Source organism: Enterobacter sp. UPMP701, assembly GCF_053709515.1.
The window spans coordinates 968,476-1,082,498 of record NZ_JBSKJN010000001.1; the positions used below are offsets into that span (position 1 = coordinate 968,476).

The 114,023-nt window shown below is 53.8% G+C and carries 112 protein-coding genes, 2 pseudogenes and 1 other annotated feature (2 of these 115 only partly in view); of the genes and pseudogenes, 51 read left to right on the forward strand and 63 right to left on the reverse strand.

What is annotated here, in order from left to right; translation table 11 throughout:
* The 7 genes from patD to ymcF all read right to left on the reverse strand — a co-directional run.
* A protein-coding gene (patD, locus tag ACWKXT_RS04725; protein WP_454531817.1) for an aminobutyraldehyde dehydrogenase crosses the window boundary here: on the reverse strand, positions 1–96 show its 5' portion. Its footprint begins 1,329 nt before the window's first position; 96 of the gene's 1,425 nt are visible here — the first part of the coding sequence; it begins with the start codon at positions 94–96; its stop codon lies off the left edge, out of view.
* A 24-nt stretch (positions 97–120) separates the two neighbouring features.
* The gene (locus ACWKXT_RS04730; RefSeq protein ID WP_454526702.1) at positions 121–927 is read right to left on the reverse strand and encodes an ABC transporter permease; all 807 of its coding nucleotides are present in this window, start codon (positions 925–927) and stop codon (positions 121–123) included.
* Positions 917–1,861, reverse strand: coding sequence for an ABC transporter permease (locus ACWKXT_RS04735; RefSeq protein ID WP_454531818.1), 945 nt, complete (start codon positions 1,859–1,861; stop codon positions 917–919). Before ACWKXT_RS04735 ends, ACWKXT_RS04730 begins: the two co-directional genes overlap by 11 nt.
* Position 1,862: 1 nt before the next feature.
* On the reverse strand, positions 1,863–2,876 hold the full coding sequence (locus ACWKXT_RS04740; protein ID WP_454526700.1) for an ABC transporter ATP-binding protein: 1,014 nt from the start codon (positions 2,874–2,876) through the stop codon (positions 1,863–1,865).
* Between the two features lie 17 nt (positions 2,877–2,893).
* Entirely contained in the window at positions 2,894–4,039 is a 1,146-nt protein-coding gene (gene ydcS / locus ACWKXT_RS04745; protein WP_454526699.1) for a putative ABC transporter substrate-binding protein YdcS, read from the reverse strand.
* Positions 4,040–4,310: 271 nt separating this feature from the next.
* The gene (locus ACWKXT_RS04750) at positions 4,311–5,720 is read right to left on the reverse strand and encodes an aminotransferase-like domain-containing protein (protein ID WP_454531819.1); all 1,410 of its coding nucleotides are present in this window, start codon (positions 5,718–5,720) and stop codon (positions 4,311–4,313) included.
* 82 nt (positions 5,721–5,802) lie between these two features.
* Positions 5,803–5,991 carry a cold shock small protein YmcF gene (gene ymcF, locus ACWKXT_RS04755; RefSeq protein ID WP_047348336.1) on the reverse strand — a complete coding sequence of 63 codons (189 nt, stop codon included), beginning with the start codon at positions 5,989–5,991 and terminating at the stop codon, positions 5,803–5,805.
* A 393-nt stretch (positions 5,992–6,384) separates the two neighbouring features.
* Here ymcF and ACWKXT_RS04760 point away from each other — a divergent pair, with 393 nt between their 5' ends.
* The 4 genes from ACWKXT_RS04760 to hslJ all read left to right on the forward strand — a co-directional run bounded on the left by ACWKXT_RS04760 (position 6,385) and on the right by hslJ (position 9,487).
* Positions 6,385–7,785 carry a cytochrome ubiquinol oxidase subunit I gene (locus tag ACWKXT_RS04760; protein WP_454531820.1) on the forward strand — a complete coding sequence of 467 codons (1,401 nt, stop codon included), beginning with the start codon at positions 6,385–6,387 and terminating at the stop codon, positions 7,783–7,785.
* Positions 7,785–8,795: a cytochrome d ubiquinol oxidase subunit II gene (gene cydB / locus ACWKXT_RS04765; protein ID WP_454531821.1), complete on the forward strand. Its 1,011-nt coding sequence runs from the start codon at positions 7,785–7,787 to the stop codon at positions 8,793–8,795. The genes ACWKXT_RS04760 and cydB overlap by 1 nt, the downstream gene beginning before the upstream one ends.
* Positions 8,795–8,923: a DUF2474 domain-containing protein gene (locus ACWKXT_RS04770; protein WP_080329253.1), complete on the forward strand. Its 129-nt coding sequence runs from the start codon at positions 8,795–8,797 to the stop codon at positions 8,921–8,923. Before cydB ends, ACWKXT_RS04770 begins: the two co-directional genes overlap by 1 nt.
* 126 nt (positions 8,924–9,049) lie before the next feature.
* Positions 9,050–9,487: a heat shock protein HslJ gene (hslJ, locus tag ACWKXT_RS04775; RefSeq protein WP_454526694.1), complete on the forward strand. Its 438-nt coding sequence runs from the start codon at positions 9,050–9,052 to the stop codon at positions 9,485–9,487.
* Here the strand turns inward: hslJ and ACWKXT_RS04780 are convergent, their stop codons facing one another.
* Complete coding sequence (locus ACWKXT_RS04780; RefSeq protein ID WP_032658293.1) at positions 9,488–9,754, reverse strand: putative hemolysin; 267 nt, start codon at positions 9,752–9,754, stop codon at positions 9,488–9,490.
* A 270-nt stretch (positions 9,755–10,024) separates the two neighbouring features.
* Between ACWKXT_RS04780 and nifJ the strand changes: the two genes are divergently transcribed.
* The 3 genes from nifJ to ACWKXT_RS04795 all read left to right on the forward strand — a co-directional run bounded on the left by nifJ (position 10,025) and on the right by ACWKXT_RS04795 (position 15,317).
* Complete coding sequence (gene nifJ / locus ACWKXT_RS04785; protein ID WP_454531822.1) at positions 10,025–13,549, forward strand: pyruvate:ferredoxin (flavodoxin) oxidoreductase; 3,525 nt, start codon at positions 10,025–10,027, stop codon at positions 13,547–13,549.
* 388 nt (positions 13,550–13,937) lie between these two features.
* A complete protein-coding gene (gene ompC / locus ACWKXT_RS04790; protein WP_454531823.1) occupies positions 13,938–15,047 on the forward strand; it encodes a porin OmpC in 1,110 nt (369 codons plus the stop codon).
* A 144-nt stretch (positions 15,048–15,191) separates the two neighbouring features.
* On the forward strand, positions 15,192–15,317 hold the full coding sequence (locus ACWKXT_RS04795; RefSeq protein ID WP_454531824.1) for a hypothetical protein: 126 nt from the start codon (positions 15,192–15,194) through the stop codon (positions 15,315–15,317).
* 64 nt (positions 15,318–15,381) lie between these two features.
* Here ACWKXT_RS04795 and ACWKXT_RS04800 read toward each other — a convergent pair whose 3' ends face one another.
* From ACWKXT_RS04800 to ACWKXT_RS04820, 5 genes and pseudogenes are all read right to left on the reverse strand, one after another.
* The gene (locus tag ACWKXT_RS04800; protein ID WP_223239581.1) at positions 15,382–15,459 is read right to left on the reverse strand and encodes a hypothetical protein; all 78 of its coding nucleotides are present in this window, start codon (positions 15,457–15,459) and stop codon (positions 15,382–15,384) included.
* Positions 15,460–15,527: 68 nt separating this feature from the next.
* Positions 15,528–15,950: a GFA family protein gene (locus ACWKXT_RS04805; protein ID WP_454531825.1), complete on the reverse strand. Its 423-nt coding sequence runs from the start codon at positions 15,948–15,950 to the stop codon at positions 15,528–15,530.
* Positions 15,951–15,953: 3 nt separating this feature from the next.
* The gene (locus ACWKXT_RS04810) at positions 15,954–16,151 is read right to left on the reverse strand and encodes a hypothetical protein (protein WP_217478726.1); all 198 of its coding nucleotides are present in this window, start codon (positions 16,149–16,151) and stop codon (positions 15,954–15,956) included.
* A gap of 120 nt (positions 16,152–16,271) precedes the next feature.
* Positions 16,272–16,616: a DUF1294 domain-containing protein gene (locus tag ACWKXT_RS04815; protein ID WP_454531826.1), complete on the reverse strand. Its 345-nt coding sequence runs from the start codon at positions 16,614–16,616 to the stop codon at positions 16,272–16,274.
* An 817-nt stretch (positions 16,617–17,433) separates the two neighbouring features.
* Positions 17,434–17,517, reverse strand: a pseudogene (locus ACWKXT_RS04820) (lysis protein); the annotation flags it as partial.
* A 321-nt stretch (positions 17,518–17,838) separates the two neighbouring features.
* Between ACWKXT_RS04820 and ACWKXT_RS04825 the strand changes: the two are divergent.
* The 3 genes and pseudogenes from ACWKXT_RS04825 to ttcA all read left to right on the forward strand — a co-directional run bounded on the left by ACWKXT_RS04825 (position 17,839) and on the right by ttcA (position 19,680).
* A complete protein-coding gene (locus tag ACWKXT_RS04825; RefSeq protein ID WP_454531827.1) occupies positions 17,839–18,258 on the forward strand; it encodes a hypothetical protein in 420 nt (139 codons plus the stop codon).
* A gap of 86 nt (positions 18,259–18,344) precedes the next feature.
* Positions 18,345–18,724, forward strand: a pseudogene (locus ACWKXT_RS04830) (site-specific integrase); the annotation flags it as partial.
* Between the two features lie 20 nt (positions 18,725–18,744).
* A complete protein-coding gene (gene ttcA / locus ACWKXT_RS04835; protein WP_406808237.1) occupies positions 18,745–19,680 on the forward strand; it encodes a tRNA 2-thiocytidine(32) synthetase TtcA in 936 nt (311 codons plus the stop codon).
* Between the two features lie 42 nt (positions 19,681–19,722).
* Here the strand turns inward: ttcA and dbpA are convergent, their stop codons facing one another.
* The 4 genes from dbpA to ACWKXT_RS04855 form a co-directional block, all read right to left on the reverse strand.
* Positions 19,723–21,096 carry an ATP-dependent RNA helicase DbpA gene (dbpA, locus tag ACWKXT_RS04840; RefSeq protein ID WP_454531828.1) on the reverse strand — a complete coding sequence of 458 codons (1,374 nt, stop codon included), beginning with the start codon at positions 21,094–21,096 and terminating at the stop codon, positions 19,723–19,725.
* A 27-nt stretch (positions 21,097–21,123) separates the two neighbouring features.
* Complete coding sequence (gene ynaL / locus ACWKXT_RS04845) at positions 21,124–21,306, reverse strand: proline-rich small protein YnaL (protein ID WP_119915755.1); 183 nt, start codon at positions 21,304–21,306, stop codon at positions 21,124–21,126.
* A 273-nt stretch (positions 21,307–21,579) separates the two neighbouring features.
* Complete coding sequence (zntB, locus tag ACWKXT_RS04850; RefSeq protein ID WP_454526684.1) at positions 21,580–22,563, reverse strand: zinc transporter ZntB; 984 nt, start codon at positions 22,561–22,563, stop codon at positions 21,580–21,582.
* Positions 22,564–22,718: 155 nt separating this feature from the next.
* Entirely contained in the window at positions 22,719–23,861 is a 1,143-nt protein-coding gene (locus tag ACWKXT_RS04855; RefSeq protein WP_454531829.1) for a methyl-accepting chemotaxis protein, read from the reverse strand.
* Positions 23,862–24,316: 455 nt separating this feature from the next.
* Here ACWKXT_RS04855 and ACWKXT_RS04860 point away from each other — a divergent pair, with 455 nt between their 5' ends.
* The 3 genes from ACWKXT_RS04860 (at position 24,317) to ACWKXT_RS04870 (ending at position 27,986) form a co-directional block, all read left to right on the forward strand.
* Positions 24,317–26,446: a putative bifunctional diguanylate cyclase/phosphodiesterase gene (locus ACWKXT_RS04860; RefSeq protein ID WP_454531830.1), complete on the forward strand. Its 2,130-nt coding sequence runs from the start codon at positions 24,317–24,319 to the stop codon at positions 26,444–26,446.
* 92 nt (positions 26,447–26,538) lie between these two features.
* Positions 26,539–27,771, forward strand: a complete 1,233-nt coding sequence (locus tag ACWKXT_RS04865) for a diguanylate cyclase domain-containing protein (protein ID WP_454531831.1) — start codon at positions 26,539–26,541, stop codon at positions 27,769–27,771.
* Between the two features lie 74 nt (positions 27,772–27,845).
* Positions 27,846–27,986 carry an Ecr family regulatory small membrane protein gene (locus ACWKXT_RS04870; RefSeq protein ID WP_454526680.1) on the forward strand — a complete coding sequence of 47 codons (141 nt, stop codon included), beginning with the start codon at positions 27,846–27,848 and terminating at the stop codon, positions 27,984–27,986.
* A 215-nt stretch (positions 27,987–28,201) separates the two neighbouring features.
* Here ACWKXT_RS04870 and ACWKXT_RS04875 read toward each other — a convergent pair whose 3' ends face one another.
* Positions 28,202–29,101, reverse strand: a complete 900-nt coding sequence (locus tag ACWKXT_RS04875) for a LysR family transcriptional regulator (protein ID WP_454531832.1) — start codon at positions 29,099–29,101, stop codon at positions 28,202–28,204.
* A gap of 142 nt (positions 29,102–29,243) precedes the next feature.
* On the opposite strand from ACWKXT_RS04875, the gene ACWKXT_RS04880 reads away from it, so the two are divergent.
* Positions 29,244–30,173, forward strand: coding sequence for an aromatic alcohol reductase (locus tag ACWKXT_RS04880; RefSeq protein ID WP_454526678.1), 930 nt, complete (start codon positions 29,244–29,246; stop codon positions 30,171–30,173).
* A 90-nt stretch (positions 30,174–30,263) separates the two neighbouring features.
* Here ACWKXT_RS04880 and ACWKXT_RS04885 read toward each other — a convergent pair whose 3' ends face one another.
* Entirely contained in the window at positions 30,264–31,880 is a 1,617-nt protein-coding gene (locus tag ACWKXT_RS04885) for a peptide ABC transporter substrate-binding protein (RefSeq protein ID WP_454526677.1), read from the reverse strand.
* Positions 31,881–32,065: 185 nt separating this feature from the next.
* Here ACWKXT_RS04885 and mpaA point away from each other — a divergent pair, with 185 nt between their 5' ends.
* On the forward strand, positions 32,066–32,779 hold the full coding sequence (gene mpaA, locus ACWKXT_RS04890; RefSeq protein ID WP_454526676.1) for a murein tripeptide amidase MpaA: 714 nt from the start codon (positions 32,066–32,068) through the stop codon (positions 32,777–32,779).
* Here the strand turns inward: mpaA and ycjG are convergent.
* Positions 32,770–33,735 (reverse strand): L-Ala-D/L-Glu epimerase, encoded by a 966-nt coding sequence (gene ycjG, locus ACWKXT_RS04895; protein ID WP_454531833.1) that lies wholly within the window; start codon positions 33,733–33,735, stop codon positions 32,770–32,772. The two genes, mpaA and ycjG, sit on opposite strands and share 10 nt — an antisense overlap.
* Positions 33,736–33,843: 108 nt before the next feature.
* Between ycjG and tpx the strand changes: the two genes are divergently transcribed.
* The gene (gene tpx, locus ACWKXT_RS04900; protein WP_454531834.1) at positions 33,844–34,350 is read left to right on the forward strand and encodes a thiol peroxidase; all 507 of its coding nucleotides are present in this window, start codon (positions 33,844–33,846) and stop codon (positions 34,348–34,350) included.
* A 275-nt stretch (positions 34,351–34,625) separates the two neighbouring features.
* A complete protein-coding gene (locus ACWKXT_RS04905) occupies positions 34,626–35,834 on the forward strand; it encodes an aldose 1-epimerase family protein (protein ID WP_454531835.1) in 1,209 nt (402 codons plus the stop codon).
* 33 nt (positions 35,835–35,867) lie between these two features.
* On the opposite strand, the gene tyrR is transcribed toward ACWKXT_RS04905, so the two are convergent.
* The 3 genes from tyrR to ACWKXT_RS04920 form a co-directional block, all read right to left on the reverse strand.
* Complete coding sequence (tyrR, locus tag ACWKXT_RS04910; protein WP_454526672.1) at positions 35,868–37,409, reverse strand: transcriptional regulator TyrR; 1,542 nt, start codon at positions 37,407–37,409, stop codon at positions 35,868–35,870.
* Between the two features lie 112 nt (positions 37,410–37,521).
* Positions 37,522–38,574, reverse strand: coding sequence for a TIGR01620 family protein (locus ACWKXT_RS04915; protein ID WP_454531836.1), 1,053 nt, complete (start codon positions 38,572–38,574; stop codon positions 37,522–37,524).
* Positions 38,571–39,968 (reverse strand): YcjX family protein, encoded by a 1,398-nt coding sequence (locus ACWKXT_RS04920; protein WP_454531837.1) that lies wholly within the window; start codon positions 39,966–39,968, stop codon positions 38,571–38,573. Before ACWKXT_RS04920 ends, ACWKXT_RS04915 begins: the two co-directional genes overlap by 4 nt.
* A gap of 155 nt (positions 39,969–40,123) precedes the next feature.
* On the opposite strand from ACWKXT_RS04920, the gene ACWKXT_RS04925 reads away from it, so the two are divergent.
* Positions 40,124–41,134, forward strand: coding sequence for a LacI family DNA-binding transcriptional regulator (locus tag ACWKXT_RS04925; RefSeq protein WP_454531838.1), 1,011 nt, complete (start codon positions 40,124–40,126; stop codon positions 41,132–41,134).
* A gap of 33 nt (positions 41,135–41,167) precedes the next feature.
* Here ACWKXT_RS04925 and ACWKXT_RS04930 read toward each other — a convergent pair whose 3' ends face one another.
* The 15 genes from ACWKXT_RS04930 to pspA form a co-directional block, all read right to left on the reverse strand.
* Positions 41,168–42,082 (reverse strand): OmpG family monomeric porin, encoded by a 915-nt coding sequence (locus tag ACWKXT_RS04930; protein WP_454531839.1) that lies wholly within the window; start codon positions 42,080–42,082, stop codon positions 41,168–41,170.
* Positions 42,083–42,148: 66 nt separating this feature from the next.
* Positions 42,149–43,231: an ABC transporter ATP-binding protein gene (locus ACWKXT_RS04935; RefSeq protein ID WP_119915772.1), complete on the reverse strand. Its 1,083-nt coding sequence runs from the start codon at positions 43,229–43,231 to the stop codon at positions 42,149–42,151.
* A gap of 13 nt (positions 43,232–43,244) precedes the next feature.
* Entirely contained in the window at positions 43,245–43,910 is a 666-nt protein-coding gene (gene pgmB / locus ACWKXT_RS04940) for a beta-phosphoglucomutase (protein WP_454531840.1), read from the reverse strand.
* Positions 43,900–46,179 carry a glycoside hydrolase family 65 protein gene (locus ACWKXT_RS04945; protein WP_454531841.1) on the reverse strand — a complete coding sequence of 760 codons (2,280 nt, stop codon included), beginning with the start codon at positions 46,177–46,179 and terminating at the stop codon, positions 43,900–43,902. The genes pgmB and ACWKXT_RS04945 overlap by 11 nt, the downstream gene beginning before the upstream one ends.
* Positions 46,173–47,231, reverse strand: a complete 1,059-nt coding sequence (locus tag ACWKXT_RS04950; RefSeq protein WP_454531842.1) for a Gfo/Idh/MocA family protein — start codon at positions 47,229–47,231, stop codon at positions 46,173–46,175. Before ACWKXT_RS04950 ends, ACWKXT_RS04945 begins: the two co-directional genes overlap by 7 nt.
* An 11-nt stretch (positions 47,232–47,242) precedes the next feature.
* A complete protein-coding gene (locus ACWKXT_RS04955) occupies positions 47,243–48,031 on the reverse strand; it encodes a sugar phosphate isomerase/epimerase family protein (protein WP_454526664.1) in 789 nt (262 codons plus the stop codon).
* A 17-nt stretch (positions 48,032–48,048) separates the two neighbouring features.
* Positions 48,049–49,101, reverse strand: coding sequence for a zinc-dependent alcohol dehydrogenase (locus tag ACWKXT_RS04960; protein ID WP_454531843.1), 1,053 nt, complete (start codon positions 49,099–49,101; stop codon positions 48,049–48,051).
* 30 nt (positions 49,102–49,131) lie between these two features.
* Entirely contained in the window at positions 49,132–49,974 is an 843-nt protein-coding gene (locus ACWKXT_RS04965) for a carbohydrate ABC transporter permease (RefSeq protein WP_454526663.1), read from the reverse strand.
* The gene (locus tag ACWKXT_RS04970; RefSeq protein ID WP_454526662.1) at positions 49,961–50,842 is read right to left on the reverse strand and encodes a carbohydrate ABC transporter permease; all 882 of its coding nucleotides are present in this window, start codon (positions 50,840–50,842) and stop codon (positions 49,961–49,963) included. Before ACWKXT_RS04970 ends, ACWKXT_RS04965 begins: the two co-directional genes overlap by 14 nt.
* A gap of 22 nt (positions 50,843–50,864) precedes the next feature.
* Positions 50,865–52,157, reverse strand: coding sequence for an ABC transporter substrate-binding protein (locus ACWKXT_RS04975; RefSeq protein WP_454531844.1), 1,293 nt, complete (start codon positions 52,155–52,157; stop codon positions 50,865–50,867).
* Between the two features lie 13 nt (positions 52,158–52,170).
* Positions 52,171–53,868 (reverse strand): sugar phosphorylase, encoded by a 1,698-nt coding sequence (locus ACWKXT_RS04980; protein ID WP_454531845.1) that lies wholly within the window; start codon positions 53,866–53,868, stop codon positions 52,171–52,173.
* Positions 53,869–54,062: 194 nt separating this feature from the next.
* Positions 54,063–54,287 (reverse strand): phage shock protein PspD, encoded by a 225-nt coding sequence (gene pspD / locus ACWKXT_RS04985; RefSeq protein WP_454531846.1) that lies wholly within the window; start codon positions 54,285–54,287, stop codon positions 54,063–54,065.
* 12 nt (positions 54,288–54,299) lie between these two features.
* Entirely contained in the window at positions 54,300–54,659 is a 360-nt protein-coding gene (gene pspC, locus ACWKXT_RS04990) for an envelope stress response membrane protein PspC (RefSeq protein ID WP_454526659.1), read from the reverse strand.
* On the reverse strand, positions 54,659–54,883 hold the full coding sequence (gene pspB / locus ACWKXT_RS04995) for an envelope stress response membrane protein PspB (protein ID WP_454526658.1): 225 nt from the start codon (positions 54,881–54,883) through the stop codon (positions 54,659–54,661). Before pspB ends, pspC begins: the two co-directional genes overlap by 1 nt.
* Positions 54,884–54,932: 49 nt before the next feature.
* A complete protein-coding gene (gene pspA, locus ACWKXT_RS05000) occupies positions 54,933–55,601 on the reverse strand; it encodes a phage shock protein PspA (RefSeq protein ID WP_454531847.1) in 669 nt (222 codons plus the stop codon).
* A 166-nt stretch (positions 55,602–55,767) separates the two neighbouring features.
* Between pspA and pspF the strand changes: the two genes are divergently transcribed.
* The 6 genes from pspF (at position 55,768) to sapF (ending at position 62,113) form a co-directional block, all read left to right on the forward strand.
* Positions 55,768–56,745 carry a phage shock protein operon transcriptional activator gene (gene pspF, locus ACWKXT_RS05005; RefSeq protein ID WP_454526657.1) on the forward strand — a complete coding sequence of 326 codons (978 nt, stop codon included), beginning with the start codon at positions 55,768–55,770 and terminating at the stop codon, positions 56,743–56,745.
* An 88-nt stretch (positions 56,746–56,833) separates the two neighbouring features.
* The gene (gene sapA / locus ACWKXT_RS05010; protein WP_454526656.1) at positions 56,834–58,474 is read left to right on the forward strand and encodes an ABC transporter substrate-binding protein SapA; all 1,641 of its coding nucleotides are present in this window, start codon (positions 56,834–56,836) and stop codon (positions 58,472–58,474) included.
* Positions 58,471–59,436 (forward strand): putrescine export ABC transporter permease SapB, encoded by a 966-nt coding sequence (sapB, locus tag ACWKXT_RS05015; RefSeq protein WP_454526655.1) that lies wholly within the window; start codon positions 58,471–58,473, stop codon positions 59,434–59,436. The genes sapA and sapB overlap by 4 nt, the downstream gene beginning before the upstream one ends.
* Positions 59,423–60,313, forward strand: coding sequence for a putrescine export ABC transporter permease SapC (gene sapC, locus ACWKXT_RS05020; protein ID WP_454526654.1), 891 nt, complete (start codon positions 59,423–59,425; stop codon positions 60,311–60,313). Before sapB ends, sapC begins: the two co-directional genes overlap by 14 nt.
* The gene (sapD, locus tag ACWKXT_RS05025) at positions 60,313–61,305 is read left to right on the forward strand and encodes a putrescine export ABC transporter ATP-binding protein SapD (RefSeq protein WP_047958816.1); all 993 of its coding nucleotides are present in this window, start codon (positions 60,313–60,315) and stop codon (positions 61,303–61,305) included. The genes sapC and sapD overlap by 1 nt, the downstream gene beginning before the upstream one ends.
* 1 nt (position 61,306) lies before the next feature.
* Entirely contained in the window at positions 61,307–62,113 is an 807-nt protein-coding gene (gene sapF / locus ACWKXT_RS05030) for a putrescine export ABC transporter ATP-binding protein SapF (RefSeq protein WP_080329299.1), read from the forward strand.
* A gap of 10 nt (positions 62,114–62,123) precedes the next feature.
* Here sapF and ACWKXT_RS05035 read toward each other — a convergent pair whose 3' ends face one another.
* Positions 62,124–62,714: a TetR/AcrR family transcriptional regulator gene (locus tag ACWKXT_RS05035; protein ID WP_454526653.1), complete on the reverse strand. Its 591-nt coding sequence runs from the start codon at positions 62,712–62,714 to the stop codon at positions 62,124–62,126.
* 134 nt (positions 62,715–62,848) lie between these two features.
* On the opposite strand from ACWKXT_RS05035, the gene ACWKXT_RS05040 reads away from it, so the two are divergent.
* The gene (locus tag ACWKXT_RS05040) at positions 62,849–63,250 is read left to right on the forward strand and encodes a RidA family protein (protein WP_454526652.1); all 402 of its coding nucleotides are present in this window, start codon (positions 62,849–62,851) and stop codon (positions 63,248–63,250) included.
* Between the two features lie 60 nt (positions 63,251–63,310).
* Complete coding sequence (locus ACWKXT_RS05045; protein WP_454526651.1) at positions 63,311–64,135, forward strand: helix-turn-helix transcriptional regulator; 825 nt, start codon at positions 63,311–63,313, stop codon at positions 64,133–64,135.
* Between the two features lie 2 nt (positions 64,136–64,137).
* Here the strand turns inward: ACWKXT_RS05045 and ACWKXT_RS05050 are convergent, their stop codons facing one another.
* The 6 genes from ACWKXT_RS05050 to ACWKXT_RS05075 form a co-directional block, all read right to left on the reverse strand.
* Positions 64,138–65,487, reverse strand: a complete 1,350-nt coding sequence (locus tag ACWKXT_RS05050) for a sensor domain-containing diguanylate cyclase (protein WP_454531848.1) — start codon at positions 65,485–65,487, stop codon at positions 64,138–64,140.
* Positions 65,488–65,553: 66 nt separating this feature from the next.
* Positions 65,554–65,952 (reverse strand): poly-beta-1,6-N-acetyl-D-glucosamine biosynthesis protein PgaD, encoded by a 399-nt coding sequence (pgaD, locus tag ACWKXT_RS05055; protein WP_454531849.1) that lies wholly within the window; start codon positions 65,950–65,952, stop codon positions 65,554–65,556.
* Between the two features lies 1 nt (position 65,953).
* Positions 65,954–67,279 (reverse strand): poly-beta-1,6-N-acetyl-D-glucosamine synthase, encoded by a 1,326-nt coding sequence (pgaC, locus tag ACWKXT_RS05060; protein ID WP_454531850.1) that lies wholly within the window; start codon positions 67,277–67,279, stop codon positions 65,954–65,956.
* Entirely contained in the window at positions 67,272–69,293 is a 2,022-nt protein-coding gene (pgaB, locus tag ACWKXT_RS05065; RefSeq protein ID WP_454526647.1) for a poly-beta-1,6-N-acetyl-D-glucosamine N-deacetylase PgaB, read from the reverse strand. Before pgaB ends, pgaC begins: the two co-directional genes overlap by 8 nt.
* Before the next feature lie 8 nt (positions 69,294–69,301).
* Positions 69,302–71,731 carry a poly-beta-1,6 N-acetyl-D-glucosamine export porin PgaA gene (pgaA, locus tag ACWKXT_RS05070; protein ID WP_454531851.1) on the reverse strand — a complete coding sequence of 810 codons (2,430 nt, stop codon included), beginning with the start codon at positions 71,729–71,731 and terminating at the stop codon, positions 69,302–69,304.
* Positions 71,732–71,763: 32 nt separating this feature from the next.
* The gene (locus ACWKXT_RS05075) at positions 71,764–72,000 is read right to left on the reverse strand and encodes a hypothetical protein (protein WP_454526645.1); all 237 of its coding nucleotides are present in this window, start codon (positions 71,998–72,000) and stop codon (positions 71,764–71,766) included.
* Positions 72,001–72,453: 453 nt separating this feature from the next.
* Between ACWKXT_RS05075 and fabI the strand changes: the two genes are divergently transcribed.
* The 4 genes from fabI to pdeR all read left to right on the forward strand — a co-directional run bounded on the left by fabI (position 72,454) and on the right by pdeR (position 78,722).
* Positions 72,454–73,242 carry an enoyl-ACP reductase FabI gene (fabI, locus tag ACWKXT_RS05080; protein WP_003856831.1) on the forward strand — a complete coding sequence of 263 codons (789 nt, stop codon included), beginning with the start codon at positions 72,454–72,456 and terminating at the stop codon, positions 73,240–73,242.
* Between the two features lie 154 nt (positions 73,243–73,396).
* Positions 73,397–74,383: a CMD domain-containing protein gene (locus ACWKXT_RS05085; protein WP_454531852.1), complete on the forward strand. Its 987-nt coding sequence runs from the start codon at positions 73,397–73,399 to the stop codon at positions 74,381–74,383.
* An 88-nt stretch (positions 74,384–74,471) separates the two neighbouring features.
* Positions 74,472–76,406 carry an exoribonuclease II gene (locus ACWKXT_RS05090; RefSeq protein ID WP_454531853.1) on the forward strand — a complete coding sequence of 645 codons (1,935 nt, stop codon included), beginning with the start codon at positions 74,472–74,474 and terminating at the stop codon, positions 76,404–76,406.
* Between the two features lie 324 nt (positions 76,407–76,730).
* Positions 76,731–78,722: a cyclic di-GMP phosphodiesterase gene (gene pdeR, locus ACWKXT_RS05095; RefSeq protein ID WP_454526642.1), complete on the forward strand. Its 1,992-nt coding sequence runs from the start codon at positions 76,731–76,733 to the stop codon at positions 78,720–78,722.
* Here pdeR and ACWKXT_RS05100 read toward each other — a convergent pair.
* Positions 78,719–79,588 carry a crotonase/enoyl-CoA hydratase family protein gene (locus ACWKXT_RS05100; RefSeq protein ID WP_454526641.1) on the reverse strand — a complete coding sequence of 290 codons (870 nt, stop codon included), beginning with the start codon at positions 79,586–79,588 and terminating at the stop codon, positions 78,719–78,721. The two genes, pdeR and ACWKXT_RS05100, sit on opposite strands and share 4 nt — an antisense overlap.
* A 193-nt stretch (positions 79,589–79,781) precedes the next feature.
* On the opposite strand from ACWKXT_RS05100, the gene ACWKXT_RS05105 reads away from it, so the two are divergent.
* The 3 genes from ACWKXT_RS05105 to osmB all read left to right on the forward strand — a co-directional run bounded on the left by ACWKXT_RS05105 (position 79,782) and on the right by osmB (position 81,242).
* Positions 79,782–79,964, forward strand: a complete 183-nt coding sequence (locus ACWKXT_RS05105; RefSeq protein WP_080329307.1) for a YciZ family protein — start codon at positions 79,782–79,784, stop codon at positions 79,962–79,964.
* Between the two features lie 43 nt (positions 79,965–80,007).
* On the forward strand, positions 80,008–80,760 hold the full coding sequence (gene yciT / locus ACWKXT_RS05110) for a DNA-binding transcriptional regulator YciT (RefSeq protein WP_454531854.1): 753 nt from the start codon (positions 80,008–80,010) through the stop codon (positions 80,758–80,760).
* Between the two features lie 263 nt (positions 80,761–81,023).
* Entirely contained in the window at positions 81,024–81,242 is a 219-nt protein-coding gene (gene osmB / locus ACWKXT_RS05115; protein WP_008501216.1) for an osmotically-inducible lipoprotein OsmB, read from the forward strand.
* Between the two features lie 103 nt (positions 81,243–81,345).
* Here the strand turns inward: osmB and yciH are convergent, their stop codons facing one another.
* The 5 genes from yciH to pgpB all read right to left on the reverse strand — a co-directional run bounded on the left by yciH (position 81,346) and on the right by pgpB (position 84,995).
* Entirely contained in the window at positions 81,346–81,672 is a 327-nt protein-coding gene (gene yciH / locus ACWKXT_RS05120) for a stress response translation initiation inhibitor YciH (protein ID WP_454531855.1), read from the reverse strand.
* A complete protein-coding gene (gene pyrF / locus ACWKXT_RS05125) occupies positions 81,672–82,409 on the reverse strand; it encodes an orotidine-5'-phosphate decarboxylase (RefSeq protein ID WP_454531910.1) in 738 nt (245 codons plus the stop codon). The genes yciH and pyrF overlap by 1 nt, the downstream gene beginning before the upstream one ends.
* 185 nt (positions 82,410–82,594) lie before the next feature.
* A complete protein-coding gene (lapB, locus tag ACWKXT_RS05130; RefSeq protein WP_454526637.1) occupies positions 82,595–83,764 on the reverse strand; it encodes a lipopolysaccharide assembly protein LapB in 1,170 nt (389 codons plus the stop codon).
* A 6-nt stretch (positions 83,765–83,770) separates the two neighbouring features.
* Positions 83,771–84,079: a LapA family protein gene (locus ACWKXT_RS05135; RefSeq protein WP_080329310.1), complete on the reverse strand. Its 309-nt coding sequence runs from the start codon at positions 84,077–84,079 to the stop codon at positions 83,771–83,773.
* A 148-nt stretch (positions 84,080–84,227) separates the two neighbouring features.
* Positions 84,228–84,995, reverse strand: a complete 768-nt coding sequence (gene pgpB, locus ACWKXT_RS05140) for a phosphatidylglycerophosphatase B (RefSeq protein WP_454531856.1) — start codon at positions 84,993–84,995, stop codon at positions 84,228–84,230.
* A gap of 197 nt (positions 84,996–85,192) precedes the next feature.
* On the opposite strand from pgpB, the gene ribA reads away from it, so the two are divergent.
* Positions 85,193–85,783 (forward strand): GTP cyclohydrolase II, encoded by a 591-nt coding sequence (gene ribA / locus ACWKXT_RS05145; protein ID WP_028013401.1) that lies wholly within the window; start codon positions 85,193–85,195, stop codon positions 85,781–85,783.
* Between the two features lie 36 nt (positions 85,784–85,819).
* Here ribA and acnA read toward each other — a convergent pair whose 3' ends face one another.
* The 6 genes from acnA to topA form a co-directional block, all read right to left on the reverse strand.
* A complete protein-coding gene (gene acnA / locus ACWKXT_RS05150) occupies positions 85,820–88,495 on the reverse strand; it encodes an aconitate hydratase AcnA (protein ID WP_454531857.1) in 2,676 nt (891 codons plus the stop codon).
* Positions 88,496–88,658: 163 nt separating this feature from the next.
* The gene (gene ymiC / locus ACWKXT_RS05155) at positions 88,659–88,757 is read right to left on the reverse strand and encodes a small membrane protein YmiC (RefSeq protein WP_244288137.1); all 99 of its coding nucleotides are present in this window, start codon (positions 88,755–88,757) and stop codon (positions 88,659–88,661) included.
* Positions 88,758–88,895: 138 nt separating this feature from the next.
* On the reverse strand, positions 88,896–89,066 hold the full coding sequence (locus tag ACWKXT_RS05160; RefSeq protein ID WP_454526634.1) for a hypothetical protein: 171 nt from the start codon (positions 89,064–89,066) through the stop codon (positions 88,896–88,898).
* A 2-nt stretch (positions 89,067–89,068) separates the two neighbouring features.
* The gene (locus tag ACWKXT_RS05165) at positions 89,069–89,209 is read right to left on the reverse strand and encodes a YmiA family putative membrane protein (protein WP_213743510.1); all 141 of its coding nucleotides are present in this window, start codon (positions 89,207–89,209) and stop codon (positions 89,069–89,071) included.
* A 338-nt stretch (positions 89,210–89,547) separates the two neighbouring features.
* A complete protein-coding gene (cysB, locus tag ACWKXT_RS05170) occupies positions 89,548–90,522 on the reverse strand; it encodes an HTH-type transcriptional regulator CysB (protein ID WP_006175683.1) in 975 nt (324 codons plus the stop codon).
* 187 nt (positions 90,523–90,709) lie between these two features.
* Positions 90,710–93,307, reverse strand: coding sequence for a type I DNA topoisomerase (gene topA, locus ACWKXT_RS05175; protein ID WP_454531858.1), 2,598 nt, complete (start codon positions 93,305–93,307; stop codon positions 90,710–90,712).
* A 399-nt stretch (positions 93,308–93,706) separates the two neighbouring features.
* On the opposite strand from topA, the gene ACWKXT_RS05180 reads away from it, so the two are divergent.
* The gene (locus tag ACWKXT_RS05180; RefSeq protein ID WP_080329314.1) at positions 93,707–93,958 is read left to right on the forward strand and encodes a YciN family protein; all 252 of its coding nucleotides are present in this window, start codon (positions 93,707–93,709) and stop codon (positions 93,956–93,958) included.
* A gap of 34 nt (positions 93,959–93,992) precedes the next feature.
* On the opposite strand, the gene sohB is transcribed toward ACWKXT_RS05180, so the two are convergent.
* Positions 93,993–95,039, reverse strand: a complete 1,047-nt coding sequence (gene sohB, locus ACWKXT_RS05185; RefSeq protein WP_454526633.1) for a protease SohB — start codon at positions 95,037–95,039, stop codon at positions 93,993–93,995.
* 252 nt (positions 95,040–95,291) lie between these two features.
* Between sohB and ACWKXT_RS05190 the strand changes: the two genes are divergently transcribed.
* On the forward strand, positions 95,292–96,053 hold the full coding sequence (locus tag ACWKXT_RS05190; protein ID WP_454526632.1) for a YciK family oxidoreductase: 762 nt from the start codon (positions 95,292–95,294) through the stop codon (positions 96,051–96,053).
* Positions 96,050–96,640: a cob(I)yrinic acid a,c-diamide adenosyltransferase gene (gene cobO / locus ACWKXT_RS05195; protein WP_454531859.1), complete on the forward strand. Its 591-nt coding sequence runs from the start codon at positions 96,050–96,052 to the stop codon at positions 96,638–96,640. Before ACWKXT_RS05190 ends, cobO begins: the two co-directional genes overlap by 4 nt.
* A 38-nt stretch (positions 96,641–96,678) precedes the next feature.
* Here cobO and rluB read toward each other — a convergent pair whose 3' ends face one another.
* Positions 96,679–97,554: a 23S rRNA pseudouridine(2605) synthase RluB gene (gene rluB, locus ACWKXT_RS05200; protein WP_008502809.1), complete on the reverse strand. Its 876-nt coding sequence runs from the start codon at positions 97,552–97,554 to the stop codon at positions 96,679–96,681.
* Between the two features lie 109 nt (positions 97,555–97,663).
* On the opposite strand from rluB, the gene ACWKXT_RS05205 reads away from it, so the two are divergent.
* From ACWKXT_RS05205 to ACWKXT_RS05220, 4 genes are all read left to right on the forward strand, one after another.
* Positions 97,664–98,440, forward strand: a complete 777-nt coding sequence (locus ACWKXT_RS05205) for a hypothetical protein (RefSeq protein ID WP_454531860.1) — start codon at positions 97,664–97,666, stop codon at positions 98,438–98,440.
* Positions 98,441–98,664: 224 nt separating this feature from the next.
* Complete coding sequence (locus ACWKXT_RS05210) at positions 98,665–99,183, forward strand: hypothetical protein (RefSeq protein WP_454531861.1); 519 nt, start codon at positions 98,665–98,667, stop codon at positions 99,181–99,183.
* A gap of 10 nt (positions 99,184–99,193) precedes the next feature.
* Positions 99,194–100,336 carry a PAAR domain-containing protein gene (locus tag ACWKXT_RS05215; protein ID WP_454531862.1) on the forward strand — a complete coding sequence of 381 codons (1,143 nt, stop codon included), beginning with the start codon at positions 99,194–99,196 and terminating at the stop codon, positions 100,334–100,336.
* Positions 100,326–100,589: a hypothetical protein gene (locus ACWKXT_RS05220; protein WP_454531863.1), complete on the forward strand. Its 264-nt coding sequence runs from the start codon at positions 100,326–100,328 to the stop codon at positions 100,587–100,589. Before ACWKXT_RS05215 ends, ACWKXT_RS05220 begins: the two co-directional genes overlap by 11 nt.
* Before the next feature lie 50 nt (positions 100,590–100,639).
* Here the strand turns inward: ACWKXT_RS05220 and ACWKXT_RS05225 are convergent, their stop codons facing one another.
* The 3 genes from ACWKXT_RS05225 to rnm all read right to left on the reverse strand — a co-directional run bounded on the left by ACWKXT_RS05225 (position 100,640) and on the right by rnm (position 103,940).
* Positions 100,640–102,151, reverse strand: a complete 1,512-nt coding sequence (locus ACWKXT_RS05225) for a tyrosine-type recombinase/integrase (RefSeq protein WP_454531864.1) — start codon at positions 102,149–102,151, stop codon at positions 100,640–100,642.
* A 290-nt stretch (positions 102,152–102,441) separates the two neighbouring features.
* On the reverse strand, positions 102,442–103,062 hold the full coding sequence (locus tag ACWKXT_RS05230; RefSeq protein WP_003856793.1) for an L-threonylcarbamoyladenylate synthase: 621 nt from the start codon (positions 103,060–103,062) through the stop codon (positions 102,442–102,444).
* Positions 103,059–103,940 (reverse strand): RNase RNM, encoded by an 882-nt coding sequence (gene rnm / locus ACWKXT_RS05235; protein ID WP_454527346.1) that lies wholly within the window; start codon positions 103,938–103,940, stop codon positions 103,059–103,061. Before rnm ends, ACWKXT_RS05230 begins: the two co-directional genes overlap by 4 nt.
* 138 nt (positions 103,941–104,078) lie before the next feature.
* Here rnm and trpL point away from each other — a divergent pair, with 138 nt between their 5' ends.
* The 8 genes from trpL (at position 104,079) to yedF (ending at position 112,370) form a co-directional block, all read left to right on the forward strand.
* Entirely contained in the window at positions 104,079–104,123 is a 45-nt protein-coding gene (gene trpL / locus ACWKXT_RS05240; protein ID WP_106993556.1) for a trp operon leader peptide, read from the forward strand.
* Positions 104,100–104,193: a sequence feature (Trp leader region), on the forward strand. Its footprint overlaps the gene before it by 24 nt.
* Positions 104,194–104,216: 23 nt before the next feature.
* On the forward strand, positions 104,217–105,779 hold the full coding sequence (locus ACWKXT_RS05245; RefSeq protein WP_454531865.1) for an anthranilate synthase component 1: 1,563 nt from the start codon (positions 104,217–104,219) through the stop codon (positions 105,777–105,779).
* The gene (gene trpD, locus ACWKXT_RS05250; protein WP_454526627.1) at positions 105,779–107,374 is read left to right on the forward strand and encodes a bifunctional anthranilate synthase glutamate amidotransferase component TrpG/anthranilate phosphoribosyltransferase TrpD; all 1,596 of its coding nucleotides are present in this window, start codon (positions 105,779–105,781) and stop codon (positions 107,372–107,374) included. The genes ACWKXT_RS05245 and trpD overlap by 1 nt, the downstream gene beginning before the upstream one ends.
* Positions 107,375–107,377: 3 nt before the next feature.
* The gene (trpCF, locus tag ACWKXT_RS05255; protein ID WP_454531866.1) at positions 107,378–108,736 is read left to right on the forward strand and encodes a bifunctional indole-3-glycerol-phosphate synthase TrpC/phosphoribosylanthranilate isomerase TrpF; all 1,359 of its coding nucleotides are present in this window, start codon (positions 107,378–107,380) and stop codon (positions 108,734–108,736) included.
* A gap of 10 nt (positions 108,737–108,746) precedes the next feature.
* Complete coding sequence (gene trpB, locus ACWKXT_RS05260) at positions 108,747–109,940, forward strand: tryptophan synthase subunit beta (protein WP_454526625.1); 1,194 nt, start codon at positions 108,747–108,749, stop codon at positions 109,938–109,940.
* Entirely contained in the window at positions 109,940–110,749 is an 810-nt protein-coding gene (trpA, locus tag ACWKXT_RS05265; protein WP_454531867.1) for a tryptophan synthase subunit alpha, read from the forward strand. The genes trpB and trpA overlap by 1 nt, the downstream gene beginning before the upstream one ends.
* A gap of 179 nt (positions 110,750–110,928) precedes the next feature.
* Complete coding sequence (gene yedE / locus ACWKXT_RS05270) at positions 110,929–112,140, forward strand: selenium metabolism membrane protein YedE/FdhT (protein WP_454531868.1); 1,212 nt, start codon at positions 110,929–110,931, stop codon at positions 112,138–112,140.
* Positions 112,137–112,370: a sulfurtransferase-like selenium metabolism protein YedF gene (gene yedF / locus ACWKXT_RS05275; RefSeq protein WP_003856774.1), complete on the forward strand. Its 234-nt coding sequence runs from the start codon at positions 112,137–112,139 to the stop codon at positions 112,368–112,370. Before yedE ends, yedF begins: the two co-directional genes overlap by 4 nt.
* A gap of 43 nt (positions 112,371–112,413) precedes the next feature.
* Here the strand turns inward: yedF and ompW are convergent, their stop codons facing one another.
* Positions 112,414–113,046 (reverse strand): outer membrane protein OmpW, encoded by a 633-nt coding sequence (gene ompW / locus ACWKXT_RS05280; RefSeq protein ID WP_454526622.1) that lies wholly within the window; start codon positions 113,044–113,046, stop codon positions 112,414–112,416.
* Between the two features lie 283 nt (positions 113,047–113,329).
* Here ompW and ACWKXT_RS05285 point away from each other — a divergent pair, with 283 nt between their 5' ends.
* Both ACWKXT_RS05285 and ACWKXT_RS05290 read left to right on the forward strand, forming a co-directional pair.
* Entirely contained in the window at positions 113,330–113,734 is a 405-nt protein-coding gene (locus ACWKXT_RS05285; RefSeq protein ID WP_080329326.1) for a YkgJ family cysteine cluster protein, read from the forward strand.
* 25 nt (positions 113,735–113,759) lie between these two features.
* A protein-coding gene (locus tag ACWKXT_RS05290) for a YciC family protein (RefSeq protein WP_454526621.1) crosses the window boundary here: on the forward strand, positions 113,760–114,023 show its 5' end (the start). The gene runs 480 nt beyond the window's last position; the window shows 264 of its 744 coding nt (coding positions 1–264); it begins with the start codon at positions 113,760–113,762; its stop codon lies off the right edge, out of view.

Sequence of the window (114,023 nt, forward strand, 5' to 3'; positions counted from 1 at the left end):
CTCCAGCAGCACCTCACCGGTGGCCGGGTTATAGATCGGCTGTTTCTCTCCCTCTCCGGCAACCAGTTCACCCTTTATCAGCAGATGTGTTTGCATAGCATTGTCCTGTTCAAATCAATGTTATTTCCCGCTGCCAGCAATGTTCTCGCCGTCGCGGGTTAGCCACCAGGCTCCCAGAATGGGGATGGTTGTTACCAGCATCACCAGCAGTGCAACGACGTTGGTGACCGGCACGTCGCGCGGACGTCCTAGCTGATTGAGCAACCACAGCGGTAACGTACGCTCGTGTCCCGCCGTAAACGTTGTGACGATGATTTCGTCAAACGACAGGGCAAACGCCAGCATTCCCCCCGCCAGCAGTGCTGAACCCAGGTTGGGTAACACCACATAGCGGAAGGTTTGCCACCCGTCAGCCCCGAGATCCATCGACGCCTCTACCAGACTCCAGGAGGTACGCCGGAACCGGGCAATCACATTATTGAAGACCACCACCACGCAGAACGTGGCATGCCCGACCACGATGGTGAAAAAACCCGGCTCAAGGTCGATCGTCTTGAATGCGGTCAGCAGCGCCAGCCCGGTAATAATTCCCGGTAAGGCAATTGGCAGCAGCAGCAACAGCGAGATCGCGTTTTTGCCAAAAAAATCGCTTCGCCACAGCGCCGCTGCAGCAAGCGTGCCAAGCACCAGGGCGATCGCGGTGGAAAGTGCCGCAATTTGAAGTGACAACGTCACGGATTCAATAATATCTCCACGCCCCGCTGCCACGCTAAACCACTTCAGCGTCAGCCCCTGCGGCGGAAAACTGAAGGCTGCGTCTTCGGTGTTAAAGGCATAGATGGCGATAATCAGTAGCGGAAAATGCAGGAAGATCACTCCTCCCCAGGCTGCCACCTTCAGGAACAGCGGTGCGCGTTCAGAGTGCATCGAATGCTCCCAGACGTTTCACGAACGCCAGATAGAGTGAAATCAGCACGATGGGCACCAGCGTGAACGCGGCGGCCATGGGCATATTGCCAATCGCCCCCTGCTGGGAATAGACCATATTGCCGATGAAATACCCCGGCGGCCCCACCAGCTGCGGCACAATGAAGTCTCCCAGCATCAGGGAAAAGGTGAATATCGAGCCCGCGGCAATGCCCGGGATAGCCAGCGGCAGAACGACGTAGCGGAAGGTCTGACGAGGACGCGCGCCGAGGTCGGCTGAGGCCTGCAGTAGCGAGGCAGGAAGGCGTTCCAGCGCCGCCTGGACGGGCAGGATCATAAACGGCAGCCAGATATAGACGAAGACCAAAAACCGTCCCAGCCCGGAAGTGGACAAGGTATTGCCGCCAATTGCGGGTAACGTAAGGATTGACGTCAGGAACGGCTCCAGCCCCAGGTGGTTGAGAAACCACTGCGCCACCCCGTCCTTCGCCAGCAGCAGCGTCCAGGCGTAGGCTTTGACAATGTAGCTCGCCCACATTGGCAGCATTACGGCGATATAAAAAAACGCTTTCCACTTGCCGCGGGTGTACCGCGCCATGTACCAGGCCATCGGGAATGCCAGGATCGCGCTGGCAATCGTCACCGCAATCGCCATCGTTAACGTGCGCAGGATGATGTCGTAGTTTGCCGGGTTAAAGAGCGCCAGAATGTTCGCCAGGGTCAGATCCGGCGTGACCGCCATGGTGAAATCGTCAAAGGTGTAAAAACCCTGCCATAAAAGAGTCAGTAGCGATCCTAAATAGACGATGCCAAACCACATCAGCGGTGCAAGCAGAAGCAGGAACAACCCGAGCGACGGTTTACGCCAGAATAGTGCCGTAATGCGGCTTACGCGACTTCGCGGGGCGGGAGGATGAGCGACACTCATAGCCATTTCACCTCTCCTCGTGAAGACGGATCATCGCCTCGCGCGACCACGATGCCATGACGGCCTGCCCCGGCGCTATGCCACTCAGCGGCGAGAAATCGCTGAGATTGGCCTGGCTTACCAGCAGTTTTGCTCCGTCAGCAAGTTTAAGCTCCAGACGCGTGGCGGCGCCCTGGTACTGAACGGCCTGCACGTATCCCTGAACCTGAACTTCACCGCTCTCGTTAAGGCGAATATGTTCCGGGCGCAGCGAATAAGCGCCTTCCATGCCGCAGAGTTTCTGTGCAAGGGCTGAATCAAAAACGTTGGACGTGCCGACAAAACCGGCGACAAACGGCGTGCGCGGGCGCATGTAGAGATCGCGCGGGGTATCGACCTGCTCGATGCGTCCATTATTGAACACCGCCACCCGGTCTGACATGGAGAGGGCCTCACCCTGATCGTGGGTGACAAAAATAAAGGTGATACCGAGTTCCTGCTGAAGTTTCTTCAGCTCGAACTGCATCTGTTCGCGCAGTTTGAGATCGAGCGCGCCCAGGGGTTCGTCCAGCAGCAGGACGCGCGGTTCATTAACCAGCGCCCGGGCGATGGCCACACGCTGCCGCTGGCCGCCGGAAAGCTGCGAAGGCTTTCGGGCGACGGCGAAGCTTAAGCCGACTTTTTCCAGCGCGTCGCGAGCCTGCGCGTGGCGTTTTTTCTTGTCGACGCCTTTGACCATCAGCCCGTAGGCCACGTTATCGAGGATCGACATATGCGGGAACAGCGCGTAATCCTGGAACACGGTGTTCACATCCCGCTCCCACGGCGGCAGCGCGCTCGCCTCTTTGCCAAAGATAGAAATCGTGCCGCCTGACAGCTGCTCAAAGCCGGCAATCAGACGCAGGCAGGTGGTTTTGCCGGAGCCCGAAGGCCCCAGCATGGAGAAAAATTCTCCGTCACGAACGGCAATGGTGACCCCATCCACTGCCCGTACGTCGCCGTACAGACGGGAAACGTTGTTAAATTCTACCGCGTACGTCATGTTCTGCTCCCGGGCTATTAACGACCGCCCATAATGGCGATGTAATCCTGCGTCCAGCGGCTGTAAGGCACAAATTTACCGCCTTCTGCGATGGGAGTTTTCCAGAACATGATTTTGTCAAAATAGTTATAGCCGTTGGTTTCGCAGCCCTTGTCACCCAGCAGCGTGCTGGCCTTACACCCTTCAGGCACGACGGGCAGCGAGCCAAACCATGCCGCCAGATCGCCCTGCACTTTCGGTGTGAGCGACCAGTTCATCCATTTGTAGGCGCACATCGGGTGTTTTGCCTGCGCGTGCAGCATGGTGGTATCCGCCCAGCCGGTTACACCCTCTTTCGGGAAGACGGTGGCAACGGGCTGGTTCTCAGCCTTCAGGGCATTCGCCTGATACGGCCAGGCGCTGGAGGCCACGACGCCTTCATTTTTGAAGTCGCTCATCTGGACGGTGGTGTCATGCCAGTAGCGGTGGATCAGGGCATGCTGGTCGCGAAGCACCTTGAGCACGGCGGCGTACTGCTGTTCAGTGAGCTGATACGGGTCGCTTATACCCAGCTGCGGTTGGGTGGCTTTGACGAACAGAGCCGCATCGGCGATGTAAATTGGGCCGTCATACGCCTGCACGCGTCCCTGATTGGTTTTGCCGTCCGGCAGATCCTGCTTCGTAAAGACCACGCTCCAGCTGTCCGGCGGCGTCGGGAAGGTTTTGGTGTTGTACATCAGCAGGTTGGGCCCCCACTGATACGGCGTGCCGTAGACCTTGCCGCCCACGTTAAACCACTCGCCCTTCACGATGCGCGGGTCGACGGTTTTCCAGTTAGGGATAAGATCGGGGTTAATCGGCTGAACGCGTTTGCCCATGATCAGGCGCAGGGAGGCATCACCCGAGGCGGTGACCAGGTCATACCCGCCTTTTGCCATCAGGCTGACCATTTCATCGGACGTGGCCGCCGTTTTGACGTTAACCGCGCAGCCGGTCTCTTTTTCAAACTGGGTGACCCAGTCATAATTTTTATCCGTCTGCCCGCGTTCGATGTATCCCGGCCAGGCGATAATATCCAGTCGGCCTTCCCCGTCGCCAATGGCCTTAGGCGGTTCTGCGGCTTGCGCTGTCATGATAGTCATGCCGAGCGCGCACAGGCTGCTGCGGGCAAATTTTTTGCTCATAAGAGTTACTCCTGTCGCAATGAAATTTAGCGGCAGCCGTGCCGTAAAAATATCTCCCTTATTAAACGTAGACCGCGCAAATGCGCCGCACCGTACGGCTTAAGGAAATTTCATCAAGGTGTGACCGGGGACGCATTCCCCGTTAACTGGATTATAGACAAGGAGTTAGCCGCGATAGACGGTATGCAGATTTCCTATGATACGACACTGCAAAATATTTGCAGCGCCACCATCAGGATAAGAAATGATTATTTAAATAAGGTCGGAAAGATTATTCCAGCATCGCACTAATGAGTTTTCCTAACTGTATGACCGCCTGCTCTTCCCGCTCCCCCCACGCCCAGGAAGTATTAAAACGGAAGAATGGAGTCCAGGCATCAGAGGTGGAAAACATCTTTCCGGGCGCAATGCTGATGTGGTGGGTTAAGGCCCTCTCGCTCAGCAGCCCCGCGTCCAGCTGTGCAGGTAGCTCCAGCCATAAAAAATAGCCGCTTTCGCTGTGATGAATTTTAACTCCGGCAGGCATATGACGCAGAAGCGACTGCCACGCCTGCTGTTTTCGCTCGGCGAGGGTTCGTCGCAGGCGGCGCAGATGGGCGTCGTAGCGTTTTGTCGCCAGATAATCCACCAGCGCCAGCTGCATGGGAGAACTGGTTGAGAGCGTGCTCATCAGCTGAAGCTGCTGAATGCGGCGCGCATGTTTACCCGCCGCCACCCAGCCGATACGAAAACCGGCCACCAGACATTTTGAAAAAGAGGAGCAGTGAAGCGTCATATCCTGACGATCCCAGGCTTTCGCCGGGAGCGGCTTTTCGCGGCCAAAATAGAGCTCGCTGTAGACATCGTCTTCAATCAACGTGACGTTATGTTTTGTCAGGAGTGCGACCAGACGCGCTTTTTTCTCCGCGCTCAGCGTGAAGCCAAGCGGGTTCTGACTGTTAGTCATGATCCAGCAGGCTTTAACCGGGTACTCATTCAGCGCCTGTTCAAGGGCATTCAGGTCAATCCCCTCGCGGACATCCGTCGCAATCGACAACGCTTTGAGTTTCAGGCGCTCCAGCGCCTGCAGCGCGCCGTAGAAACACGGGTTTTCGACTATCACCCAATCGCCAGGCTCGGTCACCGCCTGCAGGCTGAGATTGAGCGCTTCAAGCGCGCCTGCGGTGATCACGATCTCTTCCGGGGAGATGTTCATCCCCTGCTGCGCATAGCGACGGGCAATGGCGTGGCGGAGATCGACGTTACCCGGCGGCAGGTTCTCAATCACGCTCATCGCTGTCGCGGTTTTGCTGACGTTCGCCAGCGAGCGGTTGAGCTGCTGCAGCGGGAAAAGCCGTGGGTCAGGAAAGGCGGAAGCGAAAGGAACAACGGACGGGTCGCGGCTGGCCTGTAAGACCTCGAAGATGTAGGTGTTAATATCCACCACTTCGTCACGCATCACCTGGGCAGGTGGAGCAGGCTGTTGTGCGGTCGGGCGCGAGGCAACGTAATAGCCCGACTGCGGTCTGGCGACAATGCGCCCCTGACTTTCCAGCATCTGATACGCGTGGCCAACGGTCATAAAGCTCATACCGCTGCTCGCCACCTGCTCTCGCAAGGAAGGCAGCTTATCGCCCGGCAGCCAAACGCCAAGCTCAATCTGCGAGATAATTTGTTGCGCCAGACGCTGGTATTTTTTCATCAGATTCTCCTTATTGCCGACAGTGTATATCAGCAGGAGAAAAAGAGAAGATTTAGCTAACTGTTATAGTTAGTGAAATGAATTACTTACGGTACTCGGTAATGTGGCTTTGCGCCTGGCGTGCCGCGGCCAGGTGATCGAGCGTGATCATTGACGATTTGCAAAAAATGCATTTCGCGCCGAGTGGGTTTTTCTCAGACACATCAAAGACTGAGGTACGGTACTGCGAGCCATGACAGCATGGGCAGCGAAAATGGATATAAGAAGTCATAGGATTCTCCTGTGAACGTAAAAACGTAAATTACTAATGGGCCGATTGGGCAATAATGGTTTTAAACAAAACGAATCGGAAAGTAGATAAAGACCCAAGAGAGGCTGCGGAGAGGCACAACGTGATGAGAACTGCTTTATAAAACTACGTCAGATATTTATTTGGACTCAAAACCAGAGGACCATTAACGCACGGCGATGACGACAAGGCAAGTATTTTTATGCGTAAAATTCATAAAAATACTGTTTTTATTACTCATCCGCGAGGTATATCAGATAGCTAACGCATGAACTTTATGCCAACTGTTATGGTTAAAAATCACTTTTCTGCGTCTGATAGTCCGAACTTTGCTCCTATACCATAACAGCACACCGTTTGACATTGAGGCTGTGCATGTTTGGTTTGGATGCTTTTCACCTTGCACGGATACAGTTTGCGTTTACCGTATCCTTTCACATTATTTTCCCCGCCATCACCATCGGTCTGGCCAGCTACCTTGCCGTACTTGAAGGCCTGTGGCTGAAAACAAAAAATCCGGTCTGGCGCTCGCTGTACCATTTCTGGTCGAAGGTTTTTGCCGTCAACTTTGGCATGGGCGTGGTCTCCGGGCTGGTCATGGCCTACCAGTTTGGCACCAACTGGAGCGGGTTTTCGCAGTTTGCGGGCAGTATTACCGGCCCGCTGCTGACCTATGAAGTGCTTACCGCCTTCTTCCTCGAAGCCGGGTTCCTCGGGGTGATGCTGTTCGGCTGGAATAAAGTCGGGCCAGGCCTGCACTTCTTCTCCACCTGCATGGTGGCACTGGGCACTATTATCTCCACCTTCTGGATCCTCGCCTCAAACAGTTGGATGCAGACGCCACAAGGCTATGAGATCGTCAACGGTCAGGTGGTACCGGTGGACTGGTTCGCGGTAGTGTTTAACCCCTCCTTCCCTTATCGCCTGCTGCATATGTCGATTGCGGCGTTCCTCAGCAGCGCGCTGTTTGTGGGTGCCTCCGCGGCATGGCATCTGCTGCGCGGGAATAATACCCCTGCCATACGCGCAATGTTTTCGATGGCGCTGTGGATGACGCTGATTGTCGCCCCCATCCAGGCACTGGTTGGCGATATGCACGGGCTGAACACCTTAAAACACCAGCCTGCGAAGATTGCCGCTATTGAAGGGCACTGGGAGAATCCGCCGGGTGAGCCTACCCCGCTGCTGCTGTTTGGCTGGCCGGATATGGAGCAGGAACGCACCCGCTTTGGGCTGGAGATCCCGGCGCTGGGCAGCCTTATCCTGACGCACAGTCTGGATAAACAGGTTCCGGCCCTTAAAGAGTTTCCGAAGGAAGACCGCCCGAACGCCACGATCGTCTTCTGGTCGTTCCGCATTATGGCAGGCCTGGGCATGCTGATGCTGCTGCTCGGAGTGATGGCACTCTGGCTGCGCTACAAAAAACGCGTGTATTCGTCGCGTCCTTTCCTGTGGTTTGCGCTCCTGATGGGGCCAACCGGGCTGATTGCCATCCTTGCCGGATGGGTCACCACCGAAGTGGGTCGCCAGCCGTGGGTGGTCTATGGGCTTCAGCGAACAAAAGATGCGGTTTCAGCTCATGGGGACCTGCATATGAGCGTGAGCCTGCTGGCCTTCTTCGTTGTATACACCTCGGTATTTGGCGTGGGCTACAGCTATATGGTGCGCCTCATCCGAAAAGGCCCGCAGCCGCATGAATCTTTCGCCACCGAGTCCGACGGACGTCCGGCGCGCCCGCTTTCCGCCGTCACAGCTGAACATAAGGAGCAGCCATAATGGGTATCGATCTTTCCATTATCTGGTTTGTCATCATCGTTTTCGCCACGCTGATGTATATCGTGATGGACGGTTTTGATCTGGGGATCGGTATCTTGTTCCCGGCCACGCAAAACGCTGACGATCGCGACGTGATGGTCAACAGCGTCGCGCCCGTCTGGGATGGGAATGAAACCTGGCTGGTGCTTGGCGGAGCCGCCCTGTTTGGCGCGTTTCCGCTGGCCTATGCGGTGATCGTTGATGCCTTGACCATTCCGCTGACGTTAATGCTGATCGGGCTTATATTCCGCGGCGTGGCGTTTGAGTTTCGCTTTAAAGCCACACCGGCGCACCGACCTTTCTGGGATAAGGCGTTTATTGGCGGCTCAATTCTGGCGACGTTTACCCAGGGCGTGACGGTGGGGGCCGTCATTAACGGCTTTACCGTCACTGGCCGATCCTATACCGGCGGACCGTTTGACTGGTTTACCGCGTTTAACCTGTTTTGCGGCGCGGGTCTGGTGGTGGCCTACGCGCTGTTAGGCTCAACCTGGCTGGTGATGAAAAGCGAAAACGCCCTGCAACAGCGGATGCGTGAGGTATCGAAAACGCTGTTAATCATGCTGCTGGCGTTTATCGCGGCGATCAGCCTCTGGACGCCGTTGGCGCACCCGGCCATCGCTGCGCGCTGGTTTACGCTGCCGAATCTGTTTTATCTGCTGCCCGTCCCGGCACTGGTTGTGCTTCTGAGCCTGTATCAGTGGCGCTGCCTGAAGAACTCCGACAGCCATAACCGTCCGTTTATCCTGACGTTAGGGCTGATATTCCTCGGCTTTAGCGGGCTGGGAATTAGCATCTCGCCGCATATTATACCGCCGTCAATCACCCTGTGGCAGGCGGCCGCGCCTGCGCAAAGCCAGGGCTTTATGCTGGTGGGCGCGCTGTTGATCATTCCCGTTATTCTGGTCTACACCTTCTGGAGCTACTACGTATTTCGCGGCAAAGTTCAGCATGGGGAGGGTTATCACTGATGCAACAACCGGTCTGGAAAAAAGTGATGTGGCTGGCCATTATCTGGGGCGGCAGCGTACTGGCGCTGGCGGCTGTCAGTATGCTTTTCCGCATGTTAATGACGGCCGCTGGCTTTAAATCTCATTAACCTCAATTCCGGGCAGCCCTGCGTTGCCCGGCACCACCCCGCACTTTCAGATAAACCCCATTAACCCACCGCAGAGTATCGTTACACTGGTAAAAGATTCACAGCATTTATAATTTGAGAAGAAAAATGAAAAAGCTCATCGCGTTAAGTGTTATCAGCCTTGTCCTCACTGGCTGCGTTAATCCGGGCAAAGCGTCCGTACAGCCGGAGCAGCTGAAGAACCATCGTTTTGTACTGGAAAACGTGGACGGTAAAGCCGTGAAGGGCACGACAACGCAACCTGAGATCGCTTTTAACGCCCTGCCCGATATGAGCCTGGTTAACAACATCAGCGTTTCCGGCCAGATGTGTAATCGCTTCAACGGACAGGGAAAATTGTCTGAAGGCGAGCTAAAAGTGAAAGCGCTGGCGATGACGCGCAAACTCTGCACTGAACCACAGCTGAACGAGCTGGATCAGGCCATCGGCGACATGCTGCGCAAAGGGGCGCAGGTCGACCTGACTGAAGACCAGTTGACGCTGGCGACTGCCGATAAAACGCTGATGTTTAAGCGCGCTGAATAATCAGTAGTTACCGCAGCTTCCAACGGCAAGCGACTGTTCACTGCAGCGTTTGCCGTTTGGCAAGGCGCACATCCCAATAGCAGAGCCATCAAGCTGGCGGGCAACAGAGAGCGAACCGCCAATCATTGCGCAGTTAGCTTGTCCTGAACTGGACATTGCCGCTTTCATTCCCGGCGCCACGTGTGCCGCCGTCGCCTGCTGGACAGGTTCACTGCTACATGCCGACAACAATAATGCGGCACACCCTACCAAAAATGCTGAACGCATGCTCTATCCCCCTTATTTTGTGCGAAACCTATGCATCATAGGCATCACATCCCGTGTCGTCGAGAGCGGAAGTGCGTATTTATGCGCTACTGAAACAATTTCTCGCAATTTTTTCGCCCTAAGTTTGATCTAACCATTGATGGCGGGAATACGGAGGACACAAAAGCGAAAATCGTAAAACCCCCCGTTTGCTAGACTACACAGATAATATTCAGGGTTTGTCGCCTTATGACAGCCCCCTATTTTTGCGCAATGTAAGGGTGTCGTTCTATGCAAACTATTGACGGTAATGGTGCAGTTGCCTCAGTCGCGTTTCGCACCAGTGAAGTTATCGCCATCTACCCGATCACGCCGAGCTCCACCATGGCAGAACAGGCGGATGCCTGGGCGGGGAACGGGTTAAAAAACGTCTGGGGCGATGTCCCGAGAGTGGTTGAAATGCAGTCAGAAGCGGGAGCCATTGCCACGGTACATGGCGCGCTTCAGACAGGCGCGCTTTCGACGTCGTTTACCTCCTCTCAGGGATTGCTGTTAATGATCCCAACCCTGTATAAGCTCGCCGGTCAACTGACCCCCTTCGTCCTGCACGTCGCGGCACGTACCGTTGCTACCCACGCACTTTCCATCTTTGGCGATCACTCCGACGTGATGGCCGTGCGCCAGACCGGGTGCGCAATGCTGTGTGCCAGCAGCGTTCAGGAAGCGCAGGACTTTGCCTTAATTTCGCATATCGCCACGCTTAAAAGCCGCGTTCCGTTTATTCACTTCTTTGATGGTTTCCGCACCTCTCACGAAATCAATAAAATCGTCCCGCTGGCGGACGAGACTATCCTGGCTCTGCTGCCGCAGGCGGAAATCGACGCGCATCGCGCCCGCGCCCTGAACCCGGAACACCCGGTTATCCGCGGAACATCGGCAAACCCGGATACGTATTTCCAGTCCCGGGAGGCCACAAACCCGTGGTACAACGCGGTTTATGACCACGTCGAGCAGGCAATGAATAACTTTGCCGCCGCAACCGGACGCGAGTACAAACCGTTTGAATATTACGGCCACCCGCAGGCTGAGCGCGTGATTGTACTGATGGGCTCGGCTATCGGCACCTGTGAAGAGGTGATCGATGAATTGTTAACCCGCGGCGAAAAAGTCGGCGTGCTTAAAGTGCGTCTTTATCGCCCGTTTTCTGCTAAACATCTGCTCTCTGCCCTGCCGGAAAGCGCGCGCGCCGTGGCGGTGCTCGATCGAACCAAAGAGCCGGGCGCACACGCGGAACCGCTGTATCTGGATGTGATGACCGCGCTGGCAGAAGCCTTTAATAATGGCGAACGTGAAACGCTACCGCGCGTTATCGGCGGACGCTATGGTCTGTCTTCCAAAGAGTTTGGTCCGGACTGCGTGCTGGCCGTGTTCAACGAGCTAAAGGAAGCGAAACCCAAGCCGCGCTTCACGGTCGGCATTTATGATGACGTAACGAATCTTTCCCTGCCCCTGCCGGAAAATACCCTGCCTGCAACAGCCAAACTCGAGGCCCTGTTCTACGGTCTGGGCAGTGACGGCAGCGTCTCGGCTACCAAGAACAACATCAAGATCATCGGCAATTCGACGCCGTGGTACGCCCAGGGATACTTCGTCTACGACTCTAAAAAAGCAGGCGGACTGACCGTTTCACACCTGCGCGTCAGCGAGCACCCTATCCGCTCGGCCTACCTTATTTCTCAGGCGGACTTTGTTGGCTGCCACCAGCTGCAGTTTATCGACAAATACCAGATGGCTGAGCGCCTGAAGCCCGGCGGTATTTTCCTGCTTAATACGCCATACAGCGCGGACGAGGTCTGGGCGCGCCTGCCTCAGGAAGTGCAGACGGTGCTTAACCAGAAAAAGGCCCGTTTCTATGTGGTCAACGCGGCGAAAATCGCGCGCGAATGTGGCCTGGCTGCGCGTATTAACACCGTAATGCAAATGGCCTTCTTCCATCTGACCCAAATCCTGCCGGGCGACAGTGCGCTGGTGGAACTGCAGGGGGCGATAGCCAAAAGCTACAGCAGCAAGGGGCAGGAGCTGGTAGAACGTAACTGGCAGGCGCTGGCGCTGGCTCGCGAGTCACTGTTCGAGGTGCCGCTGCAGCCGGTAAATGACACCAGCCCGAGCCGCCCTCCGGTGGTCTCTGATGCAGCGCCTGATTTCGTGAAAACCGTGACGGCCGCTATGCTGGCCGGGCTGGGTGACGCCCTGCCCGTCTCCGCGCTACCGCCGGACGGAACCTGGCCGATGGGCACCACGCGCTGGGAAAAACGTAATATTGCCGAAGCGATCCCGATCTGGAAAGAAGATCTGTGTACACAGTGTAACCACTGCGTAGCGGCCTGCCCGCACTCGGCCATTCGTGCCAAAGTGGTTTCACCGGATGCGATGGAAGATGCTCCGGCCAGCCTGCACTCGCTGGATGTGAAATCCCGCGATATGCGCGGCCAGAAGTACGTTCTGCAGGTTGCGCCGGAAGACTGTACCGGGTGTAACCTCTGCGTCGAGGTCTGCCCGGCGAAAGACAGGCAGAACCCGGACATCAAGGCCATCAATATGATGTCGCGCCTTGAGCGCGTTGAAGAAGAAAAAGTGAACTATGACTTCTTCCTGAACCTGCCGGAAATCGATCGCAGCAAGCTTGAACGTATTGATATTCGTACCTCGCAGCTCATCACGCCGCTGTTCGAGTACTCCGGTGCCTGCTCTGGCTGCGGTGAAACGCCGTACATCAAGCTGCTTACCCAGCTGTACGGCGACCGAATGCTGATCGCTAACGCCACCGGCTGCTCATCCATCTACGGGGGTAATTTACCTTCTACGCCGTACACCACCGATGCGAATGGTCGCGGCCCGGCATGGGCAAACTCTCTGTTTGAGGATAACGCCGAGTTTGGACTGGGCTTCCGCCTGACGGTTGACCAGCACCGCGCGCGCGTGATGCGTTTGCTGGACCAGTTTGCCAACCAGATCCCTGGCGAACTCAATACCGCACTTCACGCCGAAGCAACGCCAGAGGTGCGTCGTGAGCAGGTGGCTGAACTGCGTCGCGCCCTTCAGGGGGTTGCAGGTGCAGAGCAACTGCTGACCGACGCTGACGCCCTGGTCGAAAAATCGATCTGGCTGATTGGCGGCGACGGCTGGGCTTACGACATCGGCTTTGGCGGGCTGGATCACGTGTTGAGCCTGACCGAAAACGTCAACATTCTGGTCCTCGATACGCAGTGTTATTCCAACACCGGTGGCCAGGCGTCGAAAGCCACGCCTCTCGGCGCCGTGACGAAATTTGGTGAGCACGGTAAACGCAAGGCGCGTAAGGATCTCGGCGTCAGCATGATGATGTACGGCCACGTTTACGTCGCGCAGATCTCGCTGGGCGCACAGCTTAACCAGACGGTGAAAGCCATACAGGAGGCGGAAGCGTATCCGGGTCCGTCGCTGATCATCGCCTACAGCCCGTGCGAAGAACACGGTTATGACCTGGCACTCAGCCACGATCAGATGCGTCAACTGACGGCGACCGGCTTCTGGCCGCTCTACCGGTTCGATCCGCGCCGTGCGGACGAGGGCAAATTACCGCTGGCGCTCGATTCGCGTCCGCCGTCAGATGCCCTGGCAGAAACGCTAATGCAGGAACAGCGCTTCCGTCGCCTGAATGCGCAACAGCCAGAGGTGGCAGAGCAGCTCTGGAGAGATGCCGCCGCCGATTTGCAAAAACGTTATGACTTCCTGGCCCAGCTGGCAGGTAAAGCCGAAAAATCTACCAGCGACTAATGCCTACGCCCGGTTCGTCCGGGCATTTTTTTGCCATAAAAAAACCCGATGCATTCACATCGGGCTCGTCCAGATAATTAATGAATATCGCTTTAGTTTCCTAAATAACATTCATACTAATTATGGATAAATAATCTTAAAGGCATATAACGGGGCAGAGATTACCTGACTTAGCCGCTAATTAATAATTTTTATTTAATATGATAAGATTTAAATCATTCACCAAACAAATGATCATTACCGCGGATTTATTCGGTTTAGATTTTACTTAATTCGTAACAATTATATTTTATTACTATCCCGCAGGAGTGATTTAGCATGGGACAACTTTCTTTTTGGGAAAGTTCAACAGGTAATTAAATAAAAACAACTGCAAAGGAATATCATAATGCAAAGAAAAGTACTGGCTCTGATGATTCCGGCTCTGTTAATGGCTGGCGCTGCCCATGCAGCAGAAATTTATAATAAAGACGGTAACAAGCTGGATCTGTACGGAAAAGTAGATGGCTTGCACTACTTCTCCGATGACGCCTCTAAAGATGGCGATCAAACCTATATGCGTCTGGGTTTCAAGGGTGAAACACAGATCAACGACATGATGACCGGCTACGCGCAGTGGGAATACAACATTCAGGCGAATAACACCGAAGGGTCTGATAATCAGTCCTGGACGCGTCTGGCCTTCGCCGGTGTTAAAGTAGGTGACTACGGTTCCTTTGACTACGGCCGTAACTATGGCGTGCTGTATGACGTTGAAGGCTGGACAGATATGCTGCCTGAGTTCGGCGGCGACTCTTATACCAATGCCGATAACTTTATGACCGGCCGCGCTAACGGCGTAGCAACCTACCGCAATACCGACTTCTATGGTCTGGTGCAGGGTCTGAACTTCGCGCTGCAGTATCAGGGCAACAATGAAGATGCCAACAACAATCAGGAAGGCACAAACAACGGCCGCGATACGCGTCATGAGAATGGTGACGGCTTCGGTATTTCTACCACCTATGATTTTGGCATGGGGATCAGTGCCGGTGCCGCCTACACCTCTTCTGACCGTACCAACGACCAGGTTACGCATACCACTGCAGGCGGAGACAAAGCAGATGCCTGGACTGCTGGTCTCAAATATGACGCCAATAATATCTATCTGGCGGCAATGTATTCTGAAACCCGCAACATGACCCCTTATAGTGATAACACCGACGCTGTGGCGAATAAAACTCAGAACTTTGAAGTGACCGCCCAGTACCAGTTCGATTTCGGTCTGCGTCCGGCCATTTCTTACCTGCAGTCGAAAGGGAAAGATCTGGGCAACGGTCAGGGCGATCAGGACCTGGTTAAATATGCAGACGTAGGCGCGACCTACTATTTCAACAAGAACATGTCCACCTATGTTGATTATAAAATCAACCTGCTGGATGAAGATGACAGCTTCTACAAAAACAACGGCATCAGCACCGATGACGTCGTTGCATTAGGCCTGGTGTACCAGTTCTGATAATGAGAGCCCGCAGCATGGTGCGGGCTCCTCTTTTTGATGTTCGTCTCACAACTGGACATAATCGCGATATTGTTGAGGATAAGTTGAAAGAAAGCGGGTTAGACTGCGCCGATATCCCCCTCTTCATTAAGGATAACAGCGTTGTTTGGTCGTATATCCGTCACCATTCTGACACTTTTAGCGTGCTTGTGGATGGCGTTGATCTTTGATTTTCGCGATATCGTTGGGCATCTCGGCACGCTGTTGAACCATCTGGATCGTCATTGACAGTGAGCCTCAGAAAACAAAAAGCCACCAGCAGTGCCGGTGGCGGTCATACTCATTGCGAGCATTACTTTTTCACAGGTTGAGGTTTTTTATCCCCTGATTCGGGGGCCTCACGCGGATCGTCTTTTTCAACACAGAGCATAATTTCTCCTGTTTTAGAAACCCACTTCCCACTATAGCCAGGCTGACAAAAAAAAGGCCAGGCGGTAATTAGCCTTTATTGGTCTCTTTTTTGCGAAACGAGAGATAGCCAAATATGCCACTTTCACCATCCGTCGGATGGTTCACGCCGTCCATCACCGTCACTTCGGGGAAGTCAAACGGCGACACGTTTTCAAAACAGGCGACATTCACGCCGTATTCATTCGGGTTTGAACGACGCTGATGGAACGTGTAAATCCCGCAGACCGAGCAGAAGTAATGCCGCGCCGTCCCCGTATTAAAACGGTACTCCGTAAGCTTATCTTCACCTCGCGTCACAGTAATACCCGATAACGGTGCAGAGACCGCCACGGCGCCCCGCATACGACAAAATGAGCAGCTGCAGCGCCGCGCGGTATTAAAGCCGTCAGTGAGTGCGACGGTAAATACTACCGCACCACAATGGCACTGAGCCTGACGAATGTCAGCCATCGGTTATACCCCTTTTTTCACCAGCTCGGCGGCCTTAAGGAAAACCTCATCTTCTACACCATCGCCTTTTTGCCTGCCCAGCCTGACCAGTTCGTTGACAATGCTGTCGCGATCGATCGGTTTCTGCGATGAAACCAGCCCAATGACAGCGGCACCAATCGCCAGCCCCACTAATCCTGTTTGTTCGTCTTTGTTCTTCATACTCATGCTCCAGATACAACAAACAAGCGTAGCAGGTATTTTAATGACGCAGCGTCAGCACCTCTCAGAAGCTCTGGTAAACCTGAGGTCAACGGTCAGTTTGTGCGTTCCTGATGATGCTCAAAAAAGAATAAAGGGACAGAAATGATACAGCGCCCCCATGGCTGAGCTGCTCAGGACGACACTGACGTAAAACCAGGTTTTGAACGGCTGCTTCTGCGTTTTATGGCGAAAGAGCTGTTGACCCAGAATGGCGCCTGGCCACCCTCCCACCGCGCCAAACGCCAGTAAAGTGATTTCCGGTACCCTGCGCATCCCTTTTCGTGCTGCCGTTTTATCGACGCCATAAATCGCTATCGTCAGCATATTGATCAGCAGAAACCACATGGCAAAGGGATACGAGGAAAAAAGGCTGCCAATCGCAGCGAAGAGCAGAAGGACAAAACAAAAGCGATTCAATGTCATAGGGTCAGTCGTGGAAGTGTAAGTGCATGTCGTGAAAGCATTTATGTCTTGTCGAAGATTTTATATTAAAGAATGCCTGAATTAAACACGGCGACAGTCAGGGAAGATGAGGGGTATAAAGATCGGACCACTCTTTAGATCACCGCATTCCATAAGCTGGCTAAACACGTTGTTTTTGTGTAAAAAAGGTGGACTTATTCAGCAGGTGCTCAACGTGAAATCCATTCGGCTAATTTTAAAGCTCATAGCAGCATCATTTTATGTGTTCGCGGTTGTTTTTGTCTCTGGATTTGTAGGTTCGAGTACAGCCAGTGCAATTAATTTTGAAACACTTAACCTAAATTACGCATTAATCGCAAAGAACTCGGCGGTATACGCAATTTGCGCAACTGGTGCGACATTGGTTGTTCCACCTGCCCTATATTTAATCCAGCATTATGTCTGGCCAGTGTTGAAGTTTATCGGCCTTAAGATTCGCTACTTCTTCCATGGATACTAAACCTCCATAACTGGCGAGTCGTCACTTATTTTTCCCGTTACTCTATGGATGGACGTTCGCATTGCTTTAGCGAGGCTTTATATTTACGCCTTTATCAATCGCTGAATCGACGTCCTATAGACTGATCGGAGGTGTATCATGACTGCATCACTGCTCTTGGGTGCCAGTTATCCCCTTAAAAGCTTCATGGGCGATCCTCTCGTAGGGATCCCCATGGCGTTATGCGCTAGCGGGGAGATTCACCGTAAATTGGGTGGCGGGTCACTTAATACACTGAAGTTTCGTCCAGCAGCATTAGAGAGTTCGACGGTTTCATCTGTAGGCATACAGCATGCCATTTAGGATGCTACCGACTGAAGCGCCGTATGCAGCACCGATGGTATTTTTGTCCATGCGATACATACTTTCACCTCGCGTTAATAGCGGGTGCTGTGTGTTTGAAATGGGTCAAGCCTCTGGACGATGTAACAAGAAGGTATGTCGATGATGGTTCCCAGATCCTGAAACGAAAAAGCCCCGGCGATATAAAAGGGCTGAATTGAAACAGTGCTTACTGTTTTTTCATTAATTGGCAAAAATCCTAATTAGTGGTGCCAGGACGGCATATGGTTGTTCAAAACGCTATCATATTCGATATTGGCCAGGAAAATGTTTTAAACACTAATGGTAGGGTCGCCAATGATACGTTTTATAACCAACCTATTCTCCAGCTCAGAAAAGCGAATGAAGCGCGAATATGCTGATAAATTTGCTTGCTACGAGGTGCAACTCTCAGAGTATGGCTGTTCGCTGCTCAACCTTCCGGCTGCTATGGCCGATCTTGCTAAAATGGTAACTAACAAGACGTTAAAAGAGTGCGAAGTTGATTCCGTACTTTTCAGGCAAAAGCTTGAATATCACAGCTTTGCGCTAACAAGTAATTTTACGCATATGGCCGAACTGGACTACGCCGGCCAGGAATTGATCGTGCGGTATTGTATACGCCATCCATTAGAAGCATGTCTAACCAGCGCCAACGCGATAGAGCAAATTATACCTAACACTCGCGAGATGGGCTGCACCTTTTATCAAGCCGTAGAGGCAGTCGCTGTTGCGTCTCATATGACGGTTGAGGAGGTGTTTGGTATTCACCATCCGTTGTGATTAAAAGCAAAAAAACCGCGTTATACCAGGCTCTATGATGCCCTTCCAATGACAGCACGGCGCGACGCCAGAATGCGGTTACGGCTCATATACAGCGCAACCTTAATGCGCCAGGGATTTTCGTCCCACCAAAAACCGATGCAGGTGATCGAGTTATCACGCTATTAGAGCCAGAACTAGAGGCCTTGAAGGCACAGCGTACGCTGACTTCGTTACAGCCCAAAACCGAGATGTTTTTCATCACCGTGAGTATGGTGCGATGGAATATCAAAACCTGCGATTTGTTTTCATGCCCAGGAAGCGCAAGGATAAATAGAAAGCCTACTACTCTTTATCGAGTATCAGCTCCAGATTTAACGCAGCTGTAAAACGTGCTGGTATTCGCCGCCGGAATCCGTACCATACGCGGCATACTTTTGCCTGCTGGCTTTTATTTGCTGGCGCTAACCCGTCTTTCGCCGCTACTGGCTCCGAAGGTAGTAATAAATGCAAGAAAATCAATCAAATACAAAGAAAGAGCAATACAACCTGAACAAACTGCAAAAGCGCCTGCGCCGTAACGTGGGCGAGGCCATTGCGGACTTCAACATGATTGAAGAAGGCGACCGCATCATGGTTTGCCTGTCAGGGGGTAAAGACAGCTACACCATGCTGGAGATCCTGCGTAATCTTCAGCAAAGCGCACCGGTGAATTTTTCGCTGGTGGCGGTCAACCTTGACCAGAAACAGCCGGGCTTCCCGGAGCACATTCTGCCGGAATACCTGGAACAGCTGGGCGTTGAGTACAAAATCGTCGAAGAAAACACCTACGGCATCGTGAAAGAGAAGATCCCGGAAGGGAAAACCACCTGCTCACTTTGCTCCCGTCTGCGCCGTGGCATTCTGTATCGTACCGCGACGGAGCTGGGCGCGACTAAAATTGCGCTGGGCCATCACCGCGACGATATCCTGCAAACGCTGTTCCTGAACATGTTCTACGGCGGCAAGATGAAAGGCATGCCGCCTAAACTGATGAGCGATGACGGCAAGCACATTGTGATCCGCCCTCTCGCCTACTGTCGCGAAAAAGACATTGAGCGCTTTTCTCAGGCAAAAGGCTTCCCGATCATTCCATGCAACCTGTGCGGCTCTCAGCCAAACCTGCAGCGTCAGGTTATTGGCGACATGCTGCGTGACTGGGATAAACGTTATCCGGGTCGTATTGAGACCATGTTCAGCGCGATGCAAAACGTGGTCCCTTCACACCTCGCAGACGTTGAGCTGTTCGACTTCAAAGGCATCAACCATGATTCCGAAGTGGTCAATGGCGGCGATCTGGCGTTTGACAGGGAAGAGATCCCTATGCAGCCAGCGGGCTGGCAGCCGGAAGAGGATGACAATCAGTTTGAAGAGTTACGTCTGAACGTGCTCGAAGTGAAATAAGCGGATAGCGTCTCAGAAAAGCATTCTGAGACGCTTTGTGTCTTATTTCAGCAGACGAACGCGGCAGGTTTTGCCTTTAATCTTGCCGTTTTGCAGCTGTTTCCATGCCTTATGTGCAACCGTCTGGCGAACGGCCACATAAACATGTGCCGGATGCACCGCAATCTTCCCGATATCTGCCCCGTCCAGACCGATATCCCCGGTCAGCGCCCCTAACACATCACCCGGACGCATCTTGGCTTTTTTGCCGCCATCGATGCACAGCGTCGCCATTTCGGCCTCCAGCGGCACGAGCTTGACGCTGCCCGGCGCACTCACCCAGTTCAGTTTGATCTGCAACATTTCAGCGAGAATATTGGCGCGCTGCGCCTCTTCCGGCGCGCAGAAGCTGATGGCCAGCCCGCTATTCCCGGCGCGAGCAGTGCGACCAATACGGTGGACATGCACTTCGGGATCCCATGCCAGCTCAAAGTTCACCACCAGCTCAAGGGATTTGATGTCCAGGCCGCGCGCGGCCACATCGGTCGCCACCAGCACGCGCGCGCTGCCGTTAGCGAAGCGCACCAGCGTCTGGTCGCGATCGCGTTGTTCCAGATCGCCATGCAGCGACAGCGCGCTCTGCCCTGCGGCATTCAGAGCGTCACACACGGCCTGGCAGTCTTTTTTGGTATTACAGAACACTACGCAGGACGCAGGCTGATGCTGGCTCAGCAATTTCTGCAGGAGCGGGATTTTTCCCTGCTGCGACGTTTCAAAGAATTGCTGTTCAATGGCGGGTAGAGCATCAACGCTGTCAATCTCGATCGTGAGCGGTTTTTTCTGCACGCGACCGCTGATTGCGGCAATGGCTTCCGGCCAGGTCGCAGAGAACAGCAGCGTCTGACGATCGACCGGCGCGAAGCGGATTACCTCATCAATCGCATCGCTGAAGCCCATATCCAGCATCCGATCCGCCTCATCCATCACCAGCGTGCTTAATACATCCAGTGATACGGTGCCTTTTTGCAGGTGATCCAGCAGACGGCCAGGCGTCGCAACAATAATGTGCGGCGCATGCTGAAGTGAATCACGCTGCGCACCGAATGGCTGTCCGCCACAAAGGGTTAAAATTTTGGTGTTGGGCAGAAAGCGCGCCAGGCGACGCAGTTCGCCCGCGACCTGGTCTGCCAGCTCGCGAGTCGGGCACAGGACCAGTGACTGGGTCTGAAACAGTGACGCGTCAATATGCTGTAGCAGACCAAGACCGAAAGCGGCCGTTTTCCCGCTGCCCGTTTTAGCCTGCACACGTACGTCACGGCCCTCAAGAATGGCGGGCAAAGCGGCCGCCTGTACAGGCGTCATCGTGAGGTATCCCAACTCGTTGAGATTGTCGAGCTGGGCGGCAGGCAGAACATTCAGGGTAGAAAAAGCGGTCACAATAGTCTCTCGTGGTGATCGTTACGGTCAGATGGCGCGTATCCTCGCAGATCTCGGGGTTCGATGCGACAATTTAATCGGTTCTTCATCCGGCGGCGGGTCTGGCATCGGCTGCGGACGCGGAATGGGATCGGGCATCGGCACGGGATCGGTGGGGACAGGATCGGACTGACGCGATTGTTGCAGTAGCAGAGCGAGTAAAATGCTCATCTTTCCCTCCAGGGTTTGCTGTCGTCCCTTTTAGGGTAGACGCTCAGAAACAGGAGGCAAAAAAAAGCCGACTATAAAGTCGGCGTCGTACGAATCAATTGTGCTATGCAGTAATTCAAAAAAGGAAGTAAGACAATATGGAGCGCAACGCCCATCGCTTGACGTTGCATTCACCTGCGGGAGTAATATTGCACCTTACGGGGTAGATGTTTATTGACTTCGCTCAATTAAAAGAGCGTTTTAATCCTCGAAAAAGGTGAAAAAAGCGTAAATTTACAGCCATTTACTACGATGCAACCACCATGCAACACCACCAATCAAAACAACTAACATGACGCAAAACGCGGTGAAGCCGTATCGGTAGGCACCGCCGGGAATACCGCCCAGATTGACACCAAAAAGCCCTGTCAGAAATGTGCTGGGTAAAAAGACCATCGCCATCAGGGACATCGTGTAGGTTCTTCTCGCCAGCGACTCCTGCATCACCTGCGCGATTTCATCCGCCATCACCGCCGTTCGGGCGATACAGGAATCGATCTCATCCAGCCCACGCCCAAGCCTGTCAGCAATATCCTGCATTCTGCGGCGCTGATCGTCATTCATCCAGCTGAGCCTTTCGCTGGCCAGACGGGCATACACATCCCGTTGCGGCGTCATATAGCGACGCATTACGATCAGCTGCTTGCGCAATAACGCCAGAAAGCCGCGCGGCGGGATCTGCTGATCGAGCAGGTTATCTTCCAGGTCGATAATTTTATCGTGCAGTTCTTCAATAAACTCGCTCGCATGATCGGTCAGGGCGTCACAGACGTCCACCAGCCAGCTGCCGCAGTCAACCGGCCCGGTCCCCTCTTTGAGATCGTTCACTATGTCATCCAGCGCCAGAACTTTACGCTGGCGGGTGGAAACAATCAGCCCATCGTCCATGTAGACGCGCATCGCAACCAGCTGATCGGGACGTTCATCCGTGCTGCCGTTGATACAGCGCAGGGTGATAAGCGTACCGTCCCCCATTCTGCTTACGCGGGGCCGCAGACTTTCGCCCGCCAGCGCGTCGCGCACGTTGTTAGGCAGGAGCGGGGTCGAGGCCAGCCAGTCGGCGCTGTCCGGGTGGGTGTAGTTCAGATGGAGCCAGCAAGGATGATCTTTATCAATAACATCATTATCTTCCAGCGGCCTGGCACCGCCGCGGCCATCCAGCACCCACGCAAAAACTGCGTCAGGAACGTTAAGTTCAGATCCTTTAATGCTTTCCACAGCGCCTACCCCTCTTTTGCTCTTTCGATGTCAGTCTAGCTTCCGTCAGGGGTTAAGCAACAACTATGTCTCGCATCGCGATGAAATCGCTCAGGAATTGTACATATTGTTTCAGATACGAAAAAAAGCCTGGCATGCCAGGCTTCAGGTCGCACTCAGAGCGAGTGCTCAGGTCGCTGAAGGAAGGTGGCCGGGCCGGGCAATGGTGGCTGAGGCGCGCCCTGGTTCAGCCTGAAGTTGCGGGTCCGCGCCTGCAGTTCAATCACCTGATTGCGCAGCACATCAGACGAACCGTTAAGTTCCTCCGCCATTGCCACATTGCTTTGCGTGACCCGCTCCAGTTCGGACAGCGCCAGCGTGATTTGCGAAATCCCCTTCTCCTGCTCTGCGGTCGAGGTAGAAATCTCATCCATCAACCGGCTGACATTCCCGGAACCGGTCACAATTTCATGCATATTCTTTTCCGCTTCCGACACCACGCTGGCCCCCTGGGTAACATTACTGCTGGTGACTTCAATCAGCGTTTTGATATTTTTCGCGGCCTCCGCGCTCCGGTGCGCCAGGTTTCGCACCTCCTCCGCAACCACAGAAAAGCCTTTTCCGTGATCGCCTGCCCGCGCAGCTTCAACCGCGGCGTTCAGCGCCAGGATGTTGGTCTGGAATGCAATGCCGTCGATCAGAGAGATGATTTCCGTCATCTGCTGAGCGCATTCGGTGATGGATTGCATATTGGTGGCAACCTGCCCCATCAGCTCGCCGCCCTTCCGCGCCTGCAACGTCGCAACATTTGCCTGCTCGCTCGCCAGCCGGGTGTTATCGGCATTGTTTCGGGTGCTTGCGGCCATCTGCTCCATGCTGGCTGCAGTTTGCACCAGGGACGCAGACTGCTGCTCGGTTTTCACCGAGAGCTGGGCGCTGCGGGAAGAGAGTTGATCCGATAAGGTCATGGCGTTTTGGGATGACGACCTGATCTCACGCACCAGCGTAGCGATGTTGCTGGAAAGACTATTAATCCCGGGGATTAAGCGCCCCGCGCAGTTATTGCCAAATTCTGGGATTGCGACACCAAGATTGCCTGCGGTCACTTCTTCAATACTTTTTTTCACAGTATTGATCGGCGTCACAAGATACTTTGTCATATAACCCCAGAGCAATAATAGCGCGACGAAATTAACCAGATTAATCGAAATAAAGAGAGACGAATTGCTGTTAAATAGAACAACCACACCCGCATTCACCAAAAAAACGCATAAAAGGAACCAGGCAATGAAGGTTCTGACACTAATATTTTTTAGCATGATTTTATCCACGGCTTTATATTTTTGGTCGGCATTAAGACTTATAGCATTCGACTTTGAATTTGTCCTCACATACTGCGCTGGTTTCTCGTTTCGCTGTTAGCTACCTGATATTTAACTTAAGTTAGGTGAAAAGAGTGTATTAGAAGAAATGTTCTATGCCACATGCTGTGCCACTGGTCCGAAACCACCTGAAACGATACCATCATCCACGCAGAGACGATACGAACGCCCTCATATTTAAGGCGCTTTGCTATAATTATTCGTCTATGTTTAGCTGTGCTTAATACGCTAATAAAAGGAATATATTTTATATTCTGCACGAGTTTGATGTTTTGTATCACCGATCATTTTTCACGATAAATAACTAATATGATTGAACGCGCATGTTCATTGCCAGATAAAGATGTGCCGGCAGGCGAAACCGGTAACACTCTCACAGGTGGGATTGCATAATGCTCAATATATCGTGGGACCCTGTCTTAATCGCTGTCTCTTATCTGGTGGCGTTTATTGCCTCCTTTGTAGCGCTGGACAGCGCCGGGAAAATCCCCCTTTCCGGCCGAAAGGCGGCTCTGTTCTGGCGCATTGCCGGAGGCGTAACGTTGGGCATCGGGATCTGGTCCATGCACTTCATTGGCATGCTGTCGATGCAAATGCCCATGATAATGAGTTACGACCTGTGGCTAACCCTTGCGTCTCTCGGTGTGGCGGTGGTTGCCTCCACCACGGCCATTAACATTGCCGTCACGGGCAAACACTTCTCTCTCTTTCGGCTGTTGTTCGCCACGCTCATTCTCAGCGCTGGCGTGGTCTCCATGCACTATATCGGCATGGCCGCGTTGATGCTGAAAGATAGCATCATCTGGGATCGGCGCACTGTGGGTGTGTCGGTTTTGATTGCCGTCGTCGCCTCCGGCGTGGCGCTGTGGCTGGCTTTCCGTCTCAGGGATAAGCACAAAGGGGTTTTTGTTAATCGCATTCTCGCCGCTTTCGTCATGAGCGCCGCCATCTGTGCGATGCACTATACGGGCATGAGTGCTGCGCATTTCCATGAAACGGCACGTACGCTTCCCGGCGGGGTCAGCGAACTGGGATTATCCATCTGGGTATCCGTCACCACGCTTACCCTGCTCGGCGTGATGTTAATTATATCGCTTATTGATTCGCACTGGCGCACCACCAGGCTGACGGACAATTTGCGTCAGCTCAACCGCCAGCTTGAGCTTCAGGCACGCTTTGACGCCCTCACCGGCCTCGCCAACCGTCACCAGATGGATATGCGTATGCAGGATTGTCTGCGCAGCGCAATGCTGAGTAAGAAACCCTTCGCCGTGATTTTCCTCAATGTCGACCACTTCAGGCGCGTTAACGACACCTGGGGCCATAGCGTCGGCGATGAACTGTTGATCACCATTGCCCAGCGCATCACGTCCCGGCTTACCCGCGAAATGACGCTGGCCAGGCTGGGTGGGGATGCCTTTATCCTGCTGGTTCCTGAATGTGACGATGAAAAACTCAATACTCTGCTCACCACCCTGCTGGCGGATATGCGCCGCCCGCTTTCGCTTTGCGGACACACCCTGAGTACGACCCTCAGCGCGGGTGTCAGCCTCTATCCTCAGGATGGCGAAACACTGCACGAGCTGAAATTTAAGGCAGATGCAGCCTTACACCACATTAAACAAGACGGACGCAACGGCTGGGCATTTTACCGCCCGGAGATGTCAACGGCGGTTCCGGCTAAACCTGGCTTTCTGCAGGAGCTTTCTCAGGCGCTGGAGCGCGATCAGTTTGAACTGTGGTACCAGCCAACCTGGCATGCGGAAGATAAGAGCATTCACGGTTTTGAGGCCCTTTTGCGCTGGCGTCATCCGGAGCAAGGGGTTTTGCTGCCGGGGCTGTTTTTACCCACGCTGGAACAGACGGGTTTAATTATTCCTGTCGGCAACTGGGCTATCGAAGCCGCGTGTCGCCAGCTTCATTTCTGGACTGAACAGGGTTTCAGCCAGTGGACCTTATCGTTCAACCTCTCTCCCGTTCAGTTCGAGCAGCCGGATATCTTTCATATCGTCTCGTCGATGCTGGAAAAATATCATCTTTCTCCCTCCCGCCTGGTCCTGGAGGTGACGGAGAGTACCGCCCTAAAAAACCTCGACCGCAGCATCGAGTTACTCAATACCTTTAACCATGCGGGGATCACCGTCTCCATTGATGATTTTGGCACGGGCTATTCGAACCTGCTGATGCTGAGCGTTCTTCCGGCAAAAGAGCTTAAAATCGACAAGAGTTTTGTGGCCTCAATGCCTGAAAATGAAAAAAGCCGCAAGCTGGTAGAAACCATTATTAATATCGCCCGCACCATGGAGATGAATGTGGTAGCCGAAGGGATCGAGACGGACGAACAGCAGGCGATCCTGACCAATCTTGGCTGCGACTATCTTCAGGGATTCCTTTTCTCCCGTCCTTTACCTGCCGATCAGGTTCCGTGGCTGCTGCTGCAGAAAAACTCAGAGAAACAAATTATATCCATGAGTCAAATGCGTACGGATTACGCATTTATTTCACAAAAAAATCATGCCTGACGGGATTAAGTAGAGTATGTTTCAAAGGAGTACACGCGAGTCAATTCTTTCATGATTGTCAGGCATATTGTGCCGATGAACAGGAAATCCCTATGTCGCAAAATGGTTTTGATGCGCTGAATGCAATTAAAACGCCCGTGTGGCTTATTTCTCCTGTTTCAGAACAGATCATTTTTGCAAATGTGACCGCGACACTGCTGTCGGCCAGTAAAACTGTGGATGCCCTGCGTAAAGGCACTTATTCTGCAAGTGCGCAAACGGCCCTGTCGATGTATGTTTCTGAGCTGAAAAACGATCAGGATATTGTCGAGATCTGGACCATTAGCCGCGATGGGCATGACGCGCCGCTTAGCTGTCGCCTCTCTCTCACCCACTCCCCACAATATGGCGACCTTATCGTCTTTGAAGGGATCGCTTCGCAAACCCCGTCAGGCCTGAAGGCCAGCCGCTCCGCAACCTACCAGCGAAAAAAACAGGGATTCTACGCGCGCTTTTTCCTGACCAACAGCGCGCCGATGCTGTTAATTGATCATGCCCGCGACGGGCATATTGTCGATGCAAACCTGGCGGCGCTCAGCTTCTATGGCTATTCGCATGACGAAATGTGCAGCAAACATACCTGGGAAATAAACACTCTGGGAAGAGATGTGATGCCCATCATGACGGAGATTGCCGCGTTGCCCGGCGGACATAAGCCGCTCAATTTCGTCCACCGCCTTGCCGATGGCTCCACCCGCCATGTCCAGACCTATGCCGGCCCTATTGAGATCTACGGTGACAAACTGATGCTGTGCATAATCCATGATATTACCGAGCAAAAGAGGCTCGAGCAGGAGCTGGAAAATGCTGCGTTGCGTGACGCGATGACGGGTTTACTCAACCGGCGTCAGTTCTACAATGTTATCGACCAGGCCAACCTCAGCCATCTTTCCGCACAGCAGCAATTTAGCCTGCTGCTGGTAGATACCGATCATTTTAAAAACATCAACGACCTCTTCGGCCACCTGAAAGGCGATGAGGTGCTTATCGCGCTCTCCCGAACGCTGGAAGCATGCAGCCGGCAGGATGACCTGGTGTTCCGTTGGGGCGGTGAAGAGTTTGTTATCCTGCTCCCGCGCACGTCCCTCGAAACGGCCCTGAAAATTGCCGAATCCGTCCGGGCGGCTGTTGCCCGTATCACCATAGCGGGCTTACCGCGGTTTACGGTTAGCATTGGCGTGGCGCGACATGACCCGGCGGAGAGTATTGATGAGCTGTTTAAACGCGTTGACGATGCGCTCTATCGCGCTAAAAATGATGGGCGCAATAAAGTCCTCGCTGCATGAAACTGGAGTATCGGGAAAAGCCCCGCTACAATGCCAGGCTTAAGTAAATTAACGACGGGTGGGTTGTAGCGATAATGGGAAAAACAGAAATAATACTCACCTTAATTATTTTGCTGCTTATTATATTTGGCTTATGGTTTATTTTTAGCGGTGAGATCTGGTACTTCGTTGAATATCTGGAAAACAGCCTCTACCCCACTTTTGACGTGCTGTAGTGCACGTTTAATTTATTGTTTCACCTACCGTATTTGTCAGGTATCAGCATAACCCGCAGCCGCGTAAGATACGCGTCGTTATCCTCCAACAACGTTGATAACGAATCACTAAATCATTTGCTTATTTCGCCCGTTCTCTGACGGGCTTTTTTTATTTCCGACTATTAAGCAAAACTGGCGCTCCCGAACGTCAGTTTCAATGACAATCTCGCCGGTCAGTCGCCATCTTGCTGTAGCACCGATCTGCTCCAGTCATAAAAGGCGCGTACCGAAGGAGGAAGATAGCGGTTTTGTGGATAGACCAGCGAAAGCGGTAAATCAAAAGAAAAGTTCTCCATACAGCGAACGAGCGCTCCGCTTTGCAGATAGGGTGCAACCAGATAGCTGGCCACGCGAATTAACCCTAGCCCTTGAATTCCGGCCTGGATATAGGCGTCGGTATCATCAACGATCAGCGTCTCTTTCATGCGGATTGCACAATCGCCGTCATCACGCGTAAAAAACCAGTCGATGGTACGCCCGGTGCGGTGGTTCAGATAGCCGACTGCATAATGTTTTTCCAGTTGGTCGAGATTTTCCGGCTTACCACAGGCGGCTATATAGCCCGGAGAAGCCAGAACAACCCACCTGAAGTTCGCCAGAGGGCGCGCGACCAGCGTCGTTGAATCTTCAATCCTCCCGGTGCGAATTACGCAGTCATACCCTTCCTGAATAATGTCCTCCACGTTATCGCTGGAACAGAGTATCAACTCCAGCTGGGGATACTGGCGCAGAAACTCCGGGAGACTGGGAAGAATGCAATGTCGGGCGAGAGACTGCGGCATCCCCACTTTAAAACGGCCTCTGGGCTGTGCGGATCTGCCGGGAAAAGAAGACTCCATCGTTGCGATATCTGCCAACAGTCGTTTGCTCTCGTCGTAGTAACGTCGGCCCTCTGCCGTCACGCTGAGTTTCCGGGTGGTGCGTTGTAAAAGTTGAATACCCAGGTATGTCTCCAGTTCCTTAACGACCCGCGATACGGTTGAACGCGGTAGCCCCAGCACTTCTGCCGCCCTGGCGAAGCTATGGGTATCGACCACGCAAATATAGACCTGCATTGATTCCAGTTTATCCATATTCCCACCACGCCTGAAAACTCTGATTATCCCATTTTTACGAACAGTCTAACTTATGCTTACCATCTTATCGAATGCGGCCAGCTGACATAACCTTCCTCAAGTCGATGTAGACAGGCGATTTAACAAAGTGAGGCTCAGCATGAAAGAACGTGATATCAAAACAGGTGAAAACGTATTAGTGCTTGGTGCAGGACAATTAGGTGCTGCCGTGCTGGACTACCTGGTTCCGGCAGTTACGCAGCGCGATGGCACTATCTCCGTTATCGTTTCGCCCGGCTCCTGGGACAACAGGGGTAAGCTTCCCTCCGAAACTCATCAAAAACTGGCTGATGCAGGGGCAGAATTCATCGCGGTCGATGTCGCCGACAGTTCAACTGAAACGTTAAAAACTCACTTTGTGGATTTTGATACCGTGATCAATTGCATGGGGTTTGTCGCCGGAGCAGGTACACAGCTCAAAATTACCCGTGCGGTACTTGAGGCTGGCGTTAGCCGCTATTTTCCCTGGCAGTTTGGCGTGAATTACGATGTGGTGGGCAAAGGGAGCGGTCAGCCCGTCTGGGACGAGCAGTATGATGTCAGGACGCTTTTGCGGGAACAGAACGCGACGGAATGGGTGATTGTTTCAACCGGTATGTTTACCAGCTTTCTCTTCGAACCGGCATTTGATGTGGTAAATCTATCCGAAAAAACCATTAATGCGCTCGGAGGATGGGACACACAGGTCACCGTGACATCACCTGCGGATATTGGCCGACTCACCACCGAAATTTATTTGCATCAGCCGCGGATCGTAAATGAAGTGATATTTGTCGCAGGTGAAACAACCTCTTACGGAAAACTGGCAGAAACCGTTGAACGCGTGACAGGCCAAACGTTCACTAAAGACGTCCTGCTCCTCCCTGCGCTACTGGATGAGCTGCGTTTGAAACCGGATGACACGATGGCTGGCTATCGCACAGCCTTCGCCAGGGGAGACGGTGTATGGTGGCCGATGCAAGATACCTGGAATGTACAAAATAATCTGCCGACCCAGGATATAGCGTCATGGCTAAAAACCGTCATTTAAGGACATCACCTTTCAGGACGCTAAGGAAAAACTGGCGCGGTAAACCGCGCCAGCTCTGGTTTAGCTGTGATGAGCTGACATTACTGCCCGTTAGTGCTTTTCAATATACATCGTCCGGCTATACGCCACGTCTTCCGGGTTATTGATAGGGTAACCTTTCACCCAGGGCTTTATCAGGCGGCCATTGGTGTACTGATAAATTGGCGCGATGGGCGCCTTCTCCATCAGGATTTTCTCCGCCATGTTGTAGTCCGTATTGCGCGCCTTCGCCGTCGTTTCCAGCGTCGCCTGTTGGATGATCTTATCGTAGGCAGGGTCATTAAAGCGGGAGATATTGCCGCTGTGGGTGGAGGTCAGCAATGAAAGGAACGTTGATGGCTCGTTGTAATCACCGACCCATGAAGCGCGGATCACATCAAAGTTGCCGGTGTTACGGCTATCAATGTAGGTTTTCCACTCCTGGTTTTGCAGTTTGACATCCACACCGAGATTTTTCTTCCACATGGAGGCCACCGCGATCGCGATTTTCTGGTGGTTTTCCGAGGTATTATACAGCAGGTTCAGTTTCAGCGGACGCTGAGGACCATATCCTGCGGCTTGCAGCAAGGTTTTTGCCTGGGCGTTCAGCTCCTGCTGCGACATCTGCTCAAATGGCGAGGCGTCCGGGGTGAACCCTGCCGTCACGTCAGGAGTGAAGTGCCAGGCGGGCTTCTCACCCGTCCCTAACACTTTTTCCGCCATGATACGACGGTCGATGCTCATACTCAGTGCCAGACGAACCCGTGCATCCGCCGTCGGGCCTTTTTGGGTGTTAAAGGCGTAGTAATACGTTCCCAACTGAGGCGGCGTATAAACCTGTCCCGGAATGTCCTTCAGGAGCTTCTGATACATGTTTTTTGGAAACGATTCGGTAATATCAATATCCCCTGCCAGGTAGCGTTTGGTGGCCGACGATTCCTGATTAATCGGCACGAAGGTCACTTTTTGCAGTACCGTTTTGGCATTGTCCCAGTAGTGCTTATTGGGCACCACAACCAGTTTTTCATTCACCACGCGATCCTTCAGAACGTAAGCGCCGTTCCCCACCAGCGCGCCCGGTCGTGTCCACTCTTTACCGCTTTCGACGTTGGCTTTTTGCACCGGATAAAAGGCAAAGTTAGCCGTCAGGTTGCTGAACCACGGCAATGGTTTGTCCAGCTGAACGCGTAACGTTCTGGCATCTACGGCGGTTACCCCAAGGGTATCGGGCGCGGCTTTACCATCAATAATGGCTTGTGCGTTGTGGATGCCCGCCAGTGCCGCAAACCAGGCAAACGGCGAAGTGGTTTTCGGATCCACCAGACGCTGCCAGCTATAGACAAAATCCTCAGCGGTGACGGGCGTACCGTCAGACCATTTTGCGTCGTCGCGCAGGCTAAACGTCCAGATGCGGTTATCGTTGCTCTGCCAGCGTGTCGCCACGCCCGGCGTCAGCTCACCTTTCTCATTCTGATTAACCAGGCCTTCAAAGAGATCGCGAATCACCTGAATCTCTGGCAGCCCCACGGCTTTCGCCGGATCCAGCGACGCGGGCTCATCTTTAATGTGTCTGACCAGCTCCTGCTTTTGCGCCAGCGCCGTGCCCTGCGGCACATCAGCAGCGTAGGAAAGTGAAGTAAGTCCGCACAGGCACAATGCGGCAAAAAGACGCGAAACAGGATGCTTCATAAGATCCCCTTTAAAGAATTCAGGTAACAGGCAGTTGCGTAATTATTTGTTTCGACAAAGAGAAATGCAAATAACTTACTCCTGAATAGTGATTTAAGGCAATTCTCAGCCGTTACGGAAACTATTTGATTAACCGCGGGTTTTGCACAACACTGCCAGTAGTGACTTCTTTATCAGGATTTCGTATGGCAACCACCCGACCGAGAGCGGAACGCGGCGCCTTTCCGCCGGGCGCTGAGCAATATGGCCGCTCATTTTTAGGCGCATCGCTGATCTGGTTCCCCGCCCCCGATGCCGATCGCGACAGCGGCTTGATCATCGCCGGCACGCACGGTGATGAAAACTCCTCTGTCGTAACGCTTTCGTGTGCGTTGCGGACGCTGACGCCCGCTTTACGGCGTCATCACGTGATTCTGGCGGTTAACCCGGACGGCTGTCAGCTGGGGCTTCGCGCCAATGCGAGAGGCGTTGATTTAAACCGTAATTTCCCGGCGGCAAACTGGCGCGCCGGGGAAACGGTGTACCGCTGGAACAGCTCCGCAGAGGAGCGAGATGTGGTGCTGCTGACGGGAGACAAACCGGGCTCAGAGCCGGAAACGCAGGCGTTGTGCCAGCTCATCCATAAGATCCACCCTGCATGGGTGGTCTCCTTCCACGATCCGCTGGCCTGCATTGAAGATCCGCGCCACTCTGAGCTCGGCGCGTGGCTGGCGGAAATGTTCGCCCTGCCACTCGTCACCAGCGTGGGCTATGAAACGCCGGGATCGTTCGGTAGCTGGTGTGACGATTTGAGCCTGCCCTGCATTACCGCTGAATTCCCGCCGATCTCCTCCGACGAGGCCAGCGAAAAATACTTAAAAGCCATGGTGGAGCTCTTGCGCTGGCAGCCTCAGAGATGAAGCACGCCGCTGGTAAAACTGAGTGCTGGCGACACGTCAACCGCCAGCCATGTCGGGCCATCCAGATCGGCGAAACTGACCTGATTCACCAGCGGCAGCGCCGCGCCGATCGCCCGGGACGTACAGAGCATACAGCCCAGCATCAGTGAAAAACCCTGCGCCCGTGCCTGCGCTGCCAGGGCCAGCGCTTCCGTCAGGCCCCCGGTTTTGTCGAGCTTAATATTAATCATCTCATAGCTGCCCTGAAGCCCGCTTAAACTCTCGCGAGTGTGGCAGCTTTCATCCGCACAGATGGGCAACGGATGGATAAAATTCTTCAGCGCCGCGTCATCCTTTGCCGGCAAAGGCTGTTCCAGCATGGCCACGCCCAGGTCAGCCAGCAGCTGACAGCGCGCGGCCAGACCTTCGGAATGCCATGACTCGTTGGCATCAACAATCAACGTGGCTGCGGGAACCGCCGAGCGAATGGCGACCATCCGCTCGCTGATCAGACGATCGTCGAGTTTCACCTTCAGAAGCCGGGCCCCCGCGTCATAGAGCGCTTTCGCGCTGGCTGCCATTTGGTCCGGCTCGCCAATCACCACCGTTTGCGCCGTAATGACCGCTTCCGGCAGCGCAACACCTAACAGCGACGTCAGCGATTGCTGCTGCTTAGCGGCCTCCAGGCTCCAGAGCGCGCAGTCGATGGCGTTACGCGCCGCCCCGGCGGGTAACCGCTGCTGCAATGCCTCGCGCGTGAGCCCTGTTTGCAGGTCTGGCACCAGCGTCATGATATGCGCCATCACCGATGCAAGACTTTCCCCATAGCGTGGGTAAGGCGTGCATTCCCCGACACCTTTAAAACCGTCCTCTTCAATTTCAACCACAACCACGCTGGCTTCACTTCGGCTGCCACGGGAGATTACAAACGGGGTATGCAATGGCCAGGCTTCTTCATAGACCTTAACGCTTCTCATCACTGACTCCTTGCGGCCCGGTAAGGCGAAAAAATTTGGTTTGCCGTGTTATCCGCTGATGGCATACACTAGCCACGACGTTAACTATATGTAAACAGGAAGATATCTATGTCACAACTCGTTCATTTCCAGGGCAACCCGGTTGCTGTTGCAGGTTCCATTCCGCAGGCTGGCAGCAAAGCGCAACCTTTCACTCTGGTGGCTAAAGATCTGTCTGACGTCACACTGGCTCAGTTTGCGGGTAAACGCAAAGTGCTGAACATTTTCCCAAGCATTGATACCGGCGTTTGCGCCGCTTCCGTGCGTAAGTTCAACCAGCTGGCAACTGAAATGGACAACACCGTTGTGCTGTGCATTTCCGCTGACCTGCCTTTCGCCCAGTCCCGCTTCTGCGGCGCTGAAGGCCTGAGCAACGTTATCACCCTCTCCACCCTGCGCAGTGCAGATTTCCTTGAGAAATACGGTGTCAGCATCGCGGAAGGCCCACTGAAAGGTCTGGCAGCACGCGCTGTACTGGTTCTTGATGAAAACGACACTGTCGTCTTCAGCGAACTGGTTAATGAAATCACTACCGAGCCGGATTACACTGCCGCGCTGGAAAAGCTGAAAGCATAATCATTACTTAGCATTGTATACCGCTTTTTCCAAACCTCGCCATGGCGGGGTTTTTTATTACTCGCAAGCTGAAACGTTAAAGCATGAATGGGTATTTCTCACAGTTTTTATGCAAGGCACCTTTATAAATTCATAATATTAGCGATCTAATTAGCAATAAATTCGTTAAAACTTTGTATCTTCGTCCTCAGTGAGACGCATCACATTTCCTTTTTCGTCAAAACATTAGATTTGCTTACGAAAGAAAATAATCGTTTCAGCAAAAAGGAATTAACATGAAAATAAAACTGGCTTTAACGCTCCTTGCGGTACTGGTTTCTGGTCATGCCCCGGCAAAAACCTGGGTGCTGACAAGCGCTGAAAGCAGTGTGGAAAAAGGAAACTGGAAGATTTCCAGCGATGAGCTGAAAATCAACGACAGGACGTTCAGCATTGAGCAAAAAGTGTTGCATGGCGGAAAGCAGGAAGGCAGCAAAGTTATCGTCATTAGCAGCAAAAACGGCCTGACAATCACCTTAAGTCCGACGCGCGGGATGAACCTTCTGCACGTCGAAGGCTTTGGAACCAGACTGGGGTGGAATTCGCCTGTTAAAGAGGTCGTCAACCCGGCATACATCAATCTCGAAAGTCGGAACGGACTCGGCTGGCTGGAAGGTTTCAACGAGATGATGGTTCGCTGTGGCTACGAGTGGACGGGTCACCCGGTTATTGCTGACGGCCAGATTTATACCCTGCACGGCAAGGCGGGGAATACGCCGGCATCCCAGGTGGAGGTGGACGTTGCAGATGCCGCCCCGCATGAAATTCGTATTCGCGGACTCATCAAAGAGAGCACATTCAAAAAAGCGGATCTGCAAACCATGACCGAACTGCGTTACGTTCCAGGAACCAACCAGTTCAGCTTGCATGACGTTCTGACGAACCATGCCGATTACCCGCATGATTACCAAATCATCTATCACAGCAACTTCGGCACGCCGATCCTCGAAGAAGGCGCGCGCTTCCTTGCCCCGGCGGCAAGCGTAAGCCCGTTCAATGATTACGCGAAAGCAGGCGTTAACGACTGGCAAACCTATGCCGGGCCAACAAAGGGCTTTGATGAGATGGTCTTTAACATCAAACCGCTCGCGGACACCAACCACGAAACCCTCGCGGCGGTGGTGAACAAAGCCGGTGATAAAGGCGCGTCAATTCAGTTTGATACCCGCCAGCTGCCCGTGCTGACCTTGTGGAAAAACACTGATACACCAAAACAGGGGTATGTGACGGGGATTGAGCCAGGCACCAGCTATGCCTACCCCGTCACGATTGAACGCGAGCAAAAGCGCGTGAAACAACTTCAGCCAGGTGCCAGCGCTCAGTTTGATCTGACCTATACCCTGCTTCACAGTCCGCAGCAGGTAAAAGAGGTGGAAAGCAGGATTGCGGCCATTCAGGGAGAAACCAAAACCGAGATTGTAACCGCGCCGCTGGCAAAGGAATAAGCGTAAAAAAAGCCTCTTTACAGAGGCTTTTTATTATTCATCACCCTTCTTCTGATTCAGGCCATACTCACGCAGCTTATTCGCAATCGCGGTATGCGAGACGCCAAGACGTTTTGCCAGTTTGCGCGTACTCGGATAGTTGCGATAAAGCTGCGTCAGCACTGAACGTTCGAAGCGGCTGGTGATCTCATCCAGCGAGCCTTCCATCGCCTCTTCGCCGACCGATACCGTTCCCGCGTCGTAATCCGGCAACAGAATGTCCTGCGGACGCAGTTCATAGCCTTCCAGCTGCGTCAGCGCACGATAAACGGCGTTTTTAAGCTGACGAATGTTGCCCGGCCAGCCGTAGCGCATCAGGACCGTGCCGAGATCGGCAGACAGCTTCGGACGCGGAACGCCCTGCTCGTCGGCAAAGCGGGCCACAAACAGCTCCGTTAACGGCATGATATCCTGCGGGCAATCGCGCAGCGGTGGAATATTCAGCGTCAGGACGTTGAGACGGTAGTAGAGATCTTCGCGGAAAATTCCCTTTTGCACCAGCTCCACCAGGTTTTTCTGGGTGGCGCAAATGACGCGCACGTCCACATGCACTTCGTGATCTTCACCCACACGGCGGAAGGTGCCGTCGTTCAGGAAGCGCAGCAGCTTAGCCTGCATACGCGGCGACATTTCGCCGATCTCGTCCAGCAGCACGGAACCGCCATTGGCCTGCTCGAAGAACCCTTTTTTACCCTCCGGGGCGTGTCCAAACAGCTCGCTTTCGACGGCATCTTCCGGAATAGAGGCGCAGTTAAGCGCCAGATACGGTTTTGCCGCGCGCGGGCTTGCCAGATGCACAGCGTGGGCCAGCAGGTCTTTCCCGGTTCCGGTATCGCCGGTAATCAGTAGCGGCGCGGTCAGGCTGGCAAGCTTGCGCGCCTGGTCAACCACGTGGCGCATTTTCGGGCTGACGGCAATAATCTGGCTGAATGCGCCAACGTCCTGGCTGGAGAGGTTTTGCAGCTGGCGCCCCATACGTAACGTCGAGCGCAGCATGATCACCGAACCGGTCAGAATACGGGTGTTTCCTTCCCCTTTCAGATAAACCGGCGTGATCTCCATCAGGAAATTCTGTCCGTTTATCACCACATGCTCGCTGTGCGTGTTCTGCGGGTTGCTGTCCAGCCAGCGCTGGAAATTAAAACCCGGGATCAGCTGTGCGGCATGGTGGTTGCTGAGCTTCTCCTGGCTCTGCGCGAAAAGCTGGCAGCTCGCGTGGTTAACGCGCTCAACTTTGCTTTTCAGATCCAGGGAGAGGAACGGCTCAGGCATCGCTTCCAGCAGTGCGCTCAGGGCCAGATGTTCACGCTCGGACGGCATCCAGGGAATGGTGCGTACATCCGTAACGCCAGCGATACGGCGGATTTCCGCCATCAGGCTGCTGAAGGTATTAAATTCAATTTCGGCAAAATTGAGGTAAATTCGCCCGACAGGATCGATCTCAATGCCACGTAAATCAATGCTACGTAAAACAAGAAGATCGAGTAACTCGCGGGTCAGACCGAGACGGTCTTCACAGAAGACTTCAAGACGCATGGGAAATTCACCGTTTTAAGCCAATAACGTTAAAATGATATGTCAGATCACGGTGAACCGGAAGATGGCTGTCAACAAATATTGACAGCCAGCACGATTAGTGAACAAAACCTCACGGCGTCGGTTTTTTATTGAGCGTCTCTTTGAGCTGACCGATCAATTCACGCCTGAAATCGCCAAGCTTCGGTTTATCGCCATCAATCCAGGGGAGCGGACGGCACACCTCCATCGCTTTGATACCCAAACGCGCCGTCAGTAACCCTGCGCCAATGCCCTGCGCCGCGCGGGCGGAAAGACGCGCCGCCAGATCCTGCGACATCCAGTCCATCCCCACTTCGCGCACCAGCTCACTCGCACCGGCAAACGCAATATTGAGCAGAACCAGTTTGAACAGTCTGAGTCGGCTGTAGTAACCCAGCTCAATACCGTAAAGGTTCGCGATACGGTTGATCAGCCGCAGGTTACGCCAGGCGATAAAGGCCATATCCACCAGCGCCAGCGGGCTGACGGCAATCATCAGCGTGGATTCCGCCGCCGAGCGGCTAATCTCGCGTCGCGCCTGGGCATCCAGCACCGGCTGAACCATATGGGAATAGAGCGTGACCACTTCCCGGTCATTCTGGGTTTCATGGATAGCGGCATACCAGCGTTGAAGCGCCGGATGCGACTGATCGATACCCGCCTGGCTGGCCAGCTTCTCACAGAAGGCGCGGCCTTTGCCGGTGCCGTGGCTGTGGAGCAGATCCCGCGCTTCATCGCGCTCGTGCGCGCGCTGTCGCAAACGCCACAGGCGGCGCCACTCGGTGGCAACCGACCCGACACCAGCCCCCACGATCAGCGCCCCGGCGGCACATCCGCCCAGCGCGATCCAGTCCTGGGTTTGCCAGGCATTCATCGTCCACTGCACGCCCTGCCCGACCACGCTCACGCCAAACAGCGCCAGACCGGCGGTGACCATCCTTCGCCACAGGCTGCGTTTTGGGCGCAGGGCGGCCTCCACGACCGCCTCCGCCGGGCCTTCCTCAACCGCGGGCTCGTCCGTCAGCGCCGGGGCAAAATTATCTGCCTGCGCGCCGCTGAACGTCTGCGCCGTTTTAAACGCATCCTGATGCTCTTGCTCCAGCGTACCGGTAAAGTCGATGCGCGGTTTTAACGGTTCCGTCATCGCAATTTATCTCCTATCAAAAACTCCAGCGCCGCATCCAGACGGATGTGGGGTAACGGCCGGTCGACGCTCATGGCCTGCGGGCGGAAGGCTTCAAACTGGAAGCCCTGGCTCTGCCAGAAGGCCTGGCCCGGCAGTCGCGCAGGCACTTCGCCCGGATAAACGGTCAGCGGTTCGCCGTCACTGAGCCTATTCCCGCGTAATGCCGGTATTTTCTCGCCGTTAAGGTCAATCAGGCCGCTTTGCGTCGCCTGCACCGAGGCGAGCCCAAGGCAATCCATACTGATGCCTTCAAACGCGGCGTTTTGCCAGGCATCCTGCACCAGCTGCTGCAGCAGAGAAACCATGTTGGCGTGCTGATCGACCGTGACGTGATCGGCTTTCGTGGCCGCAAACAGCAGCTTGTCGATCACCGGCGAAAACAGGCGACGAAACAGCGTTCGCTGTCCGTAGTGGAAACTCTGCATCAGCTGCGTCAGCGCGAGGCGCATATCGTTAAATGCCTGTGGCCCGCTGTTAAGCGGCTGCAGACAATCCACCAGCACAATCTGGCGGTCGAAACGTAAAAAGTGGTTTTTATAAAAGCCTTTGACCACCTTTTCGCAGTAGTAATTGTAACGCTCGCGCAGCATGCCGGCGTTCGTGTGCTTGTCGGCCTGCGCCAGCTTCGACTCGCCCACCCGATCGACATCCGGCCATGGAAAGAACTGCAGCGCAGGCGCGCCTGCTAAATCACCCGGCAGCACAAAACGGCCCGGCTGAATGAAGTGCAGACCTTCCTGCTTACACTGATGCAAATAATCCGTCCAGGCTTCGGCAATGGTCGCCAGACGGTTTTCATCCGCAGGCGCCAGCGGATCCAGCCCTTCGCACAGCTGACGCCATTTAGCCGACCACTCTGCGCGCTGCCCCAGCAACAGCCCCGTCATCTGCCGGGACCAGCTGAGGTAATCCTGCGCCAGCATCGGCAGATCGAGCAGCCATTCGCCGGGGTAATCGACGATTTCAAGGTACAGAGTGGAAGTATCCTTAAAGTGGCGCATCAGGGATTCATTTGAGCGAAAACGCAGCGCAAGGCGAATTTCACTGACGCCACGTGTCGGCGTCGGCCACGCGGGCGGATCGCCGTAAAGCTGCGCCAGGCCTTCGTCGTAGGTAAAACGTGGAATGCCAAAATCACGCTGAGGGACGCGTTTAACGCCCAGCAGGCGTTCTTCCCGCACCGCGCTGAGCAACGGCAGCCGCGCGCCAGCATGCAGATTCAGCAGCTGGTTTACCATCGCGGTAATGAATGCCGTCTTGCCGCTGCGGCTCAGCCCGGTTACCGCCAGGCGCAGATGTCGGTCCACGCCACGGTTCACCAGTGAGTTGAGTTCGTTCTTAAGTCGCTTCATCGCCATCCTTCGTTGCCCGGAAGCCTGGAATGCATGGCTTCAGAATACAATAAATGGGGGCAGATCGTTGATTATCAATTCTTATTTATTGCTATTGCCGTTTTCTCTCCAGTAAGATGAACGGCATTGCAGTCAGTCCGGAGTGAGTAAGGTGTATGTCACCCACCATTTATGATATCGCACGGGTTGCGGGCGTATCGAAATCAACCGTTTCCCGCGTTCTGAATAAACAAACGAATATTTCTCCTGAAGCGCGTGACAAAGTGCTGAAGGCAATAGACGAATTAAATTATCAACCCAACAAACTGGCTCGTGCCCTGACCTCTTCTGGCTTCGACGCCATTATGGTTATTTCGACCCGTTCGACTAAAACCACTGCCGGTAACCCTTTTTTCTCCGATGTCCTTCATGCCATTACGGCAAAAGCGGAAGACGAAGGGTTTGACGTTATTTTGCAAACATCAAAAAGCAGTGAAGACGATCTGCTGAAATGTGTAAGTAAAATAAAGCAGAAGATGATCAAAGGGATCATCATGCTAAGTTCCCCGGCAAACGAATCCTTTTTCACTACGCTGGATGAATACGGCGTGCCCGTGGTTGTTATCGGGAAAGTGGAAGGTGAATATCAGAATATTTATTCCGTTGATACGGACAATTTCCACGACAGCGCTATGTTGACAAAGTCGTTTATTCAACATGGACGCACTAAAATTGCCTGCCTGCATGCCCCGCTCGATTATCACGTTTCTATCGATCGCCTTGCGGGCTATAAATCCAGCCTTGAGGAACAGGGCATCGCCATTAATCCGGAATGGGTGATTGATGGCGGATATACCCATGAAAGCGCGCTCCAGGCGGCCAGCAAATTACTCTCGTCTGACAACCCACCCGATGCCGTTTTTGCCACTGACAGCATGAAATTGTTGGGCCTTTATCGAGCAGCGGATGAGTTAAATCTGAGGGTTCCCGAACAGGTTGCCATGGCAGGATACAGCGACCCAATGCTGTCTCTCGTTTTAACCCCTGCGCCAGGCGGGTTTGACATCCCAACGAGAAAGCTGGGCGAAGAGAGCTGCAACGTGTTGTTTAAGCGTATTGCGGGTAAACCTGCGCCGCATAAGGTATTGGTTGAAACGCATTTCTCGGATGCGGCTGCATTACGCTAGAAACCAGGGGCAAACGCCCCTGGTAAATCATGATCAGAACGCGTAATTTACCCCAACGCCCGCATAGTGGAAGCGATCGTTTTCACCCTCGTCATGGTTTTCCCATTCATAGGCGTATTCAAGCGTCATGGATAAACCATTGTTGAAATCGTAAGCGTAGAGGAGACCGAGTCGGTTGAAATCGTGTCCTTCACGCTCAGGATCGTCCTGCCAGTCCCAGTTCGTCCAGCGATCGAGCCCCAGGCGGGTATAAGGCGTCAAGGTGGTCTGGCCTAACGAAATGGGCAGATAGGCACGAATTTCCTGGGTCGAAAACTCGCCGTTATTACGTGAACTGTCCATATTGAAACCCCGCTCTAAATAGTAATTCACTTTCGCAGAGAAGGTTTCGTTGATGGTCCAGGTAAAACCGGTTTCGGTCTCAACGCGGCTGTCAGAATAGCCGGTTTTTTCCAGATCGTTGGCAAACTGGTACATGGCAAACCATCCGCCAAAACGCCAGTCATCGGTTAATTTTACATCCCAGTCCGGTTGAATTTTATAGCGCTGCATATTCGCGCTGCCAGCTTTCACGCCATCCTCATCTTTGAAATGATAGCTGTAATTACGGAAGCCGCCGGTCAGACCGAAAGTAAAATCATCGGTGCCGATAAAACGATAGCGTAATTCAAATTCAGGACGGTCAAAATAGGTTCCACGGGTCATGCTGCTGTAATCAACTGGCCCCTCCTGATACATGGCCAGCGAAATAGTCCATGCATCCCAGGTTGCATTAAACCACACGGAGGGTTCATATAATCCATCTTTATCGTCGGCCTGACCCTCGACGTTTTCAATTTCGTACATGGCGCCAATATTAAACGCCCACTGCTTTGCGGTTTCTGTTGCTTGCGCACAGCTAACCCCTGCGCACAGAACGAGCGCAGCACTTCTTAGTAGAGTACTCATTAAATATTCCCTTTATAATTAACAAACAAAAAAACCGGAAATTTGCATTTCCGGCAAACACCTTTCTTATCTAATAGCCGCTTCGGAATCAGCGTCGAAGAAATGGCACTTATTCATATCGAACTGAATGCCGATATTATCTCCGGCTGCGTAGTCATTGGCCGCGCCCGCGCGGACAACCAGTTCATGTCCTCCCACGGCGGCATAGAGCATAAATTCGGCTCCGGTCAGTTCAGCGACGCTGACTTTTGCCGTAATCTCCTCTCCGCTGCTCTGCAGGGTGACAATATCTTCCGGACGGATACCGAAGACGACCGCTTTGCGCTGGTAACCCTGCGCATTCAATACGGCGAGCTTGTCCTCAGGGATCTCCAGACGCAGCGTTTCCGTCACAAAATAGCGGTCGTCGATGGCACCACGAATAAAGTTCATCGCCGGTGAGCCGATGAAACCTGCGACAAACATATTTGCTGGCTCGTTGTACACCTGCTTCGGTGCCCCTACCTGCTGAATAATGCCGTCTTTCAGGATCACGATGCGGGTCGCCATCGTCATGGCTTCCGTCTGGTCGTGCGTGACATAAATCATGGTGGTATTAAGCTTCTGGTGCAGCTTGCTGATTTCAGCGCGCATCTGGACGCGAAGTTTGGCATCGAGGTTGGATAACGGCTCATCCATCAGGAAGACGCCCGCTTCACGCACGATCGCCCTGCCCAGCGCCACGCGCTGGCGCTGACCGCCGGACAACGCGCCAGGCTTACGCTGCAGGTATTCGCGTAAACCCAAAATCTGCGCCGCCCAGTTAACGCGCTCTTCAATCACCGCAGGCGCTATTTTTTGCATTTTCAGGCCAAACGCCATGTTGTCGTAAACCGTCATATGCGGATAAAGCGCATAGTTCTGGAATACCATTGCGATATCGCGCGATTTGGCAGGCACGTCATTCATACAAACGCCGTCGATAATCAGTTCACCCGCGCTGATCTCCTCAAGACCGGCAATCATTCGCAGCGTTGTGGATTTACCGCAGCCCGATGGACCGACGAAGACAATAAATTCTTTGTCTTCAATTTCGAGGTTGAAATCCTTAACCACGTGGACCTGGTTATCATAGATTTTCTGAATATGTTTCAGAGACAGTTGAGCCATAATTTATTCCTTATCAATACGCCCGGGACGCCCAGAACTCTGTCAGGCATGTCCAGGTCAGTTCCCGCGTTGAATGAAGTTGTAATCCCGCATGGTTAAGACCAGGCCCAATCCCAACTGACAGCATCCCCGCGGCGTTGATTGCATCAACGCCTGCGGCGGCATCTTCAATACCGATGGCCTCTTCAGGACGCACGTTCAGCCCTGCACAGGCGGCGAGGAAAATCTCCGGGTCTGGCTTGGAGCGGCGAATGCGGGAAGCATCGGCGCAAAAATCGAATGCCTGATGGATCCCCAGCGCGTGCAGGATCCCCGGAGCATTGAGCGAGACGGATGCCAGCCCAATTTTGACCTTCGCGGCACGGATCTCCGCCAGCACGTCGCGGATCCCTGGAAGCAGTGAATCCTGCGTGAGTGATGCCAGCGACTGGACATAAAGCGCGTTTTTTTTCGTCGCAAGCGCCAGGCACTGCGCCTCGCTAAACATCCCCTCTTTCCCGCCATGCTTCAGAATGCGCAGGAGAGAATCCATACGGCTTATTCCCTTCAGCTGCTCGTTAAAGACTTCATCGAAGGTGATGCCAATTTCTTCCGCCACGGCGCGCCACGCCTGAAAATGGAGATGTGCGGTATCGGTGATTACACCGTCCAGATCGAATACAACAGCGTTAAGCGTCATGGCGTCCCTCCGTGGTAGCGGTCCCATTAACGGGTGCAAGAAAGTCCTTGTAAGCGCAGACCTTCCGCCCTGTGATAGTTAGCGTTTGGCCCCACACCGTCAGCGTGACAGGTGCGGAGGATTCAATGGTTAACACCTCGTTTTCACAGGTGAAGCGCATGGTTGCGTTCCGCCACCGCAGCGGGAAGGCAAGCTTCTGCCAGTGCGCGGGCAGCTTCGGCGCAAGATGCAATTCCCCTTCGATAATTTGCAGGCCAGCAAATCCCTGAATGGCACCAGACCAGATCGCGCCAGTGGCCGCAGCGTGGATACCCTCATCGCTGCTGTGCGGATCGTCGCCCAAATCAATGCCGATACCGTCACGCCAGAAGGCATAAGCCCCTGCGGTGTCGCCACAGCGCGCGAGCACAATCCCGTGAATGGCTTTGCTCAGCGACGAGTCATGGATGGTACGCGGTTCATAGAACGCCAGATTGGCAGCGCATTGCTGCGGCGTAAACCGTTCCGGCAGCAGGTAGTTCAGCATCACCACATCGGCCTGCTTAAGGATCTGCATTTCGTTCACTTCCGCGCGGGAGTAATCGAGCAGTATGGTTTGCTTACCCGCTTTAGCTTTATAGCGGCTCAGATCGATGGCAGGTTTTGCCATAAAGGTATCATCCTGCGGGATCACACCGTCCGCGTCGGCCTCTGGCAGCCACAGGTGCGCCAGGAACCGTGCGGCATTCTCATTAAAACGCGCATCCTCACGTCCAAACATCGCCATAAATTGGGTCGCGCAGGCAACGTTGTGCCAGGCCAGATAGTTGGTGTAGGCGTTGTTGTTTACGTGCTCGGTATATTCGTCCGGCCCGATCACATCATGGATTTCCAGACGACCGTTGACTTCCGTCGCGCGTCCCATCCAGAACGCGGCGGTTTCCATCAGCAGCGTCAGGCCTTCGTTACGCATAAAAGCATCGTCGCGTGTCGCCTGCCAGTAAGCGACAACGGCCCAGGCAATATCTGCCACGATGTGATGTTCAGCGAGCGCGGAGGCCACCTTCTGGCGTACCCCGGTACGGATGTTAATCGCCGCGAATTCTGGCGTCTCTTCCTCTCCGCTTGCGGCACTTTCCCACGGGAACAACGCGCCAGGCCAGCCGTTACGACGGGCTTTTTCCCGTGCGCCTGAGAGATTAAGCCAGCGATAGCGCAGCAGGCTGCGGGCAACCTGCGGGCGGGTGAACAGATGGAAAGGCAGCAGGAAAATTTCGGTATCCCAGAAGACGTGGCCTTTATACCCCTCTCCCGTCAGCCCCTTCGCAGCGATACTGCTGCGCTCGTCATGGGCTGGCGTCATTGCGGTCAGATGCCAGACGGCGTAATCGAGCGCCATTTGATCCTGATGCTCTGCGGAAGCCACCTCCACCCGTGCGTCACGCCAGACCGCTTTCCAGGCATACGCTGAGCTCTCAAGCAGCGCGTCGTAGCCTCTTGCCGCGCAGACTTTGAGATCGGCCAGCGCGTTGCGGGCGAAAGACTCCTGGGACAGCGCTTTATCGTTGCGATGCGTCAGCCAGACGATCTTCTCAAGCGTGACAGTGTCACCCTGAGCAATTGTCAGAGAATGGTGAACGCTGAGACGACGATTTTTGGCGGTAAAACAGCTGTCGCTCTTCGCTGAGAGCTGACAAAACGCCGAAACAACAACCTCAGACGCCCGGTCCTGCGTTTCATACACGCCCTGCATGTAGTGCTGGTCAAAGACCCTGACCGAGATTTCATCCAGATGCTGCCTGCCGCTGTTCGTTTGCGTTGCATCTATCCCGGTTTTCAGCACGGCCTGGGTGGCACCATCGAGCGGTGTGATCGAGAGCTGCATTGCCACTAAGGGCAACTGATCCAGCGAAACAAAACGACGACTCTCCAGGCGATAGCGTTTTCCGTCCGGCGAACGCCAGACAACGTTACGATGCAATTCGCCGTTGGCAAAAGCCAGCTCGCGCTGCCACTCAAGAATGTCGCCTGACAGGAGCGTGAAATTGATACCGTCCAGCTCAACATCCATCCCGGTGACATCCGGCAGGTTGACCAGCTCTGTGGTTTCGTTGCGTCCCGCGCGATGATACAGCCCCGCGAGATACATGCCTCTGGTCTGCTGGGTGTACTCTTCTTCATGTGCGGCGCGAATGCCCATGTAGCCATTGCCGCATGCCATGATGGAGGCGTATTTATTCAGGCTGTGTGGACAAAAGCCCGGATCGGTTAATACAGAGACGTTCAGCATAGTGTCACGCTTTCCCCTGTTTCTGCGGATTCATAAAGCGCGCCAACAAGCTGCTGAATAACCAGTCCCTGTTCCGCATCAGCGATCATCACGGGCTCTCCCCGCACGTGACGCACGAAGGCATCCATACTGCGCAGATGACGCTGATCGTCGGCCTCTTCACGCTGGGTCAGGGTTTCTAAAACACCGGCTTCGTCGTTGTAGATGTGCGCCGGGAACAGCGTTGCACCCGCTTTTTCTCCGCAAAAAGAGACGTTCATGATCGACTGCTCGCGGATATTGAGCGCAAAAGAGGTGTCCAGACGCAGAATGCCGCCGTTGCAGAATTCAATCGTGCCAAATAGGGCATCTTCCACGGTAAACTGCGTGGGATCCCACTCGCCAAACTGACCGGTGCTTTTACGGTTTCCCAGCTTCTGGAAGCTGTGCGCGGTCACCCGTTTTACCGCAGGGAAACCCAGGACATACATTGCGGCGTCTAGCATATGAATGCCGATATCAATCAGCGGTCCACCGCCCTGTAGCGATTTGTTGGTAAAAACGCCCCACCCCGGCACACCGCAGCGACGCAGCGCCTGCGCCGACGTAAAGTAAATTTCTCCAAGCGTTCCGTTCATTACCGCATCGCGCAGGAGCTGGGTATCCAGGGCAAAGCGGTGGTGAAAATCATACGCCAGGGCTTTTCCCGCTTTGCGCGCCGCGATGCGCATCTCATCAGCCTGTTGTGGCGTCATCGCCGGGGGCTTTTCGCACATCACATGGCATCCCGCCTCGAGCGCCGCCATCACATGTTCAAAATGGAACCGGTTAGGCGAACAGACGCTCACCACATCCGGTTTTACTACCTGCAACATCTCGTGAGCGTCCTGCCATGCCGATGGAATAGCATAACGTTCCGCGAACGCCTGTGCCTGTTCAAGGCGGCTGTCCATGACAGCCACCATTTGAACATCACTGCGCGTGGCGTAATACGAGGCATGCACTTTGTCCGCGACCTGCCCGGCGCCAATAATGGCGACACGCAGAGGCGAAGGTGTAGAAGCACTCATCACGCTCGTCATCCTTAGCATTCACGCAGATAAGTGAGTGAGTCCTGATAAGCCTGAGCCGGATCCTCGGCGCGAACGCGGCACTCATACACGACGTAACCCTGATAATTATCGGCACGCAGTTGATCGAACAGGCTGGCAAAATCAAGGCTGCCGCTGCCCGGCTGGTAGCGGTGGTTATCCGCGATATGCACATGACCCAGTAGATCGCGGTTCTGATGCAGCGCATCCGTCAGCGAGTCTTCTTCAATGTTCATATGATAGAAATCACCGATGATCTGTACATGCTTCAGGCCGTTCTCTTCAATATAACGACGCGCGTCAGCCAGGGTGTTGATCATATGATCCTGGTAGCGGTTCAGCGGTTCCAGGTAGACGGTGGTGCCGGTGCGCGCGGCCACTTCATCCAGCCAGCGCAGGGAGGCGCTTACGGCTTTGCGGTCACCGTCCAGGCTGCGTGGAGAGGTCATTGGCGGCAGACGGAAGGTAAACATCCCCCACGCGGCAGGCACGATAATGCCCTTTCCGCCCACTTCAGCCAGCGCTTCAAGAATGCGTTCAATCTGCTGTAGTCCGTTCAGACGGCGCTCTTCGATGAAATCCCCGATCCAGCCATCATATCCGCCGCACGCGGTTGTTACCGGCAGGCCAGTGGCTTTGATAGCGGCTTTTACTTCATCGAGGTTTTCCACCAGCAGGCGGCCATCAATTTCGTAGCCATCAAAACCCATCGCTTTGATGTACTCGAATTTTTCCATGATATTGGTCGGGAAAAAGGCCTGGTTTTGTGTTGCGATTTTCATGATTTGCTGTCCTTAGCTTAAAAAGTGACGCCCATTTTGATACTGAGTTCCGGGTGCTGATCGACATACTTCATATAGCTTTCCGGGCTGGTGGTGAAGGTGACGACCGGGTCGATCAGATCTTCACAATTGAGATAACCGTTCATCAGCAATTCCCAGCAGGTCTCTTCAATACGCTTGCGGCTCCAGCGCGGGTAGTCCGGGTTAGGTTCGCTACAGGCGCGGGAGAAGACAATTTTCGCGTTGTTGAAGTGTGCTTCGCGGCCAAGGTTGAAACCTGCGGCAAACGGCTTGGCGAAAGCCACGTAGGAGATGGTGCCGCCGTAGGCCAGTCCGCGCAGCGCAGACTGCAGTGCATCGGCAAAGCCGCTGGTTTCAATGATCACATCCGCGCCCTGCTTGCCGGTCAGCTTCTTAATTTCCAGGCCAATGTCAGTACCGATTGGGTTCAGGCAGTGATCGGCACCGTGACGGCGTGCGATCTCGCAGCGGTGTTCAATAGGATCGACGCCGATTACGACGGACGCCCCGGCTTTTTTCGCCAGCTGGATGGCGATCTGACCAATCGCGCCCAGGCCCACAACCACAACGAAATCCCCTACGCGGACGTTGGCATCACGCACGCCGCTCATGGCGAATTGCGCCGGATCGTAGCAAACGGCGTTTTTCCACGACGCGCCCTGCGGCATTTTGCGCAGCTTATAATTGTTTACCGCGTTAACGATCACCGTCTCCTGCAGCGGACCGTAGCAGCAGACGCTGTCGCCGATCTGGTATTCCGTCACGTCTGCGCCACATTCAATAATGTCGCCAACGATCATGTTGCCCAGCTGGAATTTACCGAATTCGATACCGCGCGCTGCCCCCTCTTCACGCGGGGTGAACATCTGCCACTCCGCGTTGAACTCTTCATCGATGAACGGGCTTGCCGCGCGGAAATCCACGACTTCGGTGCCGTGCTTCGGTGCGCCAAAGCGGGCGCGAATTTTCACTTCATGTGCTTCAACAGCACGATCTTCATATTCCACCAGCGCCGCTACGCGTGGCGCTGTCGCAACTAACTTCTTCATAACTTGCTCCTGATAAAAAAATTGGCCGCCTTAGCCCTTGACGCCACCGGCGGTCAAACCACTTTTAATAAAACGTTCAGAGAGTGCGTACATGATGACCACCGGCAGTGCCGTCACCAGCGAGGCCGCCATCATGCGACCCCAGATATAATCTGGCGTGCTAAAGAGCGTGTTCAGTCCGACCGGCAAGGTAAAGTTGCTGGCACTGGACAGGAAAATGGAGGCAAACAGGTAGTCGTTCCACGCCACCATGAAGCAGTAAACAAACACCGACACGAGACCGGAAATTGCCAGCGGCACGGTAATGCGGAAGATGATTTGCAGACGGTTCAGACCATCCATCATCGCCGCCTCTTCTATTTCGTCCGGAATGGTGTCGAAATAGCTGCGCAGCATGAATACCGCCGTCGGCAGCGTCTGGGTCACCATGGTGATGATCAGCGCCATTTCGGTGTCATAAATGCCGAGCGCGGTGATGATTTTGAACAGCGGTACCACCAGCAAAATCCCGGAGAACATATAGACGGTATAGAAGCTCGCGTTGATCGTCGTGCGTCCTTTAAAACGCAGTTTGGACAACGCATAAGCGCCCAGCGTACCGAGAAATACCGCAATGACCGACGACGTCAGCGACACCACCATGCTGTTGCGGAAGTAGTCAACAAACGGGAAGATCAGCGGGTTAAAGATGTCGACGTAATGCTGAAGCGTCCACGCCTGCGGCAGAATCGTCGGGTTCAGCGATATCGCCTCTTTCGCGCTTTTGAACGACGTCATCAGCATCACGAAGAACGGGAACAGCGTGATAATCAGAAATACCGCCAGCCCGAGATAAAAACCAATACGGCCCAGAATGCGTTTATTTGTTGCCATTGAGGTTCACCCTTTTTCTGGTCAGCAGGATCACAGCAAAGATGATCACGAACAGCACCACAGAGATTGCCGCCGCTTTGCCCAAATCGTTGAAAGCAAACGCGGTTTTGTAGAGATAGACGCCCAGAATATCGACCCTGGTGGTCAGCAGGTAGACATCCGCAAACATGTAGAACATCCAGATGGTTCGCAGCGTCACCACCGTTGCCAGCACCGGCATGATGGCGGGCAACGTGACGATACGAAAACGCTGCCAGGCGTTGGCTCCGTCCATCTCTGCCGCTTCGTACAACGATTTATCAATGGTCTGCAAAATCGCGAGGAATGAGATAAAGGCATACGGGAAGTAGCGCCAGATGGCGAACAGCACCACCAGAACAAAACTGCTGCCAGGGTTGTCGAACCACAGCGGTGCCTGGTCATAAAGATGCAGCAGATCGACACCCAGATAGTTCACAATCCCGTAGCCGTTGTTGAACATGTATTTCCAGGCAAACACCAGGGAAATAGACGGCGTTACGTAGGATAAAATCACCAGCGAACGCGCCGTTTTCCGCAGACGAAACTCCCGGTTAAAGAAGATGGCAACGGCAAGCCCCAGCCCGGTGCTGCCGAGCACGACCAGCGCCGTATACCAGAACGTCATCCACAGGGAGTGCCAGAACGCAGCATCCCCCAGAATGCGGATGTAGTTATCGAGACCGACGAACACCGCATCAATTCGCGGGTTTAGCGGCAGACGTAAAAAACTGATTTCAATATTGGAAATCATTGGCCAGGCCACCAGGCCCCCCAGCAAAATCAGGCTGGGGGCCAACAGCAGCATGGCGAAAGGCATATCTGAACGACCAGAAAACAACGTCTTCATAATTTCCTTCCGCAGAGCGCTCCTATCGTTGTGAAATCAGGTCAGTCAGTCGCTTCTGGCTATTGCTAAGCGTGGTGCTGATATCTTGTTTACCCACCGTGACGTTATGCACCATGGAGCTGATAATGCCGGACCCTGTCACATCGCCCATGCGCGTGAAGTTTTTATCCCCTACCGCACCAAATACCTGCACATTCGGGAACTGGGCGATAAGCTCGTAAGGCAGCTGGCCAAACGCTTTAATCACGTCGTTGTTTTTCCAGGTATCCGTGCCCACCACCAGCTTATTCACCGGCAACGCCGCGCCTGGCGACATCATGACCCAGTCGGTTGCGTTTTGAGCTTTCTCCATCCAGGTGACAAACTTTTCAGCCGCCTGAGTCTCATCGTCGGTTTGGCCGGTGGTGATCGTCAGAGAGGTAACCATGCCGTAAACGGCGGAGGATTTTTCTGTCGGAACGACAAAGCCAAGGTTGGCAGGGTTTCCGTCCTGGAATACCGCTGGCAGGATGTAGGTGGAATAGACGGCCATCGGTGCAGAACCGTTCATGAAGGCATCTTTGATCTCCATGACGTCGTTCGAGCCCGGCATGGTAGTCGCGGCCAGCGCTTTATAGAGCGTCAGCGCTTTCGCCATTTCAGGGGTATCAATTTCAACGTTCCCGTTGGCGTCAAAAACGTTCGCGCCGCCGGACAGCGCAAACTGGGAGAATGCCTGCTCGGTCATCACGCTTTCTGCGGTAGGTAGCGCAATACCGTAATGTTTATTGGCCGGGTCGCTCAGTTTCTGACTGGCGCTAAGCAGTTGTTCCCAGTTATGCGGTTCCTCAATACCCGCAGCGGCAAGCACATCTTTGTGATACCAGACGCCGGACAGCCAGGCACTCATTGGCACGCCCGTCCAGGCGGTGCCGTCTTCTGTGCGCACCACGCGCAGGATCCCGTCATAGAAGGTGTTTTCGCCTACCGCTTTAATGACCTCGCCGATAGCCTTGCGATCCAGCAGTTGCTCTTTATCCATGACTTTCGCGTAGTCATGGCTGATTTCAATCACCTCAGGCAGCGCGCCCGTTCTGGCGAGCGTAATCACTTTGGTGTTGTAGGCATCCTCTTCTACCGGCACTTGCTTCACAGTGATGCCAGGATTCTCTTTCTCGAATTTTTCGATCAGTTTCGTAATAACTGCCTGACGCTCCTGCTCTACCGATGAGTGCATAAACTCAATGGTGACAGCAGAAGGTTTGTCATCCTTACAGCCTGATAACAGGGCGCACGAAACCAGTGCTGATAACAGCACAATTTTGGGCATTTTCATTTCAGGGTCCTTTTTAGTTTTCTTTAATCCACATAACCTGCCATGGATTGAGGGTCAGTTCCTTACCGCTAACAGCTTGTCCTGATAGCAATTCCGTACCGTTTAGCGTTTCTTCATTAACGGTATGAACGTTATTACTAAAATTAAACAGTGCTGTAATTCTCTCACCATTTTCCGCCACGCGAACAATTTTAAGGATTTGTTCATCCAGTGATTCAAATAATGCCTGACTATCAGGATGGAATGCACTTTCTCCGCGACGGACCGCAACAAGCTCGCTTAAGCGGGAATAAATTTTATGACGAATACTATTCGTAGTTCTAAGTTCCTGGTCAACCTGACCGGCAGTGTATTTCATCCGGTTTATTGCGCGGTTATATCCAAGGCGTTCGACGCCTTCGTAATCGTTACGGGAACCAAGAATGCTTTGAATATAAATAGCGGGAACACCAGGAAAACTTAACAGTACGGCATGCGCCAGAATAAAGCGCGCAATGCGTTCATCATCCGAACTGTTTTGTGAACTTAACGCGTCCAGATAGGTCACGTTAATTTCGTAAGGGCTGCGCGTTCCGTCAGGGTTATTTTTCCAGTTGACCAGCGCCCCTTCCTGCTGAAGTTTTTCGACAAGTGAAAGGATTTCTGATTCCGGAAGAATACCACGTAGCGGGTTCAGACCGATACCGTCGTGAGAGGCCAGGAAGTTGAACCAGGTCGTTTTTCTCGAAGGCAGCGCCAGCGACCCTGCCCACTGGCAGAGGGCGTTAACATCCTGACGATGAACAGCATGCAGCACCAGCGGCGGTAAGGAGAACTGATAGACCATCTGGGCTTCGTTTTCACCGTCACCGAAGTAGGAAATATTGTCTTTGTGCGGGACATTCGTCTCGGTAATGATCACCGTGCCCGGCGCCACGAGCTCAGTAATCGCGCGGAAAAGCTGAATAAGGCAATGCGTCTGTTCCAGATGGATACAGCTTGTTCCTGGGATTTTCCACATAAACCCGACGGCATCCAGACGGATATAACGAGCCCCTTCCGCAAGGTAATGAAGCAGGACGTCAACCATCGCAATCAGCACCTGAGGTGAGGCGAAGTTGAGATCGATCTGGTCATCACTGAAGGTGGTCCACAGATGACGTACGCTGCCGTCATGCAGTGTAAAAGGTGTCAGCAGGGGTAATGCACGAGGACGCGTCACTGCCGATAAATCAGTTTCAGGATCGACTGAAATAAAGAAATCTTCATAACCCGGTTTCTGTGCCAGATAATTAGCAAACCATTCACTTTTTGCTGACATATGGTTGCACACAAAATCAAACATTAAGCTGGCAGACTGTTTTAATTCAGCCACATCTCGCCAGGTTCCGGTTTCGGGCGCAACAGCGTGGTAATCAATAACGGAAAAGCCGTCATCAGAAGACCACGGATAAAAAGGCAAAAGGTGGACATGGGAAAACGTACGTGCAAGCCACTCATTATAAAAACGGGTAAATACCGGCAGGGCTTTCTCCCCTTTCGCGGAGAACTGATCGGCATAGGTGATCAGGACAACATCTTTTTCATCCCATCCTGTTTTACGTTTTTCTGTAATATCAACGGCGGCTTGTTCGAGCTTTGTTAATAATACTTTAAAATGTGCTTCAGAAAATGATTCACCGTAAATATGATTGATAAGATTTTTAATTTTTGCGTTCACATTATTTTCCATGGTAGCGGTCCCACGAAGAGCAATCTACTCTCCTGAAAAATATCTGTCAACGGAACGGGAGGCTGAAAAAGACAATTGCAAAGCAGCTCTGTGCAGTAATGTGAGCTGCTGCAAAAAAAGTGAGGGAACAGGAGAAAAAACGGTAATGGCCGTTAGCCCCTCTCAGGAAGAGAAAGGGCTAACGCGAGCGTGATTTACCGGGATAAATAGCGGCGTGACAACCGTTTCGCTACTTTCTGCAGCAGAGGTTCGAGCGCCACGGCCAGCAACATTCTGACCGGTTTGCGGGCAACAGATTTGATCGCCCAACCCGCCACACCTGCCGGGCCGTAACGTAACGCCGTCATCAGAACCAATTTACCTGCGATTTTCAGGCCGGGTTTTACCTTCTGACCGGCCTGTTGCCAGTTTTGCTTCATGTATATTCTCTCTTAAAGCTGACGAAAACGACTTCTCAGCGTAAAGGTATCGGAGGTGACATAACGCTCCATCTCACGTAACCGCTTTTCCCCGGCCGCCAGTTGATTGTCAACCGCGTTGAGAAGATCGTTACTGGTGGGGGCGCTTTCCGCGGCCAGCTCACCTTCCGGCATTGGGTCAAGGACAAACGCCAGCACGATGTAAGCAACGAAGGTGATAAACGCCAGACCGAAGAATATCGACAGCACCGTGACCACACGCACCAGTTTTACCGGAACGTCAAGATAATGGGCCAGTCCGGCACAGACACCACGCACCATGCCCTGCTGCGGAATTCGCCACAATTTTTTGTTCAGATTCAGTCCCGACATTAACGGTCCCTCCAGTTTGGATGTTCTGCATCCAGGATAGCTTCCAGCGCCTGAATGCGATCGCGCATCTTGTTTGCCTGTTCGGTAAGCTGGGCCAGACGTTGTTGTTCACTCTGGGTTAAATCGTTACCTGAAGAACGGTTGCTGTAGTGCAGCCATAGCCAAATCGGCAAAACAAACAGCACGAAAATCGTCAGGGGAATGGCCAGAAAAAGCGCGCTCATGTGTACTCCTTGTCTTACGATGCGGCACGCTCAGGTGCCGCAGGAATTATTATTGGTTGTCTTGCTTCATTTTGGCTTTCAGTGCCGCCAGCTGTTCGCTGATTTCATCATCGGCCTTTAGATCGGCAAACTGCTGATCCAGCGACTTTTGCTTACCGATGCTGTGGCTCTCTGCTTCCGCTTCCATCTGATCGATACGACGCTCAAATGACTCAAAACGCGCCATCGCCTCATCCAGCTTGCCGCTGTCCAGCTGACGACGCACGTCGCGGGAGGAGCTTGCCGCCTGGTGACGCAGGGTCAGCGCCTGCTGACGTGCGCGGGTTTCGCTCAGTTTGTTCTCAAGCTCACCAATCTCTTTCTTCATGCGGGTAAGGGTGTCATCCACCAGCGTCACTTCATGTTCAAGCGTCGCGATCATGTCCGCCAGCTTCTGTTTTTCTATCAGCGCCGCGCGGGCCAGATCTTCTTTATCTTTGCGCAGCGCGAGTTCTGCTTTTTCCTGCCATTCATTGAGCTGGGCGGTCGCCTGCTCAATACGGCGCGTTAACTGTTTTTTCTCAGCCAGCGCGCGGGCGGAGGTAGAACGCACTTCAACCAGCGTGTCTTCCATCTCCTGAATCATCAGGCGCACCAGCTTCTGCGGATCTTCCGCTTTCTCCAGCAGTGAGTTGATGTTGGCGTTCACGATGTCGGCAAAACGAGAAAAGATACCCATAATTACATCCTCATAGTTCTGTTATCGGGCTATGCCCTGCTGTATCGACAATACAATTCCCGTGCCAGTTTTTTATCTTATTGATTTTATTCAGTGTGATTGATTTTTATTCATCGCAGAACTATGCTGACCTGGTGAATATCGCTAAGGAGTGGTTAATTTCATCATGGCTGGATACAAAGACAATTTACTCGGTGAAGCCAACAGCTTTCTTGAGGTGCTCGAACAGGTCTCTCGCCTGGCCCCGCTCAACAAACCGGTGCTGATCATCGGCGAGCGCGGCACGGGTAAGGAATTGATTGCTAACCGTCTGCACTATTTATCCGGGCGCTGGGACGGCCCCTTTATTTCACTGAACTGTGCGGCGCTGAATGAAAACCTGCTCGACACCGAGCTGTTTGGCCACGAAGCGGGCGCGTTTACCGGCGCTCAGAAACGCCACCCGGGGCGCTTTGAGCGCGCCGACGGCGGCACCCTGTTTCTTGATGAACTCGCCACCGCGCCGATGCTGGTGCAGGAAAAACTACTGCGCGTGATTGAGTATGGCGAACTTGAACGCGTCGGCGGCAGCCAGCCGCTACAGGTTAACGTGCGCCTTGTCTGCGCTACCAACGCCAATCTGCCGGAAATGGTTGCGGAGGAGAAATTCCGTGCCGATCTTCTTGACCGCCTGGCCTTTGACGTCGTTCAGCTTCCACCGCTGCGCGAGCGAAGAAGCGACATTATGCTGCTCGCCGATCAGTTTGCGATTCAGATGTGCCGCGAACTCGGTCTACCGCTCTTCCCTGGCTTCAGCGATTATGCGCAGGAGACGCTGCTGGCTTACCACTGGCCGGGGAATATTCGCGAACTGAAAAACGTCGTGGAGCGTTCTGTCTACCGACACGGCAGCAGCGAGACGGAGCTGGACAATATCATTATCGATCCTTTTCAGCGCAGCGCGCCGCCGGTTTCCACCACGCCATCATCAGGCGATACTCCCGCACTGCCCCTTGATTTGCGTCAGTTCCAGCACGACCAGGAGCAGCTGCTGCTGGAGCAGAGCCTGAAAGCGGCTAAATATAACCAGAAACAGGCGGCTGAACTCCTGGGCCTGACCTACCATCAGTTACGGGCATTGCTTAAAAAGCATCAAATGCGCTGACAATATCGGCACTTACCCTCAGACATTTTTACGAAGCAGGCGTAAGTGCGATACACTTTGCAGATCGAACCTAAAAACCTTAAAAATTATGCGTCTGGTTTTATCGTCCTTATTTGCACTCGGTCTGTTTAGCAGCCTGGCGTTTGCTGCGCCCGGCCAGTCTACGCAGCCTGACATTCGTGACAGCGGCTTCGTCTATTGCGTGAGCGGCCAGGTGGATACCTTCAACCCGCAGAAAGCGGGCAGCGGCCTGATTGTGGATACGCTTGCTGCACAGCTGTATGACCGTCTGCTTGATGTTGATCCGTACACCTACCGCCTGGTGCCTGAGCTGGCGGAAAGCTGGGAAGTGCTGGACAACGGTGCAACCTACCGTTTTCGCCTGCGCGACGATGTCGCGTTTCAACGCACGCCGTGGTTTACCCCCACGCGCAAGCTGAACGCGGATGACGTGGTCTTCACCTTCCAGCGAATCTTTAACCGCAACCACCCGTGGCATAACGTTAACGGCAGTAATTTCCCCTATTTTGACAGCCTGCAGTTTGCCGACACCGTTAAAAGTGTGCGCAAGCTCGATAACCGGACGGTTGAGTTTACCCTGACGCGCCCGGATGCCTCTTTCCTCTGGCATCTGGCGACCCACTATGCCTCCGTTATGTCTGCTGAATACGCGGCGAAGCTGACGAAAAAAGATCGTCAGGAACTGCTCGACCGTCAGCCGGTGGGTACCGGCCCGTTCCAGCTGGCCGAATACCGCGCGGGGCAATATATTCGCCTGCAGCGCCATGAACATTTCTGGCGCGGTACGCCCCTGATGCCGCAGGTAGTGGTCGATCTCGGCTCTGGCGGAACGGGACGTTTGTCAAAACTGCTGACCGGGGAATGCGACGTGCTCGCCTGGCCTGCCGCCAGCCAGCTCACTATTTTGCGCGACGATCCGCGCCTGCGCCTGACGTTACGCCCGGGGATGAACATCGCTTACCTGGCCTTTAACACCGATAAGCCGCCGCTGAACAACCCTGCCGTCCGCCACGCCCTGGCGCTGGCAATCAACAACCAGCGTCTGATGCAGTCGATCTACTACGGTACGGCGGAAACCGCCGCCTCTATTTTACCGCGCGCCTCGTGGGCCTATGACGGTGAGGCTAAAATTACGGAGTACAATCCGGCAAAGGCGCGTGAGCAGCTTAAAGCGCTGGGGGCGGAAAACCTGACGCTCCAGCTCTGGGTGCCCACCAGTTCCCAGGCGTGGAACCCCAGCCCGTTGAAAACCGCCGAACTGCTGCAGGCAGATATGGCGCAGGTGGGCGTCAAAGTGATCATCGTACCGGTTGAGGGCCGTTTCCAGGAGGCGCGCCTGATGGATATGAATCATGACTTGACTCTGACTGGCTGGGCTACCGACAGTAACGATCCGGACAGCTTCTTCCGCCCGCTGCTGAGCTGCGCTGCGATTAACTCGCAGACCAACTACGCCCACTGGTGTAACCGGGAGTTTGACGCCGTGCTGCAAAAAGCGCTCTCTTCCCAACAGCTGGCCTCGCGCATTGACGCTTACGATGAAGCGCAGAAGATCCTCGCACAGGAATTGCCCGTGCTGCCGCTGGCCTCTTCCCTGCGTCTCCAGGCTTATCGTTACGACATTAAAGGGTTGGTGCTGAGTCCGTTCGGCAACGCCTCGTTCGCCGGCGTGTCGCGCGAAAAAGAACAAGAGGTGAAAAAACCATGATCATTTTTACCTTACGTCGACTCCTGTTACTGCTGGTGACGCTCTTTCTGCTAACCTTCGTCGGCTTCAGCCTGAGCTATTTTACGCCGCACGCCCCGCTGCAAGGGTCGTCGCTGTGGGATGCCTGGCTGTTCTGGTTTAACGGTCTGCTGCACTGGGATTTCGGCGTGTCCAGCATCAACGGACAGCTTATCTCTCAGCAGCTGAAAGAAGTGTTCCCGGCGACGATGGAGCTGTGCATTCTGGCCTTCGGCTTTGCCCTGATGGTGGGCATTCCCGTGGGCATGCTGGCCGGGATCTATCGCAATAAATGGCAGGATAAATTTATCAGCGCCCTCGCCCTGCTTGGCTTCTCCATACCGGTCTTTTGGCTCGCGCTCCTGCTGACGCTGTTCTTCTCCCTGACAATGGGCTGGCTACCGGTCTCTGGCCGTTTTGACCTGCTCTATACGGTTAAAACGGTGACGGGTTTTGCCCTCATTGACGCGTGGCTGTCTGACTCCGTGTGGCGTCATGAGATGATCGTCAGCGCCCTGCGCCATATGGTATTGCCGGTGCTGACGCTGGCGGTTGCGCCGACGACCGAGGTGATCCGCCTGATGCGCCTGAGCACCATCGAGGTATTTGACCAGAACTACGTCAAAGCCGCCGCCACGCGCGGATTGTCGCGCCTGACCATACTGCGCCGCAACGTCCTGCACAACGCGCTGCCGCCGGTGATCCCGCGTCTTGGGCTGCAGTTCTCCACCATGCTCACCCTGGCGATGATCACTGAGATGGTCTTTAGCTGGCCTGGGCTGGGGCGCTGGCTGATTAACGCCATCCGCCAGCAGGATTACGCCGCGATTTCTGCTGGCGTGATGGTGATTGGTTCGCTGGTCATCACTGTTAACGTGTTGTCCGATATTTTGGGTGCGATGGCTAACCCTCTGAAGCATAAGGAATGGTATGCCTTACGATAGCGTATACAGTGAAAAGCGCACGCCCGGTGCGCTACGTACCGTGTGGCGTAAATTCTATGGTGATACCACGGCAATGATCGGCCTTTATGGCTGCGCCGGGCTGGTATTGCTTTGCGTCTTTGGCTCGTGGTTTGCGCCTTACGGCATCGACCAGCAGTTCCTTGGCTATCAGCTGCTGCCGCCTTCCTGGTCTCGCTACGGCGAAGTCTCGTTCTTCCTTGGGACGGACGACCTCGGACGTGACGTGTTGAGCCGCCTGTTAAGCGGGGCTGCCCCGACGGTGGGCGGCGCGTTTGTGGTGACCCTCGCGGCGACGATCTGTGGACTGGCGCTCGGTATTTTCGCGGGTTCCACCCATGGCCTGCGCTCGGCGGTACTGAACCATATCCTGGACACGCTGCTGTCGATTCCGTCTCTGCTGCTGGCGATCATTGTGGTTGCCTTTGCCGGCCCGCATCTGTCGCACGCTATGTTCGCCGTCTGGCTGGCGATCCTGCCCCGTATCGTGCGCTCGGTTTACAGCATGGTGCATGACGAGCTGGAAAAAGAGTATGTCGTCGCGGCCCGTCTGGACGGTGCGACCACCTTCAATATTCTGTGGTTTGCCGTTCTGCCGAACATCGCTGCCGGGCTGGTGACCGAGATCACCCGCGCCCTGTCGATGGCAATTCTGGACATCGCCGCGCTCGGCTTCCTTGACCTCGGCGCGCAGCTGCCGTCCCCTGAATGGGGCGCGATGCTCGGTGATGCGCTGGAGTTAATCTACGTGGCGCCGTGGACGGTCATGCTGCCGGGTGCAGCCATTATGGTGAGCGTGTTGCTGATCAACCTGCTGGGCGACGGTATTCGCCGTGCAATTAACGCGGGGGTGCAATAATGCCGCTTCTTGATATTCGCAACCTCACCATCGAATTTAAAACCGGCGAAGGCTGGGTTAAAGCCGTCGACCGTATCAGCATCACCCTCGCCGAGGGCGAGATTCGCGGGCTGGTGGGTGAGTCCGGTTCGGGGAAAAGCCTGATCGCCAAGGCCATCTGCGGCGTGGCAAAAGACAACTGGCGCGTGACCGCCGACCGTATGCGGTTTGACGATATCGACCTGCTGCGCCTCTCCCCTCGCGAGCGTCGCAAACTGGTCGGCCATAACGTCTCGATGATCTTTCAGGAGCCACAATCCTGTCTCGATCCGTCCGAGCGCGTGGGCAAACAGCTGATGCAGAACATCCCCGGCTGGACCTATAAAGGCCGCTGGTGGCAGCGTTTCGGCTGGCGCAAACGCCGCGCCATCGAGCTATTGCACCGCGTTGGGATCAAAGATCACAAAGACGCGATGCGCAGCTTCCCGTATGAACTGACGGACGGCGAGTGTCAAAAAGTGATGATTGCCATCGCGCTGGCCAATCAGCCGCGTTTGCTGATTGCTGATGAGCCGACGAATGCGATGGAGCCGACCACCCAGGCGCAAATTTTCCGCCTGCTGTCGCGGCTGAATCAGAATAACAACACCACCATTTTGCTGATCAGCCATGACCTGCAAATGCTGAGCAAGTGGGCGGATAAAATTGACGTGATGTACTGCGGACAAACGGTCGAAACTGCTCCCAGCGAAGACCTGATCACCGCCCCGCACCACCCGTACACGCAGGCGCTAATCCGTGCCATACCTGATTTTGGCAGCGCCATGCCGCATAAGAGCCGCCTGAATACCCTGCCGGGGGCGATTCCGCTGCTGGAATCGTTGCCGATAGGCTGTCGTCTGGGGCCGCGTTGTCCGTATGCTCAGCGTAAATGCATTGAGACGCCGCGCCTCACCGGCGCCAAAAATCATCTTTACGCCTGTCATTTCCCGCTGAACATGGAGAGAGAGTGAAATGGTCGAAACCTTGCTGGAAGTCCGCAACCTGAGTAAGACCTTTCGCTATCGTACAGGCCTGTTTCATCGTCAGACGGTCGAAGCGGTTAAACCCCTGAGCTTTACGCTGCGTGAAAAACAGACGCTGGCGATCATTGGCGAAAACGGCTCCGGGAAATCCACCCTGGCGAAAATGCTTGCCGGAATGGTCGAGCCCACCGCCGGAGAAGTGTTGATTGACGATCATCCTCTGCACTTTGGCGATTACTCGTTCCGCAGCCAGCGCATTCGTATGATTTTCCAGGATCCGTCAACCTCGCTTAATCCACGCCAGCGAATTTCGCAGATCCTCGATTTTCCGCTGCGGCTGAACACCGACCTGGAGCCAGAGGCGCGCCGTAAGCGCATTGTTGAGACCCTGCGCATGGTTGGACTGTTGCCGGACCACGAAAGCTACTACCCGCATATGCTGGCCCCCGGCCAGAAACAGCGTCTCGGTCTGGCGCGCGCGTTGATTCTGCGCCCGAAAGTGATCGTTGCTGACGAAGCCCTGGCCTCGCTGGATATGTCGATGCGTTCGCAGCTGATTAACCTGATGCTGGAACTGCAGGAAAAGCAGGGTATCTCCTATATCTACGTGACCCAGCATCTGGGAATGATGAAACACATCAGCGATCAGGTGATGGTCATGCACCAGGGAGAGGTTGTCGAGCGCGGCAGCACCGCGGACGTGATGGCCTCCCCGCTTCATGAGCTGACAAAAAGGCTGATTGCCGGTCACTTTGGCGAGGCGTTAACGGCTGATGCATGGCGAAAAGATCGTTAAAAGATACCCGTTAGTTGTTGCGTAATCCGCCTGCCAGCAGAGTGAACACCTCAATGGCATGCGGCAGCGTTTTCTGCGGCTCATCACTGGCGGCAATCAGCAATGCAGCGTTCAGCGCAGCCCCATTCAGCAGATGGGCTGCGACTTTTGCATCCACCGGTTTAAGGACGTTGCATGCGATCATTTTTTCGATGGTGTGACGGGTCGACTCCAGGCAGCTGTTCTGGCTGGGCCATTGCGCCGGATCGCCCAGAACCGCCGGACCATCAAGAAGTACGATACGCTGCACTTCAGGAACCAGCGCCATTTTGATATAGGCGACGCCTTCAGCCAGCAGCCGCTCCCAGTCATTTTCGGCAGTGGAAGCAATGGCTTTCGCTTTTGCTGCCATTTCGCTGTCTATCTGCGCGACCACCGCCGCCAGTAGCCCTTTCTTATCGCTGAAATTATGGTACAGCGCGCCGCGTGTTAAACCCACGCTTGCGGTCAGTTCATCCATTGAGGCGGCGGCATACCCTTTTTCAGCAAACGCCTTTCGCGCTGCCTGGATCATTTTTTCACGATTTTCCTGTGCCGTTTCAGCACGACGTTTTGCAGCCATGGGGCTCCCTTGGTTAAGCAGCGTTTTTAATTTGACATACATGGTGTATGTGGATTACATTTTTTCACATACATCGCGTATGTTACTTCGACTTCGTCATCACGACAATAACCTCTGACAGAAAAGGAAATGCCATGCACCCACGTGACCCTGTATTCCCGGCCAACCGCCATGCCCTCTACGAAGAACATGGCTACTCTGCCGCCATCCGCTCGGGCGATCTGTTATTTGTCTCCGGCCAGGTTGGCAGCCGCAGCGATGGCACACCTGAGCCCGACTTCGCCGCTCAGGTACAGCTCGCATTTGATAATCTCCAGGCTACCCTCGCAGCCGCAGGATGTACCTTTGACGATATTGTTGATGTAACGACCTTTCATACCGACCCAGAAAACCAGTTCCCCGTCATCATGCAGGTCAAAAATTTGGCGTTTCCGCGTCCTCCTTACCCAAACTGGACGGCCATAGGCGTTAACTGGCTCGCCGGCTTTGATTTTGAAATTAAAGTTATTGCCAGGATCCCTTCGCCAGTCAATTAACTTCCGGCATAATCTGCTCAGCATAAATTGGTTTACCGTTAAGTAATAACTGACACGCAAATGAAAGACAGTATCAGAAGGTATATTCTCTCCTGGGTGGAGGAAAATAACTTTACTATCTTACATATTGATGATCTGGTTGAGGATATCGGATACAGCAGAAGAACCATTGAAACATGGTTTAAGGAGCACTATCACCTCTCATTAGGGGAATATATTCTCAGAAGGAGGCTGAGCCGTGCTGCTATTATGCTAAAGATGACGTCTATTCCGGTGACGGATATAGCTTATCTTTTCCATTACCAGAGTAGTCAGGGTTTTTCCAGAGCCTTTAAAAAAATGACAGGGCTGACACCCTCTGAGTACAGACGTGCCGGAGTGTGGAATTTTGATATTTTACAGCCCTCTTTTTTATTAAGCGATCATGAAACGCCTGAACTCGAAATGTGTGAGCTGAATGAAACGTTTTTATATACCCATCAAATTATCGAGCACGATCATCTTTTTGATACCTCGGTCCATGACATTACTAAAAAAATCAAGAAACTGCTGGTTGAAAATCGTCATGAGATTGATCGTATCACCCTTGTGCCTCGCCCACCTGAACGCTTAGGCAAAAGCCGTTCTTATCTTGTAGAGGTCTTAATATCGTATTCCTTACAAAGCGACACCACTGCAAAAAAAGAAACGTGCGCAGTAAAAGGGAAATACGCGAAAATGACCTTCAGCGGTAGCTGGGAGAGCTACAGCGCCTTTAACAAAATTGCCTTCGTTAAGGCGATGGTTAAAAAACGTCTGGCGTTGCGCGAGGGCATTTATTTAATGAAGTTTAATTCTTACAGTGATGAGCATGTCAATTTTGATGTTTTCATCCCCATCCTCTAACCTCACCCGCATTCTGCGCGTCTGCTGACGATTCTGTTTTTGCCGTTGTGCTTGGCCTCGTAGAGCGCCTCATCCACGTTACGAATGATCTCGTTGCTGTTGAGGTTGTTCTGAATGGCTGAGCACACACCGATACTCAGTGTCACCTCTGCCGGAAGCGCGTAAAGGTTGCCCTGTCCGGTCCGATACTGGACATTATGACGAATACGCTCGGCAACGGACACCGCCAGGCTCTCGTCCGTATCCGGCAGCAGAAGACCAAACTCCTCTCCGCCCAGTCTGGCAAAAATATCCTTTTCACGGATACTGTCTTTAATAATTTCTACCACCGCCAGAAGGACGCGATCTCCTGCCGGGTGGCCCCAGGTATCATTAATAGACTTAAAGTTATCGATATCCAGCATCATTATGCTCGCGCCTTTTTCTGTCCTGAGCGTGCGGACCCGCTGAAGCGCTTCATAAAAATACTTTCGGTTGAAGATCTGCGTAAGCGGATCGCGATTAATTCGCTCGCCAAAAATTTTCAACATGCTGAATACGTGAAATAACAAGGTGAATATAACAAATAATTTACTAAATACCTCCACTGTCCGGCTGATATACCAGAGTGACATATTATACGTATCAAGCAGCAACAGGAAAAAGTTGTAAATAATGGCAGAGAGACATACCACAATAATACTGTTCCACATCCCTGAAGACAACCGCGTTACATAGGTCATATAGCAGAGTAAAAACGACCAGAGCGTGATCAGAACGTTAACGTACCTGACGTCCCAGACGGGAGCATGCTGATCACGGCCATCGGCCGCTATCGTTAATGACAGTGCAGGATGATAGCTGCTTAAATAATGGGCCAGAACCGGGAACAGCACCAGCGGAATACATAATGTTAACGCCAGGTTGATCTTATTACGCCGTCCTAACGCCGAACGTGCGGTGAGTTTTTCCACCCGAACGGCGAGCGCCAGCAAAAAGATAAAGCTCAGCTGGCGGAAAAAATAAAATACCGCCGTGTCGTTTGTTTTTACCGCATTAGAAAAACCGGAGTGCTCAGGATATTGAATAATAACAATCGTTTCAATGAAATAGACCAGCCCACTTAAAAACGCCATGCTCAGAATCAATGAGGACAGGTGCGTTCTGTCAGAGGCATACTGCATCTGGATAAAAATAAAGATAATGGTATCCAGAAAGAACAGCGCGATCATGACGATTAAATACGTTGTCATGGGTACCCTGAAGCCAGGATTATCATTCACGCAAAAAGAGTTCACCGCGATCATCAGTGCAAACAGAAATGCACCTGAGAGCATGATCATTTTCTCGGCCAACGTACTGTTAATCATCATCCTTCTTACCGCAAAATTATAAAGACGCAAACCGACACCCCTGACCGGCATGGCCAGGGGATCGTACTACTGCTCTGAGGTGACATTTACCACGTCACCATGGCTGTCAAAATCAACGTACAATTTTTTATTAGCCTGGAACTGCTGATATACCGGCTGCGGAAGCGAAAAGCTCATCGCCAGCTCCGCCTCACTCGCCACATGAGAAGGCGGAATCGCAATTCGCTGGTGCTTATAGCGGTTGTAAATCGCCCAGAGAACCAGCACCAGCGCGTTAAGTATTGCCAGGATGAAATAGAGGAACAGCCGCAAAAACGCGTCATTCCCCTGCGTAAACCCCTTCAGGAAAAAAGCGATAAACCCCGAGGCAAAGTACACAAACACAGCCCACAAAAGACAGGTTACGAACAGTTCCAGGCACTCCCGGAAGGGATTTTTTTGCGAATTAATAATCCATTGTTTCATGTTACCCCCTTGCGATCCCGCGGTCCGGGCTGACCCAACGCGCACGCGTGCTACGAGGGTTCAGCATCACAACAGTGAACGCGACAAGCGTGGTGAATAAACTGATAAGCCAGAAGATGATCGGGTACCAGATGATCCAGAACAGCGTGGCGATGACGTTATGCTCATAGCGGTACTCGATCAGGATACTCACCAGGAATTGCACCAGACACAGGCTACAGAGCAGCACCCCGGCATTCTCCGACACCGATGAAATGGAGAGCCCTCCCGCCGAGCCGTTCTGGATAACATCTGCCAGGATGACCAGCCCGCTAACCAGGCAGGTGAATGCCCATGCCGTCGTCGCGCAATATTCCATAAAAAGCGGCCACATATGCCGGTGTTTCCAGCGCCAGAGGGAGCCCATATTTTTCAGGAACACCTCCGCGCCCCCCTTCGCCCAGCGTAAACGCTGTTTCCACAGCCCACGCAGCGTTTCCGGCATTAAAATCCAGCACAGCGCGCGGGGTTCATAGAACACAGACCAGCGACGAAGCTGTAGTTTCCAGCTGATATCAATATCCTCCGTGATCATGTCATCGCTCCAGTAACCGACGTCGGCCAGCGCACTCCGGCGGAACGCCGCAATCACCCCGGAAACGGTGAACACCTGGCCATAGACCCGTTGCGTGCGTTTGATAAGACCAATAATCGACGAAAACTCACCGACCTGGACTTTACCGATTAACGTTGAGCGAGTGCGGATACGCGGATTCCCGGTCACGGCCCCGACGCGCGGGTTATCAATCATCGGCGCGACAAGCCAGGCGGCGGCGTCCCGATCCAGACAGGCGTCGCCGTCAATGCAAACCAGAAACTCCCCCTTTGCAGCGGCGGCACCACTTTTCAGCGCAATCGCTTTTCCCTGGTTCTCCATCAAATGCACAACACGCAGGCGAGGATAACGTTCGGCCAGCATATTTAGCTGAAAACCCGTGTCGTCCGACGAACCGTCATTCACCGCGATAACTTCAAAATTGTCATACCGCTGTGACATGGCCGCCGCAATGGTCTCCTGAATATTCTTCGATTCATTAAAACAAGGGATAACGATCGAAATTAAGGGGTTGTCTTTGAGCATCGGTACCGGTGCATCTTTACCCCACGCCCAGTGCCGCTCGCGATAAAGCCAGAAAAAGACGCTGCCCGCTATCCAGAATATCGACATAAAGAACGGCCAGAAAAAGACATATCGCAGCATCACCTCTGCGGAAAACAGCAGGGTTAATCCGACAGGGATACACAACACCAGAATTAAAATAACGATTGAGAAATAGCGATTATTCATCTTCAGGGTACCAGTTCGTTGAGAATTCCGGCCGAATAACGTTTATCTTCGGCTGATTATTCAAAAAGTCATCGGGGTAATAACCATAATGTTTTATTCCAGAGAGCTGCATAATACGCATCCACTCCGCAATCTTGCGGGATGCAATACGCTGATGCTGCCCGTCCGGTCGCCAGTCCCGAGCCTGAAGCTCGATAATCATTTTATTTTTCCCGTCAGGTAACGCCGCTGCGCGCGCAATAAGCGCCTTAAACCATTTATCGCCCTCCCGATCCTTCACGCCCTCCATGTAGGGCATCGCCATAACGGCCGTCCAGTCATAGTGCGCAAGAAAATCATTGGCGTTTTGTGCAAACCACTCTTCGCTTTTCGGTTCAATCAGCGGCAGCGCATACAGGTTACGCGCCGTTTTGATTTGCGGGCCGCGGATAGCTTTTACTTTATCCGCCAGTTCAAGGGTGAAACGGGTAAGCGTTTCGGTTTTGAACCGGGTCCATGCCTCAAATTGCTGTGCATCGTCGCGAATAGCCCGAATATCGCGGCCAAAGCCCGCTTTTTCGTAAGCGACCAGCGCTGCGGGGCTGGCATCCTCCGTATCGGACAGCACGGCGTCATCATGAAAAAGAATGCCGTCAAACGAGGCATGCGCCGCCAGATCTTCATACATATCACCAATGCGCTGCCTTGCCTCAGCATCAAAGGGAGACAGGCGGCGATACTGTGATGGATTGACCTGAGGACGCTCGTCATCGCCTGCCGTCAGGCTGTGCACGCGGGTTAAGTTTGCCGCCATATCCCAGCTCATGACCGGCATCCAGGCGTAAACGGCCACGCTCGCCCGGGTTCGCAGTTGCCACGCAATGCGACTGAAAATGTCGGCCTTCACCGGTAGCCAGCGGTTCGGGAAGTAGACCGCCTTCACCAGACCGTCGCCCGCCGGATCGGCAAACGCCTGCAGGTAAACGGTGGTGATCCCCATATCCTTGACTCTTTGAATGAGGGCATCGATATTTTTTTCCATCTGCGCGGCGTCTGGATCAAACACGTAGTCCAGATCGACATGCATCACGCGCTGGAGCGCTTGTTCCTGCACTCCCGTTACCTGAAGCGCAAACGCTTCCAGCGTCGGATTGCCATTAATCAGGATCCTCGGAATCGAATCCAGCTGCGTGGCTGTTGACAGCCCGTCTTCCAGCGTGAAAAACATGTCAAAACCGAGAGCCTTAAGCTCCTGAATCGCCGTCCCATTCTCCGCGCCATATGGCCACACCCAGGCCGTAGGGGCTTTACCGGTATGGGTTTTAAAATGGCTTACCAGCGTCTGTGCGTCTCGCCGTATGCGCGCCCGATACTCCTTTTCGGTTTCGTAGCGCCGATCGTCCTTGAGAAACCGACGATTCGCAAATGCCGGAAGCATGCTGCCACCCGGATTCGCAAGGGTGCCAAAATGGCTGTTCCAGGTATGTGCACCTATCTCCACCAGCGGCGAACGGGACAGCTCCTGCACCTGCTGCCAGGTGGCGAAGCGTTCACGCGCGATCTTCTCATCGCCGTACTGCACCGGTTGCCCGGCGGGGGTGTTGATCCAGCTGCCAACCGGCGCCCACAAAGCGGGCCACTGATAGGCAACGAGCAGCGGATAGACGCGGGTGTAAAAGCTGCTGAAGCCGTCATCGAACGACAACAAAACCGCTTTTTCCGGTAAGGGTTTACCCCCGCGGTGTGCCTCGCGGATCTGCGCCACGCTGACCGGCCTGTAGCCATTTTCACGCAGCCAGGCAAACTGCTCTTTCAGCGCGGAGGTCCGCACGGACATAAAACGCTGATCCGTTTCGCCGTCTTCCACCTCATGATACGCAATCGTTACGAAGCCATTCGCCGGCCATGGCGTTTCGGCGCGTAACTTTTCGCGCAGGGCCGGGCTGGTATAGGCAGGCCCGCGCCCGTCGACGCACGCCGCTACGAGCATAATGCCGAGCAGCGCCAGTAATGTTTGAAATCCTTTCCGTAACATACGTTGCCTCAGAATCGAAGGGTCACATTAAAATCAACCGATAGATTGTGTTCCTGCTTTCCGTCATAGGGGCGTTTATCCCAGCGTAGCATCGCCCCCGCTTCTCCCCCGTCGCGCCAGGACACGCGCTGCCCATAGCCCAGTTGAGTAATGAGGCCGCTGCCATAGCTCTTCTGCCACGCATTTCCTGCTCCGGCGCTGAATGTCTGCGTCCAGCTGTTTTCGTACCGGCGCCACAGCCGATGATCCAGCGTCATCCCGACCATCGCGTCCAGACGTTTGTCCGGGCTGAAGTAAGGCACGTCCGACTGGCTGTTGGTGCCGTAATAGACGCCTGGCTGGAGGCTCAGGTTCACATCGGGCGACGCCCAGACCTGTTCCTGACCGTTGAGGAAATATTCATTCCTGTGGTTACCGTCAGAGAAGTCGGTCTTCAGGTAGTGCGCGCTGTATTGTCGGCTTTCATGCTGATACCAGCGTATCTCCGCCCCACCGCTGTTCGCGGTGATGCCGTTCTTCATGGCGCGCATCGGCGCGTTACGCGACACGCGTTCGCCTTCCAGCCCCAGTTGCCAGCTATCGTTAAAATCGATACGGGTCGAAAGCCGGGCCCCGATTTTTTGATCGCCACTGAAACGTCGACCTGAGACTTCAGCCTCTGCCCACAGGTTTCGCGAACGCCATTCCAGCCCCATGAGCCCGTCATGCACCACGCCTTTCCCCTCCTGGAAACGGCCGTCAAAAAAGCCGTAGCCGACGAATCCGCGCCAGTTATAGTTCAGCGGAGCGCTATAAAGGGTACTGTTGAAGCTAACATCGTGACGTCCTGAGTCAGGCGAGTCAGAATCAATGCCAACCGTTCCCGCCACCCGTAATTCCGCGCGCTGATGGGTAGCAAGCGCCTTACTGAGCTGCTTTACCGCTGCAGTGTCAGGCGCGCGTTGCACCACATCCTTCGTCAGCTCCTCGGCCTGTTGCCACTCCTGAAGATCCAGCGCGGCGTAGGCCTGTTCGGTTTCCAGGGGAATGCTTGACGGTTCCAGCAATTCGGCCTGCTTCAGACTCTCTTCTGCGGCTCGCGGCAGCCCGCGTGCAAGAAGCACGCGCGCATGGTCAATACGCAGCCCCTGATTGCCCGGTGCCGCCTGCGCAAGGCCGCGCGTCAGCGATTCCGCCCGGGCCAGATCCTGTTCGTACATTGCCAGCGAGGCGCGGTACTGTTGCCCTTCAAGCCATTTATCATTCGGCACGGGCACTGACGATCCGCGCGGGTATACGGTGGCCGGTGTGGTATCAACGACGCGTTTCGTCAGCAGCATCGCCGGGCGGTAGTTTTCACTTTCCAGATGGCTATAAAACAGATCGGCACGCTCCTCCTCCGAAATGTCATCGACCTTCTGAGGCGTCTGATAAAACAGCCGTGAGAGCATCGCCTGAGCCCGATCGGGCTGGCCCGTTTTGAGATACGCCGAGGCCACCCAGTACTGGGCATACTCCGGCAGCACGAGGCCAGCCTGTTGCATCTGCTGATATTGCGCGATGACCGCCTCATGGCGGTCGCGTGAAAGCAAGGCCCCGAGCCTGTCGAAGCTAACACGGCGATATACCGCCTCATACTCCGGCTTATTTTTCCACTCGGCGATTATCCCTTCATAAAGGGATAAGGCACGATCGGCGATAACGTAGCGCTCTTTTTCGCTGCGGGTCGGCATGAACGCCAGCCTGACTAACTCCGCCGCCGCGTCCGCACGCTCGCTGGCCTCAGGCTGTTTCCCCTGCGCCTGCACATGCGTTAATTCGGCTGACGGCAACTGATTGTCTGCCAGGGCCGTACGCCAGGCATCAGACAGCGTTTCCGGGTGTTCTGACAGGCGCATCGCCTGGGTGATAGCCAGCAATTCTTCGGGGTAATGGCCGGCAAGCCTGTGTACATACGCTTCCGTCAGGTAATTTTTGCTGTCTGGCGCTCTCTTTTGCAGCTGGCGGATGTCACGCAGCGCCCCGGCATACTCACCGCTGTCGGCGAGGGTCAATACTCTTCCCCGGCAAAACTCTGCCGTGTACGGGCTTTCATCACAGATACGGTCCCAGACTTTTAGCGCCTTTTTCCACTCCTGCTTATTGCGCCAGGCGACCGCCAGCGCGGCCCAGGCTCTCGCCGGAAGCGTGTGGTGTCGGTACCGGGAGTAGACGTCGATGACCTCGTCATTTTTGCCGGCCCACAGGGCGATCTGCATCCAGTCGGCAACCTGAGATTCATCGAGCCGTTGATGGCCTGAAAACCAGGTTAATGCAGGTTGTGTATTGCCTTTTCTCGCCTCGATAATCATGGCGTCGTATTGATTATGATCCACGGGCATCATGGCCAACACCGTCACGTAAGGGAGAGAAAACGTGCCGGCAATTAACGTTTTAGCTAATAACTGTGCAATCCTCATGCATGTAATCCATATATCCGTATAAAATAAACTTAGTGCTGCGTTTTATTTTGTATTAGATAGCGTGAAAAATATTCTTCTCCTGATGCGTATTGAAAGAAATGGCGAAACTCGGCTAACTTATTTTCATATTTTTCTCTCTCCTGCTTTGAGATCCGTTTCAGAACACAATCCTGTAATGTATCCATTCCCAGCCATTCGCTGAATGCGACGGACCAGGCAATCGAGTCGATATCATCGTCATCGTATTGATACATTTCCCCTTTCATTATGTATAACTCCCTTTGTAAAATAATTATCTTTGACCGTAGGCGCAGAATATTCCCTGATTTCAAATTTTTACTTAACGCGTAAATATAAGAATGGAATTTCTGACGTGCGTCGACCCTCGATAAATTTTAGTGAGTTGAAACAGCTGAACGGATCATTTTGCGCAAAAGGCACGGCGTATTGACACGGCGGCGTCGTTCTCGCTTCTCTGGTTGGATGAGGCGAACCCGACACGCAGTGGTATACTGCTGAGAACCCCGTGCAACAGCGTAGTAAAGCGTCAGCTCAACACCTCGCGGGAGCCCCGTCGCGGCAGAAGAGCGAGAAATAGCGTGACACAAGGGGCTGTGAGTGGGCTATAATTTCGAGCTAATTTCGAATGATTTTGAAATACTGCCTGTAACGCTATGAATTACAAGGCAAAATAAGCAATGAATATAAGGATTAAAGCTATGGGTTTTCTTTCCGGTAAGCGCATTCTGGTAACTGGCGTTGCCAGCAAACTGTCCATCGCATACGGCATCGCTCAGGCAATGCATCGCGAAGGCGCTGAGCTGGCGTTCACCTACCAGAACGACAAGCTGAAAGGCCGTGTTGAAGAATTTGCCGCGCAGCTGGGTTCCAGTATTGTTCTGGAATGTGACGTTGCACAAGACGAAAGCATTGATGGCATGTTTGCTGAACTGGCAAAAGCCTGGCCAAAATTCGACGGTTTCGTTCACTCCATCGGCTTCGCGCCTGGCGACCAGCTGGACGGCGATTACGTGAACGCGGTTACCCGTGATGGCTTCAAAATCGCGCACGACATCAGCTCCTACAGCTTCGTTGCGATGGCGAAATCTTGCCGCGCGATGCTGAACCCGGGCGCTGCGCTGCTGACCCTGTCCTACCTGGGCGCGGAACGTGCTATCCCTAACTACAACGTGATGGGCCTGGCTAAAGCGTCTCTGGAAGCAAACGTACGCTACATGGCGAACGCAATGGGCCCGGAAGGCGTGCGCGTTAACGCCATCTCTGCGGGTCCTATCCGCACTCTGGCGGCGTCCGGCATCAAAGATTTCCGTAAAATGCTGGCACACTGCGAAGCGGTTACCCCGATTCGTCGTACCGTTACCATTGAAGATGTGGGTAACTCTGCAGCATTCCTGTGCTCTGACCTTTCCGCAGGTATCTCCGGCGAAGTGGTTCACGTTGATGGTGGCTTCAACATCGCTGCAATGAACGAGCTGGAAATTAAATAAGCTGTGGCTCTCTTCCCGCACGGGAAGAGAGCTTTCCCCTCCGCGCCATCCCTTCGTTATTCCGTTCTGCTATTTGTTATCACCTAACAATATTTTTCCCTTTACCAGCCTTACGCCAGGATATTGATCGCCATTTTGAGATCAAGGAACGCCCATGGAACAACGCCGTTTTTCCGGCAAAGGCCACTGGTATCACGAAACCCAGTCAAACCACGCGCAGTCGGATGTGCTGCCCCTGGTGCCCGAAGCCGCTAACGTCGACGATCGTTTTTTGCTCGATTTAACCCTCCCGGACGAGATTGTCGGCGCCTGTACCGGCTGGCTTGCCCCTGCCAGAACCTTATGCCATCAGCTGTTCCCGCTCTCACTTCCCGTAAACCGCCTGCGAACACTCAGCGCCTATGACCGGTTAAGCACCGCATTGACGGTCGCCCAGGCCTGCGGCATTCAGCGGCTCTGTAACCATTACGCTGCCCTTCTTGCCCCGCTGCCGGGTCCTGACTCCTCGCGCGAAAGCAACCGACGGCTGGCACAAATCACCCAGTATGCCCGCCAGCTCGCCAGCTCGCCTGACGTTATTGATGATAAAGCGCGGACCCAGCTTGATGAGGTGGGGCTGACAACCTATGACATAGTGGCGATCAATCAGATTATCGGCTTCACTGGCTTTCAGGCGCGCGTGGTAGCGGTCTTTCAGGCGCTGCTCGGCCATCCCGTTCGCTGGCTGCCGGGCCATCATATTCAGCCGCATACCCTGCCAGCGTGCACCGATGCGTGGGTAGCGCTTCTGCCCGTCGTCGAGCTTCGCTATGCGAGTGCGCATCAGCTTGAGTCACTTTCCCGCTGGCAGGCAGAACCCGCGCTTGAAGCACTGACGCCGGTCCTGTGCCACGAGCCAACGCTGCTCGACCTGACGGGAGAGATCCTGCTAAACAGCAGGGTCGCGACACCACACTCCTCTCCGGCGCTTGCGGCAGCAGTCGACTTACTGGCACGTTCACCGGACCGCTTCAGCGCCGCGCAGTTTACTCCGCTCACGGAAGGCGGACTGACTGCCGTCCAGGCGATAGCCCTGCTCGCCCGAAGCGCGTTTGAGGGGTGGATCAACCGACTGAAAGTCGCGTCTGGCAAAGCGGAATAACCCTACTCATACCCTAAAGACCGCTTGCTGTAGCAGTGAGAATCGCGTAAAACTGTCAGCCGCTCAATGGCTACGAAAATAGAACATTATGTTTCAGGACAACCCGCTGCTAGCGCAGCTTAAACAGCAACTGCATTCCCAGACGCCGCGTGCAGAAGGGGTCGTAAAAGCCACGGAAAAGGGCTTTGGCTTCCTTGAAGTTGACGCGCAGAAAAGCTACTTCATTCCGCCACCGCAGATGAAGAAAGTCATGCATGGCGATCGCGTCATGGCCGTCATTCATACCGAGAAGGAGCGTGAGTCCGCCGAGCCGGAAGAACTGATCGAACCGTTCCTGACCCGTTTTGTGGGCAAGGTACAGAGAAAAGACGATCGCCTTTCTGTCGTGCCGGATCACCCTCTGCTGAAAGATGCCATTCCCTGCCGGGCCGCACGCGGCGTTGAGCATGATTTTAAAGACGGTGACTGGGCCGTGGCCGAAATGCGCCGTCACCCTCTGAAAGGCGACCGCGGTTTTTACGCGGAACTGACCCAGTTCATCACCTTCGGTGACGACCATTTCGTTCCATGGTGGGTTACGCTTGCGCGCCACAATCTTGAAAAAGAAGCGCCAGACGGCGTGGCAACCGAGATGCAGGACGAAGGTCTGACGCGTCGCGATCTTACTGCGCTGGAATTTGTCACCATCGACAGCGCCAGCACCGAAGATATGGACGATGCGCTCTACGCTGAAGAGAGCGACGACGGTAAACTGCATTTAACCGTCGCCATCGCCGACCCTACGGCCTGGATTGTGGAAGGCAGCAAGCTGGACGATATGGCCAAAGTGCGTTCGTTCACCAACTATCTGCCGGGCTTTAACATCCCGATGCTGCCGCGCGAACTGTCTGACGATCTCTGCTCACTGCGTCCAAATGAAGTGCGCCCGGTTCTCGCCTGCCGCATGACCATTGCCGCAGATGGCACGATTGAAGACGATATCGAATTCTTTGCTGCCACCATCGAATCAAAAGCCAAGCTGGCGTATGACAATGTCTCCGACTGGCTGGAGAACACGGGTAGCTGGAAACCTGAATCAGACGCCGTTGCGTCACAGATTCGCCTGCTGCACCGTATCTGCCTGAACCGCGGCGAATGGCGTAAAACCCACGCGCTGGTCTTCAAGGATCGTCCGGATTATCGCTTTGTTCTGGGCGAAAAAGGTGAAGTGCTGGATATCGTGGCCGAGCCGCGACGCATTGCTAACCGCATCGTCGAAGAAGCGATGATTTCCGCTAACATTTGTGCCGCACGCGTGCTGCGCGACAAGCTGGGCTTTGGTATTTACAACGTTCACACCGGATTCGATCCAGCCAATACCGAAGCGCTGGCCGCCCTGCTGAAAAATCACGATGTGCATGTTGATCCGGAAGAAGTGCTGACGCTGCCGGGCTTCTGCAAGCTTCGCCGCGAACTGGACGCGCAGCCGTCCGGTTTCCTGGACAGCCGCATTCGCCGCTTCCAGTCCTTCGCTGAGATCAGCACCGAGCCAGGCCCGCACTTCGGCCTCGGCCTGGAAGCCTATGCCACCTGGACATCTCCTATCCGTAAGTATGGCGATATGGTTAACCATCGGTTGCTGAAAGCGATTATCAAAGGCAAAACCATTGCACGTCCTCAGGACGACACGACCATTCAGATGGCCGAGCGTCGCCGCCTGAACCGCATGGCGGAGCGTGACGTTGGAGACTGGCTGTACGCGCGTTTCCTTAAGGATAAAGCCGGTACCGATACCCGCTTCGCGGCGGAGATCATTGATATCAGCCGCGGTGGGATGCGCGTCCGTCTGGTGGATAATGGTGCTGTTGCCTTTATCCCTGCCCCATTCCTGCACGCCGTTCGCGATGAACTTGTTTGTAGTCAGGAAAATGGCACCGTGCAAATTAAAGGTGAAACAGTTTACAAGGTCACGGACGTGATCGACGTAACTATCGCTGAAGTTCGTATGGAAACCCGCAGTATTATCGCGCGCCCTGTTGCCTGATAACCTGCTAAATTGTCGGCTATTTCCTTGCGGAGAGGCCGACAATTTTTCTTTTCTCTCTCCCCCGCAAAATCATCATTTTTTCTTACTATTTTCCGCCTCCGCCCGCCCAAAATTGCCATAATTATCTACAGTAAAAGAGTGCCGTCATATTCGGTTACGTGAATTTATATACGCTGTGTCTTCTTTTTTACCTGACTCGTTTTATGATAAGAAAACAGGGAAAAACAATAAGTTCACTTCGGTTTTTGCCGCTGTTTTACAACGGAAAAGTCGACTGCAAATGAATAATTTGTGCGCTAATGAGTAGCGGCGGGAGAAATCATGATTGACGATCTTGAGCAGAATTTGCTGTTTCGTTACATGGGTACTCACAGCCCCTGGTGGCGATTGTCGGCTGACAGCAACGCTCTGCATCTTGCCGCCAGCGAAAATGCCGATGTGACTCAGGTCGTGACGCTGAACGATGAACAAGCTTCACTGATTCGTCAGCTAACGGTGATCACCTCCAGCATTTCAATGGACCTCTCCCTTTATGGCGAAGAGATTCCCGTCCATCTTGTCGGGCGTAAAATAACCCGTAATGAATGGGCCGGCACAGCTTCCGCCTGGAACGATACACCCTCCGTGGCACGCGACCTGGCGCAGGGGCTTTCTTTCGCGGAACAGGTTGTTTCTGAAGCGAATTCAGTCATCGTTATTCTCGACCAAAACGGTAATATCCAGCGTTTTAACCGCCTGAGCGAAGAATACACCGGCCTGAAAGAACACGAAGTCATCGGCCAGAACGTGTTTAAGCTCTTCATGAGCCGCAGCGAAGCGGCTGCCTCGAAGCGTAACATCGCGGGTTTCTTTCGCAACGGCAGCTCTTATGAAGTGGAACGCTGGGTGAAAACGCGCAAAGGACAACGATTGTTTCTGTTCAGAAACAAGTTTGTGCACAGCGGCAGCGGTAAAAATGAAATTTTCCTTATCTGTTCCGGGACCGACATTACGGAGGAACGCCGGGCACAGGAGCGTCTGCGCGTGCTGGCCAATACCGATACCATCACCGGCTTACCAAACCGCAATGCCATCCACGAACTGATTTCTGACGCCATCCGTAGCCGCGGCGAAACGCAGATTGGCGTGGTGTATCTCGACCTGGATAATTTTAAAAAGGTCAACGATGCCTACGGGCATATGTTTGGCGATCAGTTGCTCCAGGCGGTTGCGCTCGCCATTCTGAGCTGTCTGGATGATGGACAGGTGCTGGCGCGGCTCGGCGGCGATGAGTTTATCGTGATGGCCACCAATACCTCTCAGGGTTCACTGGAAGCGATGGCATCGCGCATTCTGACCCGTCTGCGCCAGCCGTTCAGAATCGGTCTGATTGAGGTTTACACCGGTTGCTCCCTGGGGATCGCCCTCGCACCGCAGCACGGGAACGATCGGGAAAGTGTAATTCGCAATGCCGACACAGCCATGTATACCGCCAAGGAAAACGGTCGGGGTAAGTTCTGCGTCTTTTCCCCAGAAATGAACCAGCGCGTATTTGAATACCTGTGGCTGGATACCAACCTGCGTAAAGCGCTGGATAACGATCAGCTCCTGATACACTACCAGCCCAAGATGACCTGGCGCGGTGAAGTGAGAAGTCTTGAAGCGCTGGTCCGCTGGCAGTCGCCCGAGCGCGGCCTGATCCCGCCGCTGGAATTTATCTCCTACGCCGAGGAGTCGGGGCTGATTGTGCCGCTGGGCCGCTGGGTCATGCTGGATGTGGTTCGCCAGGTGGCGAAATGGCGTGACAAGGGGATTAATCTGCGGGTGGCCGTGAACGTCTCTGCACGTCAGCTGGCCGACCAGACCATATTCAGTGACTTAAAGCAGGCGCTGAAGGATCTGCATTTTGAGTACTGCCCTATCGACGTAGAGTTAACCGAAAGTTGTCTTATTGAAAACGAAGAGCTGGCGCTCTCCGTGATCCAGCAATTCAGCCGCCTCGGGGCGCAAATTCATCTGGATGATTTTGGTACCGGCTATTCTTCCCTTTCCCAGCTGGCGCGTTTTCCAATCGATGCCATTAAGCTCGATCAATCCTTTGTCAGGGATATCCACAAGCAGCCGGTCTCACAGTCTCTGGTACGCGCCATTGTCGCAGTAGCCCAGGCGTTAAATCTGCAGGTGATCGCCGAAGGGGTGGAGAACGCGAAAGAAGACGCCTTTCTGACCAAGAACGGCGTCAACGAACGACAGGGTTTTCTTTTCGCTAAGCCGATGCCCGCTGCCGCATTCGAGCGATGGCTAAAACGCTATCAGGCGCGCCAGATGCGTTAGCTTGCTTTGCGTAAACCCGCCGAAGGATGGCGGTTCTGCAGCATCACCAGGCGCTCCATGTAGGCGATATCTTTCGGCTCAAGGCAGAAAGCGGCATCCACCCAGTCTTCCGTGATGTCCATCAGCTCGCTGCGCGGTAGCTGCAGTACGCGCGTACGGGCACGCAACATGGCTCTTACGCCGTTCAGTTTTGGCCGCAAGGTGTCGATGAACGTCCTGACGGACACGTAGCTTTGGCCGGGTTCAAACAGCATATCCACCAGGCCGTGCTGTTCATACCATTCAGCCGTATGGGATTCCCCTTTGTAGATAAGTTCCTCCGCCAGCTTCATGCCTGAACGGCGTGCTACCAGCGAATATCCCCCCATGCCCGGAAATAAATTGAAGGCAATCTCCGGGAAGCCTAACCGGGCATCGCGCTGTGCCAGAACGAAATGGTGCGCCAGAGCGGCCTCAAATCCGCCCCCTAACGCGCTACCTTCGACCATGGCCAGCGTGATAGCCCCCGTATCAAACCCTTTTGATGCCGCATGGACGCAATCAACGCAGGCGCGGGCATACGCCCGTAACGCTTCACGACGTCCGTTCTGAATGCATTCGACGAAGAACTGTAAATCACCTCCGACGTTATACATTTCGGGCACCAGCGAGCCGGTGATCCAAAAATCGACTGCAAAGCCTGACTGACGAACCAGCCATGACAGGTTCATGATCTCCTCTATTAACGCGTGGTTGAAGCAAGGCCGAGGCTGAGCCCGCAGCATCATCCAGACGGTATGTCGCTCCGCCTCGTAATATGCTGACAGCTGCGTGAAACGTTCAGTATCGGTAAACAATGTGCAGGTAGGCTGATTGATAACTGACATAGTCTAATTCCTCATATAAAAAAGCGCCTTGCGCGCAGTTTTAGACTAATCCACACATTAAGCCTGCTGCTTGAGGGGGAATAAATTTATCACTTCCGTTTATGTCATTTCGTTAGTGCATTTTTTCCCTTCTCTTTTGACCCTATTTTCTGCATCATTGAAAATATTCACTTTTCGCTCATGGGGAGAGATTATGTCTACTATTGATCCACAAGCTGTAGCACAACGTATTGATACCGTGCTGGATATCCTGGTGGCGGGTGATTATCACTCTGCGATCCGTAATCTTGAGATCCTGAAGTCTGAACTTCTTGCTCAGAATGGAGCCGACAACGCTCCTGAAAACCGACAGCCAAAAGCGCCGTGGGAAGTGTAATCCCACCCTTTCCGACCTCATTTCGCTTTACTAATTGGATGCTATGAATTCCCGACAACAACTCATTTTGCAGATGGTCATCGATCAGGGACGCGTAAGCGTTGTCGATCTTGCGAAAACCACCGGCGTTTCCGAAGTGACAATCCGACAGGATCTCAACCTGCTGGAAAAACAGAGCTACCTGCGCCGTGCGCATGGCTACGCCGTGCCGCTGGATAGCGAGGACGTTGAAACGCGCATGATGAACAACTATGCGCTTAAACGTGAACTGGCAGAATTCGCCGCGTCGCTGGTAAACAATGGTGAGACGGTCTTTATTGAAAACGGCAGCTGCAACGCGCTTCTGGCGCGTACGCTTGCTGACCAAAAAGACATTACTATCATCACCGTCAGCAGCTATATCGCCCATTTGCTCAAAGAGACGCGCTGTGAGGTCATTTTGCTTGGCGGCATTTACCAGAAAAAAAGCGAAAGCATGGTCGGCCCACTGACCCGGCAGTATGTCCAGCAGGTCCATTTCAGCAAGGCCTTCATCGGTATTGACGGCTGGCAGCCGGAGACAGGCTTCACCGGCCGGGACATGATGCGCTCCGACGTGGTTAATGCCGTACTGGAGAAGGAGTGTGAAGCCATTGTGCTCACGGACAGCTCAAAGTTTGGCGCCGTTCACCCTTACACCATGGGTCCGGTCTCTCGCTTTAGCCGCGTAATCACCGATGAAAGATTGAGTGACGCGCACCGTAATAAACTGGAAGAAGACGGTTTGATCGTCGATATTATTAATACGGCCGCCTGAATCATCTTCGCGCCCGTATTTCGGGCGCACGTTTAGCCCTTCGTCTGAGATGATTCCTATCCCTCCTTTAAGAGTTTTTACCTGTTTAACCGGCCCTAAAGTCGTAAAATTAATGTTAGCGATATAACAGGAAGTGACTATCACCTGCGTGATTACGTAACGCCTGCGCGACAAGCTTTCACGGAAAAAAGAATTAGGTATTCATTGTGTCTATACTTAATGTGTACATCTTTCCGTGAATCGATAATTCAGGAGAAAGTATTATGACCTTAACCAGCAAAAAATTAGCCGCCGCTGTTCTGGCAATCACTGTAGCAATGTCCCTGAGCGCGTGCTCTAACTGGTCTAAACGTGACCGTAACACCGCTATCGGTGCCGGTGCTGGCGCGCTCGGTGGTGCAGTATTAACAGATGGTAGTACGCTGGGTACATTAGGTGGCGCTGCTGTCGGTGGTATTATCGGTCACCAGGTTGGCAAATAATTATTCTATAGCCTTCCCGGATATTGCGCATTTGAACGCATTTCAGGTCTGACTAACGCACGTATATAACACGAGCCACGGCATTTGCCGTGGCTCATTTATTTTAACCGCCCGCCAGTTTGACTTTCATGCCTTTGGCTTCAAGCAGCGATTTAATTAAATCGCGTTTATCACCCTGAATCTCAATAATGCCATCCTTAACGGCACCACCGCAGCCACATTTCTTTTTCAGTTCCGCTGCGAGCTTGTTCAGCTCTGCATCATCCAGTTCAATCCCGGAGATAAGGCAGACCCCTTTTCCTTTTCGTCCACTGGTTTGACGCTGGATACGAACAATGCCGTCGCCTTTCGGACGTTCAGCTTTCATTTTCGGCTCGTCTATGCGCCCGCTCTCCGTTGAGTAGACCAGACGACTATTGGAATCGGTCATTACGCCCCCTTTTTCAGTGATGCGTTGATAGCCTTAAGCGTTTCCGCCGGGTTTGCTGACTGTGTCACCGGCCGACCGATTACCATGTAATCGACACCAGCCGCCAGAGCCTGCTCAGGCGTCATGATACGGCGCTGATCGCCCACGTCGCTGCCAGCAGGCCGAATGCCCGGCGTGACCAGTTTGAAATCTTTGCCCAGTTCAGACTTAAAGCGCACCGCTTCCTGCGCGGAGCAGACGACGCCATCGAGACCGCAATTCTGCGTCAGACGCGCGAGACGCTCAGCATGATCGGCAGGTGACAACGTCACGCCAAGGTCGCGTAAATCGCTTTCATCCATACTTGTCAGTACAGTGACCGCAATCAGTAATGGGGCATCGTTGCCGAACGGCAGAAGCGCTTCGCGGGCGGCTGTCATCATTCTCGCCCCGCCAGAGGCATGCACGTTGACCATCCATACCCCCAGCTCTGCGGCAGCGGTTACAGCGTGCGCCGTGGTGTTCGGGATATCATGGAATTTGAGATCGAGGAAAACATCGAAACCGCGCTGCTGCAGATCGCGGACGATTTGCGGCCCAAACAGCGTGAACATCTCTTTTCCAACTTTCAGACGGCAATCGCGAGGATCGATACCGTCAACAAAGGCCAGTGCTGCGTCACGCTTATTGTAATCAAGCGCAACAACAACAGGAGAATCCGTAATTACGCGGGAAGTGGAGGATGTAACAGACGTCATGACCAGCCCTTTTCGTCTATGGGCGCGCAGCGGCGCGGAACAGATAAACGGCGAGCATTCTACCTGCCGCCGTCGCAAAATGACAGAAGCCATTTACGCCCCTGCCAGGCCAGCAAACCGCACGGTGTTCAAAGAACGGTAAAAGTGATCAGTATGTTGTAACTAAAATGTTCTGTTTTAAAAAATTACTGCCCGTCCAGGCCACGGATTGGCTTGATGGTGGACCATGCCCGGCAGGAAGGACAGTGCCAGTAGAGCGTATAGGCGGTAAAGCCACACTTCTGGCAGCGGTAGCGCGGCTTGCTGCGTACCTGCTCGCCAACCATGTCGCGCAGTACCATCAGACTCTCTTTGGCGCGCCCTTCTTCCGCATCATTCAGGTGGTAGTCCATCAGCTTATGGAATACCCGCATAGTTGGATGACGCTGCAGCTGGCGCGTAATATACACCTGCGCGGTATCACTCCCCTCATACTGTTCAACCACGTCTGAAAGCATCAGCTCAGCAGTCGCGCCGGTATTCTCTTCCACGCAACGGCGCAGGAATGCCACCCACTCTTCCTGCTTGTCCAACTGCTGATAGCAGGTTTGCAGCATTTCCAGCGTTTCACTGACCAGCTCTTTGTCCTGGTCGATCACCCGCAGCAGGCTTTCAACGGCTTTAGCGTAATCGCCATTCGCCATGAACACGCGCCCCATCATGATGGAGATACGTGCGCTATTGCGGTCCGCGGCGGCGCCTTTCTTCAGCAACGCCATGGCTTTGTCCATGTCGTCGTTGCCCATCTGCTGAAGCGCAAGCTCACAGTAGAAATGAGCGATTTCAACGCGCTGCTTGTCTTTACCGAGCTTCACCAGACGTTCGGCAGTATCAATGGCTTTCTGCCAGTCGCTGGTGGCCTGGTAAATCTGCAGTAATTGCTGCAACGCGCCAATGCGGAAATCCGTTTCATCCACCAGCTGCGTGAACATATCTTCTGCGCGATCGTACAACCCTGCGGCCATGTAATCCCGCCCCAGCTGTTGTACCGCAAGAAGACGTTGATCGTAGGTCAGGGAGGCGCTTTCCATCAGGGTCTGGTGGATACGGATGGCGCGATCTACCTCGCCGCGCGAGCGGAAGAGGTTGCCGAGCGTAAGATGGGCTTCAACGGTGCCGGTATCCTCTTTCAGCATATCGAGGAACAGGTCTACCGCTTTATCCTGCTGATTGCTCAGGAGGAAGTTCACCCCTGCAACGTAGTCGCGGGAGAGTCGGTTTGCCTCATCCTGTTTTGTTTGTTGCGCACTTCTGCGGCCCATATACCAGCCATAGGCAGCGGCTACAGGCAAAAGCAGAAACAACAACTCCAGCATAGTCGATTATTCCTTCACGACCGGCACACCAGAGCTTTCCGGAATGTCGGACGCAGGCGCAATGTGCTGTTCAAGTCGTTTAATTTTACGTTCAGCGCGCGCAAGAGAAACACGAACTTTCAACCAGAAGAGACCACAAACCAGCCAGCCGATGGCAAAACCCGCAGCAAATAAGACCGCCAGCAGGCTAGAGACACGATACTCTCCCTGCGCCAGCAGATAGTTAAACGTCACCTGTTGATCGTTTTGTGCACCCAATGTGACTGAAATGACAAAAATCGCCAATACCAGTAAGAAAATGAGTAAATATTTCACATTACTTCCCGTTATGTGGTTCAAGCGAATAAAGTGTGTTCAACTCACCGCAATCAGCCTTATAAACTACCATTTTAGCGACGGGCGCGAAACGGAAAAAGTAACGCGCACGTCATGGATTTATGGGCGAAATGCACAATATCAACCGTCAGGCGTCGCTTTGCTCCCGTTCGGCGATCTCTTCTTTCTCTTCAGGCGGCGGTGTGAGCGGGCCGCAGAACCGTTCCGCAAGCCAGGTGGCCAGCGTTACCAGCATCCAGGAGATCAGCGTTGCGACCACCAGATCTCGCGGCCAGTGCATCCCCAGCAATAAGCGGCTACCCATTACACCCGTTGCCCAGACCAGTAACACCGCGATGGTGATTGTGCGTCGCCTTGGCCAGAGCAGCCCGACGGCCAGCAATGCCCAGCTTGCCGCAAACATCGTGTGGCCAGAAGGAAATGCGAAGCCCGTCTCTTTTTGCCAGTGTTTACGCAGGAATTTTGGAATATCTTCCTGTTCCGCAAGCTGTTCTTTTACCAGCGCGCCGCGATCTTTACGCTTTAAAGTGTAGAACTCATCCACCGGAACATGGTGTGCTTTTTCCAGCCAGACGACAAACGGCCTGGGCTCCTGAACGTGACTTTTTACCCATGACTTCACGCCCTGCCCAATAATGATTGCGCCACCGAGGATAGCAAAGAGCATCAGCGCCGCGCGCAGTCGAAAGCGCAGACACCACAGAAACCAGCCGCATAGGAGGACGTGGGTAATAATTCCCCACGGCTGCGTGACCGTTTCCGTGACCCAGTACAACGTTTTTAGCCACGTAACATTCTGTCCAGGCTCCCACATCCAGCCGGATATCCATACGGCCAAAGGCATAATCAGTAAAATGGCCGCGCCTGCTGCCGTACGTCTGGCGATTGAAAGCATGTCTTCTCCTTTTTCGCTAAGCCCCACAATCATAACTGAAATTGATTCAATGAGTGGATATGTCGGATCGTGCGTTTAACATTCATATAGCATGGCGCCCATTAGGCGAACGTGCTGAGCTTGTGGCAAAATGAACAGATACAGAAAGCAAAACAGGCGCAAGGCACGAAACGTGTCAGCCTACTCTGGAGAATCACATGCAGCTTAAACGTGTGGCAGAAGCCAAACTGCCAACCCCATGGGGCGATTTCCTGATGGTGGGATTTGAAGAACTGGCAACCGGACAGGATCATGTCGCGCTGGTCTACGGTGACATTTCAGGACAGACGCCGGTGCTGTCCCGTGTCCATTCGGAGTGTTTGACGGGCGATGCGTTGTTCAGCCTGCGCTGTGATTGCGGTTTCCAGCTGGAAGCGGCCCTTACCCATATTGCTGAAGAAGGTCGCGGTGTGCTGCTTTATCACCGTCAGGAAGGTCGTAATATTGGCCTGCTGAATAAAATCCGCGCTTACGCGCTTCAGGACCAGGGCTACGATACGGTCGAAGCAAACCATCAGCTTGGCTTTGCCGCCGATGAACGTGACTTCACCCTCTGCGCCGATATGTTCAAGCTGCTTGGCGTGGACGAGGTTCGCCTGCTGACCAATAACCCGAAAAAAGTGGAGATCCTCACCGAAGCAGGGATCAACATCGTCGAACGCGTGCCGCTGATTGTCGGCCGCAACCCGAAAAATGCCCACTACCTCGATACCAAAGCGGCCAAAATGGGCCATCTGCTGAAAGAGTAACAGTAAAAAGCCCGGCTCAAGTGCCGGGCTTTTTTATCAATCCAGCATCTTCCGGATCACGTAATGTAAAATGCCGTCATTCTGGTAATAGGTGAGCTCGGTTGCCGTATCAATACGACACCGGCAATCCAGCACCTCGGTTTTCCCGTCTGCCCGCGTTAACTTCACCGGCACCGTTTTACCCGGCTGCAGGTTTTGCAGACCGCTAATATCAATCTGCTCTTCTCCGGTCAGGCCCAGCGTTTTACGCGTGACGCCCTGCGGGAACTCAAGCGGCAGGATCCCCATGCCGATCAGGTTTGAGCGGTGAATACGTTCGAACGATTCGGCGATTACCACGCGAACACCGAGCAGACGCGGGCCTTTTGCCGCCCAGTCACGGCTGGAGCCGGAACCGTACTCTTTCCCGGCGATCACCGCCAGCGGCGTACCTTCCTGTTGATATTTGACGGCCGCATCATAAATCGACACGACTTCAGTCCCCGGCAGATGGCGCGTCATGCCCCCTTCCACGCCTGGCACCATTTCGTTGCGGATGCGGATGTTGGCAAACGTCCCGCGCATCATCACTTCATGGTTACCACGCCGTGAGCCGTAGGAGTTAAAATCACGGCGTTCAACGCCCCGGCTTTGCAGATAACGTCCTGCCGGGCTGTCGGCTTTAATGCTGCCCGCAGGCGAAATATGGTCGGTAGTGACGGAGTCTCCCAGCATCGCCAGAATGCGCGCACCGTGGATATCCCGAAGCGGTGCAGGTTCGGCCAGCATTTCATCGAAGAACGGTGACAGGCGAATATAGGTCGAGTCGTCCTGCCAGTCATAGGTATCTGAACCCACAACGTTGATGGCTTTCCATTCCGGCGTGCCTTCAAACACTTCCGCATACTCCTTGCGGAACATCTCAGTGGAGACTTTTTCAACCGCAAGCGCGATTTCACGCGCGGACGGCCAGATATCTTTCAGGTAGACCGGGTCATTCTTACGGTCGTGGCCAATAGGATCGGTCGCCAGGTTAATATTCATGTTGCCGGCCAGCGCGTACGCCACCACCAGCGGCGGCGAGGCCAGCCAGTTGGTTTTCACCAGCGGATGAATACGCCCTTCAAAGTTACGGTTGCCGGACAGAACTGCACCAACCGTCAGATCGCCCTGCTTGATCGCCGTTTCAATAGGTTCAGGCAGCGGACCGGAGTTACCGATGCAGGTGGTACAGCCGTAACCCACGAGATTAAAGCCCAGCTCGTCAAGATACGGAGTCAGTCTTGCCTGCGCCAGGTAATCCGATACAACTTTAGAGCCGGGCGCCAGGGAGGCTTTGACCCAGGGCTGTGGTTTAAGCCCCATCTCAACCGCTTTTTTTGCCAGCAGCCCGGCTGCCATCAATACGCTGGGGTTTGAGGTGTTGGTGCAGGAGGTAATGGCGGCAATGACAACCGCACCGTCCGGAAGCTGATATTGATGCCCGTTCAGAACATAGTCGATTGGGCGATGGTCTTTCTTCGCCACGTTGACTTCCAGCTCGTTGCTGGCGGCAAACGCTTTTGGCACGTCGGTCAAGGCCACGCGATCCTGCGGACGTTTTGGTCCGGCGAGGCTCGCCTCAACGCTACCCATGTCCAGTTCAAGCGAGCTGGTGAAGACCGGTTCATCGCCCGGATTGCGCCACATTCCCTGCGCTTTGGTGTAAGCCTCAACCAGGGCAACCTGCTCTTCGCTGCGCCCGCTCAGGCGCATGTACTCCAGCGTGACATCATCAATGGGGAAAAAGCCGCAGGTTGCGCCATATTCCGGCGCCATATTGGCAATTGTTGCGCGATCGGCGAGCGGCAGTGAATCCAGCCCGTCGCCGTAGAATTCGACAAACTTGCCTACCACGCCATGCTTACGCAGCATCTGGGTGACGGTCAGCACCAGATCGGTGGCGGTAATGCCTTCAGACAGTTTGCCTGTCAGTTTGAAGCCCACGACATCAGGAATGAGCATGGAGACCGGCTGACCTAGCATGGCGGCTTCCGCTTCGATACCGCCGACACCCCATCCCAGCACACCAAGGCCGTTAATCATGGTGGTGTGGGAATCGGTGCCCACCAGCGTGTCCGGATAAGCCACCCACTCTTTGTCCTGCAATTCACTCCAGACGGCTTTACCGAGATATTCAAGGTTAACCTGGTGGCAAATACCGGTGCCTGGTGGAACCACGCTAAAGCGGCTGAATGCCTGCTGGCCCCACTTCAGGAAAACATACCGCTCGTGGTTACGTTCCATTTCCAGACGCACGTTTTCGCCAAAGGCGTCGTCATCACCAAAGTGGTCAACCGTTACGGAGTGGTCAATCACGAGGTCAACGGGGGAAAGCGGATTCACTTTGGCCGTATCGCCGCCGAGGCGTTTAACCGCCTCACGCATGGCGGCGAGATCCACCACGGCAGGCACGCCGGTAAAGTCCTGCATCAGGACCCTTGCCGGGCGGTAGGCAATTTCTCTGTCGGCATGGGCATGCTTCAACCACCCCGCCAGCGCCTGGATATCTTCGAGAGTGACGGAATCACCGTCCTGCCAGCGTAAGAGGTTTTCCAGCAAAACTTTCAAGGACTTGGGTAAACGCGAAATGTCCCCAAGCGTTCTGGCAGCCAGCGGCAGGCTATAGTAGTGCCAGGTTTTATTTTCTGCCTGTAACGTGTCCTTACTGGCTTCGCGTAGGGTTAACGACATAAGCTCCTCCTTAATTACAGAGATGTCCTGACAATCATCAGGGCCGTAATTAAAGATAACACAAAGATGTCGTAACGTTTTGATAACAACCCAAATTGATAAATTTAGGAATGGTCCAGAGGGCGGTAAAACAAAAAACCTCGCCGCAGCGAGGTTTTATCATTTAGCGGAAGGCCAGCCAGATGAGCTGACTCCAGAACAGAATCGACAGGGTAAAAACGCCGATCCATGACCAGTATTTGTGAGACGTCATGTTATTCATCATAGGGACACCAGGCATTATTTATTAAACATTCCGAGGCAGGTCCTCAGTGCTATATTGCTGATGTGTATTTATTAAAGAGTACAAAGGTGCATAGTCATTATTCAGACTAAATGCATCATTACGCAATAAACTAAATTATTGTTTTTTGGGTTCGTCTTCTGCGAACACATCAATAAAAGCTTGCTGTTGTGGCGTCAGTTTCCAGGATGCAGGCACAACTGTTGCAGGCGCCTTACGTCCTTTGTGAACCGTGTCATGAGGCTGACACATTTTTTTTACCGCTTCGGTGCGTACCGTCACTGCCATATTCAACCCCAATATTTCCAGGCCAGGAGAGCAACCATCACCCAGAACAGGGCGGAGACGAGAAAGACCGCCAGCCAGGCTTTACGCTTGAGCGCAGGATCCCTTTGCGGTTCTTCACTTCCTGAAGGCATTGCTAACCTCATACAATCGATATCACTTATCATTTAGGACCAAACAATTGGTACAATTAATCATCTGTTGAGATAAATCCTAAAGAAACTTTAGCCGAAAAGCCAGTGAATTTACGCATCATGAGGTATGAAATATTCAATCTTTTGACCCGAAATAAATAATTGAAAAGAAAAATTTGCGTAGCGGTTAATTAGTTTCTATTTTTGTCGCCAATTCACGACATTAAAACCACAAGAATGAAAAGGATAATGACAATATATGGCAGGGGAAGTGCAGATGATGATAATTCTAATTTAGCTTTAAGCCGATATTTCGGTATCTTTCCCTGTGGGAAAGATACCGGGAGTGATTATTTTGCAGGGAGTTTGATATCTTTAAACATCTCTTCAATATCTTCATTCGAGCGTAATGCCACGGCGGTATCTACCACGTCACGCGTTAAATGTGGGGCAAAGCGCTGAATAAAATCATACATATAGCTGCGCAGGAAGGTGCTGCGACGGAAGCCAATTTTTGTCGTGCTATGGCTGAAAATATCATGCGCATCAAGACGCACCAGGTCAGGGTCGGACACAGGGTCGACCGCCATGCTGGCAATCACCCCTACTCCCAGCCCAAGCCGCACATAGGTTTTAATGACGTCGGCATCGGTAGCGGTAAAGACAATGCGCGGCGTTAAACCTGCCCGGTTAAATGCAGTATCAAGCTCGGAGCGCCCGGTAAAGCCAAATGTGTAGGTGACCAAAGGATATTGCGCCAGCTCTTCGATCGTCACCGACCCTTTACCCGCCAGCGGATGATCGGGGGTGACCACGATGGAGCGGTTCCAGTGATAGCACGGGAGCATGACCAGATCGTCATACAGGTGAAGCGCTTCGGTGGCGATGGCAAAGTCTGCATTACCCTTGGAAACGGCCTCAGCAATTTGCGTTGGTGACCCCTGATGCATATGCAAAGAGACGCGCGGGTAACGCTCAATAAAGCCTTTAATGACGCCAGGCAGTGCATAGCGCGCCTGGGTATGAGTGGTGGCAATATAGAGTGAGCCCTTATCCGGCCAGGTGTGTTCACCCGCTACAGATTTAATCGCATCGACTTTAGAGAGGACTTCTCGCGCAATGCGGATGATCTCCTGCCCCGCAGGCGTCACCTGCGTAAGATGCTTACCGCTGCGGGCGAAAATCTGAATACCTAATTCGTCCTCAAGCATGCGAACCTGCTTGCTGATGCCCGGCTGAGAGGTATATAACCCCTCGGCAGTGGAAGAGACATTAAGGTTGTGATTTACCACCTCAACGATATAACGAAGCTGCTGTAATTTCATGCCAGACCATCCGATTTAGCGCACGCGGTCAATCGCTTAAGACGATTTGATAATAAGAAAAGGGTTAACTATAACCACTATATCATTTATAGCCTGGCTGTATAGTACGGAACAAAAAATAATAATAAGGTAATAAAAAAGGGCCGGATATCCGGCCCTTTCACAGGTAAGTTACGGTAAGGGAAGATTATTTCTTGCCTTCAACCCATTTACCGTCAATAAAGAAGGCTGACCATCCGGTCGCTTTGCCCTCTTTCTCTGCCGCAACGTATTGCTGCTTCGTTTTACGGCTAAAACGCACTACCGTCTTATTACCTTCTGGATCCTGCTGTGGCGCATCGGCCAGATAACGCAGTTTTTCAGGCAGACGATCGCGGAAGCGATGCAGTTCTTCCACCAGCGGAGCGCGCGTTTCACGCGATTTCGGGAAGGTGTTGGCGGCCAGGAAGACACCTGCTGCGCCATCACGCAGCACGAAGTACGCGTCGGATTTTTCACACGGCAATTCTGGCAACGGAACCGGATCTTCCTTCGGCGGAGCTACTTCACCGTTACGCAGAATTTTGCGCGTGTTTTTGCACTCGTCGTTGGTGCAGGCCATGTACTTACCGAAACGCCCCATTTTCAGGTGCATTTCAGAGCCACACTTCTCGCACTCCACAATCGGGCCGTCATAGCCTTTAATGCGGAACTCACCCTCTTCGATCTCATACCCGTCACACGTTGGGTTGTTACCACAGACGTGCAGCTTACGTTTAGGATCGATCAGATAGCTGTCCATCGCCGTGCCGCATTTTTTGCAGCGGCGTTTCGCGCGCAGGGCGTTAGTTTCCGCATCATCACCTTCCAGCACGTTAAGAACTTCGTTCTCCGGCACCAGGTTGATGGTTGTTTTGCAGCGCTCTTTTGGTGGCAGCGCGTAGCCTGAACAGCCAAGGAACACGCCCGTGGTTGCGGTACGAATACCCATCTTACGGCCACAGGTCGGGCAGTCGATGCTGGTCAGAACCATCTGGTTAGGCAGCATGCCTCCCTCTTCAGGATCTTTCTCGGCTTTCTCAAGCTGGTCGGTAAAGTCGCTGAAGAAGCTGTCGAGAACCTTCTTCCACTCTGCTTTGTGGCTGGCAACCTCGTCGAGGCTGTCTTCCATCTGCGCGGTGAAGTCGTAGTTCATCAACTCGCGGAAGTTGGCTTCCAGACGGTCGGTGACGATTTCACCCATTTTTTCCGCATAGAAACGACGGTTCTCAACACGCACGTAGCCGCGGTCCTGAATCGTCGAGATGATGGACGCGTAGGTCGACGGACGGCCAATACCGCGTTTTTCCAGCTCTTTCACCAGGGACGCTTCACTGAAGCGCGCAGGCGGCTTGGTGAAGTGCTGTGCCGGAACCAGATCGACAAGCGACAACTCGTCACCTTTGTTCACCGCCGGCAGCGTTCTGTCTTCATCGCCTTTACGCAGCGCAGGCATCACTTTCGTCCAGCCGTCGAAGCGCAGAATACGACCGCGCGCCTTCAGGCGGAAATCACCCGCGCCGACGGTCAGCGTTGTGGAATCATATTTCGCTGGCGTCATCTGACAAGCAACGAACTGACGCCAGATGAGCTGATACAGCTTCTGGGCGTCGGCTTCCATATCCTTCAGCGACTCGGCCAATACAGAGACATCAGAAGGACGAATCGCTTCGTGCGCTTCCTGAGAATTCTCTTTGCTGGCGAACTGGTTCGCTGTTTCCGGCAGATACTTTTTACCGAAATTGTCGCTGATGTATCCGCGCACCATATTCACAGCGTCCTGGCTCAGGTTGGTGGAGTCAGTACGCATATAGGTGATGTAACCCGCTTCATACAAGCGCTGCGCCATCATCATGGTTTTCTTCACGCCATACCCCAGACGGGTGCTCGCCGCCTGTTGCAGAGTGGAGGTGATGAACGGCGCGCCAGGCTTGCTGCTGGTCGGTTTATCTTCACGATCCAGCACCTGATAGCGCGCTTTTTCCAGCAGCGCCACGGCGGCCATGGTCTGGTCGCGGTTTTCAGGGCGGAAAGGCTTGTCGTTGTGGTGACTTACCTGTAGCGGCAGCGCATCGCCACCAGGCGTGGTGACATTGGCGTCGACTTCCCAGAACTCTTCCGGCACGAAGGCTTTAATTTCGCGCTCACGCTCAACGACAAGACGCACGGCTACAGACTGCACGCGTCCTGCAGACAGTCCACGTGCAACCTTTTTCCACAGCAGTGGAGAAACCATGTAGCCCACAACGCGGTCCATAAAGCGACGCGCCTGCTGGGCGTTGACACGGTCGATATTCAGTTCGCCCGGCTTTTCAAATGCCTGACGAATCGCATTCTTCGTAATTTCGTTAAACACTACGCGACTGTAGCGTTTGTCATCACCCCCGATCACTTCCCGCAGGTGCCAGGCAATGGCTTCCCCTTCGCGGTCAAGGTCGGTTGCGAGATAGATGTGGTCTGCTTTTTCAGCAAGCTGCTTGAGCTCGTTAACGACTTTTTCTTTCCCGGGCAGCACTTCATATTGTGCATCCCAGTTGTGCCATGGGTTCACACCCATGCGGTTGACAAGCGCGCTACGTTCATCCTTTTTAGGCTTTTTAGCCCCTTTGGTGGAGGTAGAGTCTGCGCTCTTTTTGCTGGCTGAGCCACTGGTCGGCAAATCGCGGATGTGACCCACGCTGGACTTAACCACGTAGTCATTACCCAGATACTTATTGATCGTTTTGGCTTTTGCCGGGGACTCAACGATGACGAGAGCTTTACCCATATTCACCTTTACCTAATTTAATTCTTCCAGGAATTCGCCGCACGTTGATTTCCCTTCCGCTGACGACGTGTCACTGATATTGCGACTGCGTCAGGGGATATCAACCCCTATGTCTTACCGAACGTCAGAATGGCGACATCCAGGTCATTGAGTTATCGGGCATTTTTCTCATATCACAGTTCATTCGTGACGAATTCCCAGTCGAATGTCAAGCAATTCTGTTGCCAGAATGACGAAAGCGCACACTGTACCTGATAAAATTCGTTACGCAACTTTATTAGCATGCAAAAGCAAATCACGCCAACCTGCCCCCTGTACCTTATCCCCTCACATTACAGGGAAAATTTGCCCCCAAAGCGCCTGCGGCGTAGACTATTGTCACTGTTTAAGGAGTGGATTATGCAGAATACGACCCAACCCATTGACCGAGCCTCTCTGCTTATCGAAGCGAACAAGCTCATTCGTGACCATGAAGATACGCTGGCGGGCATTGAAGCCACCGGCGTTGAACAGCGTAATGGCGTGCTGGTGTTCAGCGGCGAATACTTCCTTGACGAGCAGGGGTTACCTACCCCGAAAAGCACCGCCGTGTTTAACATGTTTAAATACCTGGCGCATGCGCTTTCAGAGAAATATCACCTGGTCGATTAATGCAAAACGCGAGGCTTGCGCCTCGCGTTTTTGTTTACAGCAACGGTTTTTGTCCACGCTGTAGCCAGCGAAGCAGCAGGCGGTCCGCGCTTTCTGCCGCACTGTTGGTAAAGCGGTCCATCAGTCGCTTACGCTGAGTAAAGCGTACGCCTACCAGCTCCCGGCCTTCCATCAGGTTGAGCAGCAGATCGTCGCTGGTACCGACTTCATCCACCAGCCCTTTTTCCTGCGCCTGGATGCCGTACCAGTGCTCACCCGTTGCCACCTGCTCAATATCCAGCGTTGGGCGCATGCGATGTACGAAGTCTTTAAACAGATGATGAGTTTCATTCAGATCTTCACGGAATTTTTGGCGCCCTTCTTCCGTGTTTTCCCCCAGCAGCGTCAGCGTGCGTTTGTACTGACCCGCCGTGTGAAGTTCGATATCAATCTCTTTATTTTTCAGGAAGCGGTTAAAGTTGGGGATCTGTGCAACCACGCCAATTGAACCAATGATGGAGAACGGCGCCGCAACGATTTTGTCCGCTACGCAGGCCATCATATAGCCGCCGCTCGCTGCGACTTTGTCTACCGCCACGGTAAGTGGGATCTGCTTCTCGCGCAGACGCTGCAGCTGTGAGGCCGCCAGCCCGTAACCATGCACCACCCCGCCCGGGCTTTCAAGACGCACCACCACCTGATCCTGCGGTGTTGCCACGGCCAGAACGGCGGTCACCTCTTCGCGCAGCGAGGCGACTTCATGTGCATCCATGCTGCCTTTAAAATCGAGCACATAGACGCGGGGTTTTGCCTCCCCCTGCGGCGTCGCGAGCTTTGCCTTCGCCTTCGCGGCTTTGGCTTCCTGCTTGTGTTTTTTCTTCTGGGCTTTCAGCCACAGCTTCTGCTGATGGCTATCGAGCAGCGAGAGGGACATCTCTTCCTGCATCTCTTTATACTGCTCGCTCAGGCGGGTAATGCGTAACTCCCCACGCTGACGCTTGCGCTGCGTCAGGTTGACAATCAGAACGGCAACCACGGCAATGGCAATCACCACCGTCGCGATTTTGGCCAAAAACAACCCATATTGAGAAAGTAATTCCACGCGTTCCACCTTGATTTAACCACGAATCTTTCACGGCAGTGTACAACAGCCCCTGCCTTTGCGTCTCGCTCGTGACATTACCTCTGCGAGCCGCCTTCAGGAATCCCCACGCTGCGGTTTAAATATTTGCAAATTGTTAATTTTACAGCAATGCGTCCTGTAGACTGATTGAATTCTCATGCTAATTCGGGCATAAAGCCGAAAAGTCATTATGAAGGCGTCATTGAGACAGCGTGCGCCTGAGGAGTCACCGTGCATTATCAACCGCAAAAAAACCTGCTGCAGAACCGGAACATTCTTGTCACCGGTGCCAGCGATGGCATTGGTCGCGAAGCGGCCCTGACGTATGCTGAATATGGCGCGAGCGTTATTCTGATTGGGCGCAACGAAGAAAAGCTAAAAAGTGTTGCTCAGGAGATCGAAGCCGCAGGCGGTGCGCCGGTCCGCTGGTACACGCTCGATTTGCTGACCTGTACGCCAGCGGAGTGCCAGGCGCTTGCCCAACGCATCAATACTCACTACCCGCGTCTGGACGGCGTGCTGCACAACGCCGGTTTGCTTGGTGAAGTACGCCCGATGGATGAACAGGATCCTGATATCTGGCAGCAGGTGATGCAGGTCAACGTCAACGGCACATTTTTCCTCACACAGGCATTGCTTCCTTTATTACTCAAATCCGAATCAGGTTCTCTGGTCTTCACCTCTTCCAGCGTGGGTCGTGAGGGACGCGCAAACTGGGGGGCTTATGCCGTCTCAAAATTTGCAACAGAAGGCATGATGCAGGTGCTGGCAGAGGAGTATCAGAGCCGTCATCTTCGCGTAAACTGCATTAACCCGGGCGGCACACGCACCAAAATGCGCGCCAGTGCGTTCCCGACGGAAGATCCGCAGAAGCTGAAAACCCCGGCAGATATCATGCCACTCTACCTCTGGCTGATGGGCGACGACAGCCGTCGCAAGACCGGGATGACCTTTGATGCCCAGCCGGGCCGTAAACCGGGAATTTCGCAATGAGTGAAGAACGCCATCAGCAACGCCAGCAGCGTCTGAAAGAACAGGTCGATGCGCGCGTCGCAGCAGCTCAGGACGAGCGAGGGATCGTCATCGTGTTTACCGGAAACGGTAAAGGGAAAACCACTGCCGCATTTGGTACCGCCACCCGCGCGGTCGGCCACGGGCAAAAAGTCGGCGTTATCCAGTTTATTAAAGGCGAGTGGCCCAACGGCGAGCGAAACTTACTTGAGCCTCACGGCGTTGAGTTTCAGGTGATGGCAACCGGGTTTACGTGGGATACCCAGAACCGTGAAACCGATACCGCAGCCTGCCTGGCCGTCTGGGAGCATGCTAAGCGAATGCTGGCCGATCCTTCGCTGAATATGGTTCTGCTGGATGAGATTACTTACATGATCGCCTACGACTATCTGCCGCTTGACACCGTGCTGGACGCTCTGAAGAACCGCCCTGCGCATCAGACGGTAATTATCACGGGGCGCGGGTGTCATCGGGATATTCTGGAGCTGGCAGATACCGTCAGCGAGCTGCGTCCGGTGAAACATGCGTTTGATGCAGGTATCAAAGCGCAAATTGGTATTGATTACTAAAGAAAAAAGCCCGGTATATTCACCGGGCTTTTTTAAAATTAACCGTTGTTATTCCGGCTGCCAGAGCGGCGATTGCTGCTGACCTGGCTGTGACGCTTCACCGCACGGCGAATCTGGTTCGCCTTCATGCGACGACGATCTTTTTCCACCGCCACTTTAGAGGTGGTTTCCGGCGTCAGGCCAACCAGCTCGCGCAGGTAGTTGGTCTGGGTAAGATCCAGTTCGGTATAACCACCGCGTGGCAGACCTTTTGGCAGCAGAATGTCGCCGTAGCGAACGCGGATCAGGCGGCTAACCTGCACACCAACCGCTTCCCACAGACGACGCACCTCGCGGTTACGACCTTCGGTCAGGGTCACGTTGTACCACTGGTTAATCCCTTCACCACCGGTAAATTTGATGGTTTTGAACGCCGCAGGACCGTCTTCCAGTTGAACGCCACGCGACAGGTCGCGCAGTTTATTTTCATCAACCTGGCCGAAGACGCGAACGGCGTATTCACGCTCAACTTCACGGCTTGGGTGCATCAGGCGGTTTGCCAGCTCACCATCGGTGGTAAACAACAGCAGGCCGCAGGTGTTCACGTCCAGACGACCGACCGCAATCCAGCGAGCGCCACGCAGTTTAGGCAGACGGTCAAACACCGTCGGACGACCTTCCGGGTCGTTGCGGGTACACAGCTCACCTTCCGGCTTATAGTAAGCCAGCACGCGGCAGATCTGTTCAGCGGACTCTTTCACGGAGATAAGATGACCGTCGATGCGGATCTTGAGCCCCGGTACGATTTCTACGCGGTCACCCAGCGTGGCGATTTTACCGTCCACACTCACGCGACCCGCTTCAATAATGGCTTCGATTTCACGGCGTGAACCGTGGCCGGCACGCGCCAGCACTTTCTGTAACTTCTCGCTCATTGAGCTTCCTCAGGTGTCGCCTTCACAGGCGTCTGGTGTACTTTCTAAAACAACGAGTTAGCATCAACAACTTAACTCGCTGATCAGTAACTCTTTCATGGTACACAGCATGGCAAACAATATATCACACAGGCTGTTACACACAATGATTCGTGGGCGCACATACTACACGAATTTTAGATTAAATGATTCAACAAGTTTTGTGCGTCTGACTCTCGGTACTGACAGCCAAAAGCAAGCCGAAGTGATCATGAATCAGATCCGTCCATACATCCCGCTCGTTCAGAATGGAACAATGGGTATCGAGGAGTTTAAAAGGAAGATTCAAGGCTACCGCACCGCCACTAAACAGGACTTTGACAGCTATCTGTTACGCGCTCTCGAAAGAGATGTTGCCGAAGTGGAGCGGCTCCCAGAGTTAGGACAATGGCATAAAAACATCAATCCTGATTCACCTCTTTCACCATCCGATATGGTAGAAGCTGCTCAAGGCTATGCAGATGCACATTTTAAGCGGATGGTGGACGGCAGCGAACAAACGGCGAACGAAGTGCTTGCCAGCCTCTACATGCAGAAACTTGAACTTTCAAAGGATGACTTACCCCTTGCGAATCAAGTAGGTGCTGCACTTGATATGAGCCGCGCGACCGTCGCGCAAGCCTATGAAGCATTCTATTCGAAAGATTTGCTGCGATATCGCCCACTTATTGCAACACTGCAAAATCAGTTAGAAGAGCAGAAACTGAAATCTTCACCGCAAAGTAGTGTTGAAACAAACCAGGCTTTTTCAACGGAAGTTAAAGAAACCGCAAGCCAGGTAATCAAACTTTCCGAAGCATGGACGCAGTATGTTGAAGAAAAAGGTCAACAATGGCGTTATTGGTGATAAACCGATTGATCGGGTTTCTGGGTGATGCTCACCGCTTTATCAAGGATTCCAACCGCTGCCGCCGTACCTGCCAAAATGCCTGCCATAACATCCCCCACAACTTTACCGGATAACCTTCTGTTTCGAAACGAAGTTTGACTTAGATCTAATACTTGTTGCGCATGTAGTTATTGTTTGTAAAATGACCGCAGTGATTATTTCCATAACAAGTAGAGGGACTTATGAAACAGTACAATAACGATCTTACCCCTGAAATTCTGGCATCTTTTGACAAACCAACGTTCAGTGATGACCAAGTTGCTGGAATGAGCCAAGAATGGCAGGAACTCATTACTAAACAGCAAACCGAACTCAAACAGCATCCAGTGATCGACATCTACCGCATCGCGGTTGAAGGAAGTCTGACTCGTGACGGTGGCACACTCAAAACCGCAACATCCACTTCGGAAGTAGAGATCAGCACAGGTCAAAAACTCCGGGTCGCTCAAACTCGGGATACAGTCGTTTATCCCGATGGTACTGAGGCGACAATAATCAGTGGTGCAGGAGAGGCTGCACATAATAACGCAGGCCGTAGCGTTGCTCTTGTCGGCAGTCGTCTCAGCAATGGAGATGAAATAACAAGTACCCCTCAGGGAACAGGAATACTGGTTCTACGTCGTGACATTCCAGCAGCAAAGGGATTTCTTGTTGATAACTTTGAAGTAGACAAAACGTTGGCAGCAGAAACTGCTCACTGAGGGATCATTGATGGTAACGCAAAGAACACTTGCAAAGCTGGGTAATAAAACGAGGTACGGGCACATCGTTTCTGCCTCATCAACTATTTTTGATGAAGACCACAATCCATTGGTGAGGGCTGGTGATAAAGCATGGTGTGATGTTTGCAAAGGTGCTTTTGAAATCAATGCAACCTATACAGGACTCCTCGAAGCGGTTTTCATCGCGGGTGATGGAGATCTGGTTTTATGTCACTGCAAAGATAACTTTGTGATCGCCATGTCCGGCTTCACTGGGGAACGTCATCCGGGAATCATGAGCGCTAAATCAGCAGTCGCTGCTGTACCTTTGGTGCAACAAGCCCAGCAGGAACCAGAACAACACGCCCAAGTAGCGAAGAAGCAAAACAGCTTTGCTGACACCTGCAAGCCAGAAGATAACCAGCTATTGAACGGCGTTTACATCTGGACTGAAACAACAAGTGCAGGCCATGCTTTCGTTTCGGTGCATGAGAATAACAACATCTATCTGTACACCTATGGACGCTATGGACGCACAGATAGAAGCACGCTAACCGGAGATGGGATTTTAGATTTCTTCCAAGATGAAGATGCACGGAAGTATTACCGTTACGAACTTTATGAAATGGGTGCGCGTGCATTTCGGATTGATGATGCCGCTCCTGAATTAATCCGTAAGTACTTCGAAAAATTATGGAATAACGGTGTATCACCGATTCAAACACCAAAGATGCAGGATGGTACAATACGAAGAGGCCGCACGATTGATAAGTATGACGTAACAGGCAATAACTGTACCACTCATTCTGTTGAAGGAATTAAGTTTGCTGGTTCAAAATTATTTGAACATGGTTACACCTCTACGACTACACAGCTACCAATCAACATAGAAGAAGATTTCACTATCCCGGTATCACTGCAAAGTTACCTTGAATCAAAGAGTGCAGATTATTCCTCAATGCTCGTTGTCGAGATGACAAGCACGTTCAAGCAGCAGTATCCAAACATTGAGAACAAAAGCCCTCAACCGATGGGAGGAAATGCAAAAATCCAACAAGTAGCGGCTGATTCTGCTGCCGTTGCTGGCTCAACATCTCCATACTCAGGCGGTACAGTAGGCGGCTCATTGGGAAGTACATACGATGATGAATAAAAAGTTCTGGCTCAGGTGGGTGAGTATCGCGCTGATCTGCATAGCTTATTACGTTATCGTGCTGTATTTCGATCTTGTCTTCGCCCTTAACTTTTCAGAGACAATGAGCCAAGGTGGGGAGCTTACGCCTTCTCAATGCACCTGGTTTGTTAAGGAACTATCGCAAGATCACTCTGATTCAGCGTTGGCCTCTATTGTTGGTTTCGCTGTCTGCGTGCCTCTGATCCTACTCACCTTCAAGAAGGTGAGATGACCGCCAAAGGCTGGACTCCACCAGCCTTATTTCCCGTTGGTGAGGTAGTTTTACCAACTTATGCAATCAACCACCGGAAGTAAGTCTCTCAACGGCGGCCTATGTGTGTACCTTGCTGTGATACCTAACGATTGAGTCCGGGAGTGCCCGACGCAGAACTGCACCATTACGGGCAATACTTTTGTCATTGCCTCTGAAATGAAAGTGTGGCGAAGGGCATGGATCACTCTCTTCTGTCCAAACTCATTAAACTTTTGTATGTTGCAATCAGCCATAATGCTGTTCCACTCAAGCCCGATCTGTTCATACGTCGGCAAATCACCGAACACAGGATCGGAAGATTTGAGCGATTTAATACGCGCTAAAAGTAACTTTTCTAAGACTGCGTTTAGTGGTATCTGCCTTACAGCCTGATCCGTCTTCCCGCCATCAATGAATATATACCAGCGTCCTGTTTCCTCATCTTTCCGAAGGTGTTCTTTGCGGATAGAAGCGATTTCGCCCCGGCGTGCTCCGGTATAAATCAGAGTCAAGAAATAATCACGCCGCCAATCAGCGCAAGTGTTCAGATGCTCCACAAGGCGCTGCATCTCAGGTTTAGAGTAAGAGCCGCCCTTGTTTTCCGTTACCTCGTATTTGATACCTTCTGTCGGGGCTTTCTCTAAAATGTCCTTTTCATCTTTCAGGAAGTCTTTGAAGAATGAGGAGTAAATCTTGAGATGCTTTTTAACGTTGGCGCTGCTCATCAAATCCTCTTCCGGCACATCAAAATCAATGCACTCTATAAGCGTCATTTCGCAGTAAGGCTTTCTATTTCGACGAGGAAGATTTTCAATAACGGTAATAGTTTGCCGTATGTTCTGCTTCGTGATCGCTCCGACAGGAAGATCACCGATAACATGCATCAGCACATCATAGAAACGCTGGTTTTCGTTGGCTACAGCCGCCGCCCAGCCCTTTCCTTTCTCACTGGTAAACATTTTCCATGCAACAGAGAGCAGAGGCGTATCATGGCTTTGAGACTCAACCGTAGGCACTAAAACCTGTTTAGCTGCTGGCTTCTTCAGCCGCTCGGCTTCTGTTAACCTGGATTGCATCTCATCGACCAAAGTGCGATATCGAACAAGATCACCAGAATAGAAAGCATCGTAGGCTTGCTGGAGCATAGCCTGATGTAAATCAATCTGCCCCGCCACCTCGTAAACCTGTTCTACATCACTTTGGTCAAAGGAAACCTTCTTCTTAAACAAAGTAGCGAGTAGCATTCGTGCTGTTGAATCATCGCCGCTGTACACCCTGTTCAGATGAACATCCGCGCGGCCTTTCGCCTCAGTCACACTGGCAATCGGAGAGATCGCAGCATCAGAATCAATCTGGCGCTGGAGCCGTCCAAGTTCAGGCATTCGTTTAGCTTCATCAACGCCCATACGCAACCAATCCAACAGATAAGTATCGAAATCGCGCTGAGTGGCCTCCCTGAAACCGTCAATGTGCATTTTGAAGTCTTCGACGGACAGCGAACCATTTTGAACAAGGGGGATGTATGCACTAAGACGTGACATTGTAACTTCGACAGCTTGTAATGAATCTGTGCCGAGGCTACGACGGAAAAATGTTCCGTCGGGAAGTCGAAAGTTGATGTAGTAGACGTTACCGCGCTTCGTCGTGAATCGAGGAGGTCTGTTGTAAACTCTGTTCCTCATTGCGTTGACCCTTTTGTTTTACATATCATAAGGTTAATGTCAACGCTTTGATTTAACATGGAGATTAAGCACCTTCACAGGCGTCGAATCAGGTCAAAAGCAGAGCCGGGCCCTGCTTTGATGGCCGCGTAGTATATCTGCTTACACCTTTACAAGAAAGGCTTAACATCACCCACGCCTTCACGAATCACTTCAGGCGCGTCTTCGGTCAGATCCACCACGGTAGTCGGCTGCTGGCCGAGATAACCGCCGTGAATAATGAGCTCCACCACCTTCTCCAGACGATCCTTAATCTCTTCAGGATCGGACTCGGTAAACTCGCTTCCCGGCAGCATCAGTGAGGTAGAGAGCATCGGTTCGCCGAGGGTTTCCAGCAGCGCCTGGGCAATCGGGTTCGACGGTACGCGCATGCCGATGGTTTTACGCTTTTCCTGCAACAGGCGGCGCGGCACCTCTTTCGTCCCTTTCAGGATGAAGGTGTAGTTGCCGGGCGTGTTGTTCTTAATCAGGCGAAACGCCACGTTATCCACATACGCATAGGTCGACAGCTCAGAGAGATCGCGGCACATCAGGGTAAAGTTATGGCCGTCCGGCAGCTGACGGATGCGACAGATGCGCTCCATCGCGCCTTTATCTTCGATTTTACAGCCCAGCGCGTAGCCAGAATCGGTCGGGTAGACAATCACGCCGCCTTTGCGGACGATCTCCACGGCCTGGTTAATCAGACGTGGCTGCGGGTTATCCGGATGGATATAGAAAAACTGACTCATACTTCCCTCTCTTCAATTTGCTGCGGCTGTTCCCAGAGCTGCCAGACCGGCTCAACGCCAGCGGGTAGCCAGAGCTTGCGCCCCAGTTCGATCCACGCGCAGGGCTGATGGAAATCAGAGCCCTGCGATCCAAGCAGGCCGAACTGGCGGGCATACGTCGCGAGCTGCGCACGCTCGTTGGGCGCCTGCTGACACTGGGCGACTTCCATCGCCTCGCCTCCGCATTCGGCAAAGTGCGCCAGCAGCCTTTTCAGCCATTTAGCAGAAAGATTATACCGCCCCGGATGGGCCAGCACGGCCTTACCGCCAGAATGATGAATCACATCAATAGCTTGTTTTATTGTACACCACTGTGGCGGAACGTATCCGGTTTTCCCGCGCGCCAGATACTTTTTAAACACATCCGCCATGGTCGTCGCTTTGCCTGCTTCAACCAGAAAACGGGCGAAATGACCGCGCGTTACCGCCCCGCCGTTCGCCAGCTTTTGCGCCCCTTCCAGCGCGCCCGGAATATGCGCCTTCTCCAGGCGTTCGCCGATCATCTCCGCGCGCTGGTTGCGGCGCGTTTTTTGTTCTTGCAAAAAGGCAAGAAGTGCCGGATGTTCTATATCAATGTTAAGGCCAACGATATGAATCTCATGGTTTTCCCAGACGGTCGAAATCTCGACGCCGGACACCAGATTCAACGCCAGCCCGCTGCGGGCAATCTCGGCGCGCGCTGCCGGAATGGCATTGGTGGTATCGTGATCGGTTATCGCCAGCGTGCCGACTCGCATTTCAACGGCGCGATGAACCAGGGCTTCGGGTGTCAGCAGGCCATCAGAAGCCTGAGTATGGCTGTGTAAATCATAAATAATCGCGTAGGTGGTATCGCTCAAAGCACTTCCCATACAGGTTGGAGACATCCGAAACCCCTATGATACCGACTTAACGTGAAATTCTGAAATCAAGGGTTGACAACTCGCCATCGAACTAGTTAACTAGTACGCAAGTTCACACGAGAAAGGTATCTGAAAATGACAGCACATTTCACTCTGCACGGTTGGTGGCGCACTTCCTGATCTTCGGGCAGTGTCACGCGTCTGCGAAATGCAAACAGATACCCGCCCGCTACCCAGCGGGCTTTTTTTTGAACAAAATATGAGAACAACAACATGCAAACAGCCAAACCTCATCTCGAACTGCTGACCTGCGAGGCGGCCTATCGTCACAACCCGACCGCGCTGTTTCATCAGGTATGCGGGGCTCGCCCGGCAACGCTGCTGCTGGAATCTGCCGATATCGACAGCAAGGACGATCTCAAAAGCCTGCTGCTGGTCGACAGCGCGCTGCGCATTACCGCTTTAGGTGACACCGTCACTATCAAGGCATTATCAGAGAATGGCGCATCGCTGCTGCCGCTGCTGGATACCGCCCTGCCGTCAGGCATTGAAAACGAGCGTCACCCTGACATACGTATTCTGCATTTCCCGCCGGTGAGCCAGCTGCTGGACGAAGACGCGCGCCTCTGCTCGCTATCGGTGTTCGATGCCTTCCGTCTGCTGCAAAATCTGGTGACCGTGCCGGAAGATGAGCGTGAAGCCATGTTCTTCGGCGGATTGTTTGCCTACGATCTGGTTGCCGGTTTTGAAGATTTGCCGGACACCGAGCAGGGCAACCGCTGCCCGGACTATTGCTTCTATCTGGCCGAAACCCTGCTGGTGATCGACCACCAGAAGCAATACACCCGCATTCAGGCCAGCCTGTTCACACCATCTGCGCCTGAGAAAAACCGCCTTGAGCATCGCATCGCTCAGCTCCAGCAGCAGATGACTGAAGCGCCGTCTGCGCTGCCGGTGCAGCACGTGGAAAAAATGACATGCGACGTTAATCAGTCCGACGATCAGTACGGTGCCGTGGTTCGCCAGATGCAAAAAGCGATTCGCGCCGGGGAAATTTTCCAGGTCGTGCCGTCCCGTCGCTTCTCGCTGCCCTGCCCGTCACCGCTTGCGGCCTACGACGTGCTGAAGAAAAGTAACCCAAGCCCGTATATGTTCTTCATGCAGGACAATGATTTCACGCTGTTCGGCGCCTCGCCGGAAAGCTCGCTGAAGTATGACGCCACCAGCCGCCAGATTGAGATCTACCCGATTGCGGGGACCCGTCCGCGCGGCCGTCGCGCCGATGGCTCGCTGGATCGCGATCTGGACAGCCGCATCGAACTGGAAATGCGTACCGACCACAAAGAACTCTCCGAGCACCTGATGCTGGTTGACCTGGCGCGTAACGATCTGGCGCGCATTTGCACCCCGGGCAGCCGCTACGTGGCGGATCTGACCAAAGTCGACCGCTATTCCTTCGTGATGCACCTGGTCTCCCGCGTGGTCGGTGAACTGCGCAACGATCTCGACGTGCTGCACGCCTATCGCGCCTGCATGAACATGGGCACCCTGAGCGGTGCGCCAAAAGTGCGCGCCATGCAGCTGATTGCCACCGCCGAAGGACGTCGTCGCGGCAGCTACGGCGGCGCGGTGGGTTACTTCACCGCGCACGGCGATCTCGATACCTGCATCGTCATCCGCTCTGCCTATGTCGAAGACGGTATCGCCACCGTTCAGGCGGGTGCCGGGATTGTTCTTGATTCTGTTCCGCAGTCTGAAGCTGACGAAACCCGCAGTAAAGCACGCGCGGTATTGCGCGCCATCGCTACCGCACACCACGCACAGGAGATTTTCTGATGGCTGATATTCTGCTGCTCGATAATATCGACTCTTTTACCTATAACCTGGCAGATCAGCTGCGTGCGAATGGTCATAACGTCGTTATCTACCGCAACCACGTTCCGGCGCAGACCCTGATTGACCGTCTGGCAACCATGCAAAACCCTGTGCTGATGCTCTCCCCTGGGCCAGGCGCGCCGAGCGAAGCAGGCTGTATGCCGGAGCTGCTGACCCGCATGCGCGGCAAACTGCCGATTATTGGTATCTGCCTCGGTCACCAGGCGATCGTGGAAGCCTACGGCGGTTACGTCGGCCAGGCGGGTGAAATTCTCCACGGTAAAGCCTCCAGCATTGAACATGACGGTCAGGCGATGTTTGCCGGGCTGCCAAACCCGCTTCCGGTCGCGCGCTACCATTCGCTGGTCGGGAGCAATATTCCGGCCGGGCTGACCATCAACGCCTCGTTTGAAGGGATGGTAATGGCGGTACGTCATGATGCGGATCGCGTCTGCGGAATGCAGTTCCACCCGGAATCGATTCTCACCTCGCACGGCGCGCGTCTTCTGGAGCAAACGCTCGACTGGGCGTTGCAGAAACTGGAGCAGACCAACACCCTGCAGCCGATTCTGGAAAAATTGTATCAGGCGCAGACCCTGAGCCAGCAGGAGAGCCACCAGCTTTTCTCCGCCGTGGTTCGCGGCGAGCTGAAGCCTGAGCAACTGGCCGCTGCGCTGGTCAGCATGAAGGTTCGCGGCGAAAGCCCGCAGGAGATCGCCGGTGCGGCCACGGCCCTGCTGGAAAATGCCGCCCCGTTCCCGCGCCCGGACTATCAGTTTGCCGATATTGTGGGGACCGGCGGTGACGGCAGCAACAGTATCAATATTTCGACCGCCAGCGCCTTTGTGGCCGCAGCGTGTGGCCTGAAAGTGGCAAAACACGGTAACCGCAGCGTCTCCAGCCGTTCCGGATCGTCCGATCTGCTGGCCGCGTTTGGTATCAATCTGGAGATGAATGCGGAACGTTCGCGTGAAGCGCTGGATGACCTGGGCGTCTGCTTCCTGTTTGCGCCCAAGTATCACACCGGTTTCCGCCACGCGATGCCGGTTCGCCAGCAGCTGAAAACCCGCACGCTGTTTAACGTGCTCGGCCCGCTGATCAACCCGGCCCATCCGCCGCTGGCGCTGATTGGCGTTTACAGCCCTGAGCTGGTGCTGCCGATTGCCGAGACGCTGCGCGTGCTGGGTTACAAGCGTGCCGCCGTGGTTCACAGCGGTGGTATGGATGAAGTTTCGCTGCATGCGCCGACGCTGGTGGCCGAACTGAACAATGGTGAAGTACTCAGCTATCAGCTTGAAGCGTCTGATTTCGGCTTAACGCCATATCATCAGGACGCGCTGGCAGGCGGTACGCCGGAAGAAAACCGTGACATTCTGACGCGCTTACTACAAGGTAAAGGTGAGGCAGCTCATGAAGCCGCCGTGGCCGCCAACGTCGCCATGCTGATGCGTTTGCACGGTGAGGAAGACCTGAAAGCCAATGCTCAAAAAGTTCTGGATGTACTGCGCTCCGGTGCAGCTTACGATCGCGTTACCGCACTTGCGGCAAGAGGGTAAAGAATGCAGACCGTTTTAGCGAAAATCGTTGCCGATAAGGCCATCTGGGTGGAAGCACGCAAAGCAGAGCAGCCGCTTGCCAGTTTCCAGAACAAGGTTGTCCCAAGCAGCCGTCGTTTCTACGACGCCCTGCAGGGTGCGCGCACCGCGTTTATTCTGGAGTGCAAGAAGGCCTCTCCGTCTAAAGGCGTTATTCGTGACGATTTCGACCCGGCGCGAATTGCCGGTATTTATAAGCATCATGCGTCGGCCATTTCCGTGCTGACGGATGAGAAATATTTCCAGGGCAGCTTCGATTTTCTGCCGATCGTCAGCGGCATCGCGCCGCAGCCGATCCTGTGCAAAGACTTTATTATCGACCCATATCAGATCTGGCTGGCGCGCTTTTACCAGGCCGATGCCTGCCTGCTGATGCTCTCGGTACTGGACGACGAACAGTATCGCCAGCTTGCTGCCGTGGCGCACAGCCTGAATATGGGCGTGCTGACCGAAGTAAGCAATGAAGAAGAGCTTGAGCGCGCGATTGCGCTGGAAGCCAAAGTGGTCGGCATTAACAACCGCGATTTGCGTGACCTGTCGATCGACCTGAACCGCACGCGCCAGCTGGCTCCACGTCTGGGCTCTGGCGTCACCGTTATCAGCGAATCTGGCATTAACAGCTACGCCCAGGTGCGCGAGCTGAGCCACTTTGCCAACGGTTTTTTGATTGGCTCCGCCATGATGGAACATGACGACCTCAATGCGGCGGTGCGTCGCGTGTTGTTGGGTGAAAACAAAGTCTGCGGCTTAACCCGCGAACAGGATGCCCAGGCCGCTTATGAGGCCGGGGCCATTTACGGCGGGCTGATTTTCGTGGATTCATCCCCTCGCGCGGTCAGCGAAGAGCAGGCGCATAAGGTCATAGCGGCGGCCCCGCTCAGCTATGTCGGTGTATTCCGCAATGCGGATATTGCAGACGTTGCGGCAAAAGCCGACGCGCTATCCCTGAGCGCGGTACAGCTCCACGGTAGTGAAGATCAGGCTTATATCGATACCCTTCGTACCGTTCTCGCGCCTCAGATTCAGATCTGGAAAGCGCAGAGCGTTGGTGACACCCTGCCCGCGCGTAACCTGAATCATGTTGATAAATACGTGCTCGACAACGGCCAGGGCGGCACCGGTCAGCGCTTTGACTGGTCACTGCTGAACGGCGAAAAGCTGGACAACGTCCTGCTGGCGGGTGGATTAAGCCCGGATAACTGTGTAGAAGCCGCTAAAACCGGCTGCGCAGGCCTCGATTTCAATTCAGGCGTAGAGTCAGAGCCGGGTATTAAAGATGCCAGCAAACTGGCCTCGGTGTTTAAAACTCTGCGTGCATATTAAGGAAGAGAAGATGACGACATTACTTAACCCGTATTTTGGTGAATTCGGCGGGATGTACGTCCCGCAAATCCTGATGCCCGCGCTGCGCCAGCTGGAAGAAGCGTTCGTGAGCGCGCAGAAAGATCCGGCATTTCAGGCGGAATTTACCGACCTGCTGAAAAATTACGCGGGCCGTCCAACGGCGCTGACCAAATGCCGCAACCTGACCGAAGGCACAAAAACCACGCTGTATCTGAAGCGTGAAGACCTGCTGCACGGCGGCGCGCATAAAACTAACCAGGTGCTGGGCCAGGCGCTGCTCGCAAAACGCATGGGTAAAACTGAGATCATCGCCGAAACCGGCGCAGGTCAGCACGGTGTGGCTTCTGCGCTCGCCAGCGCCCTGCTCGGCCTGAAGTGCCGCATCTACATGGGTGCGAAAGACGTTGAGCGTCAGTCACCGAACGTGTTCCGTATGCGCCTGATGGGTGCTGAAGTGATCCCGGTACACAGCGGTTCCGCCACGCTGAAAGATGCCTGTAACGAAGCGCTGCGCGACTGGTCCGGCAGCTATGATACCGCGCACTATATGCTCGGCACCGCAGCGGGTCCGCACCCATTCCCGACCATCGTGCGCGAATTCCAGCGCATGATCGGCGAAGAAACCAAAGCGCAGATCCTTGAAAAAGAAGGACGTCTGCCGGATGCGGTCATCGCCTGCGTTGGCGGCGGATCTAACGCCATCGGCATGTTTGCCGACTTCATCGAGGACGCCACTGTGGGTCTGATTGGCGTCGAGCCTGCCGGTCACGGCATTGAATCGGGTGAGCACGGCGCGCCGCTGAAGCATGGCCGCGTGGGGATCTACTTCGGTATGAAATCCCCAATGATGCAGACCGACGAAGGTCAGATTGAAGAGTCTTACTCTATCTCTGCCGGCCTCGACTTCCCATCCGTCGGTCCACAGCATGCGTATCTGAACAGCACCGGTCGTGCAGACTATGTCTCCATTACCGATGACGAAGCGCTGGAAGCCTTTAAAACGCTGTGTCGCAGCGAAGGGATCATCCCGGCGCTGGAGTCTTCCCACGCCCTGGCGCACGCACTGAAAATGATGAAAGAAAACCCGGAAAAAGAGCAACTGCTGGTGGTTAACCTTTCCGGCCGCGGTGACAAAGATATCTTCACCGTTCACGACATTCTGAAAGCACGAGGGGAAATCTGATGGAACGCTACGATAATGTATTTGCTGAACTGAAATCCCGCCAGGAAGGCGCGTTCGTTCCCTTCGTCACCCTGGGCGACCCCGGCCCGGAACAGTCGCTGAAGATTATCGACACCCTGATTGAAGCCGGTGCAGATGCGCTGGAGTTGGGTATTCCGTTCTCTGACCCGCTGGCAGACGGCCCAACCATTCAGAATGCGACCCTGCGCGCGTTTGCGGCAGGCGTTACGCCGACCCAGTGTTTTGAAATGCTGGCGGCGATTCGCCAGAAGCACCCGACCATTCCGATCGGCCTGCTGATGTACGCGAACCTGGTTTTCAGCCGCGGTATTGATGAATTTTATGCCGAATGCGCCCGAGTCGGTGTCGACTCGGTGCTGGTGGCCGACGTGCCAGTGGAAGAGTCTGCGCCGTTCCGCCAGGCAGCAATGCGCCACAACGTCGCGCCAATTTTCATCTGCCCGCCGAACGCCGATGACGAACTGCTGCGCCAGATTGCCTCTTACGGACGCGGGTATACTTATCTGCTCTCCCGCGCAGGCGTGACCGGCGCCGAGAATAAAGCCGCGCTGCCGCTGCATCACCTGGTGGAAAAACTGGCTGAATACCATGCCGCACCTCCGCTGCAGGGGTTCGGGATTTCATCCCCGGATCAGGTCGCTGCGGCAATTGATGCGAAGGCGGCCGGTGCCATCTCCGGCTCCGCGATTGTGAAGATCATCGAAAAGAATGTGGACAAGCCCGAGCAGATGCTGAGCGAGCTGAAGACATTCGTGACCGAGATGAAAGCGGCAACGCGTAAAGCATAACGGCTCCACCGTCTGGCATCCTGGCCAGACGGTTCCCCCTCCTTCCCTTCGAACAACAAAGGGTTATGGCAAAATTGATCCCGTCGATATTTTCGGTGTGAATGGCTTTTCAAACTTTCGCGTAAGCGTATGATCTGGACTCTTTTTAGCACTAATCCTTCTGAGTTCAGAGGTTTTTCATGTCATGGCATACCTTCAAACAGACTTACCTGGTTAAGTTCTGGTCACCTGTTCCGGCCGTCATCGCGGCAGGCATTCTTTCTACTTATTATTTCGGTATTACCGGCACCTTCTGGGCCGTGACCGGCGAGTTCACCCGCTGGGGTGGGCAACTGCTGCAGCTCGCAGGCGTACATGCCGAGGAATGGGGCTACTTTAAACTCATTCACCTGGACGGAACCCCGCTGACCCGCATTGACGGGATGATGATCATCGGCATGTTCGGCGGCTGTTTCGCAGCAGCATTGTGGGCAAACAACGTTAAGTTGCGTATGCCCAAAAGCCGTATTCGCATCATGCAGGCGGTCGTCGGCGGTATCATTGCCGGGTTTGGCGCCCGGCTGGCGATGGGCTGCAACCTGGCCGCTTTCTTTACGGGTATTCCTCAGTTCTCTCTTCACGCCTGGTTCTTTGCTGTCGCCACCGCGATTGGCTCTTACTTCGGGGCAAAATTCACCCTGCTGCCGCTGTTCCGCATTCCGGTGCAAATGACAAAAGTCAGTGCCGCGTCTCCGTTAACCCAAAAGCCCGATCAGGCGCGTCGCCGCTTTCGCCTCGGTGTGCTGGTCTTTCTGGCTATGGTCGCATGGGCCATTTGCACGGCGCTGAATCAGCCAAAACTCGGCCTGGCGATGCTTTTCGGCGTTGGTTTTGGTTTGCTGATTGAACGCGCGCAGATCTGCTTCACCTCCGCGTTTCGCGATATGTGGATCACCGGGCGGACGATGATGGCGAAGGCGATTATTGCCGGTATGGCGGTGAGCGCTATCGGCATCTTCAGCTATGTTCAGCTCGGCGTTGAACCGAAGATCATGTGGGCTGGCCCGAACGCGGTGATTGGCGGTCTGCTGTTTGGCTTCGGTATCGTACTGGCGGGCGGCTGTGAAACCGGCTGGATGTACCGCGCCGTCGAAGGCCAAGTGCATTACTGGTGGGTTGGGCTTGGGAACGTAATAGGTTCTACCCTCCTGGCCTACTTCTGGGATGACGTCTCCCCGGTGCTCGCCACGAACTGGGACAAGGTCAATCTGCTGAACACCTTTGGCCCACTCGGTGGACTCATGGTGACTTATGCCCTGCTGCTGGTCGCTTTTTTACTGGTTGTCGCACAGGAGAAACGCTTCTTCCGCCGTGCCGCCGTCAAAACTGAAACGCAGGAGAACGCTGCATGAAAGAGATCGTCCCCGATTATCGTCTGGATATGGTCGGTGAACCCTGTCCGTACCCGGCTGTCGCCACGCTTGAGGCGCTACCTCAGCTCAAAAAAGGTGAAATTCTGGAGGTGGTGAGCGATTGTCCGCAATCCATCAACAACATTCCGCTGGACGCGAAAAACCATGGCTACACGGTGCTGGATATCCAGCAGGACGGGCCAACCATTCGCTATTTGATTCAGAAGTAGTCTACGATATGCGCCCCCCTGGGGGCGCACTGAACGACAGGAATTAAAAACGATACCCCGCAGAGAACATGAACACCCACGGATCCAGGCGAGTATTGATACTTTGCTGCTCACCGCCCGCTTTGAAGCGTACGTCCGTGTCAATGTCCATATACCAGACTGAGGCGTTGATCAGCCAGTCACGGTTAATCAGATAATCCAGACCAACCTGCCCCGCCATACCCCACGAGTCTTTCAGGCTGAGATCGGAAAGGCCGGCCTCTTTACCGGTATCGTTAAATTTCTCATCAAAGAAGGTGGTGTAGTTCACACCCGCACCAATATACGGACGCACCTTGCTGTTGGCATCGCCAAAGTACCATTGCGCCATCAGCGTTGGCGGTAAATGGTGAACCGTGGCGATATCACCGGTGGCCCCGAGGCCAACGCGATGACGGAACGGCGTTGCGGCCAGAAGCTCAACGCCAATGTTATCCGTCGCCATCCAGGTGAACGTTAAGCCTAACTGGGTGTTATTGCTGACGTTAAAACCGCCCATTCCCAGCACGTTATCAGAACCTTCCGTTGGACGAACCGTTGCCGAACCGGCACGAATAAAGAATTCGCCTGCTTCATGCGCGTACGCGCCGCCAGAGAGACTGCTTAATACAAGGGCTGCCACCGCTAATTTTTTCATATCCGCTCCATCGTTGTGGTTTTAATCGCGGGTGAGAATATACTCACAAATGAGTAATAAGTGATCTGCTACAGATCACATTAAAACCAGTAAGTTAACATTCATTGATCTGGGTTAATTTTTTGTGGCGAATCGAAAAGCAATAAGTTGTTTCCATGTCAATTTTTGGCATCTCACCGTTACAAAATTTTCTCATTATCCCCTCTTGCTCTTCCTCTGGCGGCTGGATAATTTATCGCTCTTACAAGTTGATTTGATGCGTTCTTCTTTTTGCAGGTGTGCCATGAGTGAAGTTAACCCGTGCATGACGTGCGGAGCCTGTTGTGCGTATTTTCGAGTCTCTTTCTACTGGGCCGAAGCCAGCGATGGCGGCGGTACCGTTCCGGTTCATCTCACTGAGCCTGTCACCCCTTTTCTGCGATGCATGCGCGGTACCAACCAAAAGCAGAGCCGTTGCGCGGCGTTGCAGGGTGAGCCCGGCATCTCTACCCGGTGTTCCATCTATGAGGATCGTCCCAGCCCGTGCAGGGAATTTGCCATGTCCGGCGAAGATGGGCAGGTCAATGAAGCCTGTAATCGTGCCCGGGCACGCTTTGGATTACCGCCGCTTTACAAAGATATGCTTTTCCATACAAGCCTTGATGCTGCCACAGCAGGTGCATCCGGTGTACAATTGCCGGCTAATTAACACCTGCAATACTCAAGGAGAGTGCATGTCTATCACGGCGAAGTCTGTCTACCGTGACACGGGAAACTTTTTCCGCAATCAGTTCATTACCTTTTTACTGATCGCGTTGCTTTGCGCCTTTATTACTGTGGTGCTGGGTCATGCGTTCTCACCGAGTGAAGAACAGATTGCCAGCCTGAGCCAGGGCGACCATCTGGCAGGAAGCGTGGGGCTGTTTGAACTGGTACAAAATATGACGCCGGAACAGCAACAGATTCTGCTGCGGGCTTCTGCCGCATCCACTTTCTCC

Coding starts and splice junctions, on each gene's coding strand:
- ACWKXT_RS04730 (WP_454526702.1), bottom strand. CDS start 927: ATGCACTCTGAACGCGCACCGCTGTTCCTGAAGGTGGCAGCCTGGGGA.
- ACWKXT_RS04735 (WP_454531818.1), bottom strand. CDS start 1,861: ATGGCTATGAGTGTCGCTCATCCTCCCGCCCCGCGAAGTCGCGTAAGC.
- ACWKXT_RS04740 (WP_454526700.1), bottom strand. CDS start 2,876: ATGACGTACGCGGTAGAATTTAACAACGTTTCCCGTCTGTACGGCGAC.
- ydcS (WP_454526699.1), bottom strand. CDS start 4,039: ATGAGCAAAAAATTTGCCCGCAGCAGCCTGTGCGCGCTCGGCATGACT.
- ACWKXT_RS04750 (WP_454531819.1), bottom strand. CDS start 5,720: ATGAAAAAATACCAGCGTCTGGCGCAACAAATTATCTCGCAGATTGAG.
- ymcF (WP_047348336.1), bottom strand. CDS start 5,991: ATGACTTCTTATATCCATTTTCGCTGCCCATGCTGTCATGGCTCGCAG.
- ACWKXT_RS04760 (WP_454531820.1), top strand. CDS start 6,385: ATGTTTGGTTTGGATGCTTTTCACCTTGCACGGATACAGTTTGCGTTT.
- cydB (WP_454531821.1), top strand. CDS start 7,785: ATGGGTATCGATCTTTCCATTATCTGGTTTGTCATCATCGTTTTCGCC.
- ACWKXT_RS04770 (WP_080329253.1), top strand. CDS start 8,795: ATGCAACAACCGGTCTGGAAAAAAGTGATGTGGCTGGCCATTATCTGG.
- hslJ (WP_454526694.1), top strand. CDS start 9,050: ATGAAAAAGCTCATCGCGTTAAGTGTTATCAGCCTTGTCCTCACTGGC.
- ACWKXT_RS04780 (WP_032658293.1), bottom strand. CDS start 9,754: ATGCGTTCAGCATTTTTGGTAGGGTGTGCCGCATTATTGTTGTCGGCA.
- nifJ (WP_454531822.1), top strand. CDS start 10,025: ATGCAAACTATTGACGGTAATGGTGCAGTTGCCTCAGTCGCGTTTCGC.
- ompC (WP_454531823.1), top strand. CDS start 13,938: ATGCAAAGAAAAGTACTGGCTCTGATGATTCCGGCTCTGTTAATGGCT.
- ACWKXT_RS04800 (WP_223239581.1), bottom strand. CDS start 15,459: ATGCTCTGTGTTGAAAAAGACGATCCGCGTGAGGCCCCCGAATCAGGG.
- ACWKXT_RS04805 (WP_454531825.1), bottom strand. CDS start 15,950: ATGGCTGACATTCGTCAGGCTCAGTGCCATTGTGGTGCGGTAGTATTT.
- ACWKXT_RS04810 (WP_217478726.1), bottom strand. CDS start 16,151: ATGAAGAACAAAGACGAACAAACAGGATTAGTGGGGCTGGCGATTGGT.
- ACWKXT_RS04815 (WP_454531826.1), bottom strand. CDS start 16,616: ATGACATTGAATCGCTTTTGTTTTGTCCTTCTGCTCTTCGCTGCGATT.
- ACWKXT_RS04825 (WP_454531827.1), top strand. CDS start 17,839: ATGAAGCGCGAATATGCTGATAAATTTGCTTGCTACGAGGTGCAACTC.
- ttcA (WP_406808237.1), top strand. CDS start 18,745: ATGCAAGAAAATCAATCAAATACAAAGAAAGAGCAATACAACCTGAAC.
- ynaL (WP_119915755.1), bottom strand. CDS start 21,306: ATGAGCATTTTACTCGCTCTGCTACTGCAACAATCGCGTCAGTCCGAT.
- ACWKXT_RS04855 (WP_454531829.1), bottom strand. CDS start 23,861: ATGCTAAAAAATATTAGTGTCAGAACCTTCATTGCCTGGTTCCTTTTA.
- ACWKXT_RS04860 (WP_454531830.1), top strand. CDS start 24,317: ATGCTCAATATATCGTGGGACCCTGTCTTAATCGCTGTCTCTTATCTG.
- ACWKXT_RS04865 (WP_454531831.1), top strand. CDS start 26,539: ATGTCGCAAAATGGTTTTGATGCGCTGAATGCAATTAAAACGCCCGTG.
- ACWKXT_RS04870 (WP_454526680.1), top strand. CDS start 27,846: ATGGGAAAAACAGAAATAATACTCACCTTAATTATTTTGCTGCTTATT.
- ACWKXT_RS04875 (WP_454531832.1), bottom strand. CDS start 29,101: ATGGATAAACTGGAATCAATGCAGGTCTATATTTGCGTGGTCGATACC.
- ACWKXT_RS04880 (WP_454526678.1), top strand. CDS start 29,244: ATGAAAGAACGTGATATCAAAACAGGTGAAAACGTATTAGTGCTTGGT.
- ACWKXT_RS04885 (WP_454526677.1), bottom strand. CDS start 31,880: ATGAAGCATCCTGTTTCGCGTCTTTTTGCCGCATTGTGCCTGTGCGGA.
- mpaA (WP_454526676.1), top strand. CDS start 32,066: ATGGCAACCACCCGACCGAGAGCGGAACGCGGCGCCTTTCCGCCGGGC.
- ycjG (WP_454531833.1), bottom strand. CDS start 33,735: ATGAGAAGCGTTAAGGTCTATGAAGAAGCCTGGCCATTGCATACCCCG.
- tpx (WP_454531834.1), top strand. CDS start 33,844: ATGTCACAACTCGTTCATTTCCAGGGCAACCCGGTTGCTGTTGCAGGT.
- ACWKXT_RS04905 (WP_454531835.1), top strand. CDS start 34,626: ATGAAAATAAAACTGGCTTTAACGCTCCTTGCGGTACTGGTTTCTGGT.
- tyrR (WP_454526672.1), bottom strand. CDS start 37,409: ATGCGTCTTGAAGTCTTCTGTGAAGACCGTCTCGGTCTGACCCGCGAG.
- ACWKXT_RS04915 (WP_454531836.1), bottom strand. CDS start 38,574: ATGACGGAACCGTTAAAACCGCGCATCGACTTTACCGGTACGCTGGAG.
- ACWKXT_RS04920 (WP_454531837.1), bottom strand. CDS start 39,968: ATGAAGCGACTTAAGAACGAACTCAACTCACTGGTGAACCGTGGCGTG.
- ACWKXT_RS04925 (WP_454531838.1), top strand. CDS start 40,124: ATGTCACCCACCATTTATGATATCGCACGGGTTGCGGGCGTATCGAAA.
- ACWKXT_RS04930 (WP_454531839.1), bottom strand. CDS start 42,082: ATGAGTACTCTACTAAGAAGTGCTGCGCTCGTTCTGTGCGCAGGGGTT.
- ACWKXT_RS04935 (WP_119915772.1), bottom strand. CDS start 43,231: ATGGCTCAACTGTCTCTGAAACATATTCAGAAAATCTATGATAACCAG.
- pgmB (WP_454531840.1), bottom strand. CDS start 43,910: ATGACGCTTAACGCTGTTGTATTCGATCTGGACGGTGTAATCACCGAT.
- ACWKXT_RS04945 (WP_454531841.1), bottom strand. CDS start 46,179: ATGCTGAACGTCTCTGTATTAACCGATCCGGGCTTTTGTCCACACAGC.
- ACWKXT_RS04955 (WP_454526664.1), bottom strand. CDS start 48,031: ATGAAAATCGCAACACAAAACCAGGCCTTTTTCCCGACCAATATCATG.
- ACWKXT_RS04960 (WP_454531843.1), bottom strand. CDS start 49,101: ATGAAGAAGTTAGTTGCGACAGCGCCACGCGTAGCGGCGCTGGTGGAA.
- ACWKXT_RS04965 (WP_454526663.1), bottom strand. CDS start 49,974: ATGGCAACAAATAAACGCATTCTGGGCCGTATTGGTTTTTATCTCGGG.
- ACWKXT_RS04970 (WP_454526662.1), bottom strand. CDS start 50,842: ATGAAGACGTTGTTTTCTGGTCGTTCAGATATGCCTTTCGCCATGCTG.
- ACWKXT_RS04975 (WP_454531844.1), bottom strand. CDS start 52,157: ATGAAAATGCCCAAAATTGTGCTGTTATCAGCACTGGTTTCGTGCGCC.
- ACWKXT_RS04980 (WP_454531845.1), bottom strand. CDS start 53,868: ATGGAAAATAATGTGAACGCAAAAATTAAAAATCTTATCAATCATATT.
- pspD (WP_454531846.1), bottom strand. CDS start 54,287: ATGAAGCAAAACTGGCAACAGGCCGGTCAGAAGGTAAAACCCGGCCTG.
- pspC (WP_454526659.1), bottom strand. CDS start 54,659: ATGTCGGGACTGAATCTGAACAAAAAATTGTGGCGAATTCCGCAGCAG.
- pspB (WP_454526658.1), bottom strand. CDS start 54,883: ATGAGCGCGCTTTTTCTGGCCATTCCCCTGACGATTTTCGTGCTGTTT.
- pspA (WP_454531847.1), bottom strand. CDS start 55,601: ATGGGTATCTTTTCTCGTTTTGCCGACATCGTGAACGCCAACATCAAC.
- pspF (WP_454526657.1), top strand. CDS start 55,768: ATGGCTGGATACAAAGACAATTTACTCGGTGAAGCCAACAGCTTTCTT.
- sapA (WP_454526656.1), top strand. CDS start 56,834: ATGCGTCTGGTTTTATCGTCCTTATTTGCACTCGGTCTGTTTAGCAGC.
- sapB (WP_454526655.1), top strand. CDS start 58,471: ATGATCATTTTTACCTTACGTCGACTCCTGTTACTGCTGGTGACGCTC.
- sapC (WP_454526654.1), top strand. CDS start 59,423: ATGCCTTACGATAGCGTATACAGTGAAAAGCGCACGCCCGGTGCGCTA.
- sapD (WP_047958816.1), top strand. CDS start 60,313: ATGCCGCTTCTTGATATTCGCAACCTCACCATCGAATTTAAAACCGGC.
- sapF (WP_080329299.1), top strand. CDS start 61,307: ATGGTCGAAACCTTGCTGGAAGTCCGCAACCTGAGTAAGACCTTTCGC.
- ACWKXT_RS05035 (WP_454526653.1), bottom strand. CDS start 62,714: ATGGCTGCAAAACGTCGTGCTGAAACGGCACAGGAAAATCGTGAAAAA.
- ACWKXT_RS05040 (WP_454526652.1), top strand. CDS start 62,849: ATGCACCCACGTGACCCTGTATTCCCGGCCAACCGCCATGCCCTCTAC.
- ACWKXT_RS05045 (WP_454526651.1), top strand. CDS start 63,311: ATGAAAGACAGTATCAGAAGGTATATTCTCTCCTGGGTGGAGGAAAAT.
- ACWKXT_RS05050 (WP_454531848.1), bottom strand. CDS start 65,487: ATGATGATTAACAGTACGTTGGCCGAGAAAATGATCATGCTCTCAGGT.
- pgaD (WP_454531849.1), bottom strand. CDS start 65,952: ATGAAACAATGGATTATTAATTCGCAAAAAAATCCCTTCCGGGAGTGC.
- pgaC (WP_454531850.1), bottom strand. CDS start 67,279: ATGAATAATCGCTATTTCTCAATCGTTATTTTAATTCTGGTGTTGTGT.
- pgaB (WP_454526647.1), bottom strand. CDS start 69,293: ATGTTACGGAAAGGATTTCAAACATTACTGGCGCTGCTCGGCATTATG.
- pgaA (WP_454531851.1), bottom strand. CDS start 71,731: ATGAGGATTGCACAGTTATTAGCTAAAACGTTAATTGCCGGCACGTTT.
- ACWKXT_RS05075 (WP_454526645.1), bottom strand. CDS start 72,000: ATGAAAGGGGAAATGTATCAATACGATGACGATGATATCGACTCGATT.
- fabI (WP_003856831.1), top strand. CDS start 72,454: ATGGGTTTTCTTTCCGGTAAGCGCATTCTGGTAACTGGCGTTGCCAGC.
- ACWKXT_RS05085 (WP_454531852.1), top strand. CDS start 73,397: ATGGAACAACGCCGTTTTTCCGGCAAAGGCCACTGGTATCACGAAACC.
- ACWKXT_RS05090 (WP_454531853.1), top strand. CDS start 74,472: ATGTTTCAGGACAACCCGCTGCTAGCGCAGCTTAAACAGCAACTGCAT.
- pdeR (WP_454526642.1), top strand. CDS start 76,731: ATGATTGACGATCTTGAGCAGAATTTGCTGTTTCGTTACATGGGTACT.
- ACWKXT_RS05100 (WP_454526641.1), bottom strand. CDS start 79,588: ATGTCAGTTATCAATCAGCCTACCTGCACATTGTTTACCGATACTGAA.
- ACWKXT_RS05105 (WP_080329307.1), top strand. CDS start 79,782: ATGTCTACTATTGATCCACAAGCTGTAGCACAACGTATTGATACCGTG.
- yciT (WP_454531854.1), top strand. CDS start 80,008: ATGAATTCCCGACAACAACTCATTTTGCAGATGGTCATCGATCAGGGA.
- osmB (WP_008501216.1), top strand. CDS start 81,024: ATGACCTTAACCAGCAAAAAATTAGCCGCCGCTGTTCTGGCAATCACT.
- yciH (WP_454531855.1), bottom strand. CDS start 81,672: ATGACCGATTCCAATAGTCGTCTGGTCTACTCAACGGAGAGCGGGCGC.
- pyrF (WP_454531910.1), bottom strand. CDS start 82,409: ATGACGTCTGTTACATCCTCCACTTCCCGCGTAATTACGGATTCTCCT.
- lapB (WP_454526637.1), bottom strand. CDS start 83,764: ATGCTGGAGTTGTTGTTTCTGCTTTTGCCTGTAGCCGCTGCCTATGGC.
- pgpB (WP_454531856.1), bottom strand. CDS start 84,995: ATGCTTTCAATCGCCAGACGTACGGCAGCAGGCGCGGCCATTTTACTG.
- ribA (WP_028013401.1), top strand. CDS start 85,193: ATGCAGCTTAAACGTGTGGCAGAAGCCAAACTGCCAACCCCATGGGGC.
- acnA (WP_454531857.1), bottom strand. CDS start 88,495: ATGTCGTTAACCCTACGCGAAGCCAGTAAGGACACGTTACAGGCAGAA.
- ymiC (WP_244288137.1), bottom strand. CDS start 88,757: ATGAATAACATGACGTCTCACAAATACTGGTCATGGATCGGCGTTTTT.
- ACWKXT_RS05160 (WP_454526634.1), bottom strand. CDS start 89,066: ATGGCAGTGACGGTACGCACCGAAGCGGTAAAAAAAATGTGTCAGCCT.
- ACWKXT_RS05165 (WP_213743510.1), bottom strand. CDS start 89,209: ATGAGGTTAGCAATGCCTTCAGGAAGTGAAGAACCGCAAAGGGATCCT.
- cysB (WP_006175683.1), bottom strand. CDS start 90,522: ATGAAATTACAGCAGCTTCGTTATATCGTTGAGGTGGTAAATCACAAC.
- topA (WP_454531858.1), bottom strand. CDS start 93,307: ATGGGTAAAGCTCTCGTCATCGTTGAGTCCCCGGCAAAAGCCAAAACG.
- ACWKXT_RS05180 (WP_080329314.1), top strand. CDS start 93,707: ATGCAGAATACGACCCAACCCATTGACCGAGCCTCTCTGCTTATCGAA.
- cobO (WP_454531859.1), top strand. CDS start 96,050: ATGAGTGAAGAACGCCATCAGCAACGCCAGCAGCGTCTGAAAGAACAG.
- rluB (WP_008502809.1), bottom strand. CDS start 97,554: ATGAGCGAGAAGTTACAGAAAGTGCTGGCGCGTGCCGGCCACGGTTCA.
- ACWKXT_RS05205 (WP_454531860.1), top strand. CDS start 97,664: ATGGCAAACAATATATCACACAGGCTGTTACACACAATGATTCGTGGG.
- ACWKXT_RS05210 (WP_454531861.1), top strand. CDS start 98,665: ATGAAACAGTACAATAACGATCTTACCCCTGAAATTCTGGCATCTTTT.
- ACWKXT_RS05215 (WP_454531862.1), top strand. CDS start 99,194: ATGGTAACGCAAAGAACACTTGCAAAGCTGGGTAATAAAACGAGGTAC.
- ACWKXT_RS05220 (WP_454531863.1), top strand. CDS start 100,326: ATGATGAATAAAAAGTTCTGGCTCAGGTGGGTGAGTATCGCGCTGATC.
- ACWKXT_RS05225 (WP_454531864.1), bottom strand. CDS start 102,151: ATGTCACGTCTTAGTGCATACATCCCCCTTGTTCAAAATGGTTCGCTG.
- ACWKXT_RS05230 (WP_003856793.1), bottom strand. CDS start 103,062: ATGAGTCAGTTTTTCTATATCCATCCGGATAACCCGCAGCCACGTCTG.
- ACWKXT_RS05245 (WP_454531865.1), top strand. CDS start 104,217: ATGCAAACAGCCAAACCTCATCTCGAACTGCTGACCTGCGAGGCGGCC.
- trpD (WP_454526627.1), top strand. CDS start 105,779: ATGGCTGATATTCTGCTGCTCGATAATATCGACTCTTTTACCTATAAC.
- trpCF (WP_454531866.1), top strand. CDS start 107,378: ATGCAGACCGTTTTAGCGAAAATCGTTGCCGATAAGGCCATCTGGGTG.
- trpB (WP_454526625.1), top strand. CDS start 108,747: ATGACGACATTACTTAACCCGTATTTTGGTGAATTCGGCGGGATGTAC.
- trpA (WP_454531867.1), top strand. CDS start 109,940: ATGGAACGCTACGATAATGTATTTGCTGAACTGAAATCCCGCCAGGAA.
- yedE (WP_454531868.1), top strand. CDS start 110,929: ATGTCATGGCATACCTTCAAACAGACTTACCTGGTTAAGTTCTGGTCA.
- yedF (WP_003856774.1), top strand. CDS start 112,137: ATGAAAGAGATCGTCCCCGATTATCGTCTGGATATGGTCGGTGAACCC.
- ompW (WP_454526622.1), bottom strand. CDS start 113,046: ATGAAAAAATTAGCGGTGGCAGCCCTTGTATTAAGCAGTCTCTCTGGC.
- ACWKXT_RS05285 (WP_080329326.1), top strand. CDS start 113,330: ATGAGTGAAGTTAACCCGTGCATGACGTGCGGAGCCTGTTGTGCGTAT.